Raw genomic sequence first — 115,343 nt, 5'->3', positions numbered from 1 at the left:
AACTCGACGCGCGGCTGCGCCGTACCGGCACCTGAACGCACTCCGGCAGGTCCGGTCGAATCCGACATCCGTGCCCATGCCATAATCCGCCGATGAACACGCCCCTCGACCCGAAGTTCGCCCCCCTCGCGCTCGACATCGCCCCCTTCCGCGCCCGCCGCGAGCGCCTGCTCGCGCGCATGAACGCACTCGGCGGCGGTATTGCCGTGTTGCCGACGGCTCCGGAATACGCGCGCAACCGGGACACGCACTACCCGTTCCGCTACGACAGCTATTTCCACTACCTCACCGGCTTCGGCGAACCGGAGGCAGTGGTCGTGCTGATCGCCGGCGATACGCCGAAATCGATCCTGTTCTGCCGCGAAAAGAACGAGGAGCGCGAAATCTGGGACGGCTACCGCTACGGCCCCGACGCCGCACGCGAGCGCTTCGGCTTCGACGAGACCTGGACCATTGGCGAGATCGACCAGCGCCTGCCCGATCTCATGTCCGGCCAGCCCGCACTGTGGTGCAGCCTCGGCCACGACACCGACTGGGACGCCCGCGTGCTGCGCGCCCTCAACACCGTGCGCGCGAACGCCCGCGCCGGGGCGATCCCGCCGCATGCGATCCGCGACGTGCGCGCCGAGCTCGACGAGATGCGCATCCTCAAGGACGCCTCCGAAATCGCGATCATGCGCCGCGCCGGCGACATCTCCGGCGAAGCCCATCGCCGCGCGATGGCCGCGACCCGCCCCGGCCGCTTCGAATACGAGATCGAGGCCGAACTGCTCCACGCCTTCCGCCGCGCCGGCAGCCAGGCCCCCGCCTACCCGTCCATCGTCGCCAGTGGCGCCAACGCCTGCGTGCTGCACTACATCGAGAACGACCGCCAGATGGCCGATGGCGACCTGCTGCTGATCGACGCCGGCTGCGAGCTCGACGGCTACGCCTCCGACATCACCCGCACTTTCCCGGTGAATGGCCGCTTCAGCGGACCGCAGCGCGACATCTACGAACTCGTGCTCGCCGCGCAGGCCGCCGCCAAGGCCGCGATCCGGCCCGGTGCGCACTGGAACATGCCGCACGACGCCGCCGTTGAGGTGCTCGCGCAGGGCATGCTCGACCTCAAGCTCCTTTCCGGCAGCCTCGCCGAAGTCCTCGAGCAGGGCCACTACCGCCGCTTCTACATGCACCGCACCGGGCACTGGCTCGGGCGCGACGTGCACGACGCGGGCGAATACAAGCTCGACGGGGACTGGCGCCCGCTCGCCCCGGGCATGGTGCTGACGGTCGAGCCGGGCTGCTACATCCGCCCTGCCGAAGGCGTGCCGGAAGCCTTCTGGAACATCGGCGTGCGCATCGAGGACGACGCGCTGGTCACTGCGGACGGCTGCGAATACCTCACCGAAGCCGCACCGCGCTCGGTCGCCGACATAGAGGACGTGATGCGCGAGGCCGCCGATGGCGCAGCATGACCTGCTGATCGTCGGCGCAGGCCCGGTCGGCCTCTCGCTCGCCCTCGCACTGAAGGACAGCGGCCTCGCGATCGCACTGGCCGACGCGCGGCCGCGCGATGCCGTCGCCGCCGACCCGCGCGCGCTCGCGTTGGCCCACGGTACGCGCCTCACCCTCGAACACCTGGGGGTGTGGAACGCCTTACCAGCCACGCCCATCCGCCACATCCACATCTCGCAGCAGGGCGGCTTCGGCCGCACCCGGCTCGATGCGGACGACTACGGCCTGCCCGCACTCGGCTATGTCGTCCGGGCGGGCGCTCTCGCCGAAGCCCTGCGCGACGCCGTCGAGCGCACCGGCATCACGGTCATGGACCAGACCGAAGTCACCGGACTAGCCACAGGCGCCGACGCGGTAACGGCCAGCCTCGCCGGCGACGGCAGCACCCTCCATGGCGCCACCGCCTGCGCCCGCCTCGTCGCCTGCGCCGAAGGCGGGCTGCAGGCGGACACGCCCGACATCGTCGAACGGGACTACGGCCAGCACGCGATCATCGCCAACGTGGGCATTGCCGGCAGACACGGCGAAACCGCCTTCGAGCGCTTCACCAGCGAGGGCCCCATCGCCCTGCTGCCCCACGGCGACCACTATGCCCTGGTGCATGTCGCCTCGCCCCGGCGCGCCACCGAACTCCTGGCCCTGCCCGACGCCGCCTACCTGCAACACCTCCGGCAGCGCTTCGGCAGCCGGGTCCAGCTCGCAAGCGTTGCCGGGCGGCAGCGCTACCCGCTGGTGCTGCGCTACCGTCGCGACCCCGTCGGCTCGCGCACGGTGTGGCTGGGCAACGCCGCTCAGACCCTGCACCCCGTCGCCGGCCAGGGTTTCAACCTCGCGCTGCGCGACGTCTGGGCGCTCGCCCGCACCCTCCTCGACTACCGCGGCGACCCCGGCCTCGCCGGCACGCTCGCCGCGTGGCGCGACGCCCGGCGACTGGACCGCTTCGGCGCGATCAACTTCACCGACAGCCTCGTGCGCATCTTTAGCAACGACTTCGCCCCCCTGCACCATGCACGCGGCGCAGCGCTGTTCGCCCTCGACATGCTACCGCCGCTGCGCCACTTCATCGCCCGCCGCATGATGTTCGGCGCCCGCGCCTGGCCGTGACTCCGGGGATGCCGACCCCGCCGGCACGCCATCGTTATATGATTGCGTCCGAACAATCCCGGACCTGACGTTTCATCACATGAACAAGAACATGCGGATTCGCTACAAGATCACCCTTGCAGTCGGCATTGCGGTCACTGCGGTCCTCGTGGCGATGGCGCTCTTCTACACGCACTTCCAGGAACAGTCGGTCCTGAGCCAGAACGAGCGCACGATGGAAAAGCTCACCGAAAGCGTGGCCCAGGGCCTGCAGGCGGTGATGCTGGCGGGTTCCGCGGACATCGCCGAGTCCTATGCCGACCGCCTCAAGAAGGTTACCGACATCATCGACTTCCGCATCCTGCGCACCAACGGCGACGAAGCCTTCCGCGACAACAAGACCATCGACGACGTGAACCGCCGCCGCGGCGAGGAAACCTTCACTCCGCGCGACCACGAACAGCAGATCCCGGTCCTCCCGGCCGACGACCCCAACCTGCTCGCAACCGTGAACGAAGGCCGCACGCTCGCGGTGTACGAACCCGGCCTCGACGGCCACCGCAACCTGACCTTCCTCGCCCCCATCAAGTACGCCGACGCCTGCAGCAAGTGCCACGGCACGGCCAACAGGGTGCGCGGCGTGATCAAGCTGACAACCTCGCTCGCCGCCGTCGAGCGCGACATCTACGAGGTGCGCCAGTACGCGATCGGCGGCCTCGCCCTGGCGCTGATGGCGACCATGCTGCTCACCGGCTACATGCTCGGTCGCACCATCGTCGAACCGCTCGAGAAGGTCACCCACGCGATGAGCCGCGTCTCCGACGGCGACCTCGACCACCAGGTGCCGATCCACAGCCGCGACGAGATCGGCACGATGGCCAACAGCTTCAACCGCATGACCTCGGAGCTGCGCACCACGTACGACGGTCTGCGCCGCGAGCAGGACAAGCTCACGACCATCATCCACGGCGCGGGCGAAGGGATCGTCGTCACCGACAGCACCGGCGAGATCGTGCTGGTGAACCCCGCGGCCGAACGCCTGCTCGAAAAACCCGCGAGCCAGATCGTCCGGGAAGGTTTCTATGCGCTCCTCGACGACGAGGAGCAGATGCGCCTGTGGCTGTCGGACCCCGAGCAGGGCGGCTCGATCACGACCGCCTACAGGGAGCGCGTCCTGCAGATCTTCGCGTCCACGATCTTCGGCAACGACCACAACATCGTCGGCTCGGCCGCACTGCTGCGCGACATCACCGAGGAGAAGCGCCTCGAGGAGGAGTTGCGGCGACTTTCGACCACCGACGGCCTCACCGGCCTGTTCAACCGCCGCCACCTGGACGCCACGCTGGACACCGAATACAACCGTGCCCAGCGCACCGGCACCTCGCTCGCGGTGCTGATGTTCGATATCGACCATTTCAAGAAATTCAACGACACCTACGGCCACGACCAGGGCGACCGCGTGCTGCAGTCCGTTGCGAAGAACTTCCACGACGCGCTGCGCAAGTACGACCTCGCGTGCCGCTACGGCGGCGAGGAGTTCGTCGGCATCCTGCCCAACACCACGCTCGAGGGCGCGTTCTGCGTCGCGGAGCGCCTGCGGGTGGAAATCGAGGCCGCGGAAGTCGACGGCCTCAAGGTCACGATCAGCGTCGGCGTCGCGGCTTTCCCCGAGATTCCCGTCGGCGGCCCCGAAGGCCTCGTCGAGGCCGCCGACGCGGCGCTTTACCGCTCCAAGGAAGGCGGACGCAACCGCAGCACGCGCGCGCTTCCTCCCGAGCCGAGCACGCCCGCGGCGACGGGCGCGGATACCACACCGGTGTGACGCAGTCGCTGCCCGGGGCGAGCATTCGGCTGCTCGCCCGGCTCGGCATGGGGTAAAATCCCGACCTTTCCCCCGCACCACGCCCCGCCCATGCAGTACGCCGGTTTCACCCTGCGCAACAATCTTTTCGTCGCCCCGATGGCCGGCGTCACCGATCGTCCCTTCCGCCAGCTGTGCAAGAAGCTCGGCGCGGGCGTCGCGGTGAGCGAGATGGTCACGTCCAACTCGCTGCTCTACGGCAGCGCGAAGACGCTCCGGCGTGCCAACCACGAGGGCGAAGTCGATCCGATCTCGGTGCAGATCGCCGGCGCCGACCCGCACATGATGGCCGAAGCCGCCCGCCACAACGCGGACAACGGCGCCCAGATCATCGACATCAACATGGGCTGCCCGGCCAAGAAGGTGTGCAACGTGATGGCGGGCTCGGCGCTGATGCAGGACGAGCCGCTCGTCGCGCGCATCCTCGAAGCCGTCGTCGCCGCCGTGCCGAACACCCCGGTCACGCTCAAGTTCCGCACCGGCTGGAACCGACAGAACCGCAACGCGCCGACCGTCGCGCGCATCGCAGAGGAATCCGGCATCCGCGCCATCGCCATCCATGGCCGCACGCGTGCCGACCAGTACATGGGTGAGGCCGAATACGACACCATCGCGCACGTGAAGACCCTGGTGAAGATCCCGGTCATCGCCAACGGCGACATCACCTCGCCCGAGAAGGCGAAATACGTGCTCGACTACACCGGCGCCGACGGCGTCATGATCGGCCGCGCCGCCCAGGGCCGGCCGTGGATCTTCCGCGAGACCGAGCACTACCTCGCGACCGGCGAGCTGATGCCGCCGCCGCTCGTCAGCGAGATCCTCCAGGTGTGCCGCGAGCACCTGGCCGACCTGTACGCCTTCTACGGCGAAGATACCGGCGTCAAGGTCGCCCGCAAGCACATCTCCTGGTACACGAAGGGCCTGGTCGGATCGGCCGCCTTCCGTCGCGCCATGAACCAGCTCCCCGACGTCCGCTCGCAGCTGACGGCCGTCGAGGACTTTTTCGGCCAATTGGCCCAGCAGGACGCCCGCCTGCGCTACGAAGAAGACCTCCCGCAGGAACTTGCCGCATGAGCCGCCCCAACGAAATCGCCACTTCGGTGCAGCGCACCCTGGACCAGTATTTCCGCGACCTCGACGGTGAAAAACCGGCCGCGATCTACGAGATGGTGATCCGCAACGTCGAACGCCCGATGCTCGAATTCGTCCTCCGCCAGGCCAACGGCAACCAGACCGTGGCCGCGGAGATGCTCGGCATCAACCGCAACACGCTGCGGCGCAAGCTCACCGAATACGAACTGCTGTAAGCCCGACTGCCGCCGTGCGCCGCAATATGCGCACGGCCCCCGCCTTCCGATTCCTTCCTGCGATACGAACGATGAAAGTCTCCCAAGCCCTGATCAGCGTCTCCGACAAGCACGGCGTCCTCGAATTCGCCCAGGCCCTGCACGGCCTCGGCGTGAAGATCCTGTCGACCGGCGGCACCGCCTCGATGCTGCGCGACGCCGGCCTGCCGGTCACCGACGTATCGGAGCACACCGGCTTCCCCGAGATGCTCGACGGCCGCGTCAAGACCCTGCACCCGAAGGTGCACGGTGGCATCCTTGCGCGCCGCGACCTGCCCGAGCACATGGAGACCATCGCCGCGCACGGCATCTCGCGCATCGACCTCGTCGTCGTGAACCTCTACCCCTTCGCGCAGACCGTCGCCAAGCCCGACTGCACGCTCGAGGACGCCATCGAGAACATCGACATCGGCGGCCCGACCATGGTGCGTGCGGCAGCGAAGAACCACGGTGACGAGAAGGGCGGCGTGGGCATCGTCACCGATCCCGAAGACTACGGCTGCATCATCGACGAGTTGAAAGCGAACGGCGGCGAGCTGAGCTACAAGACCCGCTTCGCCCTCGCGGTGAAGGCCTTCACCCACACCGCCCGCTACGACAGCGCGATCTCCAACCACCTCACCGCGCTGACCTTCGGCGACAAGGGCGAAGTCGCCAAGCAGGCCTACCCCGAGCGCTACCAGGTCGCCTTCGACAAGGTGCAGGACCTGCGCTACGGCGAGAACCCGCACCAGTCCGCCGCCTTCTACCGCGAGCCGAACGCTCCCGAGGGTGCGATCGCGTCCTACAGGCAGCTGCAGGGCAAGGAACTGTCGTACAACAACATCGCCGACGCCGACGCGGCGTGGGAATGCGTCAAGGCCTTCGAGGCGGCCACCCCCGCCTGCGTCATCGTCAAGCACGCCAACCCCTGCGGCGTCGCCATCGCCGAATCGCCGGTCGCTGCCTACCGCAAGGCCTTCTCGACCGACCCGACCTCGGCCTTCGGCGGCATCATCGCGTTCAATTGCGAAGTCGACCGCGCGGCGGCAGAAGCGGTCTCCGCGCAGTTCCTCGAACTGGTGATCGCCCCGTCCTATACGGCCGATGCGCTGGCGCTGCTGGCCGCCAAGCAGAACGTGCGCGTGCTCACCTGCCCGCTCGGCAAGCCCGCCGGCGCACTCGACTACAAGCGCGTCGGTGGCGGCCTGCTGGTGCAGAGCGCCGACGAGGCCCGCATCGCCGTGGCCGACCTCAAGGTCGTCACCAAGCGCGCGCCGACCGAACAGGAACTGGGCGATCTTCTCTTCGCCTGGCGCGTCGCCAAGTACGTCAAGTCGAACGCCATCGTCTACTGCCGTGACGGCATGACCGTCGGCGTCGGTGCCGGCCAGATGAGCCGTGTCGACTCCGCGCGCATCGCCGCGATCAAGGCCGAGAACGCCGGCCTCACGGTCAAGGGCACGGTGGTCGCCTCCGACGCCTTCTTCCCGTTCCGCGACGGCCTCGACGTGCTCGCCCAGGCCGGCGCGACCGCCGTCATCCAGCCAGGCGGCTCGATGCGCGACGCCGAAGTGATCGCCGCGGCCGACGAACAGGGCGTCGCGATGGTGTTCACCGGCTTCCGCCACTTCCGCCACTGATCCGCAGCGCAGGTAACAGCATGAAAGTTCTCGTCATCGGCTCCGGCGGCCGCGAACACGCACTGGCCTGGAAACTCGCCCAGTCGCCCAAGGTCACGCGCGTCCTGGTTGCGCCGGGCAACCCGGGCACGGCCCGCGAGCCGCTGCTCGAGAACGTCGCCGTCACCGCGATTCCCGACCTCGTCGAACTCGCAAAGCGTGAGCAGGTGCAGTTCACCGTCGTCGGACCCGAGGCCCCCCTCGCGGCCGGCGTCGTCGACGCCTTCCGCGCGGCCGGCCTGCCGATCTTCGGACCGACGAAGGCCGCGGCCCAACTCGAGAGCTCCAAGGACTTCGCCAAGCGCTTCCTGATCCGCCACAACATCCCGACGGCGAAGTACCAGACCTTCTCCGACGCCGCCGCCGCGCACGACTATGTGAAGGCCCAGGGCGCGCCCATCGTCATCAAGGCCGACGGACTCGCCGCCGGCAAGGGCGTGGTCGTCGCGATGACGCTCGACGACGCGCACGCCGCGATCGACATGATGCTCACCGACAACCGCATGGGAGTGAGCTACGGTGAGGCGGGCGCCCGCGTCGTGATCGAGGAATTCATGGCCGGCGAGGAGGCAAGCTTCATCGTCATGGCCGACGGCAGGCAGGCGCTCGCGCTCGCGACCAGCCAGGATCACAAGCGCCTCAAGGACGGCGACGAAGGCCCCAACACCGGCGGCATGGGCGCCTACTCGCCCGCCCCGGTGGTAACGCCCGAGGTGCATGCGCGCGTGATGCGCGAGATCATCCAGCCGACACTCGCCGGCATGGCGGCCGACGGCCATCCCTATACCGGCTTCCTTTACGCCGGCCTGATGATCGACGACGCCGGCCAGCCGCGCGTGGTCGAGTTCAACTGCCGCATGGGTGATCCGGAAACCCAACCGATCATGATGCGGCTGAAGACCGATTTCTCCGACCTCATCGAAGCCGCGATCGGCGGCCGCCTCGACCAGATCGAAGCCGAGTGGGACCGTCGCGTCGCGCTCGGTGTCGTCCTCGCGGCTGCGGGCTATCCCGAGGCACCGCGCAAGGGCGACGCCATCACGGGCCTACCGGGCACCGAAGTCGAGGACGTGCATGTCTTCCACGCCGGCACCGGCGAGCAGGATGGCCAGGTCGTCACCGCCGGCGGACGCGTGCTGTGCGTCACCGCGCTCGGCGACAACGTGCGCAGCGCACAGAAGCGCGCGTACGAAGTGGCCGACGCGATCGTGTTCGAGGGCCGCCAGTTCCGCCGCGACATCGGCCACCGCGCCGTCGCGCGCAAGAACTGAGGGCGCCGCCGCGATGAGTGCACCCGACCGTTCCGTCGTCAAGAACTACCTCCTCGACCTGCAGCAGCGCATCGTCGCGGCGCTGGAGGCCTTCGACGGCGACGCATTCCGCACCGACGCGTGGGACCGCCCCGGAGGCGGCGGAGGCATCACCCGCGTGATCGAGGAAGGCCGTTTCTTCGAGCGCGGCGGCGTAAACTTCTCGCACGTGATGGGCGCCGGCATGCCGGCCTCCGCAACGGCGCACCGCCCCGAACTCGCCGGCCGCTCCTTCGAGGCGATGGGCGTGTCGCTGGTGCTGCACCCGCGCAACCCGTACTGCCCTACCGCGCACATGAACGTGCGCTTCTTCATCGCCCTGCCGCCGGCAAACGAGCCCGATGCGGCGCCGATCTGGTGGTTCGGCGGTGGCATGGATCTCACGCCCTACTATCCGTTCGAAGAGGATGTGCGCCACTTCCACCGCACCTGCAAGGCCGCGGTGTTGCCTTTCGGCGGCGAGGCGGAATACCGCCGCCTCAAGGAATGGTGCGACAGCTACTTCTTCCTCAAGCACCGCAACGAGCCGCGCGGCGTCGGCGGCCTGTTCTTCGACGACCTGGGCGCGGACGGCAAGATCGACTTCGATGCCGCCTTCGGACTGATGACCAGCGTCGGCGACGCCTTCGTGCCGGCCTACCTGCCGATCCTCGAACGCAGGAAGGACGTCGCCTATGGCGAGCGCGAGCGCGACTTCCAGGCCTACCGTCGCGGTCGCTATGTCGAATTCAACCTCGTCTTCGACCGCGGCACGCTGTTCGGCCTGCAGTCGGGCGGACGCACGGAATCCATCCTGATGTCGCTGCCGCCGATCGTGAAGTGGCGCTACGACTGGCAGCCCGAAGCTGGCAGCGCGGAGGCGAAACTCTACGACGAGTTTCTCAAGCCGCGCGACTGGTGCTGACGCACCCGAAATAGCCGGGCAGGAAGCGATTCAACCGCCGCCCCACTGTGGGCTTCAGCCGCGAAGGGACGTTCTCGCATGCGTTGCGGCCCATTCGCGGCTGAAGCCGCTCCCACGGGTATTGTGAACCCGCTCCCATCGACATACGTTTCTAGGCGGCCGAACGCTGTGCCGCGGCGCGGTAGTGCGCCTGCGCCTCGTCTGCACGCTCAAGCTTTTCGAGCAGACCGGCCAGCGCCAGATGCGTCTCGACCGAGGGCGCGAGGTTGAGCGAGGCCTCGAGGTAGCTCTGCGCCTTGCCCCATAGCTGCGCGTTGAGGCACAGACGCCCGAGCGCGAACAGCAGGCCCGCATCCTTGGGATACATGCGCAGCCATTTCTCGCCGCGGGCGAGGCAATCGACCGCGTCGCCCTCGCAGCAATAACCGTACAGGCGGGCGAGTCCGCTGTCCCATTCCACGTCGAGGAGACGCTCCAGCGTACGGCGCGCAAGCGCGCCCTGCCCCGCCTCAGCGAGGTAGGGCACGGCCCGCTCGACCAGGCGCCGGTCGTTCAGCTCGTCCGCCGGGATCTCCCGCCAGTAAGCCGCCAGCCCATCGGCATCGCCGGCCAGCTCGCGCATGCGCTCGAGATGCGCGCGCCGCAGCACGGACCGCACCTGGTCCTCCGACATGGCCTTGTGCTTGTGCAGCTGGCGTGCAGTGCGCAGCACCTCGTCCCAGCGCGCCAGCGCCGACGCGACACGCAAGGACAGGCGCAGCGCGGCGATATGGCGATGCCCTGCGAGGCGCAGGTTTTCCAGCCGTTCGGCCGCCTCGTCGAAGCGGCGCCCCTCCACCGCAAGCTCGGCCTCGGTCATCAGGCGCGCGACGCGCGACTCGTCTTCCTGTTCGGCCGACTTTCCCAACCAGATGCGATAACGCGTGTCGTCGCGCATCGCATGCGCAGCCCGCGCCGCAACGAGGGCTGCCATCGAGCGGTTGTCGCTGTCCCCGAACGCCGCCGCGGCGAACTTGACCGATTGTGCGAAACGCCCCTCGAACAAGGCTCGCAGCGCGTCGCGCAGAGCGCGACCGGCCTTTTCCTTGCGACGCCGCTCACGGTACTGGACGACGCGCCCGGGTAGCGCCATCGTCCGGCGCACGATCCGCAGCACGACGTAAGCGCTGACGAACGCGAGGACCAGGCCGACGATGAGCAGGTTGAGCGAAAGCTGGATTCGCCACGGCGGCACGACGACCAGCACGTAGCCGTCGTTGACGCTCGCGAGCATCGCGACACCGGCCGCGAGCGCGAAGATTCCGATGAGCCAGATCAATGCACGCATGATCGGCTCCTCAGCGCGTGGCGCCGGCAGGCTGGCGCGCAGCGTTCCCCTTCGCCGGCTCCTCGGCGGGCGGCGCGGCCGGCGGCACAACGACGGCCGGAGCATTCCGGCTCGCCTCGCCCGCGCGCGCCTGCAGGAGCCGCAGCGCGGCGATGCTCTCCACCGGCGCAGGCTGCTCCACCTTGACCGGCATCGCCCCGAGGGTCGCCAGCTCGGACAGGGTCTCCTGCACCTTTGCATCGCGCTTGTCGAAGTAACGTTCGATCCAGCCCTGGGCCTGCACCAGGTCCGCCGAGAAGGTGCGCCCGTCGCGCGCCAGCAGCGCGAGGCGGGCGGTCAGCAGGCGGATCTTGAGGTTCTCGCGCAGGTAGGTGCTCTGGGCGGGCGCGAGCAGCACCGGTTCGGGCTGATCAAGACGCTCGATGCGCACCAGAGCGAGGATCTCGTGCCACACCTCGTGAGCCACGCCCTTGATGAAATCCATCGGCGAGGGCTCGGCCGCGGCGGGCGCAGCAGCCGTGTCGGCATCGACGGACGGCTGCGCGGCGAGCTCCCCTGCGAACGCCAGGGGCAGACGATCCACCCGCTCGAGCAGGCCCTGGAGGCGCAGCGCGATGCCAGGAACATCCACCTGCGGCGCGGCCTTAAGCGTTTCGATATCGCGCGCCAGCGCGCGCCGCAACGGCAACAGCTGGCCCCCGTCATGCGCGGCGATACGCGCCTCGGCACCCTGCAGGGCAACCAGCGCAGCCTCGGCATTGCCGGCCAGCTGGAGCTGCTGCGTCGCCATCCCGACGGCGTATTCGGCCTCGGCGATGACGCGATCCTCACGCGTGCGCGAGAACTGCTGATAAAGCGTCTCGAGCGCAGCGGCCTGACCTTCGGTGGCAGCCACCTGTGCCTCGAGTGCGCCGAGCTTGCCCTGCAGCGCGGCGATGGCCTCCTGCTGCTGGCGGGCGAGCGCACGGTATTCGGTTGCCGCCGAATCGCCGGCGGCGAGGCGCTGGGCGACCTCCTCGCGCACGGTGGCGACGCTGCCACGCATGTCGTGCACGTACCAGCCGAGCACGCCGGTGCCGACGAGCGCAATCACGGAGATCGCAGCGACCAGGCCGCCACGGGAACTGCCGCCGGCGGCAGCGGAGGCTGACGATCGCCCGGTCGTTTCACGGTTCGGAGCGGGAGCGGCATCGGTCGAGCCGGACTGGGTGAGCGCAGATTGTTCTTGGTTCATGGCCTGAGTGTAACCGAGGCGTGTCGAAAATGAGACTCCAGGGCGCCGAGCAACCCCTCGTCGCCCGGCGGCGTCTCGAACACGAGCTCGAAGCCTGCCGCGCGGGCATGCGCGACGATGCGCGGATGCGGCGCGAAGACGGCGACCGTGCGCAGCGCGCGCCAGCCCTCGTCGCCGACCATGGTGCGCAGGTTGCCCACGCCTTCGCTGCTGGTGAGCGTGATCGCGTCAAGGCGCCCGTCGACGGCAAGGTCCAGCAGGGGCGCCGGGTCGATCTCGGGGCAGTAGCGACGGTAACAGGTGACGTACTCGACCGTGGCGCCCCGCTCGCGCAAGGTCTCGCCGAGCAGGTCGCGCCCGCCGTCGCCGCGGAAGATCGCGACGCGCCTGCCGGCGACCGCATCCGCCTGGAACTCCGGCAGGGCCAGCACAGACTCGCTGTCGAAGCCGCTCCGCGGCGCGATGACGTCCTTGAATCCGTAGCCCGCCAGCGCCCGCTCGCTACCCTTGCCGACCGTGGCGACGCGCAGGCCAGGAGGCCAGGCGCGTCTTGCGAGGATTGCCCCGAGGGCGTGACTCACGGCATTCGGACTGACGAAGAAGGCGAGCTCGAAGCCGTCGAGCCGCGCGATCACCTCATCGAGGGCGCGGCCGTCCTGCGGCTCGCCGATCGCCAGCACCGGGAAGCGCAGAGCGATGCCGCCGCGGGCTTCGATCGCCGCGCACAGGCCGTCCGCCTGCCCGGACGGCCGGGTCACCACGATGTGGCGCCCGGACAGCGTCGCCGCGGTCATGATCGCCACCGTCGCGGCCGGCGTCAGCCGATCTGGGCGAGGATGTCCTCGGCTCCCTGCTCACGCAGGTCGGCCGCCAGCGCCAGGCCCAGCGTCTCGCAGTCCGCCGGATTGCCCTCGAGCTCGGCGCGCACGATGCGGCTGCCGTCGGGCAGCGCGACGAAGCCGCGCAGCCACAGCTTGCCGGCACGGATCTCGGCGTAGGCGCCCAGCGGCACCTCGCAACTGCCGGCGAGCGCGCGCGACACGGCGCGCTCCGCGCGCACGCATGCCGAGGTGTCGGCGTCGTTGAGCGGCGCGAGCCAGGCGGCGACGTCCTTGCGGCTGGCGAGGCATTCGATGCCCAGCGCGCCCTGCCCGGCGGCCGGCAGCGAAACCGTGGACGGCAGCTCGCAGCGGATGCGATCGGCCAGGCCCAGGCGCTTGAGGCCGGCCGCGGCGAGGATGATGGCGTCGTACTGCCCCTCGTCGAGCTTGCGCAGGCGGGTGTCCAGATTGCCGCGCAGGCTGGTCACGGCGAGCATCGGGTACATCGCGTGCAGCTGCGACTCACGGCGCAGCGAGGAGGTTCCGACCACGGCCCCCGGCGGAAGCTCGTCGAGGCTCGCGTAGCGCGGCGACACGAAGGCGTCGAGCGGAACCTCGCGCTCCGAGATGCAGGGCAGCGCGAAGGGCTCGGCGAGCTGCATCGGCACGTCCTTCATCGAGTGCACGGCGATGTCGGCGCGACCTTCGAGCAGCGCCGCCTCGAGTTCCTTCACGAACAGCCCCTTGCCGCCGACCTTGGCCAGCGGACGATCGAGGATCTGGTCGCCGCGGGTCGTCATGCCCAGCAGCTCGACCCGGCAACCTGGGTACAGCCCCTCGAGGCGGGCCTTGACGTGCTCGGCCTGCCACAGTGCGAGCCGGCTTTCGCGGGTGGCGATTACGATGCGTTCGGGCGGGTTGAATTCGGCGGAAATTGCGCTCACGGTAAACGGACTCGTCGGCAGATGATTTAGGATCCTGAAGGGCGCGGCACATGCCGCACTGCAACATCAGGGTTCGCGCCAATGGCGCCGTAGCAGGACAGCATTCTAGCATGGACGTCCGAGCGCACCTCTCGCCCCCGAACCCCAACACTGCCACGGAAAGATCATGACCCAGGACAAGGACGCACCACTGCGCGAAGACATCCGACTGCTCGGCCGCATGCTCGGTGACACCGTGCGCGACCAGCAGGGCGAGGCCGTGTTCGGCCTCATCGAACGCATCCGGCAGACCTCGGTGCGCTTCCGCCGCGACGACGACCGCGCCGCGCGCCAGGAACTCGAAGGCATCCTGGATGCGCTGTCGCGCGAACAGACGATTCAGGTCGCGCGCGCGTTCAGCTATTTCTCGCACCTCGCCAACATCGCCGAGGACCAGCACCACATCCGCCGCAGCCGCGCCCACCTCATCGCCGGCTCCGCGCCGCGCGAAGGCAGCCTCGCGCACGCGCTCGCCCGCGCCTTCGCGAGCGGCCACGAGGCGGCGGAACTGGCCGCGTTCTTCGACACCGCATCGATCTCGCCGGTGCTCACGGCCCACCCGACCGAAGTGCAGAGGAAGAGCATCCTCAACTGCGAAACCGACATCGCCCGCCTGCTCGACCGGCGCGACCGCATGGTGCTCACGCCGGAAGAGCGCGAGTACAGCGATGAAGCCATGCGCCGCGCGGTGCTGATCCTGTGGCAGACGCGCATGCTGCGCCCGGCCAAGCTGTCGGTCGTCGATGAGGTGGCCAACGGCCTGTCGTATTTCGACGCGACCTTCCTGCGCGAAGTGCCGCGCCTCTATGCCGCCCTCGAGGACCAGCTCGCGAAGCGCGACCCGGCGCTGGGCGCGCTCGAACTGCCCGCCTTCCTGCGCGTCGGCAGCTGGATCGGCGGCGACCGCGACGGCAATCCCTTCGTCACCGCCGAAGTGCTCGAACGCGCGCTCGCGATGCAGGCCGGCGCCGTGCTGAGCTTCTACCTCGACGAGCTGCACACGCTCGGCGCGCGCCTGTCTCTCGCGGCCGGACTCGTGAGCGCCTCGGACGCCCTCCTCGCCCTCGCGAACCGCTCGCCCGACCAGTCCCCCCACCGCAAGGACGAGCCCTACCGGCGCGCGATCTCCGGTATCTACGCACGCCTCGCCGCGACCCATCGCGCCCTGCTCGGCAGCGAACCGCCGCGCCACGCCGTCGCAGACGCCGAGCCCTACCTGAACGCGTACGAACTGTCCGAGGACCTCGACATCCTCCACCGCTCTCTCGTCGCCAACGGCTCGGCGGCGCTGGCGCGTGGCCGCCTGCGCCTGCTGCGCCGCGCCGTGCGCGTGTTCGGCTTCCACCTCGCGCCGATCGACCTGCGCCAGAACTCCGACGTGCACGAGCGCGTCGTCGCGGAACTGCTGGCGACCGCCCAGCCCGGCATCGACTATCGCGCGCTCGACGAGACCGACCGCTGCGAGGTGCTGCTCACCGAGCTCGCCACGCCGCGACCGCTCGCCTCGCCCCACGTGCGCTATTCCGACGAGACCGAGGGCGAGCTGGCGATCTTCCGTGCCGCCCGCAGCGCGCACCTGCGCTTCGGCAAGGAAGCGATCACCAACTGCATCATCTCGAAGACCGATGACGTCTCCGACATGCTCGAACTCGCCCTGCTGCTGAAGGAAGCGGGACTGCTGCGCCCGCATGAGCAGGCGCTCGACGTGAACATCATCCCGCTGTTCGAGACCATCGAGGATCTCGCCAACGCCCCGACCGTCATGGATCGCCTGTTCGCGCTGCCGGCCTACATGAGCCTGCTGGAATCGCGCGAGCGGATGCAGGAGATCATGCTGGGTTACTCCGACAGCAACAAGGATGGTGGCTTCCTCACCTCCGGTTGGTCGCTGTACAAGGCCGAGATCGGGCTCGTCGAGGTGTTCGCCAAGCACGACGTGCACCTGCGCCTCTTCCACGGCCGCGGCGGCTCGGTCGGCCGCGGCGGCGGCCCGAGCTACCAGGCCATCCTCGCGCAGCCTGGCGGCGCCGTGCAGGGCCGCATCCGCCTCACCGAGCAGGGCGAGGTCATCGCCGCCAAATACAACAACCCCGAGGTGGGCCGACGCAACCTCGAGGTGCTGGTCGCCGCGACGCTGGAGGCGAGCCTGCTCACGGATCGCGCCCCGGCGCCGCGCGCCGAGTTCCTCGACACCATGCAGGCGCTCTCGGACACGGCCTTCGCCGCCTACCGCGGCCTCGTCTATGAAACCGAGGGCTTCGAGCGCTATTTCTGGGAGTCGACGGTGATCTCCGAGATCGCCGAGCTCAACATCGGCTCGCGCCCCGCCTCGCGCAAGAAGGGCACACGCATCGAAGACTTGCGCGCGATCCCGTGGGTGTTCAGCTGGGCCCAGTGCCGCCTGATGCTGCCCGGCTGGTTCGGCTTCGGCGCGGCGGTGAAGGCATGGCGCGCCGCCCATCCGGACGACGGCCTCGCGCGGCTGCAGGCGATGTACAAGGAGTGGTCCTTCTTCGCGACGCTGCTGTCGAACATGGACATGGTGCTCGCCAAGTCCGACCTCGCAATCGCCTCGCGCTACGCCGGCCTGGTCAAGGATCCGGCACTGCGCGACGCGATCTTCGGCCGCATCCGCGCCGAATGGCAGGACACCGTCGACGCGCTGCTTGCCATCACCGGCCAGAAGGAGCTCCTGGACGACAATCCGCTGCTCAAGCGCTCGATCCGCAACCGCTTCCCCTACCTCGACCCGCTCAACCACGTGCAGGTCGAGCTGCTGCGCCGCCACCGCGACGGCCACGACGACGCGCGCGTGCGACTGGGCATCCACATCTCGATCAACGGGGTCGCGGCCGGCCTCAGGAACAGCGGCTGAGGGGGGGATACGGCCTTCAGATCCCGAGCGTCTGCTTCACCGCCGGCCACTGCCGGCGGCTGACCGGCAAGCCTTCGGCCAGCCCGCCGAGCAGGATGTCCCAGTGCGGCTCGCCGTCCTGCTCGCCCGCGCGCTCGACGCCGACCACGGCAGCACGCGCGACGAGGCAGTTGCGGTGGATGCGCAGGAAGCGGCCGGCGAACTCCTGCTCGAGCTGCACCAGCGATTCGTCGAGCAGGTATTCGCGCTCGGTCGTTCGCGCGGTCACGTATTTCAGCTCCGCACGCAGGAACAGCACGTCCGCGACCGGCACCAGCAGGATGCGGCCGCGCTCATTCACGCTGAAATGCTGCCGCGCACCGGGCGCCAGCGCCGCCAGCGCGGCATCCGGCAGCGGCTGGCGGCGGCGCACCTTCGCCAGCGCGTCGGCGAGACGCTGCGCCCGCACCGGCTTCAGCAGGTAGTCGACCGCCGACAGCTCGAAGGCCTGCACCGCGTATTCGTCGTAGGCCGTTGTGAAGATCACCGCGGGGGGCTTCTCCAGCCGGCCGAGGTGGCGAGCCAGCTCGACGCCGTCCATCACCGGCATGCGGATGTCGGCCAGCACGACGTCGGCGGGCTCGCTCTCCAGCAGGCGCAGGGCCTCGACGCCGTTGGCCGCGACACCGACGACGGCGGTCGGCTGCTCCTGCGCAATGTCGCCGAGCAGGTCGCGCAAGCGCGCGCGCGCGGGCGCCTCGTCATCGACGATCACCACCCGCAGCAGCTGTGCCGACTCCATCGAACACCTCCCCCTGCGCTGCACGCCGGGCCGGCCCGCCGGCCCCCAAGGCACGCAGGCCTTTTGCTTTATAATTTCGGCCTGTTTGCGCGGCGCCCGCAACAACCGGCGCCCCGCCCCTAGCCGGCCGCGAACGGCCGCGCCATACCAATGACGGACATTATGACAGACACCACTTCCTCGCAGCCGGCCAAGGCCTGGTCGGGCCGCTTCACCGAACCCGTCTCGGACCTCGTGAAACGCTACACCGCCTCGGTGTTCTTCGACCAGCGCATGGCGCGCCAGGACATCCGCGGCTCGCTCGCGCACGCGAAGATGCTCGCGCGCCAGGGCATCATCGGCGCGCAGGATCTGGCCGACATCGAGCGCGGCATGACGCAGATCCTCGGCGAGATCGAGCGTGGCGAGTTCGGCTGGAACCTCGACGACGAGGACGTGCATCTCAACATCGAAAAGCGCCTCACCGCGCTCGTCGGCGACGCCGGCAAGCGCCTGCACACGGGCCGCAGCCGCAACGACCAGGTCGCGACCGACATCCGCCTGTGGCTACGCGACGCGATCGACCAGATCCTCGCCCTGATCGGCGACTTCCAGAAGAACCTGCTCGACGTCGCGGAAGCCAACGCGGCGACGCCGATGCCCGGCTTCACGCACCTGCAGGTCGCCCAGCCGGTGACCTTCGGCCACCACCTGATGGCCTACTACGAGATGAGCCGGCGCGACGCCGAGCGCTTCGCCGACTGCCGCAAGCGCGTGAACCGCCTGCCGCTGGGCAGCGCCGCGCTCGCCGGCACCAGCTACCCGATCGACCGCGAGTTCGTCGCGCAGGAGCTCGGCTTCGACGAGGTCTGTTACAACTCGCTCGACGCCGTCAGCGACCGCGATTTCGCGATCGAATTCTGCGCCGCCTCGGCGCTGCTGATGACGCACCTGTCGCGCTTCTCCGAGGAGCTGATCCTGTGGATGAGCCCGCGCGTGGGCTTCATCGACCTCGCCGACCGTTTCTGCACCGGCAGCTCGATCATGCCGCAGAAGAAGAACCCGGACGTCCCCGAACTCGTGCGCGGCAAGACCGGGCGCGTGAACGGCAGCCTGATCGCGCTGCTGACCCTGATGAAGGGCCAGCCGCTCGCGTACAACAAGGACAACCAGGAAGACAAGGAGCCGCTGTTCGACACCGCCGACACGGTGATCGACACGCTGCGCATCTACGCCGACATGATCACCGGCATCCGCGTGAAGGCCGACGCGATGCGCGACGCGCTGAAGCAGGGCTACGCGACCGCGACCGACCTCGCCGACTACCTCGTCAAGAACGGCCTGCCCTTCCGCGACGCGCACGAAGCGGTCGCACTCGCCGTGCGAGCGGCCGACGTGAAGGGCTGCGACCTGCCGCAGTTCTCGCTCGACGAGCTGCGCACGGCCATGGCGCACGTGCCGGGCGCGGCCGAGCGCGTCAAGGACGACGTCTTCGCGGTGCTCACCGTCGAAGGCTCGCTCGCCTCGCGCAAGCACGTCGGCGGCACGGCTCCCGAGCAGGTCCGCGCAGCCATCGCGCGGGCGCGCAGCGCCCGGGCCTGAGGGCCCCACCAACGGATCGGCCAGTACGCAAAGAGGCGCCCGCCCGGGGGCGGGCCCTCGCACTCCGCTCGACTGGTGTGAATCCTCCGCCGGACGCGAGTTCTCGCGTACGAACAAGGCCTCGCCCTTCCTCCCTCATCGCCCCGGCGTCACGAAAGACCGGAATTCACCCGCCCCCCATGTGCAAGGTCGGCATGACGAAGGTCACGACGCCGAGGCCCTTGTACTTGAAGCACACGGGGCACTCGGCTAGCTTAAGGACGACGGATCAAGTCGCAGCGAGCCTGCCGAGCGAACGTCGGAATTATTTACACCTGACTAGAACCGGCACATCGCTCGCACCATAAGCCTCTAATTTTCAGCACCTTGGAACACCTGCCAATTCGGCACGAATCGTGCTCGAATGCTTGCGACAAGGCGCACGCATCGAAATTCGCCATCAGGAACCGAGAAAATGGGGATCCCCCCGGAACCGAGCGATACCTGCCGCAGCGAGCTGCCCGAGGGAAGTCCGGCGGCCCCGCCCAAGGGGTCACGTCGTCGCTTCATCGGGGCGACCGCTGGCGGGGTGGGTGTGCTGCTGGCCGTTCAAGCGAAGTCGGCGCTCGCCGGCACCTGCCTGAGCCCGTCGGCGATGGTCAGCGGGAATCTGAGCCGGCCGGGGGATACCCAGAACTGCATCGGCGGCCTTTCACCGGCGGACTGGAAGCTTCAAGACCAGCAGGGTCAGATGGTCAATGCGTGGCCGTCCGTGTATGTTGCACCCACTTTCAGCACGGCCCTGGCGGATCAGACAAGCTGCAACGGCGGGCATGACATCACCAATCCGAAGGAGGTCTTTGCACTAGGCCCCTCAGGTCCATTGATGGGTACGCTTGTCAGTGAAGTATTCTCCGGCGCCCCGCCAGATACCGGAATCTGGGAGGTTCTGGCCTTCCCCCACCTGTTTGATTCGCCGTCGGGCGAATTCATGAGCCATCTGCTGGCGGCGTTGTTCAATGCGCTTACCATTCCCGGCTACCCGGTAAAGACGTGGCACGTGTTCGAAATGTGGGAAGCCTTGAAGGGCGGCGCGAATTCGCTGTATTGCCCATCGAGCCTGGTGTGCAATCCGGACTCGGGACTGAGGCAGGAAGACGTCATTGCCTACCTCAGCAGCACCTACGACGTGAAGTCCGGCCTGTTGGCGGTCTGCACGGTCAACGGCAACAGCCTTTCCAGCGTCGGCAAGGTCGGCGGTGGGAAAGTCAATCCGTAGAATGATTAATCCGTGGCAAGAAACGACCCTGGTGCCCGTGACTCCGCAGCGCTGCGCGGCTTCCCGGGGCGCGTGATTGTCCGCTCGCCGGACTGGCGCGACGATCACGCGCACGTGCTGTTCGACGTCAACTCCGGCGATTACTGGATTGTTTCGTCCCTTGCATGCGAAATCGTCAAGCTGTCGACCCGCGACGGGCCGTCGAATGTCGAAAGCCTGATTCAGCACCTCGTCGGGCACGGAGCCGACAGCGGGGCCGACGACGTCGATGAAACGACGATCCGGCGCGTGATCGATGAACTGGTACAGCTCGCGATTCTCGCGCACACTTGAGCCCAACTCGTTCCGCGATGCGAGCTGGCTACCGGATTGATCGACGTCACCCTCTACCTCGCCCCGGTCACGGTGCGCTTGCGCGCGCCTTTCGGCGCGGTGCGCCAGCATCTCGAAGTCTTCTACCCGGAGGCGCTGCACCCGGGCGCGAAGGCGCGGCATTTCATCGACTTCGACATCCGCATCACCCACGGCGCGGGATGGCGCCGCTGGGTCCGGCCGCAGGCGCGCTTCCTGCTGGACCACACGGAACCCTTCCTGCCTCTGCCTGCCAGCCAGGCCGCCCCCCTGTTCGAGTGGGGCCTCAACTGGTGCCTGGCATCCCGGCCGCTCGGCTATCTCGTCATGCATGCCGCGGTCGTCGCCCGTGACGGCGACGCGATCGTGATGCCGGGATCACCGGGAGCTGGCAAGAGCACGCTCTGCGCGGCGCTGACCTTCATCGACCAGTGGCGGCTGCTGTCCGACGAACTGGCGATCCTCGCCCCCGAATGCGGCAGCCTGCAACCCAACCCCCGCCCGATCAGCCTCAAGAACGACTCCATCGACATCGTTGCGCGCTTTCCGGGCGCCCGGCTCGGGCAGCGCTACGCGGACACCCGCAAGGGCACGATCAGCCACGCGGCCCCGCCCGCTGCATCGCGCGCCGCAGCCGCCCAGCAGGCGCGATGCCGCTGGGTGATCTTTCCCCGCTTCGCCCCCGGGGCCGATCCGCACTGCGAGGAAATCGGCCGCGCCGAGGCGTTCGCCCGCATTGCGGAGCAGTCCTTCAATCGTGATCGCATGGGCGAGACCGGATTTCATGCGCTGTGCGCGATGCTCGACACGGCGCGCTGCTTTGAAATCGGCTACGACTCGACCGACACCGCCCTCGCGATGGTACGCGACATCACCGGGCGCTGACGCGATGAGATCGGCAGCCTGCGAACGCCTGATCGCGGTCCTGAAGACGCCGAGACAGGCTGAGGCGCTCGACCTTGCCGGATGGTCCGAGCTGGTCGCCAGCGCGCGGGCGGCGAACCTTGCGGGCCTGCTCGCCGAACGTGTCGCAGCGGCAGGAATCACGGCCCCACCCGAGGCCGCGCGACACCTCGAAGCCATACGCCAGCTCAGCCGGCGCCAGACGCAGTCGGTCCGCTGGGAGGTGCATGGATTGCAGCGCGCACTGTGCCGCCTGGGCATTCCGCTGGTGCTGCTGAAGGGGGCGGCCTATGCAGTCTCCGACCACCCCGTCGGCCGCGGCCGCCTGTTCGGCGACATCGACATCCTCGTCCCGCGCCACGCCCTCGGCGACGTCGAACTGCGGCTGATGGTGGCCGGCTGGGCATCGGCCAAGACCTCGCCCTACGATCAGCGCTACTACCGCACGTGGATGCACGAACTGCCCCCGATGGTGAATCTCCGGCGAGGAACAGTGCTCGACGTCCACCACACCATCCTCCCGCTCACATCGCGCCACGCCCCCCAGGCCGAGACGATCATCCGGGCTGCATCGGCACTGCCGGACCTGCCTGCCGTCCGCATCCCGCGCCCCGAGCATCTGCTGGTCCACAGCATCGTTCACCTGCTGCACGAAGGGGAACTTCACAACGGCCTGCGCGACCTCTTCGATATCGACGGCTTGCTGCGCGCGGGAGCCGGCGAAGCGGATTTCTGGCCGCGGGTGGTCGAGGCCTCACGAACGCTCGACGTCATCGCGCCGGTCGCATTCGGACTCCACCTTGCCAGGCATCTGCTCGACAGCCCGATTCCGCCGCAGGTAATCGAGGACTTGTTCAACGCAGCGGGCGGGCCGGCCTCGCGGCTGCTGACGATGCTGTACACAACCGCCCTACGCCCCGAGAACGAGGCTGCCGAAAGCGCGGCGGCGACGCTCGCGCGCTTTGCCATCTACGTGCGTGCCCATTGGCTGCGCATGCCACCGCATCTGCTACTGCGGCACCTCGCGCACAAATCGATCGTGCGGCTCAGAAAAGACGAGCCCGCCACGGACGGGCGGGCCTGATCGCTACCCCGGCACGGACGGACGCCGCGCCGGTCGAAGCAAATTACTTGACGCCGGCTTCGGCGAGCATCGTCTTCAGCTCGCCGTTCTCGTACATCTCGCGCATGATGTCACAGCCGCCGACGAATTCGCCCTTGATGTAGAGCTGGGGAATCGTCGGCCAGTTGGCGAACTCCTTGATACCGCTGCGAATGTCCTCGTTCTCCAGCACGTTCACCGAAAACAGCTCGGTCACGCCCAGGTTCTTGAGGATCTGCACCGCGGTCGCCGAGAAGCCGCACATCGGGAACTGGGGCGTGCCCTTCATGTAGAGCACGACCGGGTTGCTGGTGACCTGCTCGCGGATGACGTTCTGGATGTCCATGTTGCCGTTCCAAAAGTTGAGTAATTAACTCGGGAAATTTTAGGGATTGGCACCGCGGCCGTCAATAGGCACGACAACGGGAGTGGATTCAGCGCGAGTCCTCGCGCCCCAGCCACTGACCGCCCGACACGCGCTCGATGCCGCCGAGGTCCTTCCACGACGTGATCGACGAGAATCCCGCATCGGTAAGCAAACCGCGCACGGCCGCCGCCTGGTCGTACCCATGCTCCATGAAGAGCCAGCCGCCCGGCTCCAGGTGGCGCGGCGCCTGCGCGGCGATCGCCGCGAGGTCGTCCAGCCCCTGCGGCCCCGCAGCCAGCGCCGTTCCCGGCTCGAAGCGCACGTCCCCCTCGCCCAGATGCGGGTCGTCCGCCGCGACGTAGGGAGGATTGGCCACGATCAGCTGGTAGCGGTCGCCCCCGAGCTGGGAAAACCAGTCGCCGAGCACGAAGGACACGCTCGCCCTGAGTCGTGCGGCATTGCCCATCGCAACCAGCAAGGCCTCGCGCGAGCGATCGACCGCCGTCACGTCGGCATCGGGCAACTCGAGCGCCAGGGTCACGGCCAGCGCGCCGCTGCCGGTGCCCAGGTCGAGCACCCGCGCGTGCGGCCTGTCGCCGAAATGCGCCAGTGCCAGCTCGATCAGCAATTCGGTATCGGGCCGCGGGATCAGGACCGCCGGGCCGACCATGAAGGCACGCCCGTAGAACTCGCGCTCGCCGATCAGGTAGGCCACCGGCTCCCCCGCCTCGCGCCGCTCCACCAGACTGAGAAATTCCGCCCATTCGCGTTCGTCGAGCCGCGCCTCCGGGTAGGCGGCAAGGCGTGCTGCGGAACATTGCAGCACATGGCGCAGCAGCACCCGCGCATCGACAACCGCGATGCGGGCTCGCGCCCAATTCAGTGCGCCGGCGATGTCGGGCGCCGCGTCGGGCGTATTCATCAGCGCCCCCACCCGCGCAGAGTCGACGTTTGCGGCCTCACGCCCATGTCATTCACCGGCGAGCGCCGCGAGCTGTTCGGCCTGGTGTTCCGCGATGAGCGCGCCGATCAAGTCGTCGAGCTCGCCCTCCATCACCGCGTCCAGCTTGTACAGCGTGAGGTTGATGCGGTGGTCGGTGACGCGACCCTGGGGAAAATTGTAGGTGCGGATGCGCTCAGAGCGATCGCCGCTGCCCACGAGGCTCTTGCGCGTTGCGGCCTCACGGGCCTGCTGCTCGCGCAGCTGCACGTCGTGGATGCGCGCAGCCAGCACGGACATCGCCTGCGCCTTGTTGCGGTGCTGCGAGCGGTCGTCCTGGCATTCGACGACGATGCCCGTGGGCAGGTGGGTGATGCGCACCGCCGAATCGGTCTTGTTGATGTGCTGACCGCCCGCGCCGCTTGCACGGAAGGTGTCAATGCGCAGATCCGCCGGGTTGATGTTGACGGCCTCGAGCTCGTCGGCCTCGGGCATCACCGCGACGGTGCAGGCGGACGTGTGGATGCGCCCCTGCGTCTCCGTCGCCGGCACCCGCTGGACGCGATGCCCGCCCGACTCGAACTTGAGTTTGGAATACGCCCCGGCGCCGATCACGCGCGCGATGACTTCCTTGTAACCGCCGAGATCCGATTCGCTCGCCGACACGATCTCGACCTTCCAGCGCTGGCGTTCGGCGTAGCGCGTATACATGCGCAGCAGGTCGCCGGCGAACAGTGCCGCCTCGTCGCCCCCGGTGCCGGCGCGAATCTCGAGGAACAGGTTGCGCTCATCGTCCGGGTCGCGCGGCAGCAGCGCGCGCTGCAGCTCGTCCTCCAGCGCGGAAATCCGCTCCGCACAGGCCGCCATCTCCATTTCCGCGAGCTCGCGCATCTCCGCATCGGCGAGCATCTCGCGCGCACTCGCGGCCTCGCTCTCGGTCTTGCGCCATGCCTCGTACAGGGCCACGACAGGTTCGATCTCGGCGCGCTCGCGCCCGAGCGCGCGGAAGGCATCCATGTCGCGCGCGGCATCCTCGGAGGCGAACTCGCGATCCAGTTCGGCAAGTCGACTACTCAGGAAATCGAGCTTTTCGCGGATGCTCTGCTTCATCGGGAACCGGAAAGGGGGCACGGAGGCCGGCAGCGCACCCGCAACGGGCGCGCACCCGACTAATCGTGCGAATTGAGATTGAAGAGTTGCTGCACCAGCCGCGAGGCGTCTGCCTGCTGCTCGCCCTCGGACTGGTTGAGGAAGCGGGTCGGCCCGTGCATCAGCTTGTTGATCAGGCCGTGGCTCAGCGCATCGAGCACCTTCTGCGGATCCTCGCCCTTCGCAAGCAACTTGCTCGCGCGCTCGAGCTCCACGGTGCGCAGCATCTCGGCATGCTGGCGCAGCGCCTTGATCGTCGGCACCGCATCGCGCGCCTGCATCCAGTGCAGGAAACCATCGACGCGCGTATTAATGATCTCCTCGGCCTCGATCACCGCCTGCTGGCGCGACTCGAGACCGGCGTCGACGACCTGCGCCAGGTCATCGACCGTGTACAGGAAGATGTCGTCCAGCGCGCCGACCTCGGCTTCGATGTCACGCGGCACGGCGAGGTCGACCATCACCATCGGCTTGTGGCGGCGCGCCTTGATTGCACGCTCGACCATGCCCAGACCGACGATCGGCAGCGGGCTGGCCGTACAGGAGACGACGATATCGAATTGCGCCAGCACGTCGCCAATCGCATCCAGCCGCATCACCTGCGCCCCGAAGCGGCTCGCCACCACCTGGGCACGCGCCTCGGTACGGTTGGCAACGACCATTTCCCTGGGGTTCGCCCCCGCGAAATGCGCCGCGCACAGCTCGATCATCTCGCCCGCACCGATGAACAGCACGCGCTGGTCGGAGATGCGCTCGAAAATGCGCTCGGACAGGTGCACCGCCGCCGCCGCCATCGACACGATGTTCGCGCCGATTGCCGTCGTCGAGCGCACCTCCTTGGCGACCGCGAAGGTGTTCTGGAACAGCTTGTGCAGCAGGGTCCCCATGGTCCCTGCCTCTTCCGCCCGCCGCGCCGCGTCCTTGACCTGGCCGAGAATCTGCGGCTCGCCCAGCACCATCGAATCGAGCCCGCTGGCGACGCGGAACACGTGGCGGATCGCGTCGCGCTGCGGATAGGTGTAGAGATAGGGCGACACTTCCTTCAGCGACAGCTGGTGGAAGCTCGCCAGCCAGTCGGCCGCATGCTGCGGCTGCTCGGTGGCGAAGTACAGCTCGGTGCGGTTGCAGGTCGACAGGATCGCGGCCTCACGCACCGTGCGCGCATGCGTCAGGTTGTGCAGGGCATCGTCCAGCCGCTCGGGCTGAAACGCCACCCGCTCCCGTATGCTGAGCGGAGCGGTGTGATGATTCAAGCCAAGAGCATAAAGTTGCATGCGCGATCGCAAAGAAAAGCCTAATTCTGCGGATTATAGCACCGTGAAAAACGTCGCAATATTGCGCGAAATCAGACCTTTCTGTTGCGCATACTGCAACGTCAACGAAAACGGGCCGACAAGCGCCGACCCGTTTCGATTACAGGCGATTCTAACACGCCACGGACGCAAGCTGCGCCACGGGGCGCGAACGCACGGAGCCCCCGCACCCGCCACGCCCCCCGGCCAGCCTTACTTTACCGTCCTCGCGGCGGGCTTCGGGACGGTCAGCATGATCGACAGGATCGCGACGAGCACCATGAAGACATTGAACATCAGCGCGATGATCGCAGCCTGGCGCACCGCCAGATTGTCCTGCCGCCCGTAGAAGGTGATCACGCCGTCCAGCCATGCCACGCTCTCCGGGTTCGCGCGCAGCGCCGTGAAGATCGCCGCGGAGACCGCCACGCCGAACGCGGCGCCGAGCGAGGACGCCATCTTGTAGATACCCGCCCCCGAGCCCGCCTGCGCGGACGGCAGGCTCGACAGCGCGGCGTCGGTCGACGGCGTGGCATAGAAGGCCAGCCCGATGCCGAACAGGGCATACGCCACCATGGCCATGAGCTTGTACGTACCGAGCATGACGTTGGCCGGAGAGAGCATCAGGATTGCCACCCCCGTGATGACACAGCCCCAGATCATCGGCTTGCGTGCGCCGAAGCGCTGCAGCAGCTTCTCGCCCACGCGGATGAAGGCGATGATCGCAATCGCATAGCCGAGCGTCAGCGTGCCCGCCTCCTGCGCGGTCATGTTGCCACCCAACTGGACGAGCTGCAGCGATACGAGCAGGGTCCCGGCCACGCCATTGAGCAGGAAGTTCGAGATCGTCGCACCGGCATAGGTCCGATTCCGGAACAGCTTGAAATCGACGAAGCCATGTGGACTGACGCTCTCGATGCGGAAAAACAGCGAGCCGACGATGATGACGACCGCGATCAGCCCCAGGATCAGCGGACTCGTCCAACCCAGCTTGTTGCCCTGGGTGACGACGATCTGCAGGGCAACCATCGTGATCATGAACGCGATCACGCCGGCGAAATCGAACTTGTAGCCGCCGCTCGTCTCCGCCTTGCTCTCCGGCGTGCCGCGCACCAGGAACAGGCCGACCAGGGCGACGACGATGGAGACCAGGAAGATGTAGCGCCAGCCGAAGTTCGCAGTCATCAGACCGCCGAACAGCGAACACATGCCCGATCCGCCCCACGAACCGATGGACCACAGGCTGACCGCGCGCTGCCGTCCCGCCCCGTCCCAGTAGGTTTTCACCAGCGCGAGGCTGGCTGGCATGATGCATGCCGCCGACACCCCCTGGAGCGCACGCCCGACCATCAGGAAGGCTGTGCCGAAACTGCCGACCGGAGCCGTTGCGATCAGGGCCGAACCGAGGACGCTCAGATAGAAGCCGATGGTAATCATCCGCAAGCGCCCGATGCGGTCCGCGAGCCCCCCGAGCACGACGGTGAAGATGCCGGAGAACAGCGCGGTCACGGCCACCGCAATATTCATGACGCTTGGATCGAGCCCGAGATCCCGCTGCATGTCCGGCGCGATATTGAGCGTCGTCTGGGCAAACAGCCAGAAGGTGATGACCCCGAGAATGATGCCGACAAGCAGTCTGTCGGTACCTTGGTAACTGCTGGAACTGCTCGCCCCCTGGTTCATCGCACCCCTCCTCGAAACAAGTTGCAGATGTTAACATTTCGAGTACGTTGAAGAAATCAACTTTTTGAGCGCCGGGCGCAGGACACCACCGGGAGCCGACCCGCTCGGGCGGGCAAAGCAAGCCCTGACGCGAAAAACGGCGTGTACGGGATTGGCAGAGGAACGTCAGAAAAGCAAAAAGCCCGCCGATGAGGGCGGGCTTTTTGCTTGATATTCCTTGGTGGCCAGGGACGGAATCGAACCGCCGACACGCGGATTTTCAATCCGCTGCTCTACCAACTGAGCTACCTGGCCGGTGAAGACGCGCATTATAGCGGGTCTCGACGAAGTGTCAAAGATATTTTCGTCACGACATCGAAATATCCGCCAGGCAAAAAAATGGGGCAGCAATCGCCGCCCCGAATCATTCACCCAACCACCGGCCCGAAGGCCGGCGGCATTACAGCCCTCAGTGGCCGGATGCGCCTTCCGCGCCGATACCGGTTTCCGAACGCACCTTCTGCGCGAGGTAGCCCGCACGGTCTTCCTGGGCACGCGCGCTGTTGTCGAGGATCGAGAACAGCCAGATGCCGATGAAGCCCGCGGCCATCGAGAAGAGCGCCGGCGAGGTGTAGGGGAACAGCGCCGAACCCTTCGGGTTGCCCAGCGTGGCTTCCCACACCGACGGCGACACGACGGTCAGCGCGACGGCAGTGATCAGGCCGATGAAGCCGCCGATGCACGCCCCGCGGGTAGTGCAATCCTTCCACAGCACCGACATGAACAGTACCGGGAAGTTGGCCGAAGCCGCGATCGCGAAGGCCAGCGACACCATGAAGGCGATGTTCTGCTTCTCGAACGCGATACCCAGCACCACCGCGATGATGCCCAGGGCGATCGTCGTCATGCGCGAAACACGCAGCTCCGATGCGGAATCGGCGTTGCCGTGCTTGAACACCGTGGCGTAAAGGTCATGCGACACCGCGGAAGCTCCCGACAGCGTCAGGCCGGCAACCACCGCCAGAATCGTTGCGAACGCAACGGCGGAGATGAAGCCGAGGAAGACGTTGCCGCCGACTGCATTGGCGAGGTGGATAGCGGCCATGTTGCTGCCGCCGATCAGCCCGCCCTTGGCATCGAGGAAGCCGGGGTTGGTCGAAACCAGCACGATCGCGCCGAAGCCGATGATGAAGGTGAGGATGTAGAAGTAGCCGATCCAGGTGGTGGCCCAGAACACCGACTTGCGTGCTTCCTTCGCATCGGGAACGGTGAAGAAGCGCATCAGGATGTGCGGCAGGCCGGCGGTACCGAACATCAGCGCCATGCCGAAGGAGATCGCGGAAATCGGATCCTTGATGAAGGAGCCCGGGCCCATGATCGCCTGGCCGAGAATCCCGGCCTCTTCGGGGGTCTTGCCCGCTGCGGCAGCCACGCCTGCCTTCACGCGCACGGCGTCGGCGAACAGCGCCTCCGGCGAGAAGCCGTAGGCCAGCAGCACCATGAAGGCCATGAAGGACGCGCCGGCAAGCAGCAGGCAGGCCTTGATGATCTGCACCCAGGTGGTTGCGGTCATGCCGCCGAAGAGCACGTACACCATCATCAGCGCGCCGACGATGACGACGGCCATCCAGTACTCGAGGCCAAACAGCAGCTTGATCAGCTGGCCGGCGCCGACCATCTGCGCGATCAGGTAGAACGCAACCACGACCAGCGTGCCCGAAGCCGCGAAGGCGCGGATCGGGGTCTGCTTGAAGCGGTAGGCGGCAACGTCGGCGAAGGTGAACTTGCCGAGGTTCCGCAGGCGTTCCGCCATCAGGAAGGTGATGACAGGCCAGCCGACGAGGAAGCCGATCGAGTAGATCAATCCGTCGTAGCCGTTGGCCATGACCGCGGCGGAAATACCGAGGAAGGACGCAGCCGACATGTAGTCGCCCGCGATCGCGAGGCCGTTCTGGAAGCCGGTGATGCCGCCCCCGGCGGTGTAGAAATCGGCCGCCGACTTGGTCTTGGCCGCTGCCCACTTGGTGATGTAGAGCGTGCCGACGACGAAGACCGCGAACATGATGATCGCGGTCCAGTTGGTTGCCTGCTTTTCCGCCTGACCGAGGTCAGCGCCGGCCGCCAGGGCTGCGCCCGCGGCCAGGGCGAGCGCGAGTCCGCCGCCGAGTTTCATGAAGCGGCCGCTCATTTGCTGCTCTCCTTGACGATATCCTGGGTCAGCGCGTCGAACTCGGAGTTCGCACGGCGTACATAGAGGCCGGTGATGATGATCGTAAACACGATCACGCCGAGACCGACCGGGATGCCCACGGTCATGACGCCGTCGCCCAGGCGCTGGGCGAACAGTCCCTTGTTGAACGCGATGACCGCGATGTAGCCGTAGTACACGACCATCATGATCGCCGTCAGAATCCAGCCGAACGACGAGCGGGCGCTCACGAGCTGCTGGTACTTCGGGTTGGCGACGATTCTTGTCACCATATCGTTTTGCATGTCTCCCTCCTTGAAACGGTGGTCAGCCGGGATTTTTCTCCGGTTGCCGCAACCTTAATGCGGGAGACTTACGATGCCCTTACGCGGGCCTGCAGGACCGCATCCGACCGCAACGCGGCCGGCCAGCCCATCTACCCGAGCGGGAAATCGCCGTATACCTGTATCGGCGGAGGGACGTGGCCGCGCGGGAAGACGACCTGGACGATCGTGCCCTGGCCCGCGGGATTGGGATTGAGCGTGACGGTCGCGCGATGCAGCTCGGCAATCTCGCGCACGATCGGCAAGCCCAGACCGGAACCGTCCTCGCCGCTGCCGAGCACGCGATAGAAGCGCTCGAACACCCGCTCGCGATCGGCCTCGGGGATGCCGACGCCGGTATCCTCGACTTCCAGGATCGGCGCACCGGCGTAACGCGTGTTGGCCGTGACGCTACCGCCCACCGGCGTGTATTTGATGGCGTTATCGACGAGATTCTTGATCATCTCCCGCAGCAGCACCGGATTGCCCTCGACCGTCAGCACGTCGGAGCCGCCCTCCACGCCGAGATCGATGTTCTTCGCCTGGGCCCGCGGGAAGAGATCGAGCGCGACGTCACGCACGAGCGCGCGCAGGTCGATGGTTTCGACCGCGTAGAGCTTCTCGAAGCTCGCCTCGGCGCGTGCGAGCGACAGCAGCTGGTTGATGAGGTGGCTCGCGCGTTCCGTGCTCTGGGCGATGCGCGACAGCGACTCGCGCAGCGCGACGGGGTCGGTTTCCTGCAGCGCGAGCTCGGTCTGCATGCGCAGGCCGGTAAGCGGCGTGCGCATCTGGTGCGCGGCATCGGCGATGAAGCGTTGCTGGGCGTGCAGGTTCTCCTCCAGCCGCGCCATCATGTCGTTGAAGGCGACGATCAACGGGCGCACCTCCTCCGGCACGCTGGCCGCCACGATCGGCGAGAGATCGGTGGGACGGCGACGGCGGATCAGGCTCTGCAGGCGGTTGAGCGGCGCGATGCCGCGCGTGAGACCGACCCACACCAGCACGACGGCAAGCGGGATGATGGCGAACTGCGGCAACAGCACGCCGGTAACGACGCGCGAGGCGAGATCGCTGCGCTTGTTGCGGGTTTCCGCGACCTGCACGAGCACGAGGGGACTGGCGGGCTCCGGCCACGGGCGCAGGAACTGATAGGCGATACGCACCTCTTCACCCTGGATCACATCGTCGCGGTAGAGCACGTCCTCGGGTATCAGGATCGGAGGGGCGGGCGTCCAGCCGATTTCGCGGTCGCCGGTGACCAGATCGCCGCTTTCGTTCGCGACCTGGTAGTAGACGACGTCGTCCTGGTCGGCACGGAACAGCGCCCGCGGCGGCGCGGGGAAGTGCACCGCCACCTTGCCCTCCTCCACCGTGACCAGGCGCGCCAGCGCGCGCACGCTGTCGGCGAGGGCGCGGTCGTAAGGCTGGTTGGCGATGTTGTCGGCGACGTTGTGCGTGACGATGATGGAGATCGGCCACAGGAATAGCAGCGGCGCGAGCATCCAGTCGAGGATCTCGCCGAACAGCGAGTTCGGCTGCGTCGGCGAGCGCCCGCCCGCCGCCGTCTTGTCAGGCTTTCGCCGCCTGGCCAGCATCCACCGTTTCCAGGCAGTACCCCAGCCCGCGCACCGTCACGATGCGCACGCCGCTGTCCTCGAGCTTCTTGCGCAGGCGATGGACGTAAACCTCGATCGCGTTGCTCGAAACCTCCTCGCCCCATCCGCACAGGTGGTCGACGAGTTGATCCTTGCTGACGAGGCGCCCCACCCGCAGGACGAACACTTCGAGCAAACCAATCTCGCGCGCGGAGAATTCGACGACCTGGCCGTTGATCTTCACGACGTGGTCGGCCTGGTCGTAGGACAGGCTGCCAACCTCGATGCAACGTGCCTGACCGGTGCCGCGGCGGGTGAGCGCGCGCACGCGCGCCTCCAGCTCGGGCAGCGCAAAGGGTTTCGTGAGGTAGTCGTCGGCGCCGGCATCGAGGCCGCGCACGCGATCCTCGACGCCGTCCTGGGCAGTGAGGATCAGCACCGGAATGGTCGACTTGCGCGCCCGCAGGCGCTTCAGGACCTCGATCCCCGGCAGGCGCGGCAAGCCCAGGTCGAGAATCACCAGATCATAGGGTTGCGATGCCAACGCGGTATCCGCTTCGATGCCGGAAAACACGTGATCGACTGCAAAGCCGCCGCGACGCAGGGCGCGACACAAACCGTCTGCAATGACGGCATCATCTTCAGCAAGCAGAATCCGCATGGAATCAGGATGTAAGTTACATGTAAGCGGGCGCGCCTAGATTTACACCCGCTGTTCTCCTTTACCCGGTCAGAGGAATGGCCGCGCCGCCAGCGCGCCCGCTCCCGGGAGCTTCCGACGGCTTCGTCCGGAACTCCCGACCGCCTTTTTTTGCCCTTCTCCTCGAATTATCACACGCTTCGAGCGCGACCGTGCAGCGAGGGCCGTTCTTGCGTGCACAACGTCGGCCGAAAAGCACAACGGCCCCGCCGAAGCGGGGCCGTTGTGCACCGGACCCGAAGGCCCGGAAGGTGAGCTGGCGCTCAGACAGGCATTACATGCCCATGTCCATGCCACCCATGCCGCCCATACCACCCATGCCGCCCATGCCGCCGCCCATCGCGGGCTTGTCTTCGACCAGCTCGCCGACCATGCAGTCGGTGGTGAGCATCAGGCCGGCAACCGAAGCGGCGTTCTGCAGCGCGGTGCGCTCGACCTTGGTCGGGTCCAGCACGCCCATCTCGACCATGTCGCCGTACTCGCCGGTGGCGGCGTTGTAGCCGAAGTTGCCCGTACCTTCATTGACCTTGTTGACGACCACCGAGGGCTCGTCGCCAGCGTTGGCGACGATCTCGCGCAGGGGCTGCTCCATCGCGCGCAGCACGATCTTGATGCCGGCGTCCTGGTCGTGGTTGTCGCCCTTGAGGTTGCCCAGGTTGGCGCGGGCACGCAGCAGCGCGACGCCGCCGCCGGGGACGATGCCTTCTTCAACGGCAGCGCGGGTGGCGTGCAGCGCGTCTTCGACGCGGGCCTTCTTTTCCTTCATCTCGACTTCGGTGGCAGCACCGACCTTGATCACCGCGACACCGCCGGCGAGCTTGGCGACGCGCTCCTGCAGCTTCTCGCGGTCGTAGTCCGAGGTGGCTTCCTCGATCTGCACGCGGATCTGCTTGACGCGGGCTTCGATGCGGTCGGCCTGGCCGGCGCCGTCGATGAGGATGGTGTTTTCCTTGCCGATCTCGATGCGCTTGGCCTGGCCGAGGTCGTTCAGGGTGGCCTTCTCGAGGGTCAGGCCGACTTCCTCGGCGATGACCTGGCCGCCGGTCAGGACGGCGATGTCTTCCAGCATGGCCTTGCGACGGTCGCCGAAGCCCGGGGCCTTGACGGCGCAGGTCTTGAGGATGCCGCGGATGTTGTTGACCACGAGGGTCGCCAGCGCTTCGCCTTCCACGTCTTCGGCGATGATCAACAGCGGGCGGCCGGCCTTGGCGACCTGCTCGAGCACCGGCAGGAGGTCACGAATGTTCGAGATCTTCTTGTCGAACAGCAGAACGAACGGGTTCTCGAGGATCGCGACCTGCTTGTCCGGGTTGTTGATGAAGTACGGCGACAGGTAGCCGCGGTCGAACTGCATGCCCTCGACGACGTCGAGTTCGTTCTGCAGCGACTTGCCGTCCTCGACGGTGATGACGCCTTCCTTGCCGACCTTGTCCATCGCACGGGCGATGATGTCGCCGATGTCCTGGTCCGAGTTCGCGGAGATCGAGCCGACCTGGGCGATTTCCTTGTTGGTCGAGCAGGGCTTCGACAGCTTCTTCAGCTCTTCGATGGTGGCAATGACGGCCTTGTCGATGCCGCGCTTGAGGTCCATCGGGTTCATGCCGGCGGCAACGTACTTCATGCCTTCGCGCACGATCGACTGGGCCAGCACGGTCGCGGTGGTGGTGCCGTCACCGGCGATGTCCGAGGTCTTGGAAGCGACTTCCTTGACCATCTGCGCGCCCATGTTGGCGAACTTGTCCTTCAGTTCGATTTCCTTGGCGACCGAGACGCCGTCCTTGGTCACCGTCGGGGCGCCGAACGAGCGCTCGAGCACGACGTTGCGGCCCTTCGGGCCCAGGGTCACCTTGACCGCGTCGGCCAGGATGTTGACGCCTTCGACCATGCGGGCACGGGCGGAATCACCGAACTTGACTTCTTTAGCTGCCATTGTTGATTGCTCCTAGGATTCGTTTGACGAGGCGGAACGGGAGGCTCAGGCCTCGACCACGCCCATGATGTCTTCTTCGCGCATGACGAGCAGCTCGTCGCCTTCGACCTTGACGGTCTGGCCGGCGTACTTGCCGAACAGGACCTTGTCGCCGACCTTGACGGCCATCGGGCGGACCTTGCCGTCGTCGAGGATCTTGCCGTTGCCCACGGCCAGCACTTCGCCCTGGTCGGGCTTCTCGCCGGCCGAGTCGGGGATCACGATGCCGCTGGCGGTCTTGCGTTCGGCTTCGAGGCGCTTGACGATCACGCGATCATGCAAGGGACGGATTTTCATTGACTCACTCCTTGTTATCACATCGAGCACGGGCAGGGCCCGTCTGGAAAATTCGCAGTGGCCGCGGGCGCTGCCCGGGCCGTTAGCACTCACTGCCAACGAGTGCTAATAATAGGGACGCACTTTTGGGATTTCAAGTGCGGGATGGACATTTCCTTCGCGCGCCTGTCAGGCTGACGGAACACCACCCTGCATGCCGTGAGCGGCGGAAAAAAGCGCGATGGTTGAAGGGCTGGCGGATTCAGCCCGGAGTGGCGCGGCCATTAACATCAGTGGCATTATAATTTGCATACATTTACTTGCTTTGCCCACTCCAGCATCGGGGTTAGCCCCACAGGGCCATGACAGAGACCGTCCAGATCACCCCAAGCGTGCTCCTAGTCGACGACGAGCCAAGCATCTTGTCGTCGCTGCGGCGGCTATTGCGCCCCGCCGGCTACAAGATCCACACGGCGGAGGGCGGCAGGGCCGGCCTGGAGATCCTGGAGCGCGAACACGTCGACCTGGTGGTGTCCGACATGCGCATGCCGGAGATGGACGGCGCGACCTTCCTGGAGCAGGTGCGCACGCGCTGGCCCGACGTGATCCGCCTGCTGCTGACCGGCTACGCGGACATGGGCTCGACCATCGACGCGATCAACCGGGGCGAGATTTATCGCTACATCGCCAAACCCTGGGACGACAGCGAACTGGCGCTGACGGTCAGGGATGCGCTCGAACGGCGCCGGCTGCAAGCGGAAAACGCGCGCCTGCTGGCACTTACCCAGCAGCAGAACGAGGCCCTGCGCGAGCTCAACGCCGGACTCGAGGACAAGGTGCGCGAGCGCACCGACGCGCTGGAGCAGGCCAATGGCTCGCTCAAGCAGGCCAACGAGCGTCTGAAGCAGAATTTCCTCGTCTCCATCAAGACCTTCTCGGGCCTGATCGAATTGCGCGGCGGCGGCGTCGCTGGCCATGCCCGCCGGGTTGCAGACCTCGCGCGCCGGCTGGCAGCTCGGCTCGAAGTGGATGCCAAGGGCCAGCAGGACATTTTCGTTGCCGGCCTGCTGCACGATATCGGGAAGATCGGATTTTCCGATGCGGTGCTCGCCAAGCCGGTGCCGCGATTGACCAGCGAGGAGCTCGCGCATTACCGCAAGCACGCGATCGCCGGCGAATCGGCGCTGATGCCGCTCAACGAGCTCAAGGACGCTGCGCACCTGATCCGCTCGCACCACGAACGCTTCGACGGGCAGGGCTTTCCCGATGGGCTGCAGGGCCTGACCATTCCCTTCGGGGCGCGCATCCTGAGTGTCGTGAACGATTACGATGGCTTGCAGAACGGGACGCTGTCCGACAAGCGCATGACGCGCGACGAGGCGCTGGCGATGATCGTGCGGGCGCGAGGCAAACGTTACGACCCGCAGGTCGTCGATGCCTTCGTCGAGATGCAGGGCGGCGTCACACCCGAGCCGCCGTCGCGCGACCTGCCGGTGGCGGCGGCCGACCTGCGGCCGGGCATGGTCCTCGCTCGCGATCTGGTCGGACGGGACGGTGCCCTGCTCCTCGCGGCCGATTACTTGCTCGACGAATCCCTGACGCGCCAGATCCAGAATTACGCTCGACGCGAAGGCATCACACTGACCTTGTACGTGCGCAACGACAAATGACACGCAGCACCGGTGCCCGGCGTGCCGGTGTTTCGCCTGGGAGGTCCCATGAGCCGCATCCTGATCGTCGATGACGAGGAGTCGATCCTGAAATCGCTGAGGCGACTGCTGTCGCTGACGCCCTGCGTGGCGGGAGGAAAGGTCTATCCGCTGCAGATCGACGTCTTCAGCAACCCGGCCGACGCTCTCGACAAGTCGTGCCACACCGCCTACGACCTGGTGCTGTCCGACTATCGCATGCCCGGGATGGACGGCGTGCAGTTCCTCAAGGCCTTCCGCGAGATCCAGCCGGATGCCGCGCGCCTGATCCTTTCGGGCTACGCCGACCTGAACGGCCTGATCGGCGCCATCAACGAGGCCGGCATCAGCCGCTTCCTGTCCAAACCCTGGAACGACTATGAGCTGGTCGCCGCGATCGGCCAGGCGCTGGCGGTTCGCGAGCTGACGCTCGAAAACCAGCGCCTGGCCGATCAGGTACGCGTCACGGCGGGCGCCATGTCTGCGGAAGAGCTGGAGCGCAAGCGCCTCGAAGCCGAGGAGCCGGGCATCACCAAGGTGATCTGGAGCGAGGACGGTTCGGTGCTGCTCGACGAGTCGCTGCTCGACGATCCGGACGCGGGGCGGCATTGAGATGCCGGAGCTGGAGCGTGACGCCGGCCGGCTGACGTTCAAGCTGGTGTATTACGGCCCCGCGCAGGGCGGCAAGACCACCAACCTGATGCAGTTGCACGATCTGGTGGGCGCCGAGATGAAGGGCGAGCTGATGACCCTCGAGACGCAGCACGACCGCACGCTGTTCTTCGACCTGCTGCCGCTGGGCTTTCGTGCGCCGTCAGGGCTGACGATCCGCTTCCGGTTGTTTACGGTGCCCGGCCAGGTCGCTCATGACGGTACGCGCAAAGCGGTGCTGTCGCGCGCCGACGGCGTGGTCTTCGTCGCCGATTCGCAGCGCACGGAGGCGACGAACAACGGCGAATCCTTCCAGAATCTGGTCGAGAACCTCGGCCGCGTCGGCCTCGACCTGGAGCACCTGCCGATCGTCGTCCAGTTCAACAAGCGCGACCTGCCCTCCATCCTCAGCGAGGACGAGGTGCGCGAACGCTATGAAGGGGCGCCGTGGCCGCTGGTGTTCGCCAGCGCGATCAGCGGCAGCGGCGTCGTGCAGACCTTCCGCGTCCTGTTGCAGGGGGTGTGGCGGCAGTTTGCGTCCGAGCTCGAACTCGACACGGTTCACGGGCTCGACGAGGCGGCCTTCCTCAGGGCCGCACTGGGAGAGGCGCGATGAGCGGCGAGGCTGGTTTCGATCGGGAGTTCGTGCTCGGCGAACTGATCGCTGCCCGCGATGCCGATGAACTGTGCGCCCAGTTGACGCCCGTGCTGGGGGCCCCGGTGGCGCTGCTCGACGCCACCGGAGCGCCGTTCGGCGCCGCCGCCGAACCGCCCGGCGCGATCCGCGCGCCCCTGGTGCTGGAACTCGAACCGCTCGCTTATCTCGCCTGCGCCTGCGATGCCGCCGCGCTCAAGGCGGCGGCCCGTGTCGTACGCTGGGGGCTGCTGTCGCGCGCACGCTTCCGCATGGTGTCGGATCTGCACCTCGAGGCGGTGCGTGCGGACTACGCCAAGCTACAGCAGCAGAACGAGGCGCTCAGGGCCTCCGAAGCGAAATACCGGGAGCTCGCCGAGGCGCTCGACGCGAAGGTGAAGGAACAGGTCCGGATCATCGACGAGCGCCAGCGCCAGCTCTACCAGGCGGAGCGCCTCGCGTCGATCGGACAGCTCGCGGCGGGCGTTGCACACGAAATCAACAATCCCCTCGGTTTCGTCACCAGCAACCTCTCTTCGGCCGAACGCTACCTCGCACAGTTGGAAGCCTTGCGCGAATACGTCCCGGCAGAGCGCTGGAAGACGGCCGACATGGACTTCGTGCTGGAGGACTTTGCCGAACTGATCTCGGACTCTCAGCAGGGGGTCGCCCGCATCGCGCGCATCGTTCGCGACCTCAAGGGCTTTTCCAGCGTGGACAAGCCCGACGTACAGCTCGCGAATCTGAACGAGCACCTCGAGTCGCTATTTGCGGTGATCGCCGGCCAGAAACCCGCGGGCGTCACCCTCGAGAGCGAGCTGGGGCCGCTTCCGCCCCTGACCTGCCTGCCCGGCCATCTCAACCAGGCCTTCCTCAACATCCTGCAGAACGCGCTGCAGGCAGTGGATCAGCACGGCACCGTGACTTTGCGCTCCTGCGCGACCGACACCCATATCATCGTGCAGATCGACGACGACGGCCCCGGCATCGCGGCGGAGGTCCTGCCCCACATTTTCGACCCGTTCTACACGACGCGCGGCGTGGGCGGCGGCACCGGCCTGGGGCTGACCGTGGCCCGCGACGTCGTTCTCACGCACGGCGGCACGATCACCGCCGACAACCGCCCCGAGGGCGGAGCACGCTTCACCGTGGAGTTGCCGCTGTAGGCCCGCCATGAGCAATTACGCCGCCTTCTTCACCGGTCAGAAGGACGCCGCCGCCCCTGCCGCGGCGGCCGAGAAGCCCCGCTACCGCATCCTGTTCGTCGACGACGAGCCGGCGATCCTGAAGGCGCTGACGCGCATCTTCCGCAGCCAGTCCTACGAGGTACTCACGGCCGGCAACAGCACCGAGGCCCTTGCGCGCCTGAAGGAGGCGCCGGTGCAGGTCATCATCAGCGATTACATGATGCCCGGCATGAACGGCGCCGAACTGCTCAAGCACGTCAAGAAGCTGTATCCGGACACCATCCGCATCATGCTCACCGGCCACGCCGACACCGGCGCCGTGATGGGTGCGATCAACGAAGGAGCGGTGTACAAGTTCATCCTCAAGCCGTGGAACGACGACGACCTGCGCGTCACGGTGTCACTCGCGCTGGAGCAGTTCGACCTGGTGCAGAAGAACCGCGCGCTGACGGCGGAGAACGCGAAGAAATCGAAGGAGATTTCCGCGCTGTCGCGTATGGCGGTGTCCAACCGCAGCCAGCTTGGCACGATGCTGCACAAGAAAGGGCTGATCACCAGTACGCAATGGCAGGAACTCACCCGGCTGCAGGGCATCCACAAGGAACCCCTGATCAAGCTGCTGCTCGAGCGCAGCTGGGTGGCCGAGAAGGCCCTGCGCAAGATCCTGCGCGAGGACCTGCTGGTCGAGGAGGTATCGCTGGGCGAATTCCGCGTCGATCCGGCAATCGCAGAGCTCATTCCGCGCTCGTTCTGCCGCAAGCAATGGGTGGTGCCGCTCAAGCTCGAGGGACGGCGCCTGATGCTTGCGGTGGCAGACCCGATGGATGCGGGGCTGATCGACGACATCCGCTTCACGGCCGGGCTGGACCTGAAGGTCGTGATGGCCGACTCCGAGGCGATCCAGAGCAAGATCACCGAGGTATACGGCAGCGACGACGGCAGCGACATCCGCGAACTCGAGACCCTGGTAGGCAATATCGACCCGTACGAGGGCATCGAGATCGTCATCGACGAGGACGAGGCGGTGCCACTCGACGAGTTGATGGCCGCGACCAACGAGCCCCCTGCGATCCGCCTCGTCAATGCCATCATCCTGGAGGCGATCCGCCTCGGCGCCTCCGACATCCACATCCAGCCGAAGACCAAGAATGTCGTAGTGCGCTTGCGCATCGACGGCGTGCTGCAGGACAAGATCCAGATTCCGCACGCACTGCACAGCCCGCTGGTGTCGCGGCTGAAGATCATGGCCGAGCTCGACATCTCGGAGCGCCGCCGCCCCCAGGACGGGCGCATCACCGTGAAGTCGCCGCTGCGCATCGTCGACCTGCGCATCTCCACCCTGCCGACGATCAACGGCGAAAAGGTCGTGATGCGCATCCTTGACCGCAACTCGCAGGTGCTGAGCCTCGCCGGGCTGGGCTTCGGCGAGACGGGGCTGGCCAAGGTGCGGGTGATGGTCGACAAGCCGCAGGGCCTCGTGCTCGCGACGGGACCGACCGGCAGCGGCAAGACCACCACGCTATATTCGCTGCTGCAGGCAAACGCCTCGCCGGCGAAGAACTACATCACGATCGAGGATCCGGTCGAGTATTACCTCGACAGCGCGGGCCAGGTACTGGTCAAGGAAAAGATCGGGCTCACCTTCCCGGCGGTACTGCGCGCGATCCTGCGCCAGGATCCGGATGTCGTGCTGATCGGCGAGATCCGCGACTACGAGACCGCCGAGGTCGCGTTCCACACGGCGCTGACGGGCCATCAGGTGCTCTCCACACTGCACACCAACTCCGCGCTGGCAACGATCGCGCGCCTGCTGGATCTCGGCCTCAAGCCCTTCATCGTCGCGAGTGCGCTCGAAGGCGTCATTGCACAGCGCCTGGTGCGCCGCATCTGCCGTCACTGCCGCCGCGAGACTGCTCCCGACCCCGCCCTCGCCGCCCGCGTCGGCAGCCGCTTTGCCCAACTCGAACGGGTCTTCGCCGGTGAAGGTTGCGCGCAGTGCGACGGCACCGGCTACCACGGACGACTGGGGCTGTACGAGATCCTGCTGCCGGACGAGCGGCTGCGCGATCTGATCACGCGCGGCGCGAGCATCCGCGAGATCACCGAGCACTCGCGGGCAAGCGGACATGAGACGCTGTGGGATGACGCGTTGGCGAAGATTGCACGGGGCGACACGACGCTCGAGGAAATCCTGCGCGTGCTCGGCCCGGAACCCGAATGACCGATCAATCCGATGAATTGCTCAGTGAGTGAGTGACATGACCGAACAGGCGTGGGGCGAGGAATTCAGGACCGGCAACCCGGAGCTCGATGAGCGCATCCGGTGGACGATGGCGGATCTCGTGGCGCGGGTCGAGCGGACGCAGGGGCAATTGCTGCAATCGGAAAAGATGGCAGCGGTGGGCCAGCTGGCCGCGGGGGTTGCGCACGAGATCAATAACCCCGTCGGTTTCGTGAGCTCGAACCTGGGTTCACTGGAACTCTACGTCAAGCGCCTGTTTGACCTCCTGGCGGCTTACGAGGCGCTCGAGCAGGCGCTGCCGACGGATCATCCGGCGCGCATTGCCGTCGCCCGCGCGCGGGAAACGGCCGAGATCGATTACCTGCGGCAGGATATCCCCGACCTCTTGCGCGAATCCGGGGAGGGGCTCGCCCGGGTCAAGCATATCGTCAATGATCTGAAGAATTTCTCGCGCAACGACGAGGGGGAATGGCAGGACGCGGACCTCAATGGCGGACTCGCGAGCACGCTGAACGTCGTGTGGAACGAACTGAAGTACAAGGCCCACGTGGTTCGGGAACTCGGCGACCTTCCGCCGGTGCGCTGCATCCCGGCACAGATCAACCAGGTCTTCATGAATCTGCTGGTGAACGCCGCCCAGGCGATCGAGGGCAGCGGCACGATCACCCTGCGCAGCGGCGCCGACGATGCCATCGCGTGGGTGGAGATTGCGGATACCGGCAAGGGGATGACGCCGGACGTCATGGAGCGCATCTTCGAGCCGTTCTACACGACCAAACCGGTCGGCAAGGGTACCGGCCTTGGACTGTCGATCTCCGCGGAGATCATGAAGCGCCACCACGGAACGCTGACTGTGCAAAGCCGGATCGGCGAGGGCAGCTGCTTCCGGCTGGAACTTCCCCTTGTGGCCGCCCAGCCGGATGAAAACAAGGAGTCCGCGCCGTGAGCGGCAGCGCGCCCGTACCGGCCGCCTGGGACGCGCTCCCGTGCCTCGCCCTGGGCCTCGATCGCGACGGGAGAATATGCTCGGTCAATCGCCATGGACAGCAACGCCTGGGCCACGCCGATCTGCCCGGCATGGCCTTGAAGGAGCTCCTGGTTGAGGACGATCCGGCCGGCGCGCGGCTGTGGGCGCAGGTCCAGGACATCGGCCCCGGCACCAAGACCTTGCACGGCGAGTGCATGTTCCTGTGTGCCGACGGCAGCAAATTGGCCGTGGCTTGGAGCCTGGCGCCGCAGGGGACTCCCGATGCTCCTGCCCCGCTTCAATTTGTCGGCGTCGAGTGCGACCTCGAGGCCCGGCAGGACGATAGCCACGTATTCCGCACGCTCGCCATGCAGTCGCGGCGCGGTATCCTCGTCACCGACCCCGACAACATCATCCTGTTCGCCAATCCAGCGATGGCGCGGATGTGCGGCTATCCGCTGTCCGAACTGATCGGCCGCACGCCGGCCATACTGAAGTCCGGCCAGACCCCCCGCGAGGTTTACCAGGACCTCCAGCGCGCACTCGACGACGACAAGGTGTGGCAGGGCGAGTTCGTCAATCGGCGCAAGAACGGCGAACGCTATCTCGAGGCACGCACGATCTGGGCCATTCGCGACAACCAGGGCGAAGTCCGCTACTACGTATCGATCAGCGAAGATCTTGCGGAACGCCAGCGGTACGAGCAGCACATTTCCCACCTCTCGAACATCGACCAGCTCACGGGACTCCAGAACCGTCCGTCCTTCATGCGCGCGCTGTCGGCGGAACTGGAAATGGCGCACCGCGATGGACACCAGCTGCTGTTGCTGCATCTGGACCTGGACGATTTCGCGGACATCAACCGGCGCCTCGGCGCCGAGCTGGCCGATCGGCTGCTGGCCGAGTTCGGTCAGCGGCTGCGCGAGGTGTTGCGCCAGGCGGACCGCATCGCCCGCCTTTCGGGGGACAACTTCGCGCTATTGCTGCGTCCGCGCGCCGACGACGGGGAAACCGAGGGGCGTGACATCGCGGAGCGACTGCTGGCAGCCATTCGGCGCCCCTTCGACATTGCGGCCTCTGGCGAAACCATACTGCGCTCATCCATCGGGATTGCGTGCTACCCGAACGACGCCACATCGGCAGACGAACTCCTCGACTGCGCAATTACCGCGACACAGTCGGCCAAACATGGCGGCGGCAACCGTTTGTGCCGTTTCGAGTCGACCATGGCCGTGCGCAGTGACGAGATCCGGCGGCTGCGTGCCGCGCTCCCTGGCGCAGCCAAGCGCGGCGAACTGGTGCTGCACTACCAGCCCCAGTTGAGCCTCCACTCGGGCCACATCGTCGGCGTCGAGGCCCTGGTGCGCTGGCAACATCCCGAACTGGGACTGCTGAGCCCGGCCGCCTTCATTCCGCTTGCCGAGGAATGCGGCTGCATCGCCGAGATCGACGACTGGGTGCTCGAATCCTCCTGCCGCCAGATGCGCGCATGGCGCGACGCGGGCCTGCCGCCGATTCGCATGGCGGTGAATTTCTCGGCGCGCCAGTTCCGCCGTGAAGGGCTGCAGCAAACCGTCGCCCAGGCGCTCGCGACGCACGGCGCGGATGCGCGGATGCTCGAAATCGAGATCACCGAGAGCACGGTGATGCAGGACATGGGCGCCGCGATGCGCACCATCACGCAGCTCAAGTCCCTGGAAGTGCGCCTGTCGCTCGACGACTTCGGCACCGGCTACTCCTCGCTCGCTCATCTTTCGCGCTTCCCGATCGATGTCCTGAAGATCGATCAGAGTTTCGTGCGCGACATCGTGACCAACCCGGCCAATGCGGCGATCGTGCAAGCCACCATCGCGATGGCGCAAAAGCTCGGCAAGCTCGTGATCGCCGAAGGTGTCGAAACCGAAGAACAACTGCATTACCTGCGCCGCAGTGAATGCGACGAGTTGCAAGGCTATTTCTTTTCCCGCCCGGTCCCGGCCGACGCCCTCGCGCTCATGCTGCGCGAGGGGCGCGCGCTCAGCTTCACGTCCTCGGCCGAGCAGTCGGTAAGGGACATCGTGCTGCTCGTCGATGACGAAGCGAGCATCCTGTCCGCCCTGCGCCGCACCTTGCGCCGCGAGGGCTACGACATCCTGGCCGCGAACAGCGCCGAGGAAGGCTTCTCCATGCTGGCAAAGCACAATGTGAAAGTCATCGTGTCGGATCAGCGCATGCCCGGCATGAGCGGGACGGAATTCCTGGCGCGGGTGAAAACCCTGTATCCGCGCACGGTGCGCATGGTGCTGTCCGGCTATTCGGAAATTTCGGCGGTCACGGATGCGATCAATCGCGGCGCGATCTATCGATTCCTCGCCAAGCCCTGGGATGACGAACAACTGAAGGAGGAGATCCGCGCCGCGCTGCGCGAATGGCGTTCGCTGTTCGAGCGCCAGCGCGACTAGGCGCCCACGGGCAGCCACACACGAACGGCCGTGCCGACGCCTGGCGTGCTGTCGACCTCGAATCGGCCGTCGTGACTGCGCACGATGCTGTAGCACACCGACAGACCGAGCCCGGTGCCTTCGCCGACCGGCTTGGTGGTGAAGAACGGGTCGAACATGCGCGCGCGCTCGGCCGCGTCCATGCCACGCCCGTCATCGGCAATCTCGATACAGACCTCGTCGCCGACATGCCGGGTGCGCAAGGTGATCGTGCCGCGCTCACGGATTGCATGCGCGGCATTGAGCAGCAGGTTGACGAACACCTGATTGATCTGTCCCAGATCGCAGCGCACGGGGGGGATCGGCTCGTAGTCGCGCACGACCTCGGCCTTTTCCTCGAGCGTCGCGTGCATCACGCGGACAGTGTTGTCGAGCGCTTGCTGCAGGTCCGCATCGGCTGTCGCATTCGTCGCGTCGAGACGCGCAAAATCCTTTAGATCGGTGACGATGCGCGCAATGCGCCGGACACCTTCACGCGTTTCGGAGAGCAGCACGGTGACGTCTTCGCGGATGAAATCGAGCTCGGAGCGCGCCTGGAGCTGCATGAATTCCTCATGCAAGCCGCTGTCGCCGCGCTGTCGAACGAGCATATCGAAATCCAGGATCAGCTCGAAGAGATCCTTCACGTAGGTCTCGAGGGCATTGAGGTCGGACTGGATGAAACCGATCGGATTATTGATCTCGTGTGCCATGCCCGCGGCCAGCTGACCGAGGCCGGCGAGTTTCTCGGCCTGCAGCAGCTGGCTCTGGGTTTCGCTCAGGCGCGCGTTGGTCTGTTCCAGCTGGGCGATACTCTCGCGCAACAGGCGATCGCTCTCCAGCCGTTCGCTGATGTCGTGGAATACCACCACACAGCCCCCCTGACCGTCGCCCGCGCGCAATGGGGCGCTGGTCAGTTCGACCGGAAAGTGCGAGCCGTCCTTGCGGAAGAACACATCGCCGACGTGCGTGACGACCTTTCCTGATCGGCGTGACGCATAGACCGGACAGTCCGCGAGAGCATAGGGACGCCCGTCGGCGTGATGGTGATGCATCAGCGTGTGCGAGTGCTGACCCAGCGGCTCGTGCTCCTCGTATCCCAGCATCGCCAGCGCCGCCGGATTGACGAAATTGATGCGGCCGGTCTCGTCGATGCCGTAGATCCCTTCCGCGACGGCATCGAGGACAGTGCGCTGGCGCTGCATCAGACAGGAGATGGCAACCTGCTTATCGCGCAGGCGGGTGACCGTGCGGTTGATCGCATCGGCGATGCGCGACATCTCGTCCTCGCCGCGCCCGTATGGCACCGGTTTGACCTCGCCGCCGGCGGCGACCTGCTCCAGCGCCGTCTCGATGTTCGCGACACGGCGCGTCATGTAGCGCATCAGGCCGATCGCGAAGCCGCTCAACAGTAGCATGCCGAGTCCGAGCAATGAGCCGACGAGCAGCTCGGCACGCCGGCGCGAATCGGCAAGATTCTGGCGGGCATGCTCGACATGCTGATCCTGCGCCGCAGCCAACTCCTGCAAGGGCTCGAAAATCGTCTGACGCAACGAGTACCAATCGAACCTGAGCAGCCGGTCGAGTTCCTTCGCGTCCTGGTTGCGGCTTGCCGTACTCGCGCGCTCCAGGAAGCTCCACAGCCCGGGCAAGGCCTGCTCCATCTCGGCAATGCGCCCCGCCTCGAAGGGATCCGTGGGCGAGACCCGGTGCGCCTGCAGGAAGGTCTGCCAGCTCTCCCGGATGAGCGCACCTTCACGCGTGATCATCTCGGGCATGCCAGCCGGCGACGCGATGCCCAGCAGGACGTCCTGCAGGTGCCCATGGATGGATAGCAGCCGCCGTTCGACGCCGTGCAGCTGTTTCGCCGGGGCGAGCTCATGCTCGAAGATGCGGCGCTCGGCTTCGTCCGACGCGCGCTGCGAGAGCAGGAACACGAAGGACAAGGCCAGCATCACAAATCCGGTCAGAACGACGTGCAGCGCAAGACGCCGTCGGATGCTCAACCGCTTGAACATGGGGTGCGGACGTGCCTTGTCATGAAGAATGGAATGATATTCTAATACCCCGAGTCCTCGGGATCGGGATACAGTTGGCGGAATCGTACGACGAAAGTGGTAAGAGGTGTGCACACGGATCGAATCAGCCTTTCGAGGGTATCGTCACCACGCCCAGCCACATCCATCATGATGCCCGCATGACCTGAGCATGCTCCGCGACGGACGGTTTCGGCACGAACCACCGGAACATCGCGACGACAACGCGCGCCGGCTTCGGTCGCCCGGCCGCCCCGGCACACGACCGAACGGAGAAACGGATGACAGCGCACGACGGCGGACAGCCCGGGCATGGAATCGACGCCGGGCTCTATTCGGGCCTGCAGGAGCTCGCCGCGAGCGCCTTCCCCAAACGCTGTCCGGCCTGCGGACGGAGTTATCGCGACGCCGCCGACTATGTTGCGCAGACCCTTCACGTTGGCAACGGCAGCAGCGGGCTCAAGCAGGCCATCGACGACGACGGGCAGGTCATCGTCGAATTGTTCCGCAACTGCGTTTGCGGCTCCACGCTGATGGACAGCTTTCGCAACCGGCGCGACTGCAGCGAGGCCGGCCAGCGACGGCGCGCACGCTTCGCCGAAGTTCTCGCGACCCTCGTCGCGCGAGGCATCGAGCGCAACCAGGCACGCACGGAGTTGTTGAAGGTGTTGCGCGGCGAACCGAGTCCCATCCTCGAGGCCCGTCCACCCACGCCTTGATCGTCTTGCGGTAGGCAATTTGCCGCAATCGGCGCGCAGCAGGCCCCGAACCGGGAGGTGACTGGCAGCGTGCACAGTCATATCGCGGCGGCCCCCACTCTGGCAGCAGCCCGGAACACCTGGACCCGATTGCGGCCACCGCGCTTTGCCTCATACAGAGCCTTATCAGCAGCCGCGTGAAGATCGGCGGAACACGCCCCGTCGTGCGGGTAGTGAGCAAGCCCGATCGACACTGTTACGCGTCCGGCGAAGCCGCGTGGCCCCTTCAGTTCCAGGCCTGCGACCGCGGCGCGGAGACTCTCTGCCCTCTCGCACGCCAGCTCGGGCGCAATGTCGGTCAGCACGACGGAAAACTCCTCGCCGCCGTAGCGCGCGACAATGTCACTGGCGCGCGTGCTGCCCTGGATCGTCCTGGCGACCTCGCACAGGACGAGATCTCCGACGTCGTGTCCGTGCTCGTCGTTGAATGTCTTGAAGTGGTCGATATCGATCATCAGCACTGCAAAGCCGGGGGGATCACCGTCGGCACGTTTGCGTGCGGCGACCATGAACTCGCGTTCGACAAACTCTTCCAGGAAGCGACGGTTGTGGAGCCCCGTCAGGGGGTCGCGTATCGACTGTTCGCGTAGCGACTCGCGCAGCCTGAGGTTGCTGAGCGACAAGGCCACGTGCTCGACTGCGCTCTCGCGGATGTCGTGCGCCATTGCTCGCTCGGATTCATCGCACGCTGCACTGGAGACACCGTCCTCCAGCACGAGCAAGCCGATGACTTCACCGTGGGCCATCATCGGCAGGCACTCGATGCCCTCGACCCGCGGATCACCGACCTCATGGTGAAAATGTTTGCAGGCGAGCACACCGCCTCCCGCCGGTTGTGTGAAGGGCTGCCCCCTGCGCAGCCCCCAGCATTCGTCGGCACGGATGACGGGGAGGTGTCCGCGCTCCCCCCAGGCGACCGTAAGCTGCAGGAGGCTATCGGTGGACACCCACTCGTAAAGGGCGCCCCCCACGCCGGGAAAGAGTGCAGGAAGACGCTCCTTCAGGACCTGAAGCGCCTCCTGCGTTGTATTGCACGCGTGCAGGTAGCCCATCAGTGCGGAGAGCTCATGCGTATGTCTGCTTGCAGCGTCATTCGCAGCCAGCAGGCGGCCGAGCTCGACGTTTCGCGCTGCGAGCTCCACCCGCGCCTCGTACGCCGATGCGGATGCGCGATAGATCCGGAAGACGAGCACGCCCAGTAGCACCAGACTGACGAACATCGCGCCGATCACGAGGACATAGGCGCCGTCGACCATGCGTTGATAGCGGCCCTGACCATTCCTGAGGCGCGTCTCGTGTGCAAGATCGATCCGGTCCAGACGCTCGATCACGGACATCAGGGATGCTCGCGCGCTGCCGTCGCGGATGCTTCGCGTCGAATCTTCGAGATTCCCCCGCAGTCCGTCGCGAATGCCTTGGACAAACTCGGCCTGCTTCATATCGAGTTCGATGCCCAGTTGCTTGAATTCGGCAATTTCCGCCGCATCGAGGAACGGGTTCGACGCCAACCGCTGCATGCGAGTGTCGATGTCCTGCACTGCCGCGTTGTAGGGCTCGAGATACTGCTCATCGCCAGCAATGGCAAAGGCGCGATAGGCAGCCTCCGCACGGAAGATGTTCGCGCGCACCCGATCGATCTCGGCATGTACGGCGTGAAGTCCCTCGATCTCGGCCTGTCGCACGACCAGGCGATCGAAGGCACCAAGGGTCAAGGCGCCCGTGGTCGCGATCGCCACGGCAATCACCAGGGTCGATCGAACCAGCAGCTTCTGCGTTCGACTTCTCAGCACGGCACTACTCCCTCTTCTACAGCCGATGGCCCCGACTACGATCCGTGCGCCGCCGTGTGTCGGACGCGGACCGGGCGACGCGAAATCATTGGCAACGGGTCCGATTTCCGGGCGACATTCGCCCCAGAACCGGAGGACAAAGGCCCCCCGGGTGATAGAACTGGTAAATTGTCGTAGTCGAGCAGGAGCGCCCGCCGACCATTGGGTAAACGCGAAACCGGTGCCTTGCTCCAGACAACGGACTTGCCGTCGAACGCCACAGTGCTTTCCGCCCCTCGGACATGATGAACACAGACGACACCCCCGCGGTTCCGCACGTCGCCATCGTCGACGACGATGCGTTCTTCCGACGCGCGCTCGAACGCATCTTTTCTTCGGCCGGATTCCGCGTCGAGAGTTTCGGCGATGCGGAAGGTTTCCTCTCCGGCTACATCCCGAAGCCCGACGCCTGCATCATCCTCGACCTGCGCATGCCCTTCATCGGCGGCCTCGAGATCCAGCAGCGGCTCAAGGATCGGCACGTCGACGTTCCGGTGATCATCTACACGGGAAACGCCGACGTCCCGGTGACGGTCGCCGCGATGCAGGCAGGTGCGTTCGCGGTGCTGGAGAAACCCTTGAGCAGCGAATTGCTCATCATGCAAACCCGCGCGGCCATCGCCAGCTCGAGAGAGCGGCGCGCCAAGCGGGAGCAGGCCATGCACGCCAGAGCACGACTCGGACTCCTCACCGAAAGGGAGCGCGAAGCGGCGAAGCATCTGGCCGACGGCCTCTCCGCCCCGCGGATCGGAGAAGTGCTCGGGATCAGTCCCCGCACGGTCGAGGCCCACCGCGTAAACGTGTTCCGCAAGCTGGAGGTCAAGTCGGCCGCCGAGCTGGCGCGTTTGATCGTCCTCGCCGAACTGGGCGAAACCTGACTGCCCCGGGGCGCGGTCCCGCGGCGCGGCGCAGGGCCCCGGTTGCACGACGATCAGTCACGTCGTCGATCGTCCGCAGCCCGCTCAGACCACCGCATGCAGCAGTTGGCCGGGCACGAGCCTGCCGACCGCCTCGTCGAGGACATGCGACCGCCCCAGCTCGTACTCCCGGATCACCTGGCCCGACTCCCGGTCGATGAGTCGCACGGCAAGCTTGCGCGGGTCCGGCGACATGGCGAATTCGAGCGACTTCGCCTGCACGCGAAGCACATCATTCGCCAGACGCACGAAGTCGCTGGCGACAACCGGCGAGGGTTGCTGCGCCACGGCGCTGGCGGCGTCCTGCGGCAGCCCGCGCTGCCCGGCCGCGTTTGCTCGATCGCCAGCCCCACCGCGGGGCATCCCGCCCGGCGGCAGGCCGCCGCCCGCTTGGGCGATCGCGTCGCCGGCGGCCAGGCGGGGCGCAAAGTGCATCGATCCGATTTCCATTTCCCGTCCCTTCACGACCTCGATCCGACGATCGGGCGCAACGCGGGCGCGAGTGGCGCGGCGCTGCAAAACCGCAGTTTTGCACCCGTGCAGCAAGTCTAGGAAACGATCCGGTGCGTGTGAATTCGCGGAGTTTCCCGGTCGGCTAGGTGAATCTACGTAGTAAGGGCAAAAGGGAGAGCGCGGGCGATGCCAGGACGGGGCCCGGCACGCCCGACATGGCGTGAACGAGCCCCCGAACCAGGATCATGCCAAGCTTTCGGTCTCGGCCGCGGGATGCCTGGGCAGAACGACTCGAAACACGGCCCCCTTGCCGGGCTCGCTCCTAACCTCGATGTGCCCCTGGTGTCGCTTGACGATGCCGTAAGAAAGCGACAACCCGAGGCCGGTGCCCTTGCCGACGTCCTTGGTCGTGAAGAACGGCTCGAAGATGCGGCTCAGATGCTCGGGCGGGATTCCCTTGCCCGTGTCCTCGACTTCGACCCAGACGACTTCATCGTCGAAGCCGGTGCGCAAGGTGATGCGTCCGTGCGTTTCTATCGCATGCGCAGCATTCACCAGCAGGTTCATGAACACCTGGTTGAGCTGCGACGGAATGCACTCGAGTTCCGGAAGGCCGCTGTACTCCTTGACGACATCGGCCTTGTACTTGAGCTCGTGCCACACGACATTGAGCGTGCTCTCCAGGCCCGCTTCGAGATTCGCCAGCTCGCGCTCGCCCTTGCCGACATGCGAGAAGTCCTTCAGATCCTGCACGATGCGCCTGACGCGCTGCAGGCCTTCGAGCGACTCCTTCAGCAGGTCGCCGATGTCCTCGCGGAGGTAGGCGGCGTCGATGTCCTCCTTCATGCGCGCGATGTCAGCCTGCTGCGCGGCGTTGAGTGAGTCTTCGGCGCCTTCGTAGGCGGCGAGCAGACGCAACAGGTCTTCGGAATAGCGCTGCAGCGTTCCCAGGTTGGAATTGACGAAACCGACGGGGTTGTTGATCTCATGCGCGACGCCCGCGGCGAGCTGGCCGATGGATGCCATTTTTTCCGACTGCAGCAGCTGGTTCTGGGCCGCCTCCAGCTTTCGGATCAAGGTCTCCTGGTGCCGCTTTTCCCCCTGCAGCGTTGCATTGGCCCTTTCCAGTTCGGCCGTGCGCTCGCGAACCCGGTCCTCGAGGCGGTCGCGCGACTCGCGCAGCGCTTCCTCGGCGAGCGTGCGCTCGGTGATGTCGCTGTACGCGAAAACCCGTCCGACGATCCGCTCGCCCATGTACTGGGGATGCGAACGGCACTCGAACACGCGGCCATCGGCCAGGCGATACAGATCTTCGCTGTCCGCACTATCGACGGTGGCTCGCAGCCGCGTGCGGCACAGCTCGCCGTCCGTCACACGGCTGGCAATGAATTCCAGGATTGCAGCATCGTCGCGCTCGCGCAGCAGTTCGTCGGGGATTCCCCACATGTTGCTGGCCAGCCGGTTCATGTTGGTGATTCTGCCCTGCCAGTCGATGACGAGGATGCCGTTGCCCGTCGACTCGAGCGTTGCGCGCAGTTGGGAAAGCGTCTGCTCGAGTGCATCCTCCATCTGCAGCTCGTTCCGGGTATCGCGCGCGGATACCAGGATGAGCGGCGCGCCTTCATGGGTGACCACGCGGACGGACTTCATCACCGACATCATCGACTCGTCCGCGCAGCGGTAGAGCCCCTCCTGCTCCTCGATCTCCTGGTACTGACCGTTGTGCACGTCCTCCCAATAGAAGACGTCCTGCAGGGAACTCTCGATGTCGGTGATGCACATCTCCGCCAGCTGATCGCGCGAATAGCCGAGCGTCCCGGTCACGGGCCGATTGACCAGCAAGATCCGCAGCGAGGCGGGGTCGACCGCCAGCATCATCTGCGAGCTGTGGTCGAGCATCAGTTCGGCGAGACTACTCATTGGGGCACCGCGTCCTGTCCGGCTTTTCCGGGGTCGAAATAATAGCTGACACGCTTGCGCGGGCTCAGGTAGTTGTAGATCTCGATCGGCACTTGCGCCGGCCGGAGCGCCTTGGCGATATTCAGGTCCTGCTCCCGCGCCAGGTCGACGAGTATCGCGTCGTCCCGGGGAATGCTTGCGTCGTAGATGACGATCACCGGCTTCATCGGCTTGGCGGTATTGACGGTGGCCACCATCGCAACCAGGCCGTTAGAGAGCTGCACGATGGTCCCCGGCGGATAGACGCCAAGACAGCGAATGAACGCCTGCAGCATGCGTTGATCGAATTTGGGGCGCAGCTTCGCGTACATCCGCGAAAGGGCCTCGTGCGGCGTCATGGCGCTGGCGATATCCGCCGGATTGCACAGTTCGTCGTAATAGTTCGCGACCGCGACGATGCGCGGCAGCAGGCCGATGGCATCCCCCTTGAGGCCGGCCGGATAGCCGGTACCGTCATAGAGCTCATGATGGTCGCGGATGACCTCCAGGGCAGGTTTGGACAGCTGCAGACGGCGACCGATGTCCACCCCGAACTGGCAATGCATCTGATAAAGATTGCGCTCGGCCTGGGTGAGCGGCTCGGTCTTGTGCAAGATCTTTTCCGGGATCTCCTTGCGCCCGATGTCGTGCAGCAGCGCGCCCATCCCGAGCGCCGAGAAGACTTCCTGCGGCGCCCGGACCTCACGGGCGATCATCAGCGACAGCATCGCGACGTTGAGCGAGTGGAAGTAGAGCTCCTCGCCGCCCGTGCGATCGCCCATTACGTGAATTGCAAGGTCGGGGGAAGACAGGATCGAGTCCGCGATCTGGTCCACCAGCAGCCCCGCCTGCTGCACCGACTCCGCGGGATTCGAGTACAGGTTCCGCTCGATATCCCGGATCGCCTTCGCCGCGTGCACAAAGGCCGCCTCCACCCTCACTGCGGCCTCGCGCTGCGCCCGGATGCGCTCGACCAGCGCCCGCTTCGCCGCCAGTGCAGGCAGGATCGCTGCGCCTGTTGCGCCGGCCGAGGCGTCGGAGTTCGCTGCCGGCGCCGCAGTCCCCTCCCCCGCATCGGGTGCGCCGGGGGGCGATGGCGGTGACGAAGGGTCGGGCGCCGCCGCGGCATCCGGGGAGGAAGGGGCCTGGCGCGCCGTCATGTCGCTCAGGGCCGGGTTGTAGCGCACCGTCGTCAGGCCGAGACTCCGGATCTCCCGGATCTGGTCCTCGGACTTGATCTTGAACTGGCTGAAGGCAAATGGATGCTGGAACCAGCTCAGATCCAGCATGACGTACAGCCCGACCCGCAATTGATCCATCGTAACGGTGTTCGTGTCCGACATCACTGGCTCCGCATCAGGACTCATGCATCCTTGGCATCCCGGGGCCACTCGCCGACCCGGATCCCCTCCCCGGCGACCGTCACCGGCACGCCGGTCAGGGACTCTCCCCTGCAATCCCCGCGCACGCAGACGCCATCGGCCCAGCGGAACACGGCGTAATGCACGTTGCACTCGATCGACACCCCGGGCTCGAAGTAGAGATGTCTGTCCTGGCGTGCGAGTTCCGAGCCGAGATGGGGGCAGCGATTCAGAAAGCATCGGACCGTCTCGTGCTGCCTCAGCACGATGAGCGAGATTTCTATCCCGCCCCGCAGCAATCGGACGACATGGCCTCCCGTGGGCGGAACCTCGTCGAGCCTGCAGATGAACGTGCCTGCGGGCAATTCGCTTGCCAGGCTTGCGCGAATGTCGCCGCGATGAACGTTCATGCGCCCTGCCCCGCCTCGGCGATGGCCACTTCGAGACGGTCGCGCGCGCCCGCAAAGTCGAAGCTCCGGGCCGCCTGGAGCACCGCATCGAAACTCCCGCCGAGCGCCGCGCGCAAGTCGGCGGCATTGCTTTCGAGCAGCGCCACACTCGCAAAATCGTCGGCTGCCAGGCGATCGAGGACGGCCCGGCAGAGTTCCCGTGCGGCGGCGTCGACCGCTGCTGTCTGCGCGACACCCGCCGTCGCCGGGGGAACTCGTTGTGACGGCGGGGTTGGCGATCGCACAGCGGTCTGCGGCCCGATCCAGCGCTGCAGGGCTTCCTGAAGTCGGGAGGGGTCGACCGGCTTCGTGAGGTAATCGTTCATCCCGGCCGCGAGACATCGCTCGCGGTCTCCGGGCATGGCACTGGCCGTCAGCGCGACAATCGGCAAACCCTGCAACCCGGGCAGCTTGCGAATCTCACGCGTTGCCGTGATGCCGTCCATGACGGGCATCTGCATGTCCATGAGGACGAGCTGCCAGACCTGTTCCTGCGCGCGGCGAAGCGCCTCCGCACCGTCTTCCGCGAAGCCGACCTCGACGCCCGAATCGCGCAACAGCGCCGCCACAACCTCGCGATTCAGCTCATTGTCCTCCACCAGCAGCACCCGGGCGCCCGCCACGACCGCTCCCGACGCAGGCAAGGCGGGGGACGGAACAGGGGGGGAAGACGCACGTCGGGAAACGCCCACCTTGCACGTAAACCAGAAGGTCGAGCCTCCTCCCGGCGCGCTGTCGACGCCGACCGCACCGCCCATGAGTTCGGCCAGACGCTTGCTGATTGCCAGCCCCAACCCCGTGCCGCCGTACTTGCGCGTGATCGAGCTGTCGGCCTGCTCGAAGCTGCGGAACAGGCGCGAGCGTTGTTCTTCGGCGATGCCGATGCCGGTGTCGCTGACCTCGAAACGCAGCTCGAGCTCGTCGCGCAGCGCATGCTGGACGCGGGTGCGTAGCACGATCCGGCCGCGCTCGGTGAACTTGACCGCGTTGTTCGCGTAGTTGAGCAGCACCTGCGAAATGCGTAGCGGATCACCGAGAATGAAGGTCGGCACGTCGGGCGCCAACTCGATGACGAGGTCGAGCCCCTTGCCCTTCGCCTTGTCGGCGATCTGCGCCCCCACTTCGCCAACCAGTCCCGGCAGATCGACATCGATGTGTTCGGGTGTCAGCTTGCCGGCCTCCATCTTGGACAGGTCCAGAACGTCGTTGATGATGCCGAGCAGGTGTTTGCTCGAGGCCTGCACCTTCTCCAGCAGCCCGCGCTGCTGCGCTGCGAGATCGCCCTTGAGCACCAGATGGGTGATGCCGATGATGACGTTGAGCGGCGTGCGCATCTCGTGGCTCATATTGGCGAGGAAGGCCGACTTGGCGTTCGCCGCCTCTTCGGCCAGCGCTCGCGCGCACTCCATGTTCTCGAGGACGGCGTGCTCCGCGCTGATGTCGTCGATGACCCACACCGTACCCTTGCTGCGGTCATGCACGTCCACCGCGATGCCGGTCAGGCGGGCCCAGAACAGCGACCCGTCGCGCCGCATCAGCTGCTGTTCGCGCCGATGCGGCCTGCCCTGCCAGATCGTCTCGTACACCTCGCCGCCGCCCGCTTCGCAGGCCGCCTCGTCGGGATACCAGATTGCGGTCGACTGCCCCGCCATCGCGCCTGGCGGCCACCCCAGCATCTCGTGCAGCCTCCGATTGCAGCGGACCAGCACGCGATCCCTGATCAGGGCGATGCCCGATGAAGTCGTGTCGAAGATCGCCTGCTGCTCATCGATTGCAGCTTTGAGGGAATCCGTGGCCGCCGCGAGCTCGGCCGTCCGCTCGGCGACCAGGGTTTCGAGCCGTTCGCGATAACGCTGAACCTCCCGCTCGGCCTCCTTCTGCGCGCTGATGTCGGACCAAGCCGCGTGCAGCAGCATGCGTTCGCCCTCGGGGATCACCGTGAGCAGCACCTCGGCGGGGAAGGTCTCGCCGTTTGCCCTGAGGTGCAGCCACTCGAAGCGACTGCTGCCCTCCGCAAGCGTACGCGCGATGATTTCCGCTGCCTTGGCCGCCGAGGGCTGGCCGTCGGGCTGCAGCACGGGGGAAATGTCGGCCGGGGAGCGACCGAGGACCTGGTCTAGCCGCTCCATCCGCAACATCTTCAGCGACGCCTTGTTGGCAGCGACGATACGCCCGTCCTCGATCAGCGTAACGCCCTGTTGCGTCTCCTCGAACAAGCGCCGGAAGCGCGCCTCGCTCGCCTCCAGCTCGGCCGTGCGCCGGGCCACCGCACGCCGCAAGGCACGCAGCCAGACAATGAGGCCGAGCGCCGCGAGCGCGAGGACGATGAGCGCCGCGGCGAGGTAGCGCAGATATCGACCGTATTCGACCGCCGGGGGGGGCATCCACTTCGCGCGCAGGGCCGCGTCCTCCTCGGCGCTGATGGCGGCGATGCCGCGCTCGACAAGCCGCAGCGCTTCGACATTGCCCTTCTTCACTGCCCGGTGAAACCGCCCCTCGTAGAGCGTGAAAACCTTCGGGAACAGTTGCTGCGCTTCATTGCGGTAGAGGTAGTAGTTTGCCGGGTATTCATCCAGGCAGAACAGGCGCACTTCGCCCGCCAGGGCACCGACGATCAGGCGGGCGTAATCGGGGTACTCGCGAAACTTGTCGACGCCCTGTCTGCCCAGCTCTTCAATGCAGGCATCTCCGGCCATCACGCCAACCATGAAGCCGCGCAGCCCGGCGACGTCGTGGATCCCCTGGATGGACTCGTCCGCATAGACCCCTACCGGGACCTTCGCGTAGGGGGGAGAAAACTCGTACAGGGGTTCGCGCGCGGGCGTGCGGAAAATCATGTCGATGACATCCGCCTCACCCTCCAGCAGACTGCGTTGCGCCTCGGACCACTGGATGGCCTGCAGCTCGACCTTGACGCCGGTCTTTTGCTCCCAGAGGCGCCAGTAGTCCACCAGATAACCGGTCGGTGCGCCCGCCGGGTCGAGGAACAGGAAGGGCGGATAGTTGTAGTCGCTGACCACTCTCAGCACCCGCGGCTCGGCGCGGGGCTGGGCGTGGCTCGCGCCGGCCGCCAGCAGAACGGCCAGAAAGGCCGCCGCGAGCAGGACAAGCCGCCGCAGCGAGAGGAATCCGCTCATGAGGCGGTCTCCAGGTGCTCACGAGCCTCGCGCAGCGAGGCGCGTGCCTCGGCGAAGGCGAACGCGTCGATCTCGCTCTCGATTCGGCGCGCCAGGGGGCCGAAAGCCGCTTCGAAGTCCGCGCGGTGTTCCCGGTAGACCCGACATGCCGACACGTCATCGCACGCCAACAGGGCTTCCAGCAAATCGGCGACCTCGCGCAGCGCGGCGAGATCGGGAACCTTCTCGAGCCCTGCGCCCAGCCCAGACGCATCGCTGGCGGGGGCCCGGCCGGGCGATTCATCGCGCACCGGAGCCCTGCGCTGGCTACCGCCGTCCGCCGGCAGCCAGCGGCGCAGCGCGGCGTAGAGCTTCCGGGGATCGACCGGCTTGGGGATGTGGTCGTTCATGCCCGCTTCAATGCAGGCAGCACGATCCTCGTCGAAGGCATTGGCAGTCATCGCGAGGATGGGGGTGGTCGCGTAGCCTGGCAACGCGCGTATCGCGCGAGTGGCTTCGAGCCCCCCCATGACCGGCATCTGGATGTCCATGAGAATGAGGTCGTAGGCCTCGCATGCGGACTTGTCGAGCGCGATGCGGCCGTTTTCCGCCACGTCGGGCACGATGCCTGCACGCGCGAGAAGCGCGAGCGCAACTTCGCGATTGACGGCATTGTCTTCGGCGAGCAGCACCCGCGCATCGGGCGCCAGTTCGGACTGCACGGACAACTCGCCCTGATCGTTTGCTGGCGGGCTCGCCGCCGCCCCGCATGCCTCGGCGTGGGGATATCCCATCGGCACCTCGAGCCAGAAGGTCGAACCCCCGCCCGGCTGACTCGTGAGGCCGATGCGCCCGCCCATCAGTTCGACCAGACGGCGACAGATGGCGAGCCCGAGCCCGGTGCCGCCGAAGCGCCGCGTCGTGGAGCTGTCGGCCTGCTCGAAGGCGTGGAAGATGCGCTCCTGTTCGTCGAAGGCAATGCCAATGCCGGTATCCCTCACCTCCAGGCGCACCCATAGCCGTTCGAGTTCGAACCCCACGACCTGGCCGCTCACGCGCACCGCCCCCCGCTCGGTAAACTTGATGGCGTTGCCGACGAGGTTGAGCAGCACCTGCTCCAGACGCAGCGCATCGCCATGCAGCCCGCGTGGCAGCGCGGCGAGGTCCGCCTCCAGTTGCAGGCCCTTGTGCTCGGCGCGGTCCCGCAGCAGGCTGAAGACGTTGGCGAGCACGTGAGGCGGTTCGAAATATACCGCCTCCAGCTGCACCTTGCCGGCCTCGATCTTGGAGAGGTCGAGGATGTCGTTGATGATCCGCAACAGATGCCGGGCCGCCGACGAGACCTTGCGCAACCGGTCGAGTTGCTCGGGCTCGCCGATGTCGCGCTCGAGCAGGTGAGTGAGACCGATGATCGCATTCATCGGCGTGCGGATCTCGTGACTCATGTTGGCGAGGAATTCGCTCTTGCTGCGGCTCGAAGCCTCCGCCGCGAGCTTCGCCGCATTCAGTTCTGCGGTTCGCGCCACCACCAGCTGCTCGAGGTTCTCGCGGTGGGCCGCGAGCTCCTCCAGAAGCCGCTTGCGCTCGGTGATGTCCTCCTTGATCGCGACATAATGGGTGACGCTGCCGCCGCGTTCCCGCAGCGGAATGATCGTCGCGCTCTCGATCACCTCGCGCCCGTCCCGCGTGACATTGACCAGCTCACCGCGCCAGGACTCGCCACGCTTGAGCGTGGCCCACAGGTCGCTGTAGGTCGAAGCGGGCGTCTTGCCCGATTTGAGGAAGCGCGGATTGCGACCGATGGCCTCGGCGCGCGAGTAACCCGTCACTTGCACGAACGCGTCATTGACGTATTCGATCCGCGCGTTCAGATCGGCCACGAGGACGGCAATCGGGGCCTGTTCCACGACCAGCGAGAGCTTGCGCACCTCGGCCTGCGTTGCTGCCTCCAGGGCGGCTGCCCGCCTGCGCTCCAGCGCGGCCCCCAGATGCGCGGCGGCGGACTCGAGCAGGCGGCGCTTCTCGTCCCGGAACTGCGCCGCCTCCTCGGCGCCAGGCGGCGCAATCGGGTCGACACAGATGCGCCAGCGCTTGTCCGCCATGTCGGAGAACTCCGCCACCAGAAGCGGCCGACCGTCCGGGGCTCTGGCGCCGTCCGCCGCCTCGACCCTTGTCACGGCAAGGGCCGGGAAACGCATCGCGGCACGCAGCCGCTCGACGACCGCGTCCACCAGCAGGTCCGGCGCGATGTCCGCACGGTCGCACATGCGCGCGACATCATAGACGCAGCTCATCTCCTTGAGGCGTTCGCGCAACCTGCGCTCGGCATCCTCCCGCGAAATGAGCGAATCGCGGAACGCCAGCGCCGCACTCGCGATATCCCCGAGCAAACTGCCCGGCTGCTTGGCGATCTCACGCACCAGCGGCAGGGACTCGGGATCCTGTTCTTCGCGGGCGAATGCGCGCAAGGCGCTGCCGAGGGCGAACAGCCGTTCGCTGAGCCAGGAGCTGAGAACGAACCACGCCAGCACCAACGTGGACATGAGCGCCCCCCCGACGATCAGGGTGTTACGGATATAGGCGTCGAAGTCGCTCTCGTCGGCGTGCGCACGGGCCCGCTCGTCTTCGATTGTCCGCAGGGTGAGCGCCCGGGTATGGGTCGTGAACTCCACGAAGTGCCGCGACGCCTCGAAGCCGCTGCTCATCGCGGCGCGCGGATCGGACATCAGCAAGCCCATCGTCCCGATGACGCTCGCGCGGTAGTCCTGAAAGTGGAATCGTCCCTCGCGCGCTTCGTGGCGCGAAACGTCGAGTTCAGCGAGACCCGCCACACGCCCGTCCAGCTCGACGAGGCGGCGCTGCACATCCTCAGCGAGGCGCGCGGCGGCGGCACCATCGAGGCGCCCGACCGCGGCCCCTTCGACTGCCAGATTGACAAGGTGCTGGACCTCGCTCATGTCCTTGTTGATGCCGGTGAGGCGACCGATGAGCTCCAGATGCCCGGACTCGGCCAACCTCGCCGCCCGATGCGCGTCGCGCAGGTCGGTGAAGGACGCGATCACCAGGACTCCGACCAGCAGCGCCAGGAGGGCGATCGGCAGGAACACGGCCAACAGCAAGGGCGGAATGCGCGCGCGCTTCGGGCTCACGGCCGGCCCCCCCGACATACTCCGATGTCTGCGATCATGATCGCGACCTTCAGGTCTGCGCCTCCGGTTCGTGTTCGGGCTCGGGCTCGGCGTAGCGCGTGGCGATGCTCGCGAACTCGTCTCTGCATGCGAGGAAGGCGTCCACGACATCGGGGTCGAAATGCCGGCCACGACCGGCCAGGATAATGTCGGTGGCCTGTTCGAGGGGCATAGGCGGCTTGTACACGCGACGGCTGATCAGCGCATCGAACACGTCGGCGAGCGCCATCAGGCGCGCCGACACGGGGATGGCGTCGCCTTCCAGCGCCTGCGGATAACCGCTGCCATCCCATTTCTCGTGATGCCCGCCCGCAATCTCGTTCGCCACCTTCAGGAATGCAAACGCCCCCGGGGCGTGCTCGGCAACATCGTCGCTGGCGTCCGCGAGCGCCTCTTCCATCGCCTTGCTGATAGCGGCCGTACCGATCAAGGGGTGGGTCTTCATGATCTCCCATTCGCGGGCATCGAGCGGACCGGGCTTGAGCAGGATTGAGTCGGGAATCCCGACCTTGCCGATGTCGTGCAGGGGCGCCGCCTTGACGATGAGTTCGAGCTGCGTTCCGGCGAGCGCCTCGGCAAAGCGCGGATGGTTCCCGAGGTGGCGCCCGAGCGTTTCGACGTAGGACTGCGTACGGATGATGTGCAGGCCAGTCTCGTTGTCGCGCGCCTCGGCGAGACAGGCAAGCGCCCGGATACCGAGATCCTGGATGAGGAGGTTCTCGGCCATGCGCCGCGAGATCTCGCGTTCCAGCCAGTTGTTCTGGGCCGACAGGCGGTCACGCGCGCGCTTGAGTTCGAGATGAGTTGCCACCCGCGCGAGGACGATGGCGGGACTGAAGGGTTTGACGATGTAATCGACGGCACCGAGCTTGAGCCCCCGCTCCTCGTTTTCCGCCGCATCCATCGCGGTGACGAAGATCACCGGAATGTCGCGCGTTGCAGGATCCTCCCGCAACCGCCCGAGGACCTCGTATCCATCCAGTCCCGGCATCATCACGTCGAGCAGGATCAGGTCCGGCCTGGGCGCGGTGTTCGCCACGCGCAACGCCCGTTCGCCCGAATTTGCGGCGCGAACGCGACACAGCGGCTGCAACAGTTCGCCAAGCACGGTCAGATTCTGTGGCGTGTCATCGACGATCAGGATCGTCGGCTCATCCATCGCACTCAGGTTTTGCTGGCTTTTCATCTAGCTTGGTCCCATGACTGCGGCAACCGTGCCGCGCTCCGGAGCGACATGTCGCCACCGTCCGGCCCGTCATCGCGCCGAAGTGGCAAGCCGGCAGAACCGATTATGTACATATCTTGCGATTCGCTGCAGCATCGAATCCCCCGGGTGTGGTTCGAATCTCACGGCACCGCGCGGGAAACACGCGTCGGAAGGGCCTGCGACAGTCGCACCGCCGGCGAACGCTGCGGCAGCGCCCGGGGAGTTGTGTGCGCCAGCGAAGTGACAAAGACGCACAAATCGCTTCGAAGATGTCGTTTGCTCCGCCAGGTCATATTCCCTAGCATGATCCCGGCACAGCGCCCGAATGTCCGCGCGCCGCAGGAGCGGGGCCGGCGGATCGCCGCGCACCGCGCACATACCCGGCGGGGCTCGTCGCCTGCACGCCAGCAGTTCGCTTTTTTCACAACGTCGACCGCCGCCGCAGGCGACGGGGTTTTCCGCAGGTCGAGGCCTCATGGCAAGCGCACTTTCACACATCCGCGTACTGGACCTTTCGCGCATCCTGGCCGGGCCGTGGTGCAGCCAGATGCTGGCCGACCTCGGCGCCGACGTGATCAAGGTCGAGCGCCCCGGCACGGGCGACGACACGCGCGGCTGGGGGCCGCCGTGGCTCAAGGACGAGCATGGCGCCGACACCGATGTCGCCGCCTACTACCTGTGCGCAAACCGCAACAAACGTTCGGTCGCAATCGACATCACGCGCGCCGAGGGACAGGCGCTGGTGAGGCGGCTCGCCGCCCAGTCCGACGTGGTGCTGGAGAATTTCAAGGTCGGTGGCCTCGCTCAGTACGGACTCGATTACGCATCGCTGAAGGCGGTCAATCCGCGCCTCGTGTATTGCTCGGTGACCGGTTTCGGCCAGGAGGGTCCGTACGCATCGCGCGCCGGCTACGACTTCCTGGTCCAGGGCCTGGGCGGCCTGATGAGCGTTACCGGCCGGCCCGACGGCGAGGAAGGGGGCGGTCCGATGAAGGCCGGCGTGGCACTGACGGACATCCTCACCGGACTGTATGCCTCCAACGCGATCCTCGCTGCGCTGGCATGGCGCGAGCACAGCGGCGAAGGGCAATACATCGACCTTGCATTGCTCGACGTGCAGGTCGCCTGCCTTGCCAACCAGGCCGCCAACTACCTCGCGACCGGCCGCTCGCCGGGCAGGCTGGGGAATGCGCATCCGAACATCGTGCCCTACCAGGACTTTCCCACCGCCGACGGCTACATGATCCTGGCCATCGGCAACGACGGGCAGTTTGCGCGCTTCTGCGCGGAAGCAGGCCGGCCGGCGCTGGCCGACGATCCGCGCTTTGCGACCAACGCGGAACGCGTCAGGCACCGCGCCACGCTGATTCCGCAGCTCAAGCAGCTCACGGTGCTGCGCAGCACGGCCGACTGGATCGCGGCGCTGGAATCCCTCGCCGTGCCCTGCGGCCCGATCAATACGCTCGCCGACGTGTTCGCCGACCCGCAGGTGCAGGCGCGCGGACTCAAGGTGACGATGCCGCACCCGGTCGCCGGCACAGTGCCGCTCGTGGCGAACCCGATGAAGCTTTCGGCGACGCCGCCGGATTACCGCCTTCCGCCGCCGGCGCTCGGCGAACATACCGACGAGATCCTGGGCGGAACGCTGGGCCTGACGGACGCGGAGATCGGGCGTCTGCGCGCCGCCGGCGTGCTCTGACAGTCTGCGCAGGACCGCCCCCGGCGGACCGGGGGGCGGCGCGCTACGGCCTCAGTCCTTGAGGACCGCGGCCATCGCCTCGGCGACGTATTCGACGTTGCGCGTGTTGAGGCCGGCAACGCACATGCGGCCCGAGCGCACGAGGTACACGGCGAACTCCTCGCGCAGGCGGTCGACCTGCGCGGGGCTGAGGCCGGTGTAGCTGAACATGCCGCGCTGCTTGATGAAGTAGCTGAAATCGCGCCCGGGCACGCGTGCGCTAATCACTTCATGCAGCTTCTGGCGCATCGCACGGATGCGGTCGCGCATCGCGTCCACCTCGCCGGTCCATTCCCCATACAGCGCGGGGTCGTCCATCACCATCGCGGTGACGCGCCCGCCGTGGAAGGGCGGGCTGGAGTAGTTGCGGCGCACGGTGAACTTCATCTGGCCGAGCACGCGCGCGGCTTCCTCGGCGTCCTTGCACACGATGGACAGGCCGCCGCAGCGTTCGCCGTAGAACGACAGGTTCTTGGAGAAGGAATTGCTGACGAGGAAGCTCACGCCGGCATCCGCCAACGCGCGGATCGCGAAGGCGTCGTCGTCGAGGCTGTCGCCGAAGCCCTGGTAGGCGATGTCGAGGAAGGGGATGAGATTGCGTTCCTTCGCCACCACGATGACCTCGCGCCACTGCTCCTGCGACAGGTCGACGCCGGTCGGGTTGTGGCAGCACGGGTGCAGCAGGACGATGCTGCGCGCGGGCAGGGTCTTGAGCGTCGCGAGCATGTCGGCGAAGCGCACGCCGCCCGTGGCCGCATCGTAGTAGGGGTAGTCATTCACGGCGATGCCGGCGCCCTCGAAGATCGAGCGGTGGTTGTCCCAGGTCGGATCGCTGACCCACACCTCGCTCGCCGGGAAGTAGCGCTTGAGGAGATCGGCGCCGACCTTGAGCGCGCCCGAGCCGCCGATGGTCTGAATCGTGGCGATGCGCCCCGCCTTGAGCGCGGCGTGTTCCGGGCCGAACAGCAGGCGCTGCACGGCGGCGCGATAGTCGGTCGCGCCTTCCATGGGCAGGTAGGAGCGCGGCAGCGGCGTCGCGGCGAGCGCGACCTCGGCCTTGCGCACGGAGCCGAGCAGCGGGATGCGGCCTTCCTCGTCGTAGTACAGGCCGATGCCGAGGTTGACCTTCTGCGCGCGCGGATCCTGCATGAAGGTTTCGACGAGGGTGAGGATGGGGTCGCCGGGGTAGGCGTCGACGTGTTCGAACATGGGCAGGCAGCTCCGCGGTGATCGGTCGGGTTGTATGGTCGCTGGCGGCGCCGGAGAAATGACACGGCGCGCGCGGGCAGCAGTTACGGGAGTGTATCCGATCGGCTCGGCGCGTCGGAGGCCCTGGCGATGTCGAACGGCGAGCGCAGTCGGCCGGAAAAATATTTTCGCGCGCGGTGTAAGAAACGGACGGGTTCGCGCGACTACGGAAGCAACACGACGATCAACCGATCCGCGTGTTTCCCCAACCGAACCAAGGAGACGAACATGTCCGCCACAACCCTCCACAAGGTTTCCGCCGCCGCCCTCGCTCTCGCGCTGGGTAGCGCTCTGTCGATGTCGTCCGCGCTCGCCGCCGATCCGCCGGCCGACAAGGAGAAGTGCTTCGGCGTCGCGATGAAGGGCAAGAACGACTGCGCCGCCGGCCCCGGCACGAGCTGCGCCGGGACGTCGAAGATGGATCACCAGGGCAATGCGTGGTCGCTGGTGCCGAAGGGCACGTGCGAAAAAACGATGTCGCAGACTTCGCCGACCGGCTTCGGCCAGATGATGGCCTTCAAGGAAAAGAAGAGCTGAGCGCGGCTGCATGACAGGGGAGCGTCCGGCATGACGACCATGAACGCACGGCCTTCGTCCGTGCAGGCCACTGCCCTGCCCGCCCGCGCGGGCCTGGGCCTGAAGCCCGCGCACTTCGGGGAGATCCTCGCGACGCTGCCCGACCTCGGGTTCTTCGAGGTGCATGCGGAGAACTACATGGTGCCGGGCGGCCCCTTCCACCATGCGCTGACGCGCATCCGCGAGCACTATCCGCTGTCGCTGCACGGCGTGGGCCTGTCGATCGGCGGCACCGGCCCGCTCGACGACGCCCATCTGGAGCGCCTCGCGGCGCTGCTGCGGCGCTACGAACCGCAGTCGTTCTCGGAGCACCTGGCGTGGGCGAGCCACGGCGGCGTGTTCCTCTACGACCTGCTGCCCCTGCCCTACACGGGCGAGACGCTGCGGCGCGTATGCGAACACGTCGACGCGGTGCAGGAGCACCTCGGCCGCCGCATGCTGCTGGAGAATCCCGCGACCTACGTGGAGTTCGCGGCGTCGAGCTGGGCGGAGGGCGACTTCATTGCCGAGGTGGTGCGGCGCACGGGCTGCGGGCTGCTGCTCGACGTGAACAACCTCCATGTGAGCTGCGTGAACCACGGCCGCGACGCGCTCGCCTGTCTCGACGCGCTTCCACTCGACGCGGTGGGCGAGATCCACCTCGCCGGTTTCGCGATGCAGCAGGACGCAGCCGGCGCACCACTGCTGATCGACAGCCACGGGGCTCCGGTGGCGCAGGCGGTGTGGGCGCTGTACGACGCCGCGCTGGAACGCGTCGGTGCGCAGCCGACGCTGATCGAGCGCGACAACGACATCCCGCCCTTCGCGGTGCTGCTCGCCGAGGCGAAGCTGGCCGAGCGCCGGTTGAGCGCCTTGCGCACCGCGCTGCCCCCGGAGTTGGCGGCATGAACACGCAAGCCGACTTCGCCGCGGCGCTGCTCGACCCGGCACACCCCTGCCCCGCCGGCCTCGTCGCCTGGAACGGGTCCGACCCCGCCTCACGGTTCGCGGTGTATCGCAACAACGTCGTCGTATCGCTGGTCGATGCGCTGGCGGACACCTTTCCGGTGACGCTCGCCACGGTGGGAGATGCATTCTTCCGCGCGATGGCGCGCGAATTCGTCTTCGCGCACCCGCCGCGCTCGCCGCTGCTGAGCTTCCATGGCCGCGGTTTCGCCGATTTCGTCGCGGCTTTCGCGCCCGCCGCGTGCGTGCCCTGGCTGGCCGACCTCGCGCGGCTGGAGATGCTGCGCGTCGAGGCCTACCACGCAGCCGATGCCGAGCCGCTGCCGGCAGCGGCGATCGCGGCCCTGCTTGCCGACCCCGGGCGCCTGCCCGGACTGCGCCTGCGCTGCCACCCGTCGGCCGCCATCCTGCGCTCGTCGTGGGCGGTGCATTCGCTGTGGGAAGCCCATCAGGACGATCGCGATCCGTCGGCGGTGGATCCGTGCCGGCCGGAGGCCGTGCTGATCGTGCGTAGCGGCTTCGAAGTCGCGACGGTAGGGCTGCCGCACGCGGGCGCCGCCTTCATCGCTGCGCTGAAGCGGGGCGAGCACCTGGCCGCTGCCGCGCAGGCCGGGCAGTCCGTCGACGGCGGCTTCGACCTCGCCCTGGCCTTCGCGACGCTGCTGCACCGGCAGATGATCGTCGCGATCGATTCCGGACCCGGAGGACAAGATAATGAGCTCCATACCTGAGACCCTTCCGCATCGGAACGGACGGATCGCCCCGCAAGTCCTGCATCGCGCGCTCGCGCTGCTGTCGCGCATTCCGGACTCGCTGATCGCCTTCGTCGCCCGCTTCTCGATCGCCGCGGTGTTCTGGAAATCCGGCCAGACGAAGATCGAGGGACTGGCGATCGACCTCGTCAGCGGCGAATTCCGGCTCGGCCTGCCGCGCCTGTCCGACGACGCGCTGTTCCTCTTCCGCGAGGAGTACCGCCTGCCGCTGATCCCGCCGGAGATCGCCGCACCGCTGGCCGCCACGGCGGAGCACGTCTTTCCGCTGCTGCTTCTCGTCGGTCTGGCGACGCGCCTGAGCGCCGCGGCGCTGCTCGTGATGACGCTGACGATCCAGCTCTTCGTCTATCCGGACGCCTACCCCACCCACGGCACTTGGGCGGCGGTGTTGCTGTACCTTATGGCGCATGGCCCGGGCCGAATCTCGCTCGACCACTGGATCGCGCAGCGCTGCAGCCGTCGCTGAAGGACCCCGCGCGCAAGGGCTACTTGTCTTTCTCGTCGCGCCCTTTCGCGTAGGCGCGCATCGCGTCGCGCAGGAACGCCATCTGCTCGCCGAAATTGCGGCAGCCCGAGCACATCGCGATGTGCATGCGCAGCAGCGCCCGCTCCTTGAAGGTCAGCTCGCGCTCCCGTGCCTCGGAATACAGGCGCGTTGCTTCTCTGCAGTTCAGCATGCTCGCTCTCCGTCGAGGAACCAGCGGTTTTCGAGGCATTCGCGCAGGCGCACGCGGGCACGGTACAACATCACGTTGAGATTGCTCACGCTCACCCCGACCGCCGCGCAGATCTCGTCCGATTCGAGTTCGACAAACTCGCGCATCATGAACACCCGCGCCTGATTGGCCGGGAGGTTCTCCAGGCAGACCTCGAACACCTGCCAGAACTCGCGTTCGCGCAGGGATTCGTGCGGATTCCCCCACGCGGCGGGACGTTCATCGACCTGCCAGTGACCACTGCGGTCGAACAGCACGGAAAAATCCTCGTCCTCCTCTTCCTCGCGCAGCAGGCTGGAAGCGTCCACGAGCCGCATGCGCTGGCGCAGGATGTCCGCGATCTTGTGCCTGAGAATGGCGAACACCCAGGTCTTCAACGCAGCCTGACCGGAAAACGATTCCGCGTTGCGCAGCGCGCCGATCAGCGCCTCCTGCACCGCATCCTCGGCGAGTTGCGAGTCAGACAGCTGCAAGGAGGCGAAGCGCAACATCTGGCCGCGCAGCGCGGCGAGAAAGGACTCGTCGCGCAATACCCAAGCCGAGGACGGATCTGCAGCATGGTCTCCGGTGAATGTCGTTCCGCTCATGCAAGGCTCTCCAGCATCGGGCTCCGCGATGCCCGTCAAGAGGGCATTCCACTCACGATAGCGCACGCCACCGGGAGCCGCCACGGCGCCTGCAAACATCCCTACGACATGAAATCCGTAACTTTGTGTGACAATAGCGCGAGTACGCCTTAGGTGATAGCCAAACGAACGGATGCAACCAGCGATGCCATCGAGAAAAATCCTTGTTCCGCTGTTCGCCGCCGCCCTGTGCGCGAGCGCAGTGCTCGTCGCGCCCGCTGCATCGGCCGGCGAGCAGGCTTTCAAGGCCGTCGCCGCGGTGCGCAAGCTGATCGCGTCGGGCGAGGTGCCGGCGGGTTCGCGGCTCACCCTGGGATTCAAGCAGGGCAACATGAACGCCTTCCTCGGCAACGACCTGGCCTTGCAGAAGGAATGGGAAAGCCTGACCGGCATCGTGCTCGACGTGCTCATCGTGCCGCAGCAGCCGATCCGCGAGACGCTGCGCAGCACGCCCGACATCGACATCGCTGTGGCGCGCAACCACGAGTACCCGGACCTGCTGGCCGACGGGCTGATCACGGAAGTCGGGCCGTTCATGGCCGAATACGGCTATCGCTTCGACGACAACGCCAACGACGGCTACATCCGACCGGAACTGCAGTCGCGGGTGGGCGAGCGCACCGTCGCCATTCCGGCCGACGGGGACGTGGTGGTGCTCTACCTGCGGCGCGACCTGATGGACGACGCGCAGGAGCAGGCCGCTTTCCGCAAGGCATATGGGCGTCCGCTCGCGGTACCGAAGACCTGGGCCGAGTACGAGGAGCTGGTGCGCTTCTTCCACCGCCCGGCGCAGGGCCTTTACGGCGTGGCCGAGGAGCGCGACGAGGAAGGGGCGTGGATGAACTGGATGCCGCGCTTCCTGTCTTCGGCCGCGCCGCACGCGGAACTGTTCGACGAGCAGATGCGGCCGCGCCTGACCACCCCCGGCGCCGTCGCCGCAACCGAAAGCTACGTCGCGCTGGTGAAGTACTCGCCGCCGGGCATCACGGATCCGGGGCGCAACTACAACTTCACCTTGCCACTGTTTGCCCAGGGCAAGGCGTTCGCGACGATGAACACCATCGCCGGCGCACGCATGTTCAACTCCGAAGGTTCGACGGTGCGCGGTAAGTTCGTGGCTGTTTCCCTGCCCGGCACACGCGTGGACAACCGCATCGTGCGGCAAAACACACTGATCTACGGCAACAACCTTGTGATTCCGAAATCGGCCCGCAATGCGCGCCTCGCCTTCCTGTACGCGATGTGGCTGACCGACCCCGACGTATCGACGCGCTCGATCGGCGTGGCGGGCGGATTTGCCGACCCGTATCGCTGGAACCACCTGCGCGACGCGCGCGTCCGCAAGATCTACACACCGGAGACCCTCGAGACCTTCAGCGCGGAATGGGCCGTGACGCAGCCGGCCGGCACCGGGCTGCGCGGCGATGCGCTGTATCTCGCTGCGCTCGACCGCAACCTCACGGCCGCCGCCCGCGGCGAGATCGGCGCTCAGGAGGCGATGAGCCGCACCGCTACGGAGTGGGAACAGATCACGGAGAAGCTCGGCCGCGCGGAGCAGATCCGGCAGTGGGCGGAGTTCCGTCGCCAGTTCGGTAAGCGCCAATGAGTCTGCCGCACGCCCCCTCCCCCGCCGCCGCTGCACCAGTCCGCCGGAGCCCCTTCCGCCAGTCCCTGCTGGTACGCCTTTCCATCATGTTCGCGCTGGGCGGGCTGCTCGTGGCCGCCATCCTGGTCATCGGCAACCGCGTGCTCGAGGATGCGAAGCAGAGGCTCGAGAACACCGTCATCCGCCAAGTGCAGCCGCTCGCCGCGACCCATCGCCTGCAGACGCGCAGCCACGAACTGCGCACGCTGGAACTCGAACTGCCCACGGTGCGCGACGTGTTTGCGCTCCCACAGTACGCCGAACGCATGCAGGTGGAAATCGAGGCGATGACGGCAGAGCTGGCGCCCTTCCTCGCCGTGCTCGCCTCCACCCGTCCGGACGACGCGCGCCGGCTGGAAAGGCACTGGGCGAACTACCGCGGCGACTTGCAGGAAGTCATCCATCTCGCGGGCAAGATGGATCTTGCAGCGGCCGAAGCGATCACCAGCACGCGCACGCGCACCGCGCACGCGGCGATCTCGTCGATCCTGCGTGAACTCGTGAGCACGACCGAGCAGGCCGCAACCGAAGCCTACCGGCAGGCGCGTGAAGAGCAGCAGCGGCAGCAACGCTTCTTCCTCATGCTGTCGCTGGGCGGTTTCCTGTTCCTCGCGGCCGGCCTGGTCGTGTTCGCGCGCTCGCTCTCGCGGCGGCTGCGCACGGTGCGCGATGCCGCGAGCCGACTTGCAGCGGGCGAACACCGCACGCCGATCGCGATCTCCGGTGACGACGAGATCAGCGACCTGGGCCAGGCGTTCAATGCGATGCAGGAGATCGTCGTGTCGCGCGAACGGAGCCTGCGCGCCGCCCAGGAGGAACTCGAGGATCGCGTGGCGCAGCGCACACAGGCGCTGGCGACCGCCAATGCGCGGCTGTGGATGTTGTCGCAGGCGGTCGAACAGAACCCCATCGGGGTGCTGATCGCGAGCGCGGACCGGCGCGTGGAGTACGCCAATGCGGCCTATGTACGGGTCACCGGCCGTCCGGCGGACACGCAACTGGCAAGCGCGCTGCCTGAGGCGGCCGACCCCGAACGCAGCCGGGAAGTCGACGCCGAATTCCGCGCCGCCCTGCTGGCCGCCCGGGACTGGGACGGCGAACGGCGCAGCCGCCGCCCAGACGGCAGCGAATACTGGGAGCACCTGCGCCTGGTCACGATGCGCACCGAGCAGGGGCGGCCCGAGCACCTCCTGCTGATGCGCGAGGACATCACCGAACGGCGCACGCAGGAAGAGAAGGTCGCCTACCAGGCGTACTACGACAGCCTCACCGCGCTGCCGAACCGCACGCTGGCGCTCGACCGACTGCAACAGGCGACCGGGCGCGCGGCGCGCGAAGGCACGATGTGCGCCGTGATGTTCATCGACCTCGACAACTTCAAGCAGATCAACGACACGCTCGGCCACGTCGCCGGCGACGAGCTGCTGTGCCAGGCGTCCGTGCGCCTGCGCTCGGTGATCCGCGCCGAGGACACCGTCGCGCGCCTGGGCGGCGACGAATTCCTGATCATCCTGGGCATCGCGCAGGCGAGCGACGCCGATGCGGTCGCCGCCAAGATCATCCAGGCCTTCACACCGCCCTTCGAGATCGAGGGGCGCGAGTTCGCGGCCTCGCCCAGCATCGGCGTCTCGCTCTTCCCCGACGACGGCAACGACCCGTCCGTGCTGCTACGCAATGCCGACCTAGCGATGTACGAAGCCAAGGATGCGGGCCGCAACACCTTCCGCTTCTTCAACCAGAAGATCCACGACGACTCGGTCGCGCGCATGGAGATGGAGCGCGAGCTGCGCGGCGCGCTGGAGCGCGGGGAACTGCAGGTGCATTTCCAGCCGCTGGTGGCCGCGCGCGACTGTCGCCTGGTCGGCGCGGAGGCGCTGCTGCGCTGGAATCATCCGGTGCTCGGGCGCGTGCCGCCGGATCGCTTCATCCCCATCGCCGAACAGAGCGGCCTGATCGTCACCATCGGCAACTGGGTGCTGGACGAGGCCTGTGCCCACGCGGCACGCTGGCGCGAGGCCTGCGACGGCGAGTTCGTGATCGCGGTGAACGTCTCGCCGCGCCAGTTCGCCGCCCCCGGCCTCGTGGACACCATCCGGGCCTGCGTCGATCGCCACGCGATTCCGCGCAACCAGCTCGAGATCGAGGTCACCGAGGGCCTGCTGATCCGCAACCCGGCCGAGGTGCGCGAGGCGATGCTCGCACTCGAGAAGATCGGCGTCACCGTCGCCCTCGACGACTTCGGCACCGGCTACTCGTCGCTGAGCTCCCTGCGCGCCTTCCCCTTCCATACGATCAAGATCGACCGCAGCTTCATCCGCGACCTCTCCGAAGACGCCGAGGACTGCGCACTGGTGGTCGCGGCGATCCGCATGGCACGCGCGCTGGGCCTGCGCGTGGTCGCGGAGGGGGTCGAAACCGAGGTGCAGTCCCGTTTCCTCGCCCATCAGGAATCGGACGTGCTGCAGGGATATCTTTTCGGCCCACCCATCCCGCCTGAAGATTTTGTTGCAGATTGGGTGCACAATCCTATCCGTCGAGCATCGAAATCATGAGAGGACATGGGCAAGGGCGGCGCAACGGGATCGGGTAGACCGGAAGCAGAGGGCAAACCGGGCGGGCGGAGGGAGCTGATCGCGGCGACCGACGCGCGCCTGGGCATGTTCGTCGTCGAGCTCGACCGCCCGTGGATCGGCACGCCATTCCTGATGCAGGGTTTCCTGATCGACGACGCCAGGACGCTCGAGCAGCTGGGCGAATGCTGCCGCTTCATCTACATCGACCGCAGCCGCTCGGTCGGGGAGCACTATGCCCCGCCGCAGGAAGATGCAGGCATGCCGCAACCCCGCCACGCTGCCGCAGGCCGGGCGGTGAGCGATGCCGGTGCCGGCGGAAACCAGCTGGGCTTCATGGAAGCGCTTGCGATCGTACGCAAGGGCGGCCTCGACGCAGCCGCCGCACGCCGGCTCGCCGGCGAAGCGATCGCCGACCGGCCCGAAACCCAATCCGTCGAACGCGAGCTGGTCCGCGCATCTCCCGTGATGGCCGAGGCCGAAGCGGTGTTCGAGCAGGTCATCGCGGACGTGCGCGAGAACCGCAAGCCGGACATCATCCAGGTGACGGAGAGCGTCGATGACATGCTGCAGAGCGTCAAGCGCAACCCCGACGCCCTGCTGTGGCTTATCCGGCTCAAGCAGTACGACCGCTACAGCTACCACCACGCGCTCGACGTGACCGTGCACCTGCTGGTGTTCGCCCACTGCATGGGCTTTTCCGAAGACGGCGCGACCGTGCTGGGCGTGGCCGGCATGATGCAGGACATCGGCAAGATCCGCCTGCCCGAGCGCGTGCTGCAGAAGGCCGGGCGCCTGAGCCGGCTCGAGATGGAGATCGCCAAGTCGCACGTCGACTTCTCGATCGAGATCATCCGCCAGGATCCGAACCCCATGCCCGGCCTGATCGAGATCGTCAGCCGCCACCACGAACGCATCGACGGCTCGGGCTATCCCGACGGGCTGCGCGGCGCGGCCATCGGCCTGCGCGCCGAGATGGCCGGCCTCGTCGATACCTTCTGCGCGATGACGAGCAAACGTGCCTACGACGAACCGCTGAGCACCCAGCGCGCGCTCGAAGCGCTGGTGCGGCTGCGCGAGACGCGCTTCTCGGGCAACGTCGTCGATGGCTTCATCCAGTGCATCGGCCTCTATCCGGCCGGCACGCTGGTCGAACTCAATTCCGGCGAAGTGGCCGTCGTCATCGCACAGAACCGCGTGCGGCGCATGCAGCCGCGAGTGCTGGTGCTGCTGTGCGCCGACAAGACGCCCAACCGCCACCCACCGACACTGGACCTGCTCTATTCGCCGCTGACCCCGGCCGGCGAGCCCTACCGCATCCTGCGCGCACTGCCCAGCGGCGCCTACGGCATCAACTCGTCGGAGTTCTACCTATCCTGAACGCGACCCAGCCCGCCCCCCAGAGCCGAGCCGCCGATGCACTCACGGCGGTGGCCTATTCCGCGGCCGATGCAGCGGCCCTGCGGGCGTTCGCGCTCACCGTCCCTGCCGGCGCGCTCGACACCGCGTTTGCCGCGAGCCTCGCGCACAGCAACGTCCATCCGCCTGCGCCCGCCGATACCGTGCTGTATGCGCGACTCCTGGACCGGCCGCAGTGGGGTACGCACGAATGGCTCGACGCGCTCACCGCGACCTGGCTCGACTGTCAGCAGCACGGCAGCCCGCCGACCCTGCCGGCCACCGCCTGCGCCTGCCTGATCGAAGCGGTACGCGCCTCGCTGCGTGTCGACGGCAAGCCCCCGGGGAGTGCGGACTGCGACATCATCGTCGCCGCCGCGAAGCTCGCGCAGGCGGTGCACGCAACGCTGGCGACGGCCGCGCTGGCACGCGTGGACCAGCGCCTGGCGGCCGGCGAGGGCGTCGACCTGCTCACCGGCCTGCCCACGCGCACGCAGTTCGTGCACACGCTCGAGCGCTGGATGAATCAGGCGGAGCGGAAACCGGTCGGGCTGCTGCTGCTGCACGTCACCTGGGGCGCGGGAAGCCCGCAACAGCTCAGTGCCCAACGCGACCGGCTGCGCAGGCAGCTCAGCGATGCGATGAGCAGCGCGCTGCGCCCGGTCGACATGCTGTGCTCGATCGCGGACCAGGAATGGGCGCTGATCATGCCCGAGCTGCGCAGCACCGGCCAGGTGCAGCTGGCCGCGCGCAAGCTGATCGAGATCTGCGAGCGCTCGCCCGAACACGGCATCCCGCATCTGCGCGGCGCGATCCATGCGGGCACCGCATGCGCCCCCGAAGACGGCGATACGGCCCACGATCTGGAGCACGCCGCCCGCGCCGCACTGCTGCGCGCGATCCGCGCCGACATGCCGGTCGTGTGCTTCCACGCCGACATGATCGCGCGCATGGAACACGAGCTCGACCTCGAGCGCGACATCGCGCGCACCATCGCGCATCCGCCGTTCCAGGTCTGGCTGCAGCCGCAGATCCATCTCGCCACCGGCCGCTGCGCGGGCGCCGAGGCGCTGCTGCGCTGGCAGCGCGAGGACGGCGAATGGGTATCCCCGCCGAAGATCATCGACATCGCCTGCCGCCTGGGGCTGATGCCCGACCTGTCGCGCTGGATCCTCGGCCAGACGGTGCGCATCCTGTCGGAACTCGATGCGCAGGGCATCGACATCCCCGTGGCGCTCAACCTCGTCGCCGAAGACCTGCACGACGAGGATCTACCCCACCTGGTCGCCCAGGCCCTGGCAACCTGGCGCGTGCCCGCGCCCAACCTGGTCCTCGAGGTGACCGAGGGCGCACTCATCTCGGACCGCGACAGCGCCGCGCGCGTGATCCAGGGACTGCGTGCGCTCGGCTGCGGCGTGTCGCTGGACGACTTCGGGACGGGGTTTTCCTCCTTCGCCTACATGCGCGACCTGCCGGTCAGCGAGCTCAAGATCGACCAGCTCTTCGTGCGCGACATGCTTAACTCGAGCCGCGACCACGCGATCGTCGCGACGGTGCAGGCGCTCGCGCACGGTTTCGGGATGCGCGTGGTGGCCGAAGGGGTCGAGGACCAATCGACCGCCGACGAACTCCAGCGCATGGGCTGCGACCTCGCGCAGGGTTTCCTGTACGCCCGCGCGATGCCGGCGTCGGATTTCACACCCTGGGTGAAGGCGCGCAACGGGGAGTGAGGCCGCGCAGCGTCCGCCGTCAGAACGCAATCGCGATGCCGAAGTGCAGGCGCAGACGCTGCTCGGCCTGCCCCCAGGCGAGGTCGAGCGCGAGCGGGCCGGCCGGACTCTTCCAGCGCGCACCGACGCCGTAGCCCTTCTTCAGCTCGAAGATGTCGCGATCATCCGCCGCATCGCCCGCATCGACGAAGGCCGCCACACCCCATTGCGGCCGGAACCAGTGCACGTACTCGGCGCTCGCTGCCGCGAGGTAGCGCCCGCCGACGATCGCGTCCGCCTCCTGCACGCCGAGGCTCTGGTAGGTATAGCCGCGCACCGTCTGCGTGCCGCCGGTGCGGAAGAGGAAATCCTGCGGCACGCCGTCGCGGCTCTTGGCCAGCGTCGCGCCGCCCTCCGCACGCAGGATCAGCACGTCGCGCGCGGCCACCGGCACGTAGCGCACATAACGGCCGTACAGGCGCACGAAGTTCTGATCCGACAGCAGGGCACGCGAACCGCCGCCGATCTCGAACTGCAGCACGTCGCCGCGGCGCGGATCGAGCGCATCATCGACCATGCGCCGTGTCCACGCCCAGTTCAGCGTCAGCGCCTTCCGCCGGGTCGTATCGCCGCCGTCGAGCTTGCGCTCCTCCTGCTGCAGGCGCAACGCGACCCGCGTGTCCATGGTGCCGCCGGCCAGCGCGCGGGTGTTCGTGCGCGCCACACCCACCGCCTGGGTGGTCAGCGTGAGCCCCTCCACGGTACTGCGCTCGGCCGCCGCGCCGACGCTGTCGCGATGGCCCTCCGGCGCCGGCGGCAGGAACACGTCGGCAAACAGCGACTGGCGCAGCTGCTCCAGGCGCAGCGCGCTGGCAAGCTCCCAGCCGCGACCGAAGAGGTTTACGTCGCGCCAGCTGATCTCGCCACGAAAGCCGGTATTGCTCGAATAGCCGGCGCCGAAGCCGAGCTGGCGCGAACGCGCCTCGGAGACCTGCACGCGCACCGGCACTGCTGCGGCAAGCGCGGGGTCGCGCTCGATGTCGACCACCACGGATGCGAACTGCGGGACGTTCTGCAGCGTCCCCTGCAGCGCCAGCAGCTCGTCCTGGTTGAAGGGGCGGCCGGCTTGCAGCCGGCTGAAGCGCGCGACCAGATCGGGCGGGAGATGCTTCAGACCCGACACCTCGATGGGGCCGAGGAAGAAAGGTGGCCCGGAATCGACCGTCACCGCCAGGCGCACGGTCGCCGCATCCGGATCGACCTCCGCGCGGCTGTCGGCGATCCGCGCCGCCGCGTAGTCGCGCGAGGAGACGTCATCGAGCAGGCGCCGCTTGGCGTCGTCCCAGGCCGACTGGCGAAACACCTGCCCGGCGGCGAGCGCCCAGGCATTGCGCAGCTGCGCGCGCCGCGCCACGAGCGCCTCCCCCTCGCCCGCCAGCGCCCCCTCGAACTGCACGTCGACCGCGACGACCTTCGCCGGTGTGCCGGGCACGACGGTGAGCTTCCAGTCGCCCTCGTCCTCGCGCTCCAGCTTCACCTCGGGTGAGAAATAGCCCTCGGTCGCAAGCAGCTCGGTTGCTTCGCGCCGCGCCCGGCGGGCGAGCGCCACGCGATCGGCACGCTCGGCGGGTAGGGTCTGGTCGCTGCGAAGGATGCGCAGGTGCCGCTCGAGCAGCGGACGCACGCTCTCGGGCGCCGCGAGCTGCACGCGCAGCGGCTGCTGCGCCGCGGCGAGGGGCGGCAGCACGGCAAGGCACAGCGCGGCAAGCACGCGCGCGCCGGACGCTCGGACACGACGGACGGTCATGGCCGGATTGTACCGGCCATGGCCACGCCCCGGGCGTGCCGGCGAGCGCCGTTGCGGGCCGTTACCTTGCGTTGCCCTCAGTTCCCCCTCAGTTGCCCATTGCCATCAGGCTCGCATTGCCACCGGCCGCCGCGGTGTTGATGCTGAGCGTGCGCTCGGCCACCAGCCGGCCGAGGTCGTACTCGGGCAACGGACGCACCAGCGGCAGGATCGGCCCGTCGCGGCGCGCGAGACGCACGCGCCATTCGTCCGCAGAGCCCTCGTCGCCGTCGCACAGCAGCGCCCCGAATTCGCCGTCGAACCATTTCGCGTCGACGCGCACGCATTGTCCGATCTCCGCCGGCAGCGCGGCGACGAACCGGCGCGCGAGCGCGTCGTCGCCCAGCACGAGGCCGTTGCCGGTCGCGAGCGCCGCCATCAGCTGGTGGAAGTAGCCCGCCATGGAAGCCGCAACCGCCGCAACGGTGCCGCGCGGCCGAAAGCTCAGGCTGTTGTCCTCGCCGGTCGGCCCGGGGAGAGCGAGCCGCAAGTTGGCGAGGTGATGACTGCGGTAGGCTTCCGCGCGCAGGCGCAGCGCCATGGTGTCGTCGCCCTCCACGAGCGCGCGCCCGGCCTCGTCGACCCACGCGGCAAAGCGTTCGAAACGTTCCGGCACCGCGCTCGCCGTCGGGAATTCCGCGCCCGGGCTGCGGCGCAGCAGGCGGTGCAGGTACAGCGGGCCGCCCGCTTTCGGTCCGGTGCCCGAGCGTCCCTCGCCGCCGAAGGGCTGCACGCCGACGACCGCGCCGATCATGTTGCGATTGACGTAGATGTTGCCGACATGGGCGCGCGCGACGACGTCGTTGATGGTCTCGTCGATGCGCGAATGGATGCCCAGCGTCAGGCCGTAGCCGGTGGCGTTCACCTCGTCCACGACGCGCATCAGCTCCTGCGCCGGGAAGCGCAGCACGTGCAGCACGGGGCCGAAGACCTCGCGCTGCAGCTGCGACAGCGAGCGGATCTCGATCATCGTCGGCGGCACGTAGGTCCCCTTCGCGCAGTCCGCGGGCACGGGCAGCTGGAACACCCTCGCGCCGGCCTTGCGCATCGCCTCGATGTGCGCGAGCAGCCCGGCCTGCGCCTCGGCGTCGATCACCGGACCGATGTCCGCACGCACGTCGGCGGTGTTGCCCACCGTCAGCTCGCGCACCGCCCCTTCGATCATCTCGATCACGCGGTCCGCGATGTCCTCCTGCAGGCACAGCACGCGCAGCGCCGAGCAGCGCTGGCCGGCCGAATCGAAGCTCGACGCGATCACGTCGCCGACGACCTGCTCGGGCAGCGCCGTCGAATCGACGATCATCGCGTTCTGGCCGCCGGTCTCGGCGATCAGCGGCACATCGCCGCCGCGCTCGGCGAGCGTGCGGTTGATGATCATCGCGACCTCGGTCGAGCCGGTGAACATCACGCCGCGCACGCGCGCATCGCGCACCAGCGCAGCGCCGACGACCTCGCCGCGGCCGGGCAGCAGCTGCACGACCGCGTCCGGCACCCCCGCCTCGCGGAACAGGCGCACCGCCCAGGCGGCGATCAGCGGCGTCTGCTCCGCCGGCTTCGCCAGCACCGGGTTGCCCGCCACCAGCGCCGCGGCGACCTGCCCGGCGAAGATCGCCAGCGGGAAGTTCCACGGGCTGATGCACAGCACCGGCCCGAGCGGCAGGTGCTGGGCATTGTCGAGCTCACGCGCCTGCTGTGCGTAGTAGCGGCAGAAATCCACCGCCTCGCGCAGCTCGGCGATGGCGTTCGACCACGACTTGCCCGCCTCGCGCACCGCGAGCGCGATCAGTGCCGGCCCGTCGCGTTCGAGCAGGTCCGCGGTGCGTTCGAGACACTCGGCCCGCTGCACCGGCAGGCGCGCCGCCCAGTCGTGGGCGGCCGCCTCGGCGGCGCGCAGCGCCGCCTCGACCTCGGCCAGGTCCGCCTCGATGACCTCCCCGACCACATCCTCCAGGTCGGCCGGATTGCGCACCGGCTGCGGCGAACCCTGGATCACCACACCGGCCACCAGCGGCCCGGCCGAGTGACGCTGCCTGCGGCTGTGCGCCAGCGCGGCGGCGATGGAGGAACGCACCGGTTCGCTCGACAGGTCGAAGCCCTGCGAATTGCGCCGCCCCTGTCCGTACAGGTCCTTGGGCAGCGGAATGCGCGGATGCGGCGAACCGGCGAGCGGCTCGGCCAGCGCCACCGGGTCGCGCACGAGCTCCTCGACCGGCACGTTCTCGTCCACGATCAGGTTCACGAAGCTGGTGTTGGCGCCATTCTCAAGCAGGCGACGGACCAGGTAGGCGAGCAGGGTCTCGTGGCTGCCCACCGGCGCATAGATGCGCACCATGCGGCGCAGCGCCGGATCGCCGACGATCTGGTCGTACAGGGGCTCGCCCATGCCGTGCAGGCACTGGAACTCGTAGTCGCCGTCGCGGTAGTCGCCTTCGGCCATGTGCATGACCGAAGCCATCGAGTGCGCGTTGTGGGTGGCGAACTGCGGGTAGATCACGTCGCGCGCGGCCAGCAGCTGCTTCGCGCACGCAAGATAGGACACGTCCGAGTACACCTTGCGCGTATAGACGGGATAGCCCTCCAGGCCGTCGATCTGCGCACGCTTGATCTCGGCGTCCCAGTAGGCGCCCTTCACTAGGCGCACCATCAGGCGCCGCGCGTTGCGGCGGGCGAGATCGACGATCCAGTCGATCGCGAAGGGAGCGCGCTTCTGGTAGGCCTGCACGACGAAGCCGATGCCGTCCCAGCCGCCGAGATCCGGGTCCTCGACCAGTGCTTCGAGGAGATCGAGGGAAATGTCGAGGCGGTCGGCCTCTTCGGCGTCGATGTTGAGACCGATGTCGTAGCCGCGCGCCAGTACGCACAGTTGCTTGAGTTTCGGCAGCAGCTCGCCGAGCACACGGTCGCGTTGCGCCCAGTTGTAGCGCGGATGCAGCGCCGAGAGCTTCACCGAGATGCCGTTGCCCTGGACCACGCCGCGCTTCGCCGAGGAGTTTCCGATCGCGTGGATCGCGTGCTCGTAGTCCTTGTAATAGCGTTCGGCATCGGCCGCGGTCATCGCCGCCTCACCGAGCATGTCGAAGGAATAGCGGTAGCCGCGCGTCTCGCGTTCGGCGCCGCGCTCGAGGGCCTCCTCGATCGTGCGCCCGGTCACGAACTGCTCGCCCAGCAGCCGCATCGCGAGATCCATGCCCTTGCGGATCAGCGGCTCGCCGCCGCGCGTCAACAGCTTGGAGAGTGCGCTCGCGAGCCCTTCCTCGCTGCGCGTCGCGACCAGCCGCCCGGTGATCAGCAGACCCCAGGTTGCCGCATTCACGAACAGCGAGGGGCTCTGCCCGAGGTGGGCACGCCAGTCGCCACGCGACAGCTTGTCGCGGATCAGGCGGTCCGCCGTGGCCTTGTCGGGCACCCGCAGCAGCGCTTCGGCGAGGCACATCAGCGCCACCCCCTCCTGGCTCGACAGCGAGAACTCCTTCATCAGCGCATCGACGCCACTGGAACGGGCGCGCTTCGAGCGCAGGCCGACGACGAGCTGGCGCGCGAGATCGTGGATGCGCCGCTGCAGCGTCGCGTCAACGCGGGCGGCGTCGACGAGCGGCGGCACGCATTGCGGCTCGGGGCTGCGATAGGCGTCGAAGATGCGTCGGCGCAGTTCGGAACGCGGCTGGGCGGGGATGGCGGCGAGGAGGTCAGGATTGTTGTGGGTGCTCATGGGCGAAAACTCCGCAAAGGATTCCCGGCGGGGTCTCCAGCCGCCGGCCCGGACGGGCGAACCCGCCCGTCGAAAACCCGATTCTTCACCCGGAATCGTAGTTTATGGCTCCGAAATTCGCTTCCAATAAGTCATAATTCCTGACGAAATCATCATTTTTAGACGAAGAGACTGGCAGCGAAGGGAATGGACCGCATAGATCTCAAGATTCTCGCCGAACTCCAGAAGGATGCCCGCCTGTCATTCGTCGAGCTCGCGCGCCGCGTCGGCCTGAGCAAGACGCCGTGCGCCGAGCGGGTGCGCAAGCTGGAGGAAAGCGGCGTGATCCGTGGCTACCACGCCGACCTGGATCCGGTCGCGATGGACCGCTCGCACGTCGTGATCGTGCAGGTGCTGTTGAGCGGGACGACCGCACACGAACTGAAGCTCTTCAACGAGGCGGTGCAGCGCATCCCCGAGATACAGACCTGCCAGATGATCGCGGGCGATTTCGACTACCTGCTGACGGTGCGCACGCGCGACATCCAGACCTACCGCAGCGTGCTGGGCGAGAAGATCTCCGAGCTGCCGTGCGTCAAGCAGACGCACACCTACGTCGTCATGGAAGTCGTGAAGGACGAGAAGACGATAGAGATCCGGACCGGCGAGGGGCGACGGCCGGGGTGAGGGGCGTCGTTCCCGATCAACAAGCGTCCGGTCGGTGCCTACTTGAACGAGCCCGCGGTCCGGTGTCCTCTGCCGGGCAGGCGCTCGCGGCCTTCGGCTTCCCGGTCCGATGCGGTCTGCGGGGGCGGCGACGCAAACTCGGGCGCGTTGCGCCCTCAAACATGCGTCGCCTCGTTTCCCCCGCAGACCGCATCGGACCGGCGCTTACGGACAGCCCGGCAGAGGACACCGGACCGCCTGAAATGTGAGCGATATGTCGTTGCGTAAGGGTTAAGTGATCGGTTAAACGCAAAAAACCGATCGAGTCGAGCTTATCGAAGCCCTGAGATGTTCGAGCTGCCTTGGTAGGCTGGGAGATGGACGACTTTCCGCCCGAGTGCGGTCCGGGTTCTGGCCCGGGCTGTCCGCGAGTGCCGGAGCTGCGTGCATTGCGGGAGAAAAAAGGCGACGCATGTCTGAGCCGGCGCAGCCGGCGAGTTTGCGTCGCCTCTCCCGCAATGCACGCAGCTCCGGGAAGCCGAAGGCCACGAGCGCCTGCCCGGGCCAGAACCCGGACCGCGCTCGGGCGGGCGCCCCGAGGGGGCGCCTTCTCAGCCTCAAGCTTCCAAGTGATACTGCGTCACGCGCTCGACTTCAGCCGCCGAGCCCAGCACCACCGGCACACGCTGGTGCAGCTTGGTCGGCTGCACGTCCATGATGCGCTCGCGGCCCGTCGTCGCCGCGCCGCCCGCCTGCTCGATGATCATCGCCATCGGATTCGCCTCGTACATCAGGCGCAGCTTGCCACCCTTGTCGCGGCACTTCTCGTCCAGCGGATACATGAAAATGCCGCCACGCGTCAGGATGCGGTGCACGTCCGCGACCATGGACGCCACCCAGCGCATGTTGAAGTCCTTGCCGCGCGGGCCGGTCTTGCCCGCCTGCAGCTCCGCGATGTAGCGCTGCACCGGCGGCTCCCAGTAACGCGCGTTCGAGGCGTTGATCGCGAACTCCTGCGTCTCCTCCGGCACCGTCATGAACGGGTGGGTGTAGATGAAACTGCCCATCTCGCGGTCCAGCGTGAAACCATGCACGCCGTTACCCACGGTCAGGATCAGCTGCGTCGACGGCCCGTACAGCGCATAGCCCGCGGCAACCTGCTCACGGCCCGGTTGCAGGAAGTTCTGCTCGGTCGGCTCGCCCACGCCCTCAGGGTTGCGCAGCACCGAGAAGATCGTGCCGACCGAGATGTTCACGTCGATGTTCGACGAACCGTCGAGCGGATCGAACAGCAGCAGGAAACCGCCCTTCGGATAATCGAAGGGAATCTGGTGCACCTCCTCCACCTCCTCCGAGGCCATCGCCGCCAGATGACCGCCCCACTCGTTCGCCTGCAGCAGGATCTCGTTTGCGATCACGTCCAGCTTCTTCTGGGCCTCGCCCTGCACGTTGTCCGTGCCCGCCTCGCCGAGCACGCCGGCAAGCGCACCCTTCGACACATTGACGCTGATCGCCTTCACGGCACGGGCGACGACCTCGATCAGCAGGCGCAGCTCGGGCGTGGTCCGGCCCGCGCGCTGCTGCTCGATCAGAAACTGGGTTAGCGTGACGCGTCGCATGAAATGACTCCTTGTGGATCCGGCCGGGCCGGATGCAGATAGTGGCGCAAACTGAAAAAAGCGGATTATCCCGCGTACCGTGGCAGAACGCATCAAGATCCGCGCACCCGCAACGCTCGAAGAGGTTATGATCGTCACTCCGCGGGCTTCCCCGCGCAGTGGCGGCGACGCCCCTTCCGGCGACCGCAAGACCCGATCACTCACTATGCACGTTCTGGTTCTCGGCGCCGGCGTCACCGGCGTCACGACGGCCTGGTTTCTCGCCAGGGCCGGATTCGAAGTCAGCGTCGTCGATCGCGAGCCCGCAGCGGCACTCGAAACCAGCCGCGCCAACGGCGGCCAGGTCTCCATCAGCCACCCGGAACCCTGGGCCAACCCCGGCGCACCGCTCACCGCACTGCGCTGGCTCGGGCGCGAGGACGCTCCGCTGCTGTTCCGCCCCCATGCCGACAGCGCGCAATGGCGCTGGGCCATGTCCTTCCTGCGCGAATGCCTGCCCGGGCGCACCCGCCGCAACACGGCCGCGATCGCCAGCCTGGCCGTGCATAGCGGGCAGAAACTGCGGCAGCTGCGGGCCGAGACGGGCCTTGCCTACGACCACCTCGAGCGCGGCATCCTGCACCTGTTCTTCACGCCGGCGGAGTTCGCGCACGCGCGCGGACGGGTCACCGAGCTGGCCGCCTACGGCATTGCCGCACGCGCCTGCGAGTCCGATGAGTGCGTGGCGCTCGAACCGGCCCTCGGCGCCGTGCGTACCCAGCTCGCCGGTGGCCTGTACGCCCCCGACGACGAATCCGGCGACGCCTGTCGCTTCACCCAGGGGCTGGCGCAGCTCGCCGCCGAAGCGGGCGTGCGTTTCCACTACGACACGACGATCACCGGCCTGTCACGCTCGATCGGTGCCATCGAGGCGGTCGAAGTGCGGGATGCGCAGGGCCGCGCGGGCGCGCTGACCGCCGACGCCTACGTGGTCTGCCTGGGAAGCTACGGCCGCGCGCTCGTCGCCCCGCTGGGCGAGACGCTGCCGATCTACCCGGTGAAGGGCTATTCGATCACCGCCCCCATCGTCGATGCCGCGCGCGCACCCAGCGTCAGCCTCACCGACGAATCGCGCCGCATCGTCTGCTCGCGCCTCGGCGAACGCCTGCGCGTGGCGGGCACCGCGGAGCTCAACGGCTTCGACACCACCATCAACGCAGCACGCTGCCAGGCGATCCTGGACTGGATCGAGGCGCGCTTTCCCGGCGCAGTGGACCTCGACCGGGCGGAGCGCTGGACCGGCCTGCGTCCGGCGACCCCGGGCAACATCCCGCTGATCGGACGCAGCCGCATCTCCCGTCTGTGGTACAACACCGGCCACGGCACGCTGGGCTGGACGCTTGCCTGCGGATCGGCGAGCGCGATCACCGATCTCATCCGCGGCCAGCGCCCGCCGGTCGAGCATTTTCCCTTCCTCGACGGGCGCCGCTGAGCGCCCGTCGCCGCGCATCGGGACGGGTCGGCCGGACGGCCGTCCCGCTGCCTGCTACTTGATGACCTTGAGGTGATTGCGACCGGCGCTGCGGCCCGCCGCCGACGGCGTATCCGGCCCATCGCCGTCACCCGCACCGGAATCGGCCTCCTCCCTCACCTCCTCGTCCGACTGAGCCTCGCCACCGGCGATCTCCTGCTCGAACGCCATGCCATGCCCGTTCTCGCGGGCGTAGATGGCCAGGACATTGGCCACGGGCAGGGACAAGGCATGCGCGACGCCGCCGAAACGGGCCTGGAAGGTGATCAGGTCGTTGCCCATCACCAGATGGTTGGTCGCGTCCGGCGCGAGGTTGAGCACGATCTGGCCGTCACGTGCATAGCCGGGCGGAACGACCGTGCGCTCGTCGACGGCAACCGCGATGTAGGGCGTGAAGCCCTGGTCCAGGCACCAGTCGTAGATGGCGCGCACCAGGTAGGGTTTGGTCGATACCTTGCTCATGGATGGGATCCGTGGGGCCCCGGCTGGCGGGGCCACCTGCGCGTCAACGACGCATTACCTTTTCGGACGGCGTCAGGGCGTCGATGAAGCCCTGGCGGCTGAAGATGCGCTCGGCGTACTTCTGAAGGTTGGCGGCGGCCTTCGGCAGCTCGATGCCGTAGTGCTCGAGGCGCCACAGCAGCGGCGCGATCGCGACGTCGAGCATCGAGAATTCGTCGCCGAGCATGAACTTCTGCTTCGTGAAGATGGGTGCGAGCTGGACGAGCTGGTCCCGAACGTGCGCCCGGCTCTTCTCGACCGTGCCTTTCTGGTTCTTCTCGAGCGCCTCGATGTGCGAGAACAGCTCGTGCTCGAAGGTGTGCAGCAGCTGCCGCGCACGGGCACGCATGATCGGGTCGGGCGGCATCAGCTGCGGATGCGGGAAGCGCTCGTCGATGTACTCGTTGATGATGTTCGACTCGTACAGGATGAGGTCGCGATCGACCAGAACCGGCACGCGGTTGTACGGATTGATGACAGCAATATCTTCCGGTTTGTTGTAGAGATCGACGTCGATGACTTCGAAGTCCATCCCCTTCTCGAACAGCACGATCCGGCAGCGATGGCTGAACGGATCGGTGGTGCCGGAATAGAGGTTCATCATGGTGTTACAGCTCCCGATACAAAAACAAAGCGCACCACGCGAGGCTCGCGTGGTGCGTCAGACTTCAAGGCGCCGAATCAGTTCGCGCGGACGTTCAATGAATGTCCTTCCAGTAGTTCTTCTTCAGCGCGAAGCTGAGCGCGAACAGGCCGGCCAGGAAGATCAGCACGACAACGCCGATGGTCTTGCGCTTCTCGGCGACGGGCTCGCCCATCCACACGAGGAAGGAGACGAGATCGGCGACGGTCTTGTCGTATTCCTGCGCCGACAGCTTGCCGGGCTTGGCGAGTTCGAGCTCGATCGACTTCGCACCGTCATGCTCGGTCACCTTGGCGATCTGCTCGCCCTGCAGTTCCCACAGCACATGCGGCATGCCGACGTTCTCGAACACCTTGTTGTTCCAGCCCGTCGGACGGTTCGGGTCGCGGTAGAACTGGCGCAGGTAGGTGTACAGCCAGTCGGCGCCGCTGCCGAACTCCGAGGCGCGCTGGCGCGCGATCAGGGTCAGGTCCGGCGGGGTCGCACCGAACCACGCCTTCTGCTCCTTCGGGCTGGCCGAGATCTTCATCAGGTCGCCCACGCGCTCACCCGTGAACATCAGGTTGTCGCGGATTTCCTGCTCGGTCAGGCCGATCTGCGTCAGCGTGTTGTAGCGGACGAAGCTCGCGCTGTGGCAGTTCATGCAGTAGTTGACGAAGGTCTTCGCACCCGCCTGCAGGGCGGCCGGATCCTTGCTCACCGGGGCCTTGTCGAGGTGCAGCACCGCACCGGCGGCCAGCGCCAGCGTCGGCGCGAACAGCGCCGCAGCGGCAAGGCGCTTCAGGGTCTTGATCACGTTGATTGTCATTTGAAAGTCACCCTATCCGGTTCGGGTTGGCACTTGTCGATTTTGCTGTACCAGGGCATCGCCAGGAAGAAGGCGAAATAGATCACCGAGCAGATCTGCGCCACCAAGGTACGACCCGGGGTCGGCGGCAGAACGCCGAGGTAGCCGAGGATGAAGAAGGAAACGATGAAGACCGCGAGGATGCCCTTGAAGAGGCCGCCCTTGTAGCGGATCGACTTCACCGGGCTACGGTCGAGCCACGGCAGGAAGGCGATGATGACGACTGCGGCGCCCATCGCGACCACGCCCCAGAACTTTGCGTCGATGCCGAACAGCGGGTAGGTCACCGCGCGCAGGATCGAGTAGAAGGGGGTGAAGTACCACACCGGAGCGATGTGCGGCGGGGTCTTCAGCGGGTCGGCCGGGATGAAGTTGTTGTACTCGAGGAAGTAGCCGCCGCCTTCGGGGGCGAAGAACACGATCGCCGAGAAGAAGATCAGGAAGCCGACCACGCCGACGATGTCCTTCACCGTGTAGTACGGATGGAAGGGGATGCCGTCGAGCGGAATGCCGTTCGCGTCCTTCTTCTTCTTGATCTCGACACCGTCGGGGTTGTTCGAGCCGACTTCGTGCAGCGCGACGATGTGCGCGACGACGAGGCCGATCAGCACCAGCGGCACGGCGATGACGTGGAAGGAGAAGAAGCGGTTCAGCGTGGCGTCGGAGACGACGAAGTCGCCGCGAATGACGACGGACAGGTCGGGACCGATGACCGGGATCGCCGAGAACAGGTTCACGATGACCTGCGCGCCCCAGAAGGACATCTGACCCCACGGCAGCAGATAGCCCATGAAGGCTTCAGCCATCAGCGCGAGGAAGATCAGCGTGCCGAAGATCCAGATCAGCTCGCGCGGCTTGCGGTAGGAACCGTAGAGCAGGCCGCGGAACATGTGCAGGTAGACGACGATGAAGAAGGCCGAGGCACCGGTCGAGTGCAGGTAGCGGATCAGCCAGCCACCGGGGACTTCGCGCATGATGTACTCGACGCTGGCGAACGCGACGGGGATGCCCGAGGCGTTGAGCGAGGCGTCCGGCTTGTAGTGCATGACCAGGAAGATGCCGGTCAGGATCTGGATCACCAGCACCAGCAGCGCCAGCGAACCGAAGAAGTACCAGAAATTGAAGTTCTTCGGCGCGTAGTACTCGGACAGGTGCGCCTTCCAGGTCGACGTCAGCGGGAAACGCTCATCGACCCAGTTGAGCAGTTGTTGTGATTTTGTGGTCATCGCTTAGGCCTTGGAGTCGTCACCGATGAGGATCGTGGTATCGGAAAGGTACTTGTGCGGCGGCACTTCGAGGTTGTCCGGCGCCGGCATGCTCTTGTACACGCGACCGGAAAGATCGAATTTCGAACCGTGACAGGGACACAGGAAGCCGCCGTGCCAGTCGTCGCCCATGCCGCTGTCGGCGCCGACCTTGAACTTGTCGCTGGGCGAGCAGCCGAGGTGGGTGCAGATGCCGACGGTGACGAGGTATTCGGGCTTGATCGAGCGGCTCTTGTTCTTAGCGTACTCCGGCTGCATCTCCTTGGCGGATTCCGGATCGCTGACGGCGGCATCGGTCTTGTCGAGCGAAGCCAGCATTTCCGGGGTCCGGCGCAGGATCCATACCGGCTTGCCACGCCACTCAACCGTCATCATCTCGCCCGGCGCCAGCTTGCTGATATCCGCCTCGACCGGCGCACCCGCAGCCTTCGCACGCTCCGACGGCGTCAGACTGGCGACGAACGGCACAGCCGTCGCCACCGCAGCCACGCCACCGGCGGCCGACGTCGCGACAAGCAGTTGCCGGCGGCCACTGTCCATCTTCTGATCCACGCTCATGACCTCATCCCTGAAAAGAAACCCGTTTCCGGATACAAAAAAACTGCGGGATTTTAGCAAAAAGCCTGATACATAAAAAGAGGGCATGCCGAATCCATGCCATTGACATCGACTCCGGACGCACCCCCGCATGACAGCGCGGATTCGATGGAAACCGATTGCTGCAGCGCAGCTTTCGCAGCGCAGCAAACCTCTTTGTCAGAGCGCGCGACGCTCGACCAGGGCTTGCGCAATCGTGCCCGTATCGGTGTGCTCGAGCTCGCCGCCGACAGGCACGCCGCGCGACAGGCGGCTCACCTTCACGCCGCGTGCCGCAAGCAACTCGGCGATGACGTGCGCGGTGGCTTCGCCTTCGTTGGTGAAGTTGGTCGCGAGGATCACTTCCTTCACGTCGCCGTCCGCGGCACGCGCGAGGAGCTTGTCGAGGCGCAGCTCGCGCGGCCCGATACCGTCCAGCGGCGACAGGCGCCCCATCAGGACGTAGTACAGGCCGTTGTAGAGCTGGGTCTGCTCCATCATTGCAAGGTCGGCCGGCATCTCGACGACGCACAGCAGCGAGTGGTCGCGCTGCGGGTTGGCGCAGCGCTGGCAGACGTCGGTCTCGGAGAAGGTGTTGCAGCGCTCGCAGTGACGCAGCACTTCGAGGGCGTGCGCGAGCGCCCGCGCGAGCCGGCCGGCGCCGCGTTGGTCCCGCTGCAACAGGTGGTAGGCCATGCGCTGCGCCGACTTGGGGCCGACGCTGGGCAGCGCGCGCAGGGCTTCGATCAGTTCGTCGAGACTCGAGGGGGAGCTCATTAGAACGGGAGCTTCATCCCGGGCGGCAGGTTGAGACCGGACGTGAAGCCCGCCATCTTCTCCTGCGTGGTGGCCTCGGCGCGGCGAACCGCGTCGTTCATCGCCGCGGCGACGAGATCCTCCAGCATTTCCTTGTCGTCCATGACCGAGGGATCGATCGTGACGCGACGGACGTCATGCTTGCAGGTCATGAGGATCTTCACCATGCCGGCCCCCGCCTGCCCCTCGACTTCGACGAGGGCGAGCTGGTCCTGCATCTTCTTCATGTTTTCCTGCATCTGCTGGGCCTGCTTCATCAGGCCGGCGATTCCGCCTTTCATCATGGTGCGATTCTCCGCAATTAGGGATTCAAAGAGGTTTTACCGACGCTTCCACGAGGGTTGCGTCGAATCGTTCGATCAGTTCGCGTACGAAAGGATCGCTTTCGAGCGCCGCCACGGCCTCGGCGTGGCGCGCACGCCGGTCGGCCTCGTCGCGCTGCGCCGGCGTCTCGCCGGCGATCGCGCCGACCGTGGCGCGCAGCTTGAGCGGCGCCCCGTAAAGGGAGACGAGCTGGTCCTGGATACGCTCCACCACGCCCGGATTCATGTCGAGGAGGTGGCGGTGGGCGTTAGACAGGCGCAGGTCAATCACGCCGTCGACGAGGCCCAGCCACTCGCAATGCTGGGCGAACTCGCGCACGAGCCCCCCGAGGCCGAGACGGCGGATGAGCCCGTGCCAGTTGCCGGCCGCGAAGTCCCCCGCGGCGTCGCCGTCGACGGGCACAGGCACCGCCGCCGCGACCGCAGATGCCGGCGACACGGGGGGGGCTTCGGGCTGCGGAGCGGGCTGCGCGGCCTTCTCCGGCTGCGCAGCCGCCGCAGGCGGCGTTTCAACCGGGGGCGGAGCTGCTTCGGCCGGCGGTTCAGTTCGAAGGACCGCTAGCTCGGCGCTCTGGCCGACGAAGGCTTCCGGCGGGAGATCCTCCCAGGGAGGCACCGAGTTGGAGGGCTCGGGACGACTTTCCGCCGGGGCGCTTTTCAAGACCGGTGCCTGGCGCGGCGCGGATTCGGCCACCAGTGCCGGGGCTGGCGGCACCGACACGGCCGCGGACACAGGGGACGACGCAGGCGCAACGGATGGCGCCGGAGTCGCGGCAGCCGACGGGGCGGCCTGCATGGACGGGGCGCCGGCGTTCGCGGAAGCGGGTCGCGCGGCTGCCGCGGGCCGCGGCGGCGCGGGCGGCAGGCTGCGCGCGACACCCCCTCCCCCGCCTTCGGCCGCGGCGCTGCCGAGGGCCGCCGGCTGGTCGGGGCGGAAGGCGTGCAGGCGCAGCAGCGTCATCGTGAAGCCGGCATAGTCGTCGGGTGCGAGCGGCAGCTCGTCGCGACCGTGGATCGCGATCTGGTATGCGAGCTGGAGGAACTCCGCGTCGAAGGCCTCGGTATAGGGCTGCAGGCGCTGGCGCTCGGCCTCGTCGGCGATCGCCGCGGGGGCGAACTGCGCGAGGGCGACACGGTGCAGGATGGACGCGAGGGCCTGCAGCGCGGCGTCGAACGAGAGGCTGCGCGCTTCCATGCGATCGGCGACGGCAAGCAGCGCCGTGACGTCGCCGGCGGCGAGCGCGTCGAGCACGGCATACAGGTGGTCGTCGCCGACCGTGCCGAGCATGTGAGTGACCTGCTCTTCCTCGACCTTGCCGGTGCCGTGCGCGATCGCCTGGTCGAGCAGCGACAGGGCGTCGCGCATCGAGCCGTTGGCGGCCTTGGCGAGGTGACGCAGCGCCGGGGCCTCGAACGGGACGGCCTCGGCCTCGAGGATGCGCGACAGGTGCTCGACGATGTGGCCCGGCGGCATCTGCTTGAGGTTGAACTGCAGGCAGCGCGACAGCACCGTGACCGGAATCTTCTGCGGATCGGTGGTCGCGAGGATGAACTTGACGTGCTCGGGCGGCTCCTCGAGGGTCTTCAGCATCGCGTTGAACGCATGCCCGGTGAGCATGTGCACTTCGTCGATCATGTAGACCTTGTAACGCCCCTGCACTGGCGCATAGACGGCCTTGTCGAGCAGCGCGGCCATGTCCTCCACGCCGCGGTTCGATGCAGCGTCCATCTCGACATAGTCGGGGAAGCGGTCGGCGTCGATCGCCTGGCAGGCGGCGCACTGGTTGCAGGGCTCGGCCGTGACGCCGGTCTCGCAGTTCAGCGCCTTGGCGAGGATGCGCGAGATCGTGGTCTTGCCGACGCCGCGGGTGCCGGTGAACAGCCAGGCGTGGTGCAGCCGGCCGGTCGCCAAGGCATGGCTGAGCGCGCGCACGACATGCTCCTGGCCGACCAGCGTCGCAAAGGATTTCGGCCGCCACTTGCGGGCGAGAACTTGATAGCTCATGGCGCAGGATTCTAACAGAGCGCCGGGCACGCCTCCGGGGCGATTCGCTGCACGTGCTGCGACGTCAGGGCTGCCCCACCTGCAGGTAGTAGCGCACGTCGCCGACTTCGGGCGAGTAGCTCGCGCCGACGTAGATGGGGCCGAGCGCGGTGTCGGCCCCGAGGAAGATCGAGTATGCGCGGTGCCGACCGGGGTCGGGCGTGAGCGAGGTGCCGTAGTTGCGCAGCTCTGCCCATTCGGCGGTCGCACCGGCATACACGCCGCGGCCGAGCGTGTCGGGCAGGCGGGTGATCTGGCGATAGTAGGCGGCGCTGACGAGCGCGACCTGGTCGGCGGCCAGCTCGCCATAGCGGTAGCCGGACAGGCGGAAGGGCCCGCCCAGCAGGGTGCGGCCGACCTCGGGGAGGTCGCGGTCGGGACTGCCGGCGAACAGCCCGCGCAGGCGCCACACGTTGGGTCCGAAGGAGGTCGCGGTGTCGCCGTCGAGCTCGGTGAAGAAGTAGCGCTGATCGGCACCGAAGGCCGGCGAGTGCAGCTCCGCACGCAGGCGCGCGGCGTAACCGCGGCGCGGGAAGAAGGGACTGTCGAGGCGGTCTATGGTGGCGGTGCCATGCACCCAGCCGTCCTCGATGAGGCGCTCGGGATAGAGTTCGGGTCCGGAGATCACCTCCGAGTTGCGCCGCCCGCGCCGCCAGCCGGCGCGCAGCTCGCCCCACATGCCCATCTCGTAGCCCGCGTCGAGGCCGACGACGCCGCCCTTCTCCTTGTTCTCCGACAGCTTGCGCCCGTCGACGAAGACCGGCAGCACGCGATTGAACAACTCCACGGACGGCGCCACGAACCAGCCGCTGTCGAGGTCGAGCGGCTGGAACAGCTCGCTGCGGATGCGGTTCGTGGTGCCGAGCTGCAGGTCGGTGTCCCAGCGCCCGCCGCGGGTGTTGAGCCAGCGGCGCGAGAAGCCGGCGTAGAGACCGACCTGGGAGCCGCCCTCGAAGTCGGCCGCGAGGCCGCCGCCGAAGCGCAGCAGATTGGGGCCGGAGGCCTTCTCGTCGGCGTCGAGCTGCACCGTGGCGCGCGGCCCGTCGTGCAGCACGCTGTAGCGCAGGCGGTCGAAGTCGCCGCGCTCGTAGATGCGGGCGATGTCCTGCTCGAGCTTCTGGGGATCGAGCGGCTCGCCGGCCCTCTGCGTGAGCGTGGCGCCGAAAAGGCGCTCGGGCACGAACTTGAGGCCTTCGACCTTGACGTCGGCGACGACGGGCGCGCGCTTGTGCCAACGGAACTGGCGCAGCGTCTGCCACTTCGCGTAACTGTCCTCATCGACGCTGAAGCGGGCAAGCGACGCGGACTGGCGCAACGCGGCCTCGGTGCCGTAGGGAATGGTCTCGAGCACGCGCTCGAAATCACGCGAGGTGATGCCGGGCAGCTCGACCTGGATCAGTGCGTCCTCGGGGCCGAGGCGTGCTAGCTGTTGGCGCACGTTCTGTTCGAGCGCGAGGTTGATCGCCTGCAGCGCGATGTCGGTCGCCGAGCGCAGGCGTTCGCGCGCGTGCGGAGGCGTGCCGAGGTTCACGGCGATCACGCGCCCGCCGCACAACTCGCGACCGATGTCGACGGGCAGGTTCATCACGAGGCCGCCGTCGACGAGCAGGCGCCTGTCCTGCTCGATCGGCAGGAACACGCCGGGCACGGCCATGCTCGCGCGCATCGCGCGCCACAGCGGCCCCTTGTCGAGCAGCACCAGTTCGCCGGTCTCGAGGTCGGTGGCAACCGCGCGGTAGGGGAGCGCGAGGCTGTCGAAGGTGTCGAGCACTTCGGCGTCGCCAGCGAGCCGGGTGAGGAAGCGGTCCATCGCCTGGCCCGAGATAGCGCTCTGCGGCAGCAGGAGGGCGCCATCGCCATAGCCCAGCGTGATCGCCGAACGGTTGCGCGCGGCGTCCTGCTTGTCGCGGAAGGGCTGGTCCTCGCGCGGCACGCTGCTGGCGAACATGTTCACCCAGTCGACGGCGTGGATCTCGCGCACCATGTCGCCCAGCTCCATCCCCGCCGCGTAGGCCCCGCCGACGATGGCACCCATGGAGGTGCCGACGATGCAGTCGACGGGAATGCGCATGTCCTCGAGCACCTTGAGCACGCCGACGTGGGCGATGCCGCGCGCGCCGCCACCCGAGAGCACCAGCGCGACGCCCTGCGGCGATTTGCTTGCTTCGGCGCACGCGGGCGCGGCGGCGAGGCCGGCCAGACACAGCAGGGACAGGACTAGGGGACGCAGGTTCAAGCGCGTGCTCGGCGAAGGAATGGACCGACGATACCGTATCGACCGTAGCGTGTACGTAACGGAAGTCCGCCAAGGAAGCACAAAATGAAACGGGCGCCCCGTTTCCGGAGGCGCCCGTTCGCGAATGAGGGTGGCGAGCCCGACCCCCGGCACTTGCAGGGAACGGCTGTGGCTGCTGCCTTCCGGCCCTGACCAGGTTCACCGCGCTGCAATGCGGGGAGACCCGCCACGGGGCGCATTGTAGCAGCTAATGGCCGCTGCACGCGCCCCTTGATGCAATGCGCAATGCGCCGCGACTCAGCCCTTGAGCTCGGGGAAGTCCTCCTCGAAGAACTCGAGCGCGCCGCGCACGCTGGCGTCCTTGCCCTCTTCGCTCTTGCGCAGTTCGACGCGGCGGATCTTGCCCGAGATGGTCTTGGGCAGATCCGAGAACTCGAGGCGGCGGATGCGCTTGTACGGGGCGAGCTTATCGCGCGTGAAGGCGAAGATGTCCTTCGCGAGTTCCTTCGACGGCTCGTGGCCGGCGGCGAGGATCACGTAGGCCTTGGGCACGGCGAGACGCACCGGGTCCGGGCTCGGGACGACGGCGGCTTCGGCGACGGCCGGGTGCTCGATCAGCACCGATTCGAGCTCGAACGGGCTGATGCGGTAGTCGGAGGCCTTGAACACGTCGTCGGCGCGCCCGACGTAGGTGATGTAGCCTTCCTCGTCGATGCTCGCGACGTCGCCGGTGCGGTAGTGGCCGTCACGCATGACTTCGGCAGTTTTCGCTTCGTCGCCGGCATAGCCGAGCATCAGGCCGAGCGGGCGTTTGGCGAGCACGAGGCTGATCTCGCCTTCGTCGACCGGCTTGCTGTCGGCGTCGAGCAGCGCGATGGTGTAGCCGGGCAGCGGGCGGCCCATGGAGCCGGGCTTGAGCTTCTGGCCGGGCGTGTTGCCGATCTGGGCGGTGGTCTCGGTCTGGCCGAAGCCGTCGCGGATGGTGATGCCCCAGGCCTTCTTCACCTGCTCGATGACTTCGGGGTTGAGCGGCTCGCCGGCGCCGATGAGTTCGCGCAGGTTGGTCTTCACCGAGGCGAGATCCTGCTGGATCAGCATGCGCCACACGGTCGGGGGCGCGCACATGGTCGTGATCTCGTACTTCACCAACACGTCGAGCAGGGCCTTGGCGTTGAAGCGATTGTAGTTGTACAGGAACACGCAGGCACCGGCGTTCCACGGGGCGAAGAAGCAGCTCCAGGCGTGCTTGGCCCAGCCCGGTGAGCTGATGTTCATGTGGCGGTCGTTGGGCTGCAGGCCGATCCAGTACATCGTCGACAGGTGGCCGACGGGGTAGGACTGGTGGCTGTGCTGCACGAGCTTGGGCTTGGACGTGGTGCCGGAGGTGAAGTACAGCAGCAGCGGGTCGGTGACCTTGGTGACGCCTTCGGCCTTGAACTCGGGCGAGGCCTGGTAGGCGTCCTCGAAGGACAGCCAGCCGGCGGTCGCGCCGCCGACGCTGACGCGGGTGTAGGCGCCGGCGAGATCGGCGAACTTGTCGGTGTGGGCCTTGCCGATCACGACGTGCTTGACCTGGCCGCGCTCGAGGCGATCAGCGAGGTCGTCCGGAGTCAGCAGCGTGGTCGCGGGGATCACGACGGCGCCGAGCTTGATCGCGGCGAGCATGGTTTCCCACAGCGGCACTTCGTTGCCGAGCATGATCAGGATGCGGTCGCCGCGCGCCACGCCCTGGTCGCGCAGCCAGTTGGCGACGCGGTTCGAACGCGCCGACATCTCGGCGAAGGAGAGCTTCGATTCGCGGCCGTCTTCCTCGACGATCCACAGCGCGGGCTTGTCGTTACCCTGCGCCATGGAGTCGAAGTAATCGAGCGCCCAGTTGAACTCGGTGAGCTGCGGCCACTGGAACCCGGCGTACGCGGTCGCGTAGTCGGTGCGGTTGGCCAGCAGGAAGTCGCGCGCTTTCAGAAACTCGGCAACAGCAGTCATTTCCTCTCCTTTCCCAGAAGCGGCGTAGCGGATGCATATCCGTCACGCCCGATGTACGCCCGCTTGCCCCGGGGCCCCCGGCCGTACACCCGGGGTCGCGTGCCGCAGGCGACTTTGATTGGATTGCGACGCCCCGATGGAACGCCGGGCGGTATTTTGACGTTGACGTAAACGTCATGCAACCATCGTTCGCCTCCGGCCTGCCCATTTTGACCATCCGCGCGCGGGACAGCGGGAGCAGCCGCCGACGGTGCGCGCGACGCCCGGCATCCACGCCGGAAGCGAGCCCCGGCCAGCCGGCATTGTGTGTAACAACAATTGTCCGGGGCCGGCGCGAGGGGTAGACTCCGCCGCTTTTTCGCTTGGGGAACAAGATGTTGGAACGCTTCTTCCAGCTCTCCGCGCACGGCACCAACGTCAGGACGGAGCTGCTGGCCGGTCTGACGACCTTCCTCACGATGGCCTACATCATCTTCGTCAATCCCGACATCCTGTCCGCTGCGGGGATGCCAAGGGAGTCGGTCTTCGTCGCGACCTGCATCGCGGCCGCGCTGGGTTCGGCGATCATGGGCCTGTATGCGAACTACCCGATCGCGCTGGCGCCGGGCATGGGCCTCAACGCCTACTTCGCGTTCGCGGTGGTGAAGGGCATGGGCTTCACGTGGCAGGCGGCGCTCGGGGCGGTGTTCATCTCCGGTTGCCTGTTCGTCCTCGTGAGCCTGTTCCGGCTGCGCGAGGCGATCGTGAATTCGATCCCGCGCTCGATGAAGTTCGCGATCTCGGCCGGCGTGGGGCTGTTCCTCGCGATTATCGGCCTCAAGAACGCGGGGATCATCACCGGCCATCCGGCGACGCTGCTGACGCTGGGCGACCTGCACCAGCCGGGGCCGCTGCTCGCGGTGCTGGGCTTCATCCTGATCGTCGCGCTGGAGCAGCGGCGCATCCACGGCGGGATCATCATCGGCATCCTCGCGATCACGGTGATCGCGATCGCGCTGGGACTGACGCCGTTCAACGGCATCGTCGCCGCACCGCCCTCGATCGCGCCGACCTTCATGCAGATGGACATCGCCGGGGCGCTGAATGCGGGCCTGCTGACGGTGATCCTGACCTTCTTCCTGGTCGAGCTGTTCGACGCCTCGGGCACGCTGATCGGCGTCGCGCACCGGGCGGGGCTGCTGGACAAGGATGGCAAGCTGCCGCGGCTGAGGAACGCCCTGCTCGCGGATTCCGCCGCGATCGTCGCCGGCGCGGGACTGGGGACTTCGTCCACGACCGCCTACATCGAATCGGCGGCGGGAACGTCGGTCGGCGGACGTACGGGGCTCACTGCCGTCACCGTCGCGGTGCTGTTCCTCGCCGCGCTGGTGCTGGCGCCGCTCGCCGGCACGGTGCCCGCCTTCGCGACCGCGCCGGCGCTGTGCTACGTGGCGGTGCTGATGATCCGGGGTCTCGCCGAGATCGACTGGGACGACCTCACCGAGGCGACCCCGGCGGTGGTGACGGCGATCACGATGCCGTTCACGTTCTCGATCGCGCACGGCATCGCCTTCGGTTTCGTGTCCTATGCTGCGCTCAAGGTCCTCGCCGGCCGCAGTCGCGACCTCTCGCCGATGGTGGTCGGCATCGCCATCGTATTCGTCCTCAAGTTCGCCTTCCTGTCATGACCATACAGCTCGACACCGCCTTCCTGAAGAACGCGATCCGCACCGTGCCGGACTGGCCGCAGCCGGGCGTGATGTTCCGCGACATCACGCCGCTGCTGCAGGACCCGAAGGCCTTCCGCCTGCTGGTCGATGTGTTCGTGCTGCGCTACATGGACCGCGCCATCGACGTCGTCGCCGGCATCGATGCGCGCGGCTTCATCCTCGGCAGCGTGGTCGCGCACCAGCTCAACGTGGGCTTCGTGCCGGTGCGCAAGAAGGGCAAGCTGCCCTTCACGACGATCGCCGAGGACTACGAACTCGAGTACGGCAACGCGACCGTCGAGATGCACACCGATGCCGCACGCAAGGGCGACCGCGTGCTGCTGATCGACGACCTGATCGCGACCGGCGGCACGATGATGGCCGCTGCGCGCCTGCTCGCACGTCTCGGCGCCGAGGTCGTCGAGGCGGCGGCGATCGTCGACCTGCCCGAGCTCGGGGGCTCGAAGCTGCTGCGCGATGCGGGGCTCGAAATCTTTACCGTTTGCGATTTTTCCGGACACTGAACCAATGAGCGTCGATCTCAACGAAATCAAACTGGCGATGGCCGAGGCGGACTGCCTCGCCACGCCCGCCGAAGTCAGCGCCGCGCTCGACCGCATGGCGAGCGCGATCACCGCGCGCCTCGCGGACAGCAACCCGGTGTGCTATTGCGTGATGAACGGCGGTCTGGTGATCGCCGGACGCCTGCTGTCGCGGCTGAATTTCCCGCTGGAAGTGGCCTACCTGCACGCGACGCGCTACGGCCACGCGCTCAACGGCCAGACGATGCTCGACTGGCGCGTGCGCCCGACGCAGGACCTGAAGGGGCGCACGGTGCTGGTCATCGACGACATCCTCGACGAGGGCCACACGCTGGATGCGATCGTCGCGCACTGCCGCGAGGAAGGCGCGGCCGAGGTGCTCACCGCGGTGCTCGTCGACAAGCAGCACGGGCGCAAGGCCCGCCCGGACATGAAGCCGGACTTCCACGGCCTGGACATCCCCGACCGCTTCCTCTTCGGCTGCGGCATGGACTACAAGGGCTACTGGCGCAACGCGGCCGGGATCTATGCGCTGAAGGGCGCCTGAGAGCGGGAGCAGGAGTCTGCGCGGGCCGGCGCCGCAAGTCCCGCGCGCGGGGCGTCCCCATCCGGGAGCCCGCTCCGCGGCGCCTCCTAGCCCTCCAGCGCTTCCGCGAGGTCGCGCGCGAGGTGGTCCACCGCCGCCTCGGTCGTCGCCCACGAGCACATGAAGCGGGCGCCCCCGCCGATGAAGGTGTAGAACACCCAGCCGACGGCGCAGGCGTTCGATCGCAGCCTGCGGCAGGTTGATGAACACGCCGTTGGCCTCGGTCGGCAACAGCATCTCGGCGCCGGCGAGCGGTGCGATGCGGTCGCGCAGGCGTTGCGCCATCGCGTTGGCGTGCGCGGCGTGCCGCAACCAGACGCCGTTTTCCAGCATCGCAAGCCAGGGCGCGGACAGGAAGCGCATCTTGGATGCGAGCTGGCCGGCCTGCTTGCAGCGGTAGGCGAATTCCTCGCCCATCGCCTTGTCGAAGAACACGATCGCCTCGCCGACCGGCAGGCCCATCTTCGTGCCGCCGAAGCACAGCACATCCACACCTGCCCGCCAGGTGATGTCGGCGGGGGCGAGGCCCAGCGATGCGACGGCGTTGGCGAAGCGCGCGCCGTCCATATGCACCTTCAGGCCGTGTTCGCGTGCGACCCGCGCAATGCCGGCAATCTCGCCCTGCTGGTACAAGGTGCCGAGTTCGGTCGCCTGGGTGAGCGTGACGACCTTGGGGCGCGGATAGTGGATGTCGTTGCGCCGCGTGATGACTTCGCGCACGCCGGCGGCCGTGAGCTTGCCGTGGCGGTGTGGCGCGAGGAGCAGCTTCGCGCCGTTGGAGAAGAATTCCGGGGCGCCGCATTCGTCGGTGGCGACGTGGGCCGTATCGGCGCAGACAACGCCCTGGTAGGACTGGCACATGGACGCGAGCGCGAGCGAGTTCGCGGCGGTGCCGTTGAAGGCGAAGAAGATCTCGGCGTCGCGCTCGAAGAGCATGCGCAGGCGATCGCAAACGGCCGCGGTGGCCTCGTCGTTGCCGTAGGAGGAGGCGAAGCCGCGATTGGCCTCGTTGAAGGCGGCGAGCGCCTCGGGACATGTGCCGGCGGTGTTGTCGCTGGCGAACTGCAGTCTGTAGCCGTGGGTCGGGGATGCGGTCTCGGTCATGGTTTCGTCACCTTGTGGGTGCTGGGGATGCGATGGGTTCGATGCTCCGGCTGCGGAGCTTAGCAGCATCCCCCCCGAAGCGACGATCGCCCCCTTCCCGACCGGTCACCGGCCCTGCTCGCGCCGCGCGCGCGCCGATTCAGGGCGTCCCTATGGCTTCCTGCGGAGCACGTAGAAGAGGTTGGGCTCGCTGACGACGTAGAGGTTGCCGTCCGCGTCCATCGTGACGCCTTCGGGCGAGGGCGCGTCGTTCGCGAGGCCCGAACTCCGGCCCGCCAGCGGGCGCGAGCTCACGAAGTGGCCTTCGGCATCCAGCTCGACAAGTTCCTTCGACTCCTCGCTCAGCAGCACGAGGTGCCCCGTCTTCGGATCGAAGGACACGTCCGCGAGGTCGCCCGTGGACACATCGCGGTCGATCCAGTCGGTGTGATCCTGCAGGGCCAGTTGCAGCCGGCCGCCGAGCGAGGCGGCGACGCCGCGCACTTCGAAGAGCTGGCGCGGATCGCGCTCCTTGGCGATGAAGACGCGATCGCCGGCCACATCGTAGGCGAGCCCCTCGAAGCCCTTGTTGCCGCGATGCATGTCGAGGCCGAGGGTGAGGAAGGGGGCCCCCTTCGCGTCGATCGTGCCCGACTGCGGCGGGAGGTCGACAAAATTGAGGCGCTGCAGGGTTTCGTTGGCGATCGCGACCCGGCCGTTGCCCATGTAGGCGATCGCTTCGGTGTCGTCGAAGCCTTCCAGGCGGTAGCGCTCGAGCACCTCGCCCGTGCGGCTCAACGCGACGACCTCGGCGGGTCCGTCGTTGCTCACTGCGAGCAGGCGGTCGCGATCGAAGTCGTAGGTGATCCCGGACAGCTCGGCGGCACCGGGGATCGGCTTCGCATCGATGACGACTTCGTAGTCCTGCAGCGAGAGCGCCGGGGTCGCCGCGTGCAGCGCTGTCGCAGCATGCGGCGAGATCGTCCGGCCCCAGTGCAGCCTGTGGTTCGCGATGCCGATGATCGCAAGGGCGGTGATCAGCGCGAGCCCATACAGGCTCCTGCGGGTGTTGCGTGCTGCACGGGCGGCTCCGGCCATGGTGGTCTCCTCCTCCTAGTCGTTCGTGTGTCAGAGCGGCGACTGCCACGCGAAGCGGAATTCGCGCGGCTTGAGATCGCTGCGGCACTGTCCGTTATCGGCATCGGCAGCGACGACGTACCACTCCGCGCGCGAGGTGCTCCCCGCCCTGCGAGCCTTGCCCAGGATGAAGCAACGTGCGAGTTCGCGCTCCGGCACGAGGGCATAGGCATCCGGATGGCTGCGCAGCCAGCGGGCGGCCTCGCCGAGGCCGGCGCGGGACTGGAAGCCGAAATGCACGATGGGCTGGCGCGCAAACAGCCAGTGCCCCTCGCGCCAGTCAACGAGGAGGAGCTCTGCGCCGCCGGTCAGGTCGGCGGCCGAGCGCATCACGTCCTGATGGGGATTCGGACCTTCCCGAAGCGGCTCGACGAAGCCGGCGACGAACCAGGCGACGAACCAGCTCGCGGCGATCCAGCGGAAGATGCGCAACGCACGCGGACGGCCGGAGAACCAGCGCCGCAGCAGCCAGGGCATGAGCGGCGCGACCGCCAGCACGGCGCCCAGGAGCGCGGGGAAGATGTAGAGCTTGCGCTTGCCGGTGCTCAGGGAAAAGAACAGCACGATCAGCAGGGCCCAGCCGAGCAGCACCAGCAGGCGGCCATCGCGCCGGGCGAGTTGCTGTCGCCACGCCGGCACCAGCCACGGCAGGCCGAGGACGAGCGGCAGCCAGACCTCGGGGATCACGTTCGCGACGAAGTACCATGCCGGTTCGCGGTGCATCCATGCATTGGTATAACGCTCGGCGGTCTGGTGCAGGGTCACGTCCCGCACGTAGGCGAGGCTTTCGGCGTCACCTTGCAGCAGCACCGTGGTCGCGAGCGGCACCGCCCACACGGCCACCGCCCCCAGCATCACGGCGAGGCCCAGCGCCCAGCGCCATGGGTCGCGCGGCACCGGGGCGAGGCCATGCCAGTCCTTGCGCACGGCCCACGCGTAGGGCAGCAGCATGAAGAGCGGCAGGAAGCCGATGACCTTGGTGATGACGCCGAAACCCATCGCAGCACACGCAACGTAGTACCAGCCCCAGGCCGGGCCGGCCATCAGGTGGCGCACGAGGCCGTACATGCCGAGCGCGATCCACAGGCATAGCAGCCCGTCGAGCTGGCCCGCGCGCAGCACGTTGTAAGTCTGGAAGCAGGCGAGGAACAGCAGCGCCGCTGCAACGCCTGTGCGGCGGTTCCACAGGCGCCGCCCAAGGTCGTACAGACAGCCGGTGGTGACCGCCCCGGCGACCAGGGCCGGCAGGAACAGGGCGACCTTCGGCGAGCCGGTGGCGCGGACGAGGAACGCGACGACCCACATGAAGAGCGGGGGCTTGTCCGGGTAGATCTGACCGGCCCGGTGCGGAATGATCCACGAGCCGTGCTGCAGCATTTCGAGCGCGATGCCGAGGAAGCGCTCCTCGTCGACATTGGCCGGTTCGCGCAAGCCGATACCGGCGCCGATCAGCAGCAGCGCCAGCAGCATCAGCGCGATCAGTTCGGCGAGCGGATGGTTTAACGTGAATACAAAGGGGCGCCGGAATGGAGCCGGACCGAGGACCGAAACTTGGGTGTCGTCGCGCATGCCTTTCTCGATTCGAGCCGCCACCCGGCACGAGACCAATCAGGAACAATCCTGGCAGGCGTGCGCTGCGACGGTCATGGACCTCGGGGTCGCCACGAGGCGGCGCAAGGGCCACCCGCAGGCAAGGCGCGACTCTAGCGAGCAGGGTGTCAAGAATTCGTCAAATCCGCGTCATGCGGAAATGCGGTCGCCGCGGGCAGGGAGCCCTGGAGCGAGATATCCCCCTTGGGCAGCCGGCCCGACGGGCGATCCGTCTCGCCTCATCGGGCCGGCGGCACGATGCCGTCTTTCAGGCGGCGGTCCGCCCCGCGGCAAGCATCCGCCGGATCTCCGGTACACAGGAGCCGCAGCTGGTGCCGCACTTGAGCTTGTCCTGCAGCGCATCGAAGCCGTCACCGCCGGCGATGGCGGCGACGATGTCGCTCTCCGAGACGTTGAGGCAGTTGCACACGATGCGCCCGCGGCTCTTCGCGGCGGCCGGCGGGCTCGCGAGCGGCGCGAGGATCCAGCGACGCAGCTCGGCGGTCGGCTGGCGCTCGACCAGCACGTCGCGCAACCAGCCGGCAGCGGCGGTCTCGCCGGTGAGGCGCAGGCCGACCAGAAGGCCGTCCTCGATGCGCGCGCGCTTGGTGATCCCGCGCCGCGCGTCGCTATAGGCGAGGCAGTGCTCGTCGTCGAGGCCCAGCAGCGCGTCGAGCTCGGCGAGCCACACCGGCGGGATCGGCTGGTCGTGCGCAATGCGCAGCACGACGGCGGGATGGTCGCGGCCGGCGAGCGCGAGCGACGCGTAGGCGAAGCGCTCCAGCCACGGGATGAGGCGCGCGGCGCGCTCGAGCGTGACGCCGGCGGGATCCCTCTCCTCTTCTCCCTCTCCCGTCGTCGCCTCGCCCGGCTCGCCGCGCATGATCAGCGCCTGGTGCGGCAGATTCGCTTTCTCGACCTGCACGGTCGCGTGTTTCAGTTCCGGCTGCTTCGAGTACGGGTCGAACTCGCGCAGCGTCAGCACGTTGATGCCGGCCGAGTTGAGCGCGTTGGCGCCCCAGTGCATCGCGACGAAGGCCTGGCCGGAGCGGATCTCGTTCGACGCGGCGGCGCGCAGCACGATCTCGCCGCGCCGGCTCTTCACGCGCACGAGATCGCCGTCCTTGAGGCCGCGCAGGTGCATGTCGTCGGCGTTGAGCTCGATGCGTGCCTCGTCGACGTGGTTGTAGAGGCGCGCGACCTTGCCGGTGCGGCTCATGCCGTGCCACTGGTCGCGCAGCCGGCCGGTGGTCAGGCGCAGCGGGTAGCGCGCGTCGGCGCGCTCGGCGGTGAGTTTTGCGGTCGGCACGACGAAGCGCGCTTTGCCGTCGGCGGTCGGAAAGCGGCCGTCGGCATAGAGCCGCGCACGGCCTTCGCTCGCGCCTTCCGGGAAGGGCCACTGCTGCGGCCCCTTGCCGTCGAGCACGGCGTAGGACAGGCCGGTGATGTCGAGGTCGCGCCCGCGCGTCGTCTGCGCATGTTCGGCGAAGATCGCTTCGGGGCCGGCGTAGCCGAACATGCGTGCGGCCTCCGGCTTGCCGATCAGGGGCCCGAGACGGCGCGCGAAGTCGCACACGATGTCCCAGTCGGCACGCGCTTCGCCCGGCGCGGGGATGGCGCGATTGACATGCGTGATGCGGCGCTCGGAGTTCGTGACCGTGCCCTCCTTCTCGCCCCAGGTCGCGGCCGGCAGCAGCAGGTCGGCGAAGAGCGCGGTCTCGGTGTTGCCGTAGGCTTCCTGCAGCACGACGAAGTCGCAGCGCGCCAGCGCCTCACGCACGCGTTCCAGTTCGGGCAACGACTGCGCGGGGTTGGTGCAGGCGATCCACAGCGCCTTGATGCGGCCTTCGTGCATCGCGTCGAAGAGCTCGACAGCAGTCAATCCCGGCTTCTCGGGCACGTCCGGCACGCCCCACAGGCGGGCGACTTCGGCGCGGTGCTCGGGGTTCGCGAGGTCGCGGTGGGCCGAGAGCAGGTTCGCGAGGCCGCCAACCTCGCGGCCACCCATCGCGTTGGGCTGGCCGGTCATCGAGAACGGCCCGCAGCCGGGCTTGCCGATCTTGCCGGTGGCGAGCGACAGCGCGATCAGCGCGGCGCCGTTGTGCGTGCCGTGAGTGGACTGGTTCAGACCCTGGCACCACAGCGACATCGCGCGCGGCGCCTGCCCCCACCACAGCGCGGCGGTGCGGATGTCGTCCGCTTTCACCCCGCACACCTCCGCCGCGACCGCCGGCGTGATCTCGCGCACGTGCTCGCGCAACGCATCGAAGCCCGCCGTGTGTTCGCGGATGAAGGCGTTGTCGGCGAGCCCCTCCCACAGCAGCACGTTGAGCATCGCGTTGAAGAGCCAGATGTCGGTGCCGGGCAGAATGGGCAGGTGCAGGTCGGCGGTGGCCGCGGTGTCGGTGCGGCGCGGGTCGACGACGATGAGCTTCATGTCCGGGCGCGCGGCCTTCGCGTCCTCGATGCGGCGGAAGGCGATGGGGTGCGCGTAGGATGGGTTGCCGCCGGCGATCAGCAGGCAGTCGGTCTCGGCGAAGTCCTCGTAGGAACAGGGCGGCGCATCGGCCCCCAGCGTCTGCTTGTAGGCCGCGACCGCGCTGGACATGCACAGGCGCGAGTTGGTGTCGACGTTGTTCGAGCCGATCAGGCCCTTCATCAGCTTGTTGAAGACGTAGTAGTCCTCGGTCAGGAGCTGGCCGGAGATGTAGAAGGCGACGGCGTCCGGGCCGTGTTCCTTGATCACGTCGGCGAAGCGCTGTGCGGCCGAGTCGAGCGCCTCGTCCCAGCCGACGCGGTGGCGCGGCTCGCCTTTTGTGGGGCGTAGTTCCGGATGCAGCAGGCGGGTCTCGGGGCGCGCGGTGAAGTGCAGCGTCGCGCCCTTGGTGCACAGCCGGCCGAAGTTCGCCGGGTGCTCGGGGTCGCCGCGCACGCCGGTGATGCGCGCGCCGTCATGCTCGATGAGGACGCCGCAGCCGACGCCGCAGTAGGGGCAGGTGGCTTTCGTTTCCATCGTGATCTCTCCGGGGGTCGTCATGTTCTTCTAGTGGCGGCTCAGCAAGTACAGCAAAACCACATTCACCAGCAGCGACACGACCGCGACGATCTTCAGCGTCAGCGTCGGATTGCGCGCGGCCAGCGGTGCCCGCCTGTGTGTCGCGAGCGGACGGTGCGCACCGCGCTCCAGTGCAAGCAGGAATTCCTCGGCGGTCTCGAAACGATCCTTCGGCTCGCGCGCGCAGGCTTTCAGCAGCACGCTCTCCAGCCATTCGGGCGCATCGGGGCGGTAGCGCGTCGGCGGCACCGTCTCGCCGAAGCGCGGCCGCTGGAAGGGCTCGATCTCGCCGTAGGGGTACTTGCGCGTCAGCAGCTCGTAAAGCGTCACGCCGCAGGCATAGAGGTCGCTCGACTCGTTCGCCTGCTGTCCCGCGAAGAGCTCCGGCGCCATGTAGGACGGCGTGCCGGGGTTGTTGATCTCGCGCAGATCCTCGCCGTCCGACGCGGCGACGCCGAGGTCGAGCACGCGCAGCTCGCCCTTGCGGTCGACGTGGATGTTGTCGGGCTTGATGTCGCGATGCACGATACCGAGCCGATGCAGCGCCGCGACGGCGCGCAGCAGCGCCATGCCGATGCCGACCAGCTCGTGCGCGGCATAGCGGTGGCCGCGAGCGAGGCTCGCCTTCAGCGTCTCGCCCTCGTGCCAGCTCATCAGGTAGTACAGGTGATCGCGCCCGGGGTGCTCGCACACGCGCGGAAAACCCTGCCCGGGCACGCGGCGCGCGATCCACTCCTCGCGCACCAGGGACGCCATCGCCTCCTCGTCGCCCTCCTCCTGGCGCAGGGTCTTCAAGACCAGCGCCGCGCCGTCGGAAAGACGCGTCACGCGGTACAGCAGCGTCACGCGCGACTCGTGCAGCAGCTCCTCGACGCGCAGGCCGTCCAGCGTCTCGCCGACCTTGAGCCGCGGCGGCAGGGGCAGGCGCCGGCCGCTCGCGAGGCGGTCGCGCAGGTTGTCGGCGGGGACGGCGTCCACGTTCGCGACGAGCGCCGTGCAGTTGTCGGTCGCGCCGGCACGCAGAGCCTCCAGCACCAGCGCATCGGCGGCGGCCTGCGGGTCTTCTACGCGCGCCACGAGCTCGCCCATCAGCGCGTCGCCCAGCGTGTTCCACACACCGTCGCTGACCAGCACGAAGCGGGCGCCGACCGCCAGCTCCCCGTCCGCGAAGTCGACCAGCAGCTGCGCGTCCAGTCCCACGGCGCGGCGCAGCACGTTGTCGAGTTCGGGGTGCTCCCAGGTGTGATCCTCGGTCAGCCGCCGCAGCACTCCGTCCTGCCACAGGTAGGCGCGCGAGTCGCCGACGTGGGCGACGTAGTAGCGCCGGCCGCGCAGCACCACCGCCGTGAGCGTCGTCGCCATGCCCGCGTAGTCGCGCGACTTGGCCGACTGCGCGAGCAGCCAGCGGTTGATCGCGCCGACCACCGTATTCACCGACTTCTCGACGCTCCAGGTGTCGGGCGTCGCGTAGTAGTCCGCGAGCAGGCCACGCACCGTGTATTCCGCCGCCTCCCGGCCATTCGCATGGCCGCCGACGCCGTCCGCGACCGCGAGCATCAACCCCTTCGCTTCGAGCTCCACCCCTTCCGGGGTCGCCGCGCCGACGAAATCCTCGTTGCGCGACCGCAGGCCCTGCTCGGTGGCGTGTCCGAGGCGCACGGAGAGCGGCATCGTCCTGCCCCCACGACGCCCGGCAGCGGGCGCAGCCGCCGGCTCCGCGGTCGGGACGTCGATGATTGCCGCCTTGTTCATGCCTGCGCTCTCCGCCTATGAGCCGAAACCCGGACTCAGATCCGCGCCGACGTGAGGTGCGCCGCACCCCAGGTCGTGCGCCAGCGCGTCTTCACCGACGTGAGCCCGATCAGCGCAGCCAGCGCGAGCCCGGCGAAGATCATGAAGCCCATCTGGTAGCTGCCGGTCGCCTGCTTGGCGTAGCCCAGCGAGGACGCCAGGTAGAAGCCGCCCACACCGCCCGCCATGCCCACGAGGCCCGTCATCACGCCGATCTCCTTGCGGAAACGCTGCGGCACGAGCTGGAACACCGCACCGTTGCCCATGCCCAGGGCCAGCATCGCCGCCACGAACACCGCGAGCGCCATCCACGCCTCCGGCAGGCCCAGCCCGACGATGGCTAGGAAGAGCGCCGCGAACACGTACATCACCGACAGGCTCTTGATGCCGCCGACACGGTCCGCGACGCGACCGCCGATCGGGCGCACCAGGGAGCCCGCAAACACGCAGGCGGCGGTGAAGTAACCGGCCATCTTCGCATCGAGCCCGTACTGGGTATTGAAGTAGATCGTCAGCGAGGACGCCAGGCCGACGAAGCCGCCGAAGGTCACCGAGTAGAAGAACATGAACCACCACGCGTCCTTGTCCTTCAGCACCTTGAAGTACTCGGTCAGCGGCTTCGCGGGCGGGCATTCGGGCGCGTCCTTCGCGACGACGAGGTAGAACGCGAACACCAGCACCAGCGGGATCAGCGCGAGGCCGAAGACGTTGGTCCAGCCATAGGCCATCGCCAGCCCCGGCGCGAACAGCGCCGCGAGCGCGGTGCCCGAGTTGCCGGCGCCGGCGATGCCGAGCGCCGTGCCCTGATGCTCCGGCGGATACCAGCGCGAGGCAAGCGGCAGCGCGACTGCGAAGGCTGCACCGGCAAAGCCTAGGAACACGCCCAGCAGCAGTGTCTGTTCGTAGCTGTGGATGCCGAACTGCCACGCGACGAAGAGTGCGCCGATCACGATGACCTGACCGATCGCCCCGGCCATCTTCGGCTTCAGGTGATCGACCAGCACGCCCATCAGGATGCGCAGGATCGCGCCGGCCAGCACCGGCACCGCGACCATCAGGCCCTTCTGCGCGTGGTCCAGGCCCAGGTCCTTGGCGATCTGCACGCCCAGCGGCCCGAGGATGACCCACACCATGAAGGCGAGGTCGAAGTACAGGAAGGAGGCCAGCAGCGTCGGCGGGTGGCCGGCCTTGAGGAAGGATTGCTTGTCCATTTACAGCTCCAGAATCTTGAATTCGACCAAGGGCGCATCGGGCGCTCGCCGTGATGCGCCGAGAGCGGCGTGATCAAACCTTCAGCAGCACCCGGCCGCCCTCGACCTTCACCGCGAAGGGCTTCGTGCAACCCACATCCGGCGCAACCGCGTTGCCCGAGTCGAGCTCGATCTTCCAGCTGTGCAGCGGGCAGGTGACCTGGCGCCCATGCACGATGCCCTGCGACAGCGGGCCCTGCTTGTGCGGGCACTTGTCGTGCAGCGCGAAGACCTCGTTGTCCGCGTTGCGGAAGATCGCGATGTCGCCGCCGCGCGCCGCCTTCACGACGCGCGAACCGAGCACGGGGATGTCCTCGACGGCGCAGATGTCCTTCCAGCCGGCTTCGGCGCTGATTTCAAAGGTGTTCATCGATTCGCTCCGCTCTCAGGCTTCAAGGATTTCGAATTCGCGGCGCACGGCGGGCACGGCATCGGCGGCGTAGCGCTCGGCCCACGGGTCCTTCGCGTCCTGCAGCGCGTAGAGCAGTCGCTCGAACAGGGCCTTCCGGCTCTCGGCGTTCTCCAGCACGTGCTTCTTCACATGCTCCAGCCCCACGCGCTCGACGTAATGCACCGTGCGCTCGAGGTAGAAGCCCTCTTCGCGGTAGAGCTGCAGGAAGGCGCCCGAGTACTCCATCACCTCCTCGCGCGTCTGCACCTTGCACAGGAACTGCGCCACTTCCGTCTTGATGCCACCGTTACCCGCGACGTAGAGCTCCCAGCCCGAATCGACGCCGATCACGCCGACGTCCTTGATGCCGGCCTCGGCGCAATTCCTGGGACACCCGCTCACCGCGAGCTTCACCTTGTGCGGGCTCCACATGCCGAACAGCATCTTCTCGAGGTCGATGCCCATCGCCATCGAACGCTGCGTGCCGAAGCGGCAGTGCTCGGCGCCGACGCAGGTCTTCACCGTGCGGATGCTCTTGCCGTAGGCGTGGCCCGAGGGCATGCCCAGGTCCTTCCACACATGCGGCAGATCTTCCTTCCTGATTCCGAGGAGGTCGATGCGCTGGCCGCCGGTGACCTTCACCGTCGGCACCTTGTACTTCTCGGCGACCTCGGCGATGCGCTTCAGCTCCGCCGGCGTCGTCACGCCCCCCAGCATCTGCGGCACGACCGAATAGGTGCCGTCCTTCTGGATGTTGGCGTGCGCGCGCTCGTTGATGAAGCGGCTCTGCGGGTCGTCCTTCGCCTCGTGCGGCCAGGTCGAGATCAGGTAGTAGTTGAGCGCCGGCCGGCAGGTCGAGCAGCCGTTGGGCGTCTTCCACGACAGCGTCTCCATCGCATCGGGGATGTTCAACAGCTTGTGGTCGCGGATCGCCTTGCGCACGTCGCCGTGGGACAGCTCGGTGCAGCCGCACACCGGCTTGTCGTGCGCCGACACCGCCTGATAGGCGCCTCCGACCGTCGAGGCGAGGATCTGCTCGACCAGGCCCGTGCAGGAGCCGCAGGAGGACGCGGCCTTGGTGTGCTTCTTCACCTCGTCCAGAGTGAAGAGCCCCTTCTCCTTGATCGCCTTGACGATGGTGCCCTTGCACACGCCGTTGCAGCCGCACACTTCGGCCGTGTCGGCCATCGCAGCGGCCTTGTTCTCGCCCTTGTGGCCCGCGTCGCCCAGATGGTTCTGGCCGAACATCAGGTGGTCGCGGATCTCGTGGATGTCCTGGCCATCCTTCATCAGCTGGAAGTACCACGAGCCGTCCGCGGTGTCGCCGTACAGCACCGAGCCGACGATGCGGTTGTTCCTGATCACGATGCGTTTGTAGACGCCGCCCTGCTTGTCGTGCAGCACGATGTCCTCGGTGTCCGGCCCGCCCGAGAAGTCGCCCGCCGAGAAGACGTCGATGCCGGTCACCTTGAGCTTGGTCGAGGTCACCGAGCCTTCGTAGCGGCCGATACCGAAGTTCGCGAGATGGTTCGCGCACACCTTGCCCTGCTCGAAGAGCGGCGCGACCAGCCCGTAGGCGATGCCGCGGTGCGCGACGCATTCGCCGACCGCATACACGCGCGGGTCGGTCACGGTCTGCAGCGTGTCGGACACCGCGATGCCGCGCGCACGTCCCGTGCCGCAGTAGATGCCCGCCGATTCCGCCAGCGCGAAGTTCGGGCGGATGCCGGCGGCGACGACGACGAGGTCGGCCGGGATCTCCATGCCGTCCTTGAAGCGCACCGCACCGACGCGCCCACTCTCGCCGCGGACCAGCCCTTCGGTCTGCTTCGACAGCAGGAAGTTCATGCCCTTCGCTTCGAGCGAAGCCTGCAGCATGTCGGCGGCCGGCTTGTCGAGTTGGCGCTCCATGATCCAGTCTGCCAGATGCACGACGGTGACGCTCATGCCGCGCAGCATCAGGCCGTTCGCGGCCTCCAGGCCCAGCAGGCCCGCGCCGATCACGACCGCGTGCTTGTACTTGGTCGAAGCCTCGATCATCGCCTCGGTGTCGCCGATGTCGCGGTAGGCGAGCACGCCCGGCAGGTCCGCACCCGGGATAGGCGGGATGAAGGGGGTCGAGCCGGTCGCGATCAGCAGGCGGTCGTACTCGGCTTCGGTACCGTCGGCGGCGATGACCCTGCGCTTGATGCGGTCGATCTTCGTCACCATCTTGCCGGCGTGCAGCGTGATGGCGTTGTCGCGGTACCAGTCGAGATCGTTGAGCATGATCTCCGGCAGCGTCATCTCGCCGGCGAGCACCGGCGAGAGCAGGATGCGGTTGTAGTTGCCGTGCGGCTCGGCGCCGAACACCGTGATGTCGTACAGGTCCGGGGCGAGCTTCAGCAGTTCTTCGAGCGTGCGACAGCCGGCCATGCCGTTGCCGATCATCACGAGTTTCATTTTTTTCATGGCGGGCTCCTTCAAGCAGCGCGGGATGCGAATTCAGTGTTGGGGAGAGCAAGGCGGGCTTCGGCGTAGGCCGCGACCTCGCCGATGACGACCAGCGCGGGCGCGGGCAGCGCGACTTCGCGGGCGCGTTCGGCGATGTCGGCGAGCGTGCCGACCACCTGCTGCTGCGTCGGCAGCGTGCCGTGGGCGATCACCGCGGCGGGGGTCGAACAGGACAGGCCGCCCGCGGCGAGCCGCTCGGCGATGCGCGGCAGCGCGCCCAGCCCCATGTAGATCACCAGTGTCGTGCCGCTTTTCGCCAGCGCGGACCAGTCGGGCTCGGTTCCGTCCTCCGTGTGGCCGGTCACCATCGTCACGCCGAAGCAATGCGCGCGATGCGTGACCGGAATCCCCGCGGCACCCGCCACGGCAACGCCGGCGGTGAGGCCGTGGATCACCTCGACCTCGATGCCCAGCGCGCGCAGGTAGTCCATCTCCTCGCCGCCGCGCCCGAACACGAAAGGGTCACCCCCCTTCACCCGCGCGACCGTCAGCCCGCGCCGCGCATAACGCGCCATCGCGCGGTGGATGAACTCCTGTGCCGCCGACTTCATCCCCGCGCGCTTGCCGACCCGCAGCACGCGCGCCGTCGGCTTCGCCAGCGCCAACACCTCGTCCGTCACCAGCGCATCGGCCAGCAGCACGTCGGCCTGCCCGATGGCGCGGGCCGCGCGCAGCGTCAGCAGGTCTGCAGCTCCGGGGCCGGCACCGACGAGAAACACCTTGGCCATGATCGTTCTCCACTCCGAAAGGCGAAAAAAAACGGCGCCACGTCGCCCCCGGGAACTGATTTCCCGAAGAAACGACGGACGCCGTTGTCCGCATGCTCTGCACCAAGCACTTCGCCGGAGCCTCATTGCCCCGGCTTGCGGTTCACCTATCGCAAAATGGGTGCCAGCCCCCAAAAATCACGCCAACACACTGAATTTATTTATGTTTACCTTAAAACCGCCGAATCATCCGGTTGAACGGGAAGGCACCATGCCGGTGCATTCAAGCGGATGCTGCACCACAACATCGCAGCGATCGATACGCCGTGGGGAACGATCTTTCTCCAGACGGGCGTGGCTGAGAGCCTCGGCCATGAACAGGAGCGGAGGCGAATCAAGTAAGGGGAAAACTGATACGCCGGTTCAGGACGAAGGCGGGGAAGAAGGGGCCTTGCAGCAGTTCTGGTGCTCGCCGAGCCTTCCGTTGCAGAGGCTCCGCATGATCGCGGCCGACTTTCACATTGCCGCGCGAGCAATTTCGCTCGCGGCGCCCCGATCGGGGGGGCGCCGCGAACCCTATTCACTCGAAGATCACGATATCCGACCCATCCAGGTCGGCCATGCGTCCCTTCACAATGGCCAGCAGCACGGCGGACGATTCCTGCCCGTTGCCGTCCGCGTCGTAATAGAGTTTTCCCGAGGTCGTGTCGTAAATCAGGAAATCGTCCGCGCCGGTCTGGTTCGGGCTGGCTCCGGCGCCCTTGAAGAAGTTGGCCGCGGTGAAGCCGGCAAGGGACTCGAACTCCTCGACATCGAAGCCCAGCTTATCCACCGTGGCATCGAAGTCGTTGATGCGATGCACGGACGTCTTGACGACCTGCGTGCCGTCCTGCTTGAACACGGTCTCGCTTGGCGGCGTGAACAGCTTGTCGAACACGAAGGTGTCGCTGCCCGTGCCGCCCCACACCTTGTCCTCACCCTCGCCGAGGAAGATCAGGTCGTCGCCGGCGCCGGTCCGGATCGTGTCGTTGCCAGAGGATTCAACGCCATCCTCGACGTAGTAACCGTCCGGATCGATGATGTCATTCCCGGCGCCGGTGGTGATGATGTCATTTCCTTCACCGCCGATCACGACGTTGTTGCCGTCGCCGGCCTTCACGATGTCGTTGCCCGTTCCCGAAGCGATGAAATCGTCGCCGCCGCCAGCGGTGACACGGTCGTTGCCGTCGTCATCGTCGACAAGGCCGACCTCGGCGAACACGATGTTGTCGCCATTACCCGCATGGACGTTGTCGTTGCCCTTGCCCATGTAGATGAGGTCATGCCCTTCACCCGCCTTGACCGTGTCGTTGCCGGCATTGCCGTCGATCACGTCGTCGTCCGCGGTGCCGACCAGCTTGTCGTTGCCCAGAGTGCCGATCAGCCCGTCCCACTCGACGACCGACCACAGCAGGTTCGCGCCGTCCAGATCGTTCCACTGCCCGGGCACGCCGATGCCGCCGGCGGGCGCCGGCCACTTGCCCGTGGCAATGGCGAGGAAGTCCTGCATGCCGAGGAAATCGTCCGGCTCGCTGCCGAGGCTGCCCGAGCCCCAGTTCTGGTAGCCCGAGCCGACCAACGTGCCATCCAGCCATTGCCAGCTGCCTTCGCTTTGCACGTCCGAGGCACCGAGCCAGAGATAGCTCGCGCCTCCACCGTCCGCGGCCGTGCTTGCGCCCTTGGCGACGGAAGCCTTGATGTTCTTCAGGATCGCGGCGTTCTCCCCGGCGGCCCCGATGGTCGACAGATACGACGACACGACAAAGGGAGCGTCCTCCACCCCTGTCAGGCGTCCGCCGTCGTTCCACGCGAGCCCCAGCGCATTCGACGAGGCATCATCCCAGCTCAGCGGGGCCGGCTCGATCTCGTAGGTGTGTCCGTTGTAGTAGAAGTGCATTGCCATCGCAGTTGTTCTCCGGTTCCGGGCTTTCGCGATGATAACCGCACATCATTGCCGCGTCACCCGGACATCCTGTCCCGCAGGTCCTTCCACCGCACAACCGCGAGGATGAGCAGGCCCATCGGCAGGACATCCCCCCGTCCCGCCGACGCGCCAATGCCC

At 67.3% G+C, this 115,343-nt stretch carries 88 protein-coding genes, 1 tRNA gene, 1 other RNA gene and 1 pseudogene (1 of these 91 running past the window's edge); 38 read left to right on the top strand and 53 right to left on the bottom strand.

Translation table 11 applies throughout. The features are described 5' to 3' along the window. The 9 genes from murU to hemF all read left to right on the top strand — a co-directional run. A protein-coding gene (murU, locus tag GO615_RS07635; RefSeq protein WP_169126626.1) for an N-acetylmuramate alpha-1-phosphate uridylyltransferase MurU crosses the window boundary here: on the top strand, window positions 1-35 show its 3' end. The gene continues 646 nt to the left of window position 1, outside the view; the window shows 35 of its 681 coding nt (coding positions 647-681); its start codon lies beyond the left edge, outside the window; its stop codon occupies window positions 33-35. A gap of 57 nt (window positions 36-92) precedes the next feature. Continuing rightward, entirely contained in the window at window positions 93-1,457 is a 1,365-nt protein-coding gene (locus GO615_RS07630; protein ID WP_169126596.1) for an aminopeptidase P N-terminal domain-containing protein, read from the top strand. Then, on the top strand, window positions 1,444-2,601 hold the full coding sequence (locus GO615_RS07625; protein WP_169126594.1) for an FAD-dependent monooxygenase: 1,158 nt from the start codon (window positions 1,444-1,446) through the stop codon (window positions 2,599-2,601). The genes GO615_RS07630 and GO615_RS07625 overlap by 14 nt, the downstream gene beginning before the upstream one ends. A 79-nt stretch (window positions 2,602-2,680) precedes the next feature. Further along, on the top strand, window positions 2,681-4,402 hold the full coding sequence (locus GO615_RS07620) for a sensor domain-containing diguanylate cyclase (protein WP_169126592.1): 1,722 nt from the start codon (window positions 2,681-2,683) through the stop codon (window positions 4,400-4,402). A 90-nt stretch (window positions 4,403-4,492) separates the two neighbouring features. Then, window positions 4,493-5,515 (top strand): tRNA dihydrouridine synthase DusB, encoded by a 1,023-nt coding sequence (gene dusB, locus GO615_RS07615; protein ID WP_169126582.1) that lies wholly within the window; start codon window positions 4,493-4,495, stop codon window positions 5,513-5,515. Then, on the top strand, window positions 5,512-5,748 hold the full coding sequence (locus tag GO615_RS07610) for a helix-turn-helix domain-containing protein (RefSeq protein ID WP_169126581.1): 237 nt from the start codon (window positions 5,512-5,514) through the stop codon (window positions 5,746-5,748). The genes dusB and GO615_RS07610 overlap by 4 nt, the downstream gene beginning before the upstream one ends. A gap of 71 nt (window positions 5,749-5,819) precedes the next feature. After that, window positions 5,820-7,409 (top strand): bifunctional phosphoribosylaminoimidazolecarboxamide formyltransferase/IMP cyclohydrolase, encoded by a 1,590-nt coding sequence (purH, locus tag GO615_RS07605; protein WP_169126579.1) that lies wholly within the window; start codon window positions 5,820-5,822, stop codon window positions 7,407-7,409. A 20-nt stretch (window positions 7,410-7,429) separates the two neighbouring features. Further along, a complete protein-coding gene (gene purD / locus GO615_RS07600) occupies window positions 7,430-8,719 on the top strand; it encodes a phosphoribosylamine--glycine ligase (RefSeq protein WP_169126577.1) in 1,290 nt (429 codons plus the stop codon). A gap of 13 nt (window positions 8,720-8,732) precedes the next feature. Continuing rightward, on the top strand, window positions 8,733-9,662 hold the full coding sequence (gene hemF, locus GO615_RS07595; protein ID WP_169126575.1) for an oxygen-dependent coproporphyrinogen oxidase: 930 nt from the start codon (window positions 8,733-8,735) through the stop codon (window positions 9,660-9,662). A gap of 151 nt (window positions 9,663-9,813) precedes the next feature. Here the strand turns inward: hemF and GO615_RS07590 are convergent, their stop codons facing one another. Genes GO615_RS07590 through hemC form a run of 4 tightly spaced genes read right to left on the bottom strand, consistent with a single transcriptional unit; the run spans window position 9,814 to window position 13,988 of the window. Continuing rightward, entirely contained in the window at window positions 9,814-10,989 is a 1,176-nt protein-coding gene (locus GO615_RS07590) for a heme biosynthesis HemY N-terminal domain-containing protein (RefSeq protein ID WP_169126573.1), read from the bottom strand. A 10-nt stretch (window positions 10,990-10,999) separates the two neighbouring features. Continuing rightward, on the bottom strand, window positions 11,000-12,223 hold the full coding sequence (locus GO615_RS07585) for a uroporphyrinogen-III C-methyltransferase (RefSeq protein WP_246262188.1): 1,224 nt from the start codon (window positions 12,221-12,223) through the stop codon (window positions 11,000-11,002). Further along, window positions 12,220-13,017, bottom strand: coding sequence for a uroporphyrinogen-III synthase (locus tag GO615_RS07580; RefSeq protein WP_169126571.1), 798 nt, complete (start codon window positions 13,015-13,017; stop codon window positions 12,220-12,222). The genes GO615_RS07585 and GO615_RS07580 overlap by 4 nt, the downstream gene beginning before the upstream one ends. 23 nt (window positions 13,018-13,040) lie before the next feature. Continuing rightward, on the bottom strand, window positions 13,041-13,988 hold the full coding sequence (gene hemC / locus GO615_RS07575) for a hydroxymethylbilane synthase (RefSeq protein ID WP_339379978.1): 948 nt from the start codon (window positions 13,986-13,988) through the stop codon (window positions 13,041-13,043). Between the two features lie 166 nt (window positions 13,989-14,154). On the opposite strand from hemC, the gene ppc reads away from it, so the two are divergent. After that, window positions 14,155-16,902 carry a phosphoenolpyruvate carboxylase gene (ppc, locus tag GO615_RS07570; protein ID WP_169126569.1) on the top strand — a complete coding sequence of 916 codons (2,748 nt, stop codon included), beginning with the start codon at window positions 14,155-14,157 and terminating at the stop codon, window positions 16,900-16,902. Between the two features lie 16 nt (window positions 16,903-16,918). On the opposite strand, the gene GO615_RS07565 is transcribed toward ppc, so the two are convergent. Beyond that, entirely contained in the window at window positions 16,919-17,683 is a 765-nt protein-coding gene (locus GO615_RS07565) for a LytR/AlgR family response regulator transcription factor (RefSeq protein ID WP_169126567.1), read from the bottom strand. 162 nt (window positions 17,684-17,845) lie between these two features. Between GO615_RS07565 and argH the strand changes: the two genes are divergently transcribed. The 5 genes from argH (at window position 17,846) to GO615_RS07540 (ending at window position 22,860) form a co-directional block, all read left to right on the top strand. Continuing rightward, entirely contained in the window at window positions 17,846-19,264 is a 1,419-nt protein-coding gene (gene argH, locus GO615_RS07560; protein ID WP_169126565.1) for an argininosuccinate lyase, read from the top strand. A gap of 454 nt (window positions 19,265-19,718) precedes the next feature. After that, on the top strand, window positions 19,719-20,522 hold the full coding sequence (locus GO615_RS07555; RefSeq protein ID WP_169126563.1) for a hypothetical protein: 804 nt from the start codon (window positions 19,719-19,721) through the stop codon (window positions 20,520-20,522). 12 nt (window positions 20,523-20,534) lie between these two features. Continuing rightward, on the top strand, window positions 20,535-20,855 hold the full coding sequence (locus tag GO615_RS07550; RefSeq protein WP_169126561.1) for a hypothetical protein: 321 nt from the start codon (window positions 20,535-20,537) through the stop codon (window positions 20,853-20,855). Between the two features lie 36 nt (window positions 20,856-20,891). Beyond that, the gene (locus GO615_RS07545; RefSeq protein WP_169126559.1) at window positions 20,892-21,758 is read left to right on the top strand and encodes an HprK-related kinase A; all 867 of its coding nucleotides are present in this window, start codon (window positions 20,892-20,894) and stop codon (window positions 21,756-21,758) included. A 4-nt stretch (window positions 21,759-21,762) separates the two neighbouring features. Beyond that, on the top strand, window positions 21,763-22,860 hold the full coding sequence (locus tag GO615_RS07540; protein ID WP_169126557.1) for a nucleotidyltransferase domain-containing protein: 1,098 nt from the start codon (window positions 21,763-21,765) through the stop codon (window positions 22,858-22,860). 43 nt (window positions 22,861-22,903) lie between these two features. Here GO615_RS07540 and grxD read toward each other — a convergent pair whose 3' ends face one another. The 12 genes from grxD to groES all read right to left on the bottom strand — a co-directional run bounded on the left by grxD (window position 22,904) and on the right by groES (window position 35,360). Further along, entirely contained in the window at window positions 22,904-23,224 is a 321-nt protein-coding gene (grxD, locus tag GO615_RS07535) for a Grx4 family monothiol glutaredoxin (RefSeq protein ID WP_169126555.1), read from the bottom strand. An 88-nt stretch (window positions 23,225-23,312) separates the two neighbouring features. Then, entirely contained in the window at window positions 23,313-24,167 is an 855-nt protein-coding gene (gene prmC, locus GO615_RS07530) for a peptide chain release factor N(5)-glutamine methyltransferase (RefSeq protein ID WP_169126553.1), read from the bottom strand. Between the two features lie 48 nt (window positions 24,168-24,215). Continuing rightward, on the bottom strand, window positions 24,216-25,295 hold the full coding sequence (gene prfA, locus GO615_RS07525; RefSeq protein ID WP_169126551.1) for a peptide chain release factor 1: 1,080 nt from the start codon (window positions 25,293-25,295) through the stop codon (window positions 24,216-24,218). A 59-nt stretch (window positions 25,296-25,354) separates the two neighbouring features. Next, the gene (gene hemA, locus GO615_RS07520; protein WP_169126549.1) at window positions 25,355-26,608 is read right to left on the bottom strand and encodes a glutamyl-tRNA reductase; all 1,254 of its coding nucleotides are present in this window, start codon (window positions 26,606-26,608) and stop codon (window positions 25,355-25,357) included. A gap of 231 nt (window positions 26,609-26,839) precedes the next feature. Next, the gene (locus GO615_RS07515; protein WP_169126547.1) at window positions 26,840-28,309 is read right to left on the bottom strand and encodes an MFS transporter; all 1,470 of its coding nucleotides are present in this window, start codon (window positions 28,307-28,309) and stop codon (window positions 26,840-26,842) included. 218 nt (window positions 28,310-28,527) lie between these two features. Next, window positions 28,528-28,603 (bottom strand) — tRNA-Phe (locus tag GO615_RS07510). 154 nt (window positions 28,604-28,757) lie between these two features. Continuing rightward, window positions 28,758-30,476, bottom strand: coding sequence for a cation acetate symporter (locus GO615_RS07505; protein ID WP_169126545.1), 1,719 nt, complete (start codon window positions 30,474-30,476; stop codon window positions 28,758-28,760). Then, entirely contained in the window at window positions 30,473-30,781 is a 309-nt protein-coding gene (locus tag GO615_RS07500) for a DUF485 domain-containing protein (protein WP_169126543.1), read from the bottom strand. Before GO615_RS07500 ends, GO615_RS07505 begins: the two co-directional genes overlap by 4 nt. A 131-nt stretch (window positions 30,782-30,912) precedes the next feature. Continuing rightward, window positions 30,913-32,394, bottom strand: a complete 1,482-nt coding sequence (locus tag GO615_RS07495; RefSeq protein ID WP_169126541.1) for a sensor histidine kinase — start codon at window positions 32,392-32,394, stop codon at window positions 30,913-30,915. Beyond that, entirely contained in the window at window positions 32,369-33,055 is a 687-nt protein-coding gene (locus tag GO615_RS07490) for a response regulator transcription factor (RefSeq protein WP_169126539.1), read from the bottom strand. Before GO615_RS07490 ends, GO615_RS07495 begins: the two co-directional genes overlap by 26 nt. 313 nt (window positions 33,056-33,368) lie before the next feature. Beyond that, window positions 33,369-35,024, bottom strand: coding sequence for a chaperonin GroEL (gene groL / locus GO615_RS07485; RefSeq protein ID WP_169126537.1), 1,656 nt, complete (start codon window positions 35,022-35,024; stop codon window positions 33,369-33,371). A gap of 45 nt (window positions 35,025-35,069) precedes the next feature. Then, complete coding sequence (gene groES / locus GO615_RS07480; RefSeq protein ID WP_004311482.1) at window positions 35,070-35,360, bottom strand: co-chaperone GroES; 291 nt, start codon at window positions 35,358-35,360, stop codon at window positions 35,070-35,072. Between the two features lie 341 nt (window positions 35,361-35,701). Between groES and nosR the strand changes: the two genes are divergently transcribed. From nosR to GO615_RS07445, 7 genes are read left to right on the top strand one after another with little or no spacing between them, the layout of a single operon-like run. After that, the gene (gene nosR / locus GO615_RS07475; RefSeq protein WP_169126535.1) at window positions 35,702-37,009 is read left to right on the top strand and encodes a response regulator c-di-GMP phosphodiesterase, NosR family; all 1,308 of its coding nucleotides are present in this window, start codon (window positions 35,702-35,704) and stop codon (window positions 37,007-37,009) included. A 48-nt stretch (window positions 37,010-37,057) separates the two neighbouring features. Beyond that, entirely contained in the window at window positions 37,058-37,639 is a 582-nt protein-coding gene (locus tag GO615_RS07470; RefSeq protein WP_169126533.1) for a response regulator, read from the top strand. A gap of 1 nt (window position 37,640) precedes the next feature. Next, window positions 37,641-38,294, top strand: a complete 654-nt coding sequence (locus GO615_RS07465; protein ID WP_169126531.1) for a GTP-binding protein — start codon at window positions 37,641-37,643, stop codon at window positions 38,292-38,294. After that, a complete protein-coding gene (locus tag GO615_RS07460) occupies window positions 38,291-39,478 on the top strand; it encodes a sensor histidine kinase (RefSeq protein ID WP_169126529.1) in 1,188 nt (395 codons plus the stop codon). Before GO615_RS07465 ends, GO615_RS07460 begins: the two co-directional genes overlap by 4 nt. Before the next feature lie 7 nt (window positions 39,479-39,485). Next, a complete protein-coding gene (locus GO615_RS07455) occupies window positions 39,486-41,720 on the top strand; it encodes an ATPase, T2SS/T4P/T4SS family (protein ID WP_169126527.1) in 2,235 nt (744 codons plus the stop codon). A 37-nt stretch (window positions 41,721-41,757) separates the two neighbouring features. Continuing rightward, window positions 41,758-42,687, top strand: a complete 930-nt coding sequence (locus GO615_RS07450; protein WP_169126525.1) for an ATP-binding protein — start codon at window positions 41,758-41,760, stop codon at window positions 42,685-42,687. Beyond that, window positions 42,684-45,149, top strand: a complete 2,466-nt coding sequence (locus tag GO615_RS07445) for an EAL domain-containing protein (protein WP_169126523.1) — start codon at window positions 42,684-42,686, stop codon at window positions 45,147-45,149. The genes GO615_RS07450 and GO615_RS07445 overlap by 4 nt, the downstream gene beginning before the upstream one ends. Here the strand turns inward: GO615_RS07445 and GO615_RS07440 are convergent. Next, a complete protein-coding gene (locus GO615_RS07440) occupies window positions 45,146-47,185 on the bottom strand; it encodes an ATP-binding protein (RefSeq protein WP_169126521.1) in 2,040 nt (679 codons plus the stop codon). The two genes, GO615_RS07445 and GO615_RS07440, sit on opposite strands and share 4 nt — an antisense overlap. A gap of 299 nt (window positions 47,186-47,484) precedes the next feature. Between GO615_RS07440 and GO615_RS07435 the strand changes: the two genes are divergently transcribed. Continuing rightward, window positions 47,485-47,922, top strand: coding sequence for an oxidoreductase (locus tag GO615_RS07435; RefSeq protein WP_169126519.1), 438 nt, complete (start codon window positions 47,485-47,487; stop codon window positions 47,920-47,922). 77 nt (window positions 47,923-47,999) lie between these two features. Here GO615_RS07435 and GO615_RS07430 read toward each other — a convergent pair whose 3' ends face one another. Next, window positions 48,000-49,697, bottom strand: a complete 1,698-nt coding sequence (locus GO615_RS07430) for a diguanylate cyclase (RefSeq protein WP_169126517.1) — start codon at window positions 49,695-49,697, stop codon at window positions 48,000-48,002. Between the two features lie 338 nt (window positions 49,698-50,035). On the opposite strand from GO615_RS07430, the gene GO615_RS07425 reads away from it, so the two are divergent. Continuing rightward, window positions 50,036-50,668, top strand: a complete 633-nt coding sequence (locus GO615_RS07425) for a response regulator transcription factor (RefSeq protein WP_169126515.1) — start codon at window positions 50,036-50,038, stop codon at window positions 50,666-50,668. Between the two features lie 84 nt (window positions 50,669-50,752). Here the strand turns inward: GO615_RS07425 and GO615_RS07420 are convergent, their stop codons facing one another. The 7 genes from GO615_RS07420 to GO615_RS07390 form a co-directional block, all read right to left on the bottom strand. Then, window positions 50,753-51,157, bottom strand: coding sequence for a hypothetical protein (locus tag GO615_RS07420; protein WP_169126513.1), 405 nt, complete (start codon window positions 51,155-51,157; stop codon window positions 50,753-50,755). A 246-nt stretch (window positions 51,158-51,403) separates the two neighbouring features. Continuing rightward, window positions 51,404-53,080, bottom strand: coding sequence for a PAS domain-containing sensor histidine kinase (locus GO615_RS07415; RefSeq protein ID WP_169126511.1), 1,677 nt, complete (start codon window positions 53,078-53,080; stop codon window positions 51,404-51,406). Beyond that, a complete protein-coding gene (locus GO615_RS07410; protein ID WP_169126509.1) occupies window positions 53,077-54,441 on the bottom strand; it encodes a cyclic di-GMP phosphodiesterase in 1,365 nt (454 codons plus the stop codon). Before GO615_RS07410 ends, GO615_RS07415 begins: the two co-directional genes overlap by 4 nt. 20 nt (window positions 54,442-54,461) lie before the next feature. Further along, window positions 54,462-54,869 (bottom strand): Rieske (2Fe-2S) protein, encoded by a 408-nt coding sequence (locus GO615_RS07405; RefSeq protein WP_169126507.1) that lies wholly within the window; start codon window positions 54,867-54,869, stop codon window positions 54,462-54,464. Then, on the bottom strand, window positions 54,866-58,045 hold the full coding sequence (locus GO615_RS07400; RefSeq protein ID WP_169126498.1) for a response regulator: 3,180 nt from the start codon (window positions 58,043-58,045) through the stop codon (window positions 54,866-54,868). The genes GO615_RS07405 and GO615_RS07400 overlap by 4 nt, the downstream gene beginning before the upstream one ends. Then, window positions 58,042-61,173 (bottom strand): ATP-binding protein, encoded by a 3,132-nt coding sequence (locus GO615_RS07395; protein ID WP_169126496.1) that lies wholly within the window; start codon window positions 61,171-61,173, stop codon window positions 58,042-58,044. Before GO615_RS07395 ends, GO615_RS07400 begins: the two co-directional genes overlap by 4 nt. 49 nt (window positions 61,174-61,222) lie before the next feature. Continuing rightward, on the bottom strand, window positions 61,223-62,398 hold the full coding sequence (locus GO615_RS07390; RefSeq protein ID WP_169126494.1) for a response regulator: 1,176 nt from the start codon (window positions 62,396-62,398) through the stop codon (window positions 61,223-61,225). 496 nt (window positions 62,399-62,894) lie between these two features. Here GO615_RS07390 and GO615_RS07385 point away from each other — a divergent pair, with 496 nt between their 5' ends. Next, the gene (locus GO615_RS07385) at window positions 62,895-64,118 is read left to right on the top strand and encodes a CaiB/BaiF CoA transferase family protein (protein ID WP_169126493.1); all 1,224 of its coding nucleotides are present in this window, start codon (window positions 62,895-62,897) and stop codon (window positions 64,116-64,118) included. Window positions 64,119-64,169: 51 nt separating this feature from the next. Here the strand turns inward: GO615_RS07385 and GO615_RS07380 are convergent, their stop codons facing one another. Next, a complete protein-coding gene (locus tag GO615_RS07380) occupies window positions 64,170-65,366 on the bottom strand; it encodes an amino acid aminotransferase (RefSeq protein WP_169126491.1) in 1,197 nt (398 codons plus the stop codon). A 267-nt stretch (window positions 65,367-65,633) separates the two neighbouring features. Here GO615_RS07380 and GO615_RS07375 point away from each other — a divergent pair, with 267 nt between their 5' ends. The 4 genes from GO615_RS07375 to GO615_RS07360 are packed head-to-tail and all read left to right on the top strand — an operon-like array spanning window position 65,634 to window position 68,165. Continuing rightward, window positions 65,634-65,942, top strand: a complete 309-nt coding sequence (locus tag GO615_RS07375) for a BufA1 family periplasmic bufferin-type metallophore (RefSeq protein ID WP_169126489.1) — start codon at window positions 65,634-65,636, stop codon at window positions 65,940-65,942. Between the two features lie 30 nt (window positions 65,943-65,972). Next, window positions 65,973-66,869, top strand: a complete 897-nt coding sequence (gene bufB, locus GO615_RS07370; RefSeq protein ID WP_169126487.1) for an MNIO family bufferin maturase — start codon at window positions 65,973-65,975, stop codon at window positions 66,867-66,869. Continuing rightward, window positions 66,866-67,657, top strand: a complete 792-nt coding sequence (locus tag GO615_RS07365; RefSeq protein ID WP_169126485.1) for an HvfC/BufC N-terminal domain-containing protein — start codon at window positions 66,866-66,868, stop codon at window positions 67,655-67,657. The genes bufB and GO615_RS07365 overlap by 4 nt, the downstream gene beginning before the upstream one ends. Continuing rightward, window positions 67,641-68,165 carry a DoxX family protein gene (locus GO615_RS07360; protein WP_169126483.1) on the top strand — a complete coding sequence of 175 codons (525 nt, stop codon included), beginning with the start codon at window positions 67,641-67,643 and terminating at the stop codon, window positions 68,163-68,165. The genes GO615_RS07365 and GO615_RS07360 overlap by 17 nt, the downstream gene beginning before the upstream one ends. A 19-nt stretch (window positions 68,166-68,184) precedes the next feature. On the opposite strand, the gene GO615_RS07355 is transcribed toward GO615_RS07360, so the two are convergent. Beyond that, entirely contained in the window at window positions 68,185-68,376 is a 192-nt protein-coding gene (locus tag GO615_RS07355) for a zf-HC2 domain-containing protein (protein ID WP_169126481.1), read from the bottom strand. After that, window positions 68,370-69,002, bottom strand: a complete 633-nt coding sequence (locus GO615_RS07350) for an RNA polymerase factor sigma-70 (protein WP_169126480.1) — start codon at window positions 69,000-69,002, stop codon at window positions 68,370-68,372. Before GO615_RS07350 ends, GO615_RS07355 begins: the two co-directional genes overlap by 7 nt. Before the next feature lie 184 nt (window positions 69,003-69,186). On the opposite strand from GO615_RS07350, the gene GO615_RS07345 reads away from it, so the two are divergent. From GO615_RS07345 to GO615_RS07330, 4 genes are read left to right on the top strand one after another with little or no spacing between them, the layout of a single operon-like run. Next, a complete protein-coding gene (locus tag GO615_RS07345; protein WP_169126478.1) occupies window positions 69,187-70,647 on the top strand; it encodes an ABC transporter substrate-binding protein in 1,461 nt (486 codons plus the stop codon). Beyond that, on the top strand, window positions 70,644-73,238 hold the full coding sequence (locus GO615_RS07340) for an EAL domain-containing protein (RefSeq protein WP_169126476.1): 2,595 nt from the start codon (window positions 70,644-70,646) through the stop codon (window positions 73,236-73,238). The genes GO615_RS07345 and GO615_RS07340 overlap by 4 nt, the downstream gene beginning before the upstream one ends. A 6-nt stretch (window positions 73,239-73,244) precedes the next feature. Next, window positions 73,245-74,636: a cyclic di-GMP phosphodiesterase gene (locus GO615_RS07335; protein WP_169126474.1), complete on the top strand. Its 1,392-nt coding sequence runs from the start codon at window positions 73,245-73,247 to the stop codon at window positions 74,634-74,636. A gap of 50 nt (window positions 74,637-74,686) precedes the next feature. Further along, window positions 74,687-76,384 carry an EAL domain-containing protein gene (locus tag GO615_RS07330; RefSeq protein WP_169126472.1) on the top strand — a complete coding sequence of 566 codons (1,698 nt, stop codon included), beginning with the start codon at window positions 74,687-74,689 and terminating at the stop codon, window positions 76,382-76,384. A gap of 19 nt (window positions 76,385-76,403) precedes the next feature. Here the strand turns inward: GO615_RS07330 and GO615_RS07325 are convergent, their stop codons facing one another. Together GO615_RS07325 and putA are read right to left on the bottom strand one after the other, a co-directional pair. After that, a complete protein-coding gene (locus GO615_RS07325; protein WP_169126470.1) occupies window positions 76,404-78,170 on the bottom strand; it encodes an autotransporter assembly complex protein TamA in 1,767 nt (588 codons plus the stop codon). A gap of 88 nt (window positions 78,171-78,258) precedes the next feature. Then, window positions 78,259-81,918 (bottom strand): trifunctional transcriptional regulator/proline dehydrogenase/L-glutamate gamma-semialdehyde dehydrogenase, encoded by a 3,660-nt coding sequence (putA, locus tag GO615_RS07320; RefSeq protein WP_169126468.1) that lies wholly within the window; start codon window positions 81,916-81,918, stop codon window positions 78,259-78,261. 186 nt (window positions 81,919-82,104) lie between these two features. On the opposite strand from putA, the gene GO615_RS07315 reads away from it, so the two are divergent. Next, the gene (locus tag GO615_RS07315; RefSeq protein ID WP_169126466.1) at window positions 82,105-82,584 is read left to right on the top strand and encodes an Lrp/AsnC ligand binding domain-containing protein; all 480 of its coding nucleotides are present in this window, start codon (window positions 82,105-82,107) and stop codon (window positions 82,582-82,584) included. Between the two features lie 596 nt (window positions 82,585-83,180). Here GO615_RS07315 and GO615_RS07310 read toward each other — a convergent pair. Next, window positions 83,181-84,182 (bottom strand): class 1 fructose-bisphosphatase, encoded by a 1,002-nt coding sequence (locus GO615_RS07310; RefSeq protein ID WP_169126464.1) that lies wholly within the window; start codon window positions 84,180-84,182, stop codon window positions 83,181-83,183. 205 nt (window positions 84,183-84,387) lie between these two features. Between GO615_RS07310 and GO615_RS07305 the strand changes: the two genes are divergently transcribed. Continuing rightward, window positions 84,388-85,653 (top strand): D-amino acid dehydrogenase, encoded by a 1,266-nt coding sequence (locus GO615_RS07305; RefSeq protein WP_169126463.1) that lies wholly within the window; start codon window positions 84,388-84,390, stop codon window positions 85,651-85,653. 54 nt (window positions 85,654-85,707) lie between these two features. Here GO615_RS07305 and GO615_RS07300 read toward each other — a convergent pair whose 3' ends face one another. The 11 genes from GO615_RS07300 to GO615_RS07250 form a co-directional block, all read right to left on the bottom strand. Beyond that, window positions 85,708-86,154, bottom strand: a complete 447-nt coding sequence (locus GO615_RS07300) for a ClpXP protease specificity-enhancing factor (RefSeq protein ID WP_169126462.1) — start codon at window positions 86,152-86,154, stop codon at window positions 85,708-85,710. A gap of 43 nt (window positions 86,155-86,197) precedes the next feature. Beyond that, window positions 86,198-86,797, bottom strand: a complete 600-nt coding sequence (locus tag GO615_RS07295; protein ID WP_169126461.1) for a glutathione S-transferase N-terminal domain-containing protein — start codon at window positions 86,795-86,797, stop codon at window positions 86,198-86,200. 94 nt (window positions 86,798-86,891) lie between these two features. Then, entirely contained in the window at window positions 86,892-87,644 is a 753-nt protein-coding gene (locus tag GO615_RS07290; RefSeq protein WP_169126460.1) for a cytochrome c1, read from the bottom strand. Beyond that, on the bottom strand, window positions 87,641-88,909 hold the full coding sequence (locus GO615_RS07285; protein ID WP_169126459.1) for a cytochrome b: 1,269 nt from the start codon (window positions 88,907-88,909) through the stop codon (window positions 87,641-87,643). The genes GO615_RS07290 and GO615_RS07285 overlap by 4 nt, the downstream gene beginning before the upstream one ends. Window positions 88,910-88,912: 3 nt before the next feature. After that, complete coding sequence (gene petA, locus GO615_RS07280; protein WP_169126458.1) at window positions 88,913-89,506, bottom strand: ubiquinol-cytochrome c reductase iron-sulfur subunit; 594 nt, start codon at window positions 89,504-89,506, stop codon at window positions 88,913-88,915. Between the two features lie 198 nt (window positions 89,507-89,704). Further along, on the bottom strand, window positions 89,705-90,301 hold the full coding sequence (recR, locus tag GO615_RS07275) for a recombination mediator RecR (RefSeq protein ID WP_169126457.1): 597 nt from the start codon (window positions 90,299-90,301) through the stop codon (window positions 89,705-89,707). Beyond that, complete coding sequence (locus tag GO615_RS07270; protein ID WP_050414651.1) at window positions 90,301-90,624, bottom strand: YbaB/EbfC family nucleoid-associated protein; 324 nt, start codon at window positions 90,622-90,624, stop codon at window positions 90,301-90,303. Before GO615_RS07270 ends, recR begins: the two co-directional genes overlap by 1 nt. Window positions 90,625-90,649: 25 nt before the next feature. Further along, complete coding sequence (dnaX, locus tag GO615_RS07265; RefSeq protein ID WP_169126456.1) at window positions 90,650-92,668, bottom strand: DNA polymerase III subunit gamma/tau; 2,019 nt, start codon at window positions 92,666-92,668, stop codon at window positions 90,650-90,652. A gap of 64 nt (window positions 92,669-92,732) precedes the next feature. Continuing rightward, the gene (locus GO615_RS07260) at window positions 92,733-94,943 is read right to left on the bottom strand and encodes a patatin-like phospholipase family protein (protein WP_169126454.1); all 2,211 of its coding nucleotides are present in this window, start codon (window positions 94,941-94,943) and stop codon (window positions 92,733-92,735) included. Between the two features lie 129 nt (window positions 94,944-95,072). After that, window positions 95,073-95,171: signal recognition particle sRNA small type (ffs, locus tag GO615_RS07255), an RNA gene on the bottom strand. Between the two features lie 69 nt (window positions 95,172-95,240). Then, window positions 95,241-96,929: an AMP-binding protein gene (locus tag GO615_RS07250; RefSeq protein ID WP_169126452.1), complete on the bottom strand. Its 1,689-nt coding sequence runs from the start codon at window positions 96,927-96,929 to the stop codon at window positions 95,241-95,243. A 374-nt stretch (window positions 96,930-97,303) separates the two neighbouring features. Between GO615_RS07250 and GO615_RS07245 the strand changes: the two genes are divergently transcribed. From GO615_RS07245 to GO615_RS07235, 3 genes are read left to right on the top strand one after another with little or no spacing between them, the layout of a single operon-like run. Beyond that, window positions 97,304-98,596, top strand: coding sequence for an NCS2 family permease (locus GO615_RS07245; protein WP_169126450.1), 1,293 nt, complete (start codon window positions 97,304-97,306; stop codon window positions 98,594-98,596). Next, window positions 98,593-99,141 (top strand): adenine phosphoribosyltransferase, encoded by a 549-nt coding sequence (locus GO615_RS07240; RefSeq protein WP_169126448.1) that lies wholly within the window; start codon window positions 98,593-98,595, stop codon window positions 99,139-99,141. The genes GO615_RS07245 and GO615_RS07240 overlap by 4 nt, the downstream gene beginning before the upstream one ends. Before the next feature lie 4 nt (window positions 99,142-99,145). Next, window positions 99,146-99,706, top strand: coding sequence for a hypoxanthine-guanine phosphoribosyltransferase (locus GO615_RS07235; RefSeq protein WP_169126446.1), 561 nt, complete (start codon window positions 99,146-99,148; stop codon window positions 99,704-99,706). Between the two features lie 303 nt (window positions 99,707-100,009). Here GO615_RS07235 and GO615_RS07230 read toward each other — a convergent pair. From GO615_RS07230 to GO615_RS07185, 10 genes and pseudogenes are all read right to left on the bottom strand, one after another. Then, a pseudogene (locus GO615_RS07230) lies at window positions 100,010-100,849 on the bottom strand (threonine aldolase family protein); the annotation flags it as partial. A 150-nt stretch (window positions 100,850-100,999) separates the two neighbouring features. Then, on the bottom strand, window positions 101,000-101,926 hold the full coding sequence (locus GO615_RS07225) for an SdiA-regulated domain-containing protein (RefSeq protein ID WP_169126444.1): 927 nt from the start codon (window positions 101,924-101,926) through the stop codon (window positions 101,000-101,002). Window positions 101,927-101,956: 30 nt separating this feature from the next. After that, window positions 101,957-103,534, bottom strand: a complete 1,578-nt coding sequence (locus tag GO615_RS07220) for an ArnT family glycosyltransferase (protein ID WP_246262187.1) — start codon at window positions 103,532-103,534, stop codon at window positions 101,957-101,959. Between the two features lie 289 nt (window positions 103,535-103,823). Continuing rightward, window positions 103,824-106,568: a nitrate reductase gene (locus tag GO615_RS07215; protein WP_169126442.1), complete on the bottom strand. Its 2,745-nt coding sequence runs from the start codon at window positions 106,566-106,568 to the stop codon at window positions 103,824-103,826. A gap of 30 nt (window positions 106,569-106,598) precedes the next feature. Then, window positions 106,599-108,281: a bifunctional protein-serine/threonine kinase/phosphatase gene (locus tag GO615_RS07210; protein WP_169126610.1), complete on the bottom strand. Its 1,683-nt coding sequence runs from the start codon at window positions 108,279-108,281 to the stop codon at window positions 106,599-106,601. Window positions 108,282-108,397: 116 nt separating this feature from the next. Next, window positions 108,398-109,612 (bottom strand): nitrate/nitrite transporter, encoded by a 1,215-nt coding sequence (locus tag GO615_RS07205; RefSeq protein ID WP_169126440.1) that lies wholly within the window; start codon window positions 109,610-109,612, stop codon window positions 108,398-108,400. A 73-nt stretch (window positions 109,613-109,685) separates the two neighbouring features. Beyond that, on the bottom strand, window positions 109,686-110,021 hold the full coding sequence (nirD, locus tag GO615_RS07200) for a nitrite reductase small subunit NirD (protein ID WP_169126439.1): 336 nt from the start codon (window positions 110,019-110,021) through the stop codon (window positions 109,686-109,688). 15 nt (window positions 110,022-110,036) lie between these two features. Then, window positions 110,037-112,493 (bottom strand): nitrite reductase large subunit NirB, encoded by a 2,457-nt coding sequence (gene nirB / locus GO615_RS07195; protein ID WP_169126438.1) that lies wholly within the window; start codon window positions 112,491-112,493, stop codon window positions 110,037-110,039. An 11-nt stretch (window positions 112,494-112,504) separates the two neighbouring features. After that, window positions 112,505-113,263, bottom strand: coding sequence for a uroporphyrinogen-III C-methyltransferase (gene cobA, locus GO615_RS07190; protein WP_211166991.1), 759 nt, complete (start codon window positions 113,261-113,263; stop codon window positions 112,505-112,507). 559 nt (window positions 113,264-113,822) lie between these two features. Next, window positions 113,823-115,184, bottom strand: coding sequence for a hypothetical protein (locus GO615_RS07185; RefSeq protein ID WP_169126437.1), 1,362 nt, complete (start codon window positions 115,182-115,184; stop codon window positions 113,823-113,825). Between the last annotated feature and the right edge of the window lie 159 nt (window positions 115,185-115,343).

The organism is Aromatoleum evansii (assembly GCF_012910805.1).
Lineage (GTDB): Bacteria > Pseudomonadota > Gammaproteobacteria > Burkholderiales > Rhodocyclaceae > Aromatoleum > Aromatoleum evansii.
This window is presented reverse-complemented; position numbering and strand designations above follow the sequence as displayed.

Excerpts from the sequence above, each read along its gene's own strand:
- bufB (WP_169126487.1), top strand. The coding sequence starts at position 65,973 with ATGACGACCATGAACGCACGGCCTTCGTCCGTGCAGGCCACTGCCCTG.
- GO615_RS07420 (WP_169126513.1), bottom strand. The coding sequence starts at position 51,157 with ATGGAAATCGGATCGATGCACTTTGCGCCCCGCCTGGCCGCCGGCGAC.
- GO615_RS07515 (WP_169126547.1), bottom strand. The coding sequence starts at position 28,309 with ATGAACCAGGGGGCGAGCAGTTCCAGCAGTTACCAAGGTACCGACAGA.
- GO615_RS07305 (WP_169126463.1), top strand. The coding sequence starts at position 84,388 with ATGCACGTTCTGGTTCTCGGCGCCGGCGTCACCGGCGTCACGACGGCC.
- GO615_RS07490 (WP_169126539.1), bottom strand. The coding sequence starts at position 33,055 with ATGCGGATTCTGCTTGCTGAAGATGATGCCGTCATTGCAGACGGTTTG.
- GO615_RS07215 (WP_169126442.1), bottom strand. The coding sequence starts at position 106,568 with ATGGAAACGAAAGCCACCTGCCCCTACTGCGGCGTCGGCTGCGGCGTC.
- GO615_RS07295 (WP_169126461.1), bottom strand. The coding sequence starts at position 86,797 with ATGATGAACCTCTATTCCGGCACCACCGATCCGTTCAGCCATCGCTGC.
- GO615_RS07405 (WP_169126507.1), bottom strand. The coding sequence starts at position 54,869 with ATGAACGTTCATCGCGGCGACATTCGCGCAAGCCTGGCAAGCGAATTG.
- GO615_RS07225 (WP_169126444.1), bottom strand. The coding sequence starts at position 101,926 with ATGGCCGGAGCCGCCCGTGCAGCACGCAACACCCGCAGGAGCCTGTAT.
- petA (WP_169126458.1), bottom strand. The coding sequence starts at position 89,506 with ATGAGCGTGGATCAGAAGATGGACAGTGGCCGCCGGCAACTGCTTGTC.
- GO615_RS07290 (WP_169126460.1), bottom strand. The coding sequence starts at position 87,644 with ATGACAATCAACGTGATCAAGACCCTGAAGCGCCTTGCCGCTGCGGCG.
- GO615_RS07185 (WP_169126437.1), bottom strand. The coding sequence starts at position 115,184 with ATGGCAATGCACTTCTACTACAACGGACACACCTACGAGATCGAGCCG.
- groL (WP_169126537.1), bottom strand. The coding sequence starts at position 35,024 with ATGGCAGCTAAAGAAGTCAAGTTCGGTGATTCCGCCCGTGCCCGCATG.
- grxD (WP_169126555.1), bottom strand. The coding sequence starts at position 23,224 with ATGGACATCCAGAACGTCATCCGCGAGCAGGTCACCAGCAACCCGGTC.
- recR (WP_169126457.1), bottom strand. The coding sequence starts at position 90,301 with ATGAGCTCCCCCTCGAGTCTCGACGAACTGATCGAAGCCCTGCGCGCG.
- GO615_RS07455 (WP_169126527.1), top strand. The coding sequence starts at position 39,486 with ATGAGCAATTACGCCGCCTTCTTCACCGGTCAGAAGGACGCCGCCGCC.
- GO615_RS07365 (WP_169126485.1), top strand. The coding sequence starts at position 66,866 with ATGAACACGCAAGCCGACTTCGCCGCGGCGCTGCTCGACCCGGCACAC.
- GO615_RS07625 (WP_169126594.1), top strand. The coding sequence starts at position 1,444 with ATGGCGCAGCATGACCTGCTGATCGTCGGCGCAGGCCCGGTCGGCCTC.
- putA (WP_169126468.1), bottom strand. The coding sequence starts at position 81,918 with ATGAGCACCCACAACAATCCTGACCTCCTCGCCGCCATCCCCGCCCAG.
- GO615_RS07325 (WP_169126470.1), bottom strand. The coding sequence starts at position 78,170 with ATGACCGTCCGTCGTGTCCGAGCGTCCGGCGCGCGCGTGCTTGCCGCG.
- hemF (WP_169126575.1), top strand. The coding sequence starts at position 8,733 with ATGAGTGCACCCGACCGTTCCGTCGTCAAGAACTACCTCCTCGACCTG.
- GO615_RS07360 (WP_169126483.1), top strand. The coding sequence starts at position 67,641 with ATGAGCTCCATACCTGAGACCCTTCCGCATCGGAACGGACGGATCGCC.
- GO615_RS07300 (WP_169126462.1), bottom strand. The coding sequence starts at position 86,154 with ATGAGCAAGGTATCGACCAAACCCTACCTGGTGCGCGCCATCTACGAC.
- GO615_RS07335 (WP_169126474.1), top strand. The coding sequence starts at position 73,245 with ATGGGCAAGGGCGGCGCAACGGGATCGGGTAGACCGGAAGCAGAGGGC.
- GO615_RS07465 (WP_169126531.1), top strand. The coding sequence starts at position 37,641 with ATGCCGGAGCTGGAGCGTGACGCCGGCCGGCTGACGTTCAAGCTGGTG.
- GO615_RS07585 (WP_246262188.1), bottom strand. The coding sequence starts at position 12,223 with ATGAACCAAGAACAATCTGCGCTCACCCAGTCCGGCTCGACCGATGCC.
- GO615_RS07310 (WP_169126464.1), bottom strand. The coding sequence starts at position 84,182 with ATGCGACGCGTCACGCTAACCCAGTTTCTGATCGAGCAGCAGCGCGCG.
- GO615_RS07240 (WP_169126448.1), top strand. The coding sequence starts at position 98,593 with ATGACCATACAGCTCGACACCGCCTTCCTGAAGAACGCGATCCGCACC.
- GO615_RS07205 (WP_169126440.1), bottom strand. The coding sequence starts at position 109,612 with ATGGACAAGCAATCCTTCCTCAAGGCCGGCCACCCGCCGACGCTGCTG.
- GO615_RS07440 (WP_169126521.1), bottom strand. The coding sequence starts at position 47,185 with ATGTTCAAGCGGTTGAGCATCCGACGGCGTCTTGCGCTGCACGTCGTT.
- GO615_RS07340 (WP_169126476.1), top strand. The coding sequence starts at position 70,644 with ATGAGTCTGCCGCACGCCCCCTCCCCCGCCGCCGCTGCACCAGTCCGC.
- GO615_RS07435 (WP_169126519.1), top strand. The coding sequence starts at position 47,485 with ATGACAGCGCACGACGGCGGACAGCCCGGGCATGGAATCGACGCCGGG.
- GO615_RS07425 (WP_169126515.1), top strand. The coding sequence starts at position 50,036 with ATGAACACAGACGACACCCCCGCGGTTCCGCACGTCGCCATCGTCGAC.
- prfA (WP_169126551.1), bottom strand. The coding sequence starts at position 25,295 with ATGAAGCAGAGCATCCGCGAAAAGCTCGATTTCCTGAGTAGTCGACTT.
- dusB (WP_169126582.1), top strand. The coding sequence starts at position 4,493 with ATGCAGTACGCCGGTTTCACCCTGCGCAACAATCTTTTCGTCGCCCCG.
- nirB (WP_169126438.1), bottom strand. The coding sequence starts at position 112,493 with ATGAAAAAAATGAAACTCGTGATGATCGGCAACGGCATGGCCGGCTGT.
- cobA (WP_211166991.1), bottom strand. The coding sequence starts at position 113,263 with ATGGCCAAGGTGTTTCTCGTCGGTGCCGGCCCCGGAGCTGCAGACCTG.
- GO615_RS07355 (WP_169126481.1), bottom strand. The coding sequence starts at position 68,376 with ATGCTGAACTGCAGAGAAGCAACGCGCCTGTATTCCGAGGCACGGGAG.
- GO615_RS07620 (WP_169126592.1), top strand. The coding sequence starts at position 2,681 with ATGAACAAGAACATGCGGATTCGCTACAAGATCACCCTTGCAGTCGGC.
- GO615_RS07505 (WP_169126545.1), bottom strand. The coding sequence starts at position 30,476 with ATGAGCGGCCGCTTCATGAAACTCGGCGGCGGACTCGCGCTCGCCCTG.
- GO615_RS07495 (WP_169126541.1), bottom strand. The coding sequence starts at position 32,394 with ATGCTGGCCAGGCGGCGAAAGCCTGACAAGACGGCGGCGGGCGGGCGC.
- GO615_RS07245 (WP_169126450.1), top strand. The coding sequence starts at position 97,304 with ATGTTGGAACGCTTCTTCCAGCTCTCCGCGCACGGCACCAACGTCAGG.
- GO615_RS07210 (WP_169126610.1), bottom strand. The coding sequence starts at position 108,281 with ATGCCGCTCTCCGTGCGCCTCGGACACGCCACCGAGCAGGGCCTGCGG.
- GO615_RS07285 (WP_169126459.1), bottom strand. The coding sequence starts at position 88,909 with ATGACCACAAAATCACAACAACTGCTCAACTGGGTCGATGAGCGTTTC.
- GO615_RS07220 (WP_246262187.1), bottom strand. The coding sequence starts at position 103,534 with ATGCGCGACGACACCCAAGTTTCGGTCCTCGGTCCGGCTCCATTCCGG.
- GO615_RS07540 (WP_169126557.1), top strand. The coding sequence starts at position 21,763 with ATGAGATCGGCAGCCTGCGAACGCCTGATCGCGGTCCTGAAGACGCCG.
- dnaX (WP_169126456.1), bottom strand. The coding sequence starts at position 92,668 with ATGAGCTATCAAGTTCTCGCCCGCAAGTGGCGGCCGAAATCCTTTGCG.
- hemA (WP_169126549.1), bottom strand. The coding sequence starts at position 26,608 with ATGCAACTTTATGCTCTTGGCTTGAATCATCACACCGCTCCGCTCAGC.
- groES (WP_004311482.1), bottom strand. The coding sequence starts at position 35,360 with ATGAAAATCCGTCCCTTGCATGATCGCGTGATCGTCAAGCGCCTCGAA.
- GO615_RS07390 (WP_169126494.1), bottom strand. The coding sequence starts at position 62,398 with ATGAAAAGCCAGCAAAACCTGAGTGCGATGGATGAGCCGACGATCCTG.
- GO615_RS07555 (WP_169126563.1), top strand. The coding sequence starts at position 19,719 with ATGGGGATCCCCCCGGAACCGAGCGATACCTGCCGCAGCGAGCTGCCC.
- GO615_RS07610 (WP_169126581.1), top strand. The coding sequence starts at position 5,512 with ATGAGCCGCCCCAACGAAATCGCCACTTCGGTGCAGCGCACCCTGGAC.
- GO615_RS07565 (WP_169126567.1), bottom strand. The coding sequence starts at position 17,683 with ATGGAGTCGGCACAGCTGCTGCGGGTGGTGATCGTCGATGACGAGGCG.
- nirD (WP_169126439.1), bottom strand. The coding sequence starts at position 110,021 with ATGAACACCTTTGAAATCAGCGCCGAAGCCGGCTGGAAGGACATCTGC.
- GO615_RS07630 (WP_169126596.1), top strand. The coding sequence starts at position 93 with ATGAACACGCCCCTCGACCCGAAGTTCGCCCCCCTCGCGCTCGACATC.
- GO615_RS07375 (WP_169126489.1), top strand. The coding sequence starts at position 65,634 with ATGTCCGCCACAACCCTCCACAAGGTTTCCGCCGCCGCCCTCGCTCTC.
- GO615_RS07415 (WP_169126511.1), bottom strand. The coding sequence starts at position 53,080 with ATGAGTAGTCTCGCCGAACTGATGCTCGACCACAGCTCGCAGATGATG.
- GO615_RS07385 (WP_169126493.1), top strand. The coding sequence starts at position 62,895 with ATGGCAAGCGCACTTTCACACATCCGCGTACTGGACCTTTCGCGCATC.
- nosR (WP_169126535.1), top strand. The coding sequence starts at position 35,702 with ATGACAGAGACCGTCCAGATCACCCCAAGCGTGCTCCTAGTCGACGAC.
- GO615_RS07270 (WP_050414651.1), bottom strand. The coding sequence starts at position 90,624 with ATGATGAAAGGCGGAATCGCCGGCCTGATGAAGCAGGCCCAGCAGATG.
- GO615_RS07400 (WP_169126498.1), bottom strand. The coding sequence starts at position 58,045 with ATGAGCGGATTCCTCTCGCTGCGGCGGCTTGTCCTGCTCGCGGCGGCC.
- GO615_RS07350 (WP_169126480.1), bottom strand. The coding sequence starts at position 69,002 with ATGAGCGGAACGACATTCACCGGAGACCATGCTGCAGATCCGTCCTCG.
- GO615_RS07450 (WP_169126525.1), top strand. The coding sequence starts at position 41,758 with ATGACCGAACAGGCGTGGGGCGAGGAATTCAGGACCGGCAACCCGGAG.
- purH (WP_169126579.1), top strand. The coding sequence starts at position 5,820 with ATGAAAGTCTCCCAAGCCCTGATCAGCGTCTCCGACAAGCACGGCGTC.
- GO615_RS07580 (WP_169126571.1), bottom strand. The coding sequence starts at position 13,017 with ATGACCGCGGCGACGCTGTCCGGGCGCCACATCGTGGTGACCCGGCCG.
- prmC (WP_169126553.1), bottom strand. The coding sequence starts at position 24,167 with ATGAATACGCCCGACGCGGCGCCCGACATCGCCGGCGCACTGAATTGG.
- GO615_RS07410 (WP_169126509.1), bottom strand. The coding sequence starts at position 54,441 with ATGTCGGACACGAACACCGTTACGATGGATCAATTGCGGGTCGGGCTG.
- GO615_RS07235 (WP_169126446.1), top strand. The coding sequence starts at position 99,146 with ATGAGCGTCGATCTCAACGAAATCAAACTGGCGATGGCCGAGGCGGAC.
- GO615_RS07460 (WP_169126529.1), top strand. The coding sequence starts at position 38,291 with ATGAGCGGCGAGGCTGGTTTCGATCGGGAGTTCGTGCTCGGCGAACTG.
- GO615_RS07500 (WP_169126543.1), bottom strand. The coding sequence starts at position 30,781 with ATGCAAAACGATATGGTGACAAGAATCGTCGCCAACCCGAAGTACCAG.
- GO615_RS07315 (WP_169126466.1), top strand. The coding sequence starts at position 82,105 with ATGGACCGCATAGATCTCAAGATTCTCGCCGAACTCCAGAAGGATGCC.
- purD (WP_169126577.1), top strand. The coding sequence starts at position 7,430 with ATGAAAGTTCTCGTCATCGGCTCCGGCGGCCGCGAACACGCACTGGCC.
- GO615_RS07380 (WP_169126491.1), bottom strand. The coding sequence starts at position 65,366 with ATGTTCGAACACGTCGACGCCTACCCCGGCGACCCCATCCTCACCCTC.
- GO615_RS07470 (WP_169126533.1), top strand. The coding sequence starts at position 37,058 with ATGAGCCGCATCCTGATCGTCGATGACGAGGAGTCGATCCTGAAATCG.
- ppc (WP_169126569.1), top strand. The coding sequence starts at position 14,155 with ATGACCCAGGACAAGGACGCACCACTGCGCGAAGACATCCGACTGCTC.
- argH (WP_169126565.1), top strand. The coding sequence starts at position 17,846 with ATGACAGACACCACTTCCTCGCAGCCGGCCAAGGCCTGGTCGGGCCGC.
- GO615_RS07590 (WP_169126573.1), bottom strand. The coding sequence starts at position 10,989 with ATGCGTGCATTGATCTGGCTCATCGGAATCTTCGCGCTCGCGGCCGGT.
- GO615_RS07345 (WP_169126478.1), top strand. The coding sequence starts at position 69,187 with ATGCCATCGAGAAAAATCCTTGTTCCGCTGTTCGCCGCCGCCCTGTGC.
- GO615_RS07250 (WP_169126452.1), bottom strand. The coding sequence starts at position 96,929 with ATGACTGCTGTTGCCGAGTTTCTGAAAGCGCGCGACTTCCTGCTGGCC.